This window comes from Pseudomonas sp. TH43, from assembly GCF_016650635.1.
Classification (GTDB): domain Bacteria; phylum Pseudomonadota; class Gammaproteobacteria; order Pseudomonadales; family Pseudomonadaceae; genus Aquipseudomonas.
In genome coordinates this window covers 681,814-795,729 of record NZ_JAEKFI010000004.1, presented here as the reverse complement: position 1 = coordinate 795,729, position 113,916 = coordinate 681,814, and the positions used below count along the sequence as shown (strand labels likewise).

At 59.4% G+C, this 113,916-nt stretch carries 106 protein-coding genes and 1 pseudogene (2 of these 107 cut by a window edge); 57 read left to right on the top strand and 50 right to left on the bottom strand.

The features are described from left to right. On the bottom strand, window positions 1–167 hold the start of the coding sequence (gene leuS / locus JFT81_RS19940; RefSeq protein ID WP_201228629.1) for a leucine--tRNA ligase. 2,440 nt of this gene lie to the left of the window's left edge; the window shows 167 of its 2,607 coding nt (coding positions 1–167); it begins with the start codon at window positions 165–167; the stop codon falls past the left edge of the window. A 254-nt stretch (window positions 168–421) separates the two neighbouring features. Here leuS and JFT81_RS19935 point away from each other — a divergent pair, with 254 nt between their 5' ends. Together JFT81_RS19935 and JFT81_RS19930 are read left to right on the top strand one after the other, a co-directional pair. Continuing rightward, window positions 422–745 (top strand): hypothetical protein, encoded by a 324-nt coding sequence (locus tag JFT81_RS19935; RefSeq protein WP_201228628.1) that lies wholly within the window; start codon window positions 422–424, stop codon window positions 743–745. 104 nt (window positions 746–849) lie between these two features. Beyond that, window positions 850–1,611, top strand: coding sequence for a YdcF family protein (locus JFT81_RS19930; protein WP_201228627.1), 762 nt, complete (start codon window positions 850–852; stop codon window positions 1,609–1,611). Window positions 1,612–1,697: 86 nt separating this feature from the next. Here the strand turns inward: JFT81_RS19930 and lnt are convergent, their stop codons facing one another. From lnt to miaB, 5 genes are all read right to left on the bottom strand, one after another. Beyond that, window positions 1,698–3,221 carry an apolipoprotein N-acyltransferase gene (gene lnt / locus JFT81_RS19925; protein WP_201228626.1) on the bottom strand — a complete coding sequence of 508 codons (1,524 nt, stop codon included), beginning with the start codon at window positions 3,219–3,221 and terminating at the stop codon, window positions 1,698–1,700. Between the two features lie 17 nt (window positions 3,222–3,238). Then, the gene (locus tag JFT81_RS19920; protein ID WP_007909641.1) at window positions 3,239–4,078 is read right to left on the bottom strand and encodes an HlyC/CorC family transporter; all 840 of its coding nucleotides are present in this window, start codon (window positions 4,076–4,078) and stop codon (window positions 3,239–3,241) included. A 5-nt stretch (window positions 4,079–4,083) separates the two neighbouring features. Then, window positions 4,084–4,584 (bottom strand): rRNA maturation RNase YbeY, encoded by a 501-nt coding sequence (ybeY, locus tag JFT81_RS19915; protein ID WP_201228625.1) that lies wholly within the window; start codon window positions 4,582–4,584, stop codon window positions 4,084–4,086. After that, entirely contained in the window at window positions 4,577–5,575 is a 999-nt protein-coding gene (locus tag JFT81_RS19910) for a PhoH family protein (protein WP_201228624.1), read from the bottom strand. Before JFT81_RS19910 ends, ybeY begins: the two co-directional genes overlap by 8 nt. Before the next feature lie 203 nt (window positions 5,576–5,778). Then, window positions 5,779–7,107 (bottom strand): tRNA (N6-isopentenyl adenosine(37)-C2)-methylthiotransferase MiaB, encoded by a 1,329-nt coding sequence (gene miaB / locus JFT81_RS19905; RefSeq protein ID WP_008081077.1) that lies wholly within the window; start codon window positions 7,105–7,107, stop codon window positions 5,779–5,781. Between the two features lie 133 nt (window positions 7,108–7,240). On the opposite strand from miaB, the gene JFT81_RS19900 reads away from it, so the two are divergent. Beyond that, window positions 7,241–7,570, top strand: a complete 330-nt coding sequence (locus JFT81_RS19900; protein ID WP_003185742.1) for a DUF1820 family protein — start codon at window positions 7,241–7,243, stop codon at window positions 7,568–7,570. 190 nt (window positions 7,571–7,760) lie between these two features. On the opposite strand, the gene JFT81_RS19895 is transcribed toward JFT81_RS19900, so the two are convergent. The 4 genes from JFT81_RS19895 to JFT81_RS19880 form a co-directional block, all read right to left on the bottom strand. Further along, the gene (locus JFT81_RS19895; RefSeq protein ID WP_003228518.1) at window positions 7,761–8,315 is read right to left on the bottom strand and encodes a tetratricopeptide repeat protein; all 555 of its coding nucleotides are present in this window, start codon (window positions 8,313–8,315) and stop codon (window positions 7,761–7,763) included. 225 nt (window positions 8,316–8,540) lie between these two features. Next, entirely contained in the window at window positions 8,541–9,824 is a 1,284-nt protein-coding gene (gene hemL, locus JFT81_RS19890; RefSeq protein ID WP_201228623.1) for a glutamate-1-semialdehyde 2,1-aminomutase, read from the bottom strand. Window positions 9,825–9,856: 32 nt separating this feature from the next. Next, entirely contained in the window at window positions 9,857–10,480 is a 624-nt protein-coding gene (gene thiE, locus JFT81_RS19885) for a thiamine phosphate synthase (RefSeq protein ID WP_201228622.1), read from the bottom strand. A gap of 18 nt (window positions 10,481–10,498) precedes the next feature. After that, window positions 10,499–11,296, bottom strand: coding sequence for a hydroxymethylpyrimidine/phosphomethylpyrimidine kinase (locus JFT81_RS19880; RefSeq protein WP_016986138.1), 798 nt, complete (start codon window positions 11,294–11,296; stop codon window positions 10,499–10,501). A gap of 360 nt (window positions 11,297–11,656) precedes the next feature. Here JFT81_RS19880 and JFT81_RS19875 point away from each other — a divergent pair, with 360 nt between their 5' ends. From JFT81_RS19875 to JFT81_RS19860, 5 genes and pseudogenes are all read left to right on the top strand, one after another. After that, the gene (locus JFT81_RS19875) at window positions 11,657–14,014 is read left to right on the top strand and encodes a hybrid sensor histidine kinase/response regulator (RefSeq protein WP_201228621.1); all 2,358 of its coding nucleotides are present in this window, start codon (window positions 11,657–11,659) and stop codon (window positions 14,012–14,014) included. A gap of 93 nt (window positions 14,015–14,107) precedes the next feature. Beyond that, window positions 14,108–15,757, top strand: a complete 1,650-nt coding sequence (locus JFT81_RS19870) for an acyl-CoA dehydrogenase family protein (RefSeq protein ID WP_201228620.1) — start codon at window positions 14,108–14,110, stop codon at window positions 15,755–15,757. A 10-nt stretch (window positions 15,758–15,767) separates the two neighbouring features. Then, window positions 15,768–15,866 (top strand): annotated as a pseudogene (locus JFT81_RS29590) (metal ABC transporter ATP-binding protein); the annotation flags it as partial. Between the two features lie 74 nt (window positions 15,867–15,940). After that, window positions 15,941–17,440 carry an AMP nucleosidase gene (gene amn / locus JFT81_RS19865; RefSeq protein WP_201228619.1) on the top strand — a complete coding sequence of 500 codons (1,500 nt, stop codon included), beginning with the start codon at window positions 15,941–15,943 and terminating at the stop codon, window positions 17,438–17,440. 72 nt (window positions 17,441–17,512) lie between these two features. Continuing rightward, entirely contained in the window at window positions 17,513–18,148 is a 636-nt protein-coding gene (locus JFT81_RS19860; RefSeq protein ID WP_242485635.1) for a pseudouridine synthase, read from the top strand. On the opposite strand, the gene JFT81_RS19855 is transcribed toward JFT81_RS19860, so the two are convergent. Together JFT81_RS19855 and JFT81_RS19850 are read right to left on the bottom strand one after the other, a co-directional pair. Continuing rightward, on the bottom strand, window positions 18,143–18,352 hold the full coding sequence (locus tag JFT81_RS19855; protein WP_007909655.1) for a DUF2788 domain-containing protein: 210 nt from the start codon (window positions 18,350–18,352) through the stop codon (window positions 18,143–18,145). The genes JFT81_RS19860 and JFT81_RS19855 overlap by 6 nt on opposite strands. A 282-nt stretch (window positions 18,353–18,634) precedes the next feature. Continuing rightward, entirely contained in the window at window positions 18,635–19,114 is a 480-nt protein-coding gene (locus JFT81_RS19850) for an Lrp/AsnC family transcriptional regulator (protein WP_042561225.1), read from the bottom strand. Window positions 19,115–19,577: 463 nt separating this feature from the next. Here JFT81_RS19850 and JFT81_RS19845 point away from each other — a divergent pair, with 463 nt between their 5' ends. Continuing rightward, entirely contained in the window at window positions 19,578–20,693 is a 1,116-nt protein-coding gene (locus JFT81_RS19845; RefSeq protein WP_201228618.1) for a DUF6515 family protein, read from the top strand. A gap of 24 nt (window positions 20,694–20,717) precedes the next feature. Here the strand turns inward: JFT81_RS19845 and JFT81_RS19840 are convergent, their stop codons facing one another. Together JFT81_RS19840 and JFT81_RS19835 are read right to left on the bottom strand one after the other, a co-directional pair. Further along, window positions 20,718–21,626, bottom strand: coding sequence for a cation diffusion facilitator family transporter (locus JFT81_RS19840; protein ID WP_201228617.1), 909 nt, complete (start codon window positions 21,624–21,626; stop codon window positions 20,718–20,720). 12 nt (window positions 21,627–21,638) lie between these two features. Next, on the bottom strand, window positions 21,639–22,058 hold the full coding sequence (locus JFT81_RS19835) for a polyribonucleotide nucleotidyltransferase (RefSeq protein WP_201228616.1): 420 nt from the start codon (window positions 22,056–22,058) through the stop codon (window positions 21,639–21,641). 109 nt (window positions 22,059–22,167) lie between these two features. Between JFT81_RS19835 and hrpB the strand changes: the two genes are divergently transcribed. After that, on the top strand, window positions 22,168–24,687 hold the full coding sequence (gene hrpB / locus JFT81_RS19830; protein ID WP_201228615.1) for an ATP-dependent helicase HrpB: 2,520 nt from the start codon (window positions 22,168–22,170) through the stop codon (window positions 24,685–24,687). A 184-nt stretch (window positions 24,688–24,871) separates the two neighbouring features. Here hrpB and JFT81_RS19825 read toward each other — a convergent pair whose 3' ends face one another. Next, window positions 24,872–25,951: an endonuclease/exonuclease/phosphatase family protein gene (locus JFT81_RS19825; RefSeq protein WP_201228614.1), complete on the bottom strand. Its 1,080-nt coding sequence runs from the start codon at window positions 25,949–25,951 to the stop codon at window positions 24,872–24,874. Between the two features lie 75 nt (window positions 25,952–26,026). Beyond that, window positions 26,027–26,701 (bottom strand): YciC family protein, encoded by a 675-nt coding sequence (locus tag JFT81_RS19820; RefSeq protein WP_201228613.1) that lies wholly within the window; start codon window positions 26,699–26,701, stop codon window positions 26,027–26,029. A gap of 178 nt (window positions 26,702–26,879) precedes the next feature. Between JFT81_RS19820 and JFT81_RS19815 the strand changes: the two genes are divergently transcribed. The 3 genes from JFT81_RS19815 to JFT81_RS19805 all read left to right on the top strand — a co-directional run bounded on the left by JFT81_RS19815 (window position 26,880) and on the right by JFT81_RS19805 (window position 28,940). Further along, a complete protein-coding gene (locus JFT81_RS19815) occupies window positions 26,880–27,623 on the top strand; it encodes a DUF2076 domain-containing protein (RefSeq protein ID WP_201230594.1) in 744 nt (247 codons plus the stop codon). A 190-nt stretch (window positions 27,624–27,813) separates the two neighbouring features. Further along, window positions 27,814–28,293 (top strand): NYN domain-containing protein, encoded by a 480-nt coding sequence (locus tag JFT81_RS19810; protein ID WP_016986151.1) that lies wholly within the window; start codon window positions 27,814–27,816, stop codon window positions 28,291–28,293. Between the two features lie 41 nt (window positions 28,294–28,334). Then, window positions 28,335–28,940 (top strand): 3'-5' exonuclease, encoded by a 606-nt coding sequence (locus JFT81_RS19805; RefSeq protein ID WP_201228612.1) that lies wholly within the window; start codon window positions 28,335–28,337, stop codon window positions 28,938–28,940. A gap of 66 nt (window positions 28,941–29,006) precedes the next feature. Here JFT81_RS19805 and JFT81_RS19800 read toward each other — a convergent pair whose 3' ends face one another. After that, on the bottom strand, window positions 29,007–29,462 hold the full coding sequence (locus JFT81_RS19800; RefSeq protein ID WP_201228611.1) for an Lrp/AsnC family transcriptional regulator: 456 nt from the start codon (window positions 29,460–29,462) through the stop codon (window positions 29,007–29,009). Window positions 29,463–29,625: 163 nt separating this feature from the next. Between JFT81_RS19800 and yedA the strand changes: the two genes are divergently transcribed. Next, window positions 29,626–30,561: a drug/metabolite exporter YedA gene (yedA, locus tag JFT81_RS19795; RefSeq protein ID WP_201228610.1), complete on the top strand. Its 936-nt coding sequence runs from the start codon at window positions 29,626–29,628 to the stop codon at window positions 30,559–30,561. A gap of 52 nt (window positions 30,562–30,613) precedes the next feature. After that, window positions 30,614–31,951, top strand: a complete 1,338-nt coding sequence (locus tag JFT81_RS19790; protein WP_201228609.1) for a DEAD/DEAH box helicase — start codon at window positions 30,614–30,616, stop codon at window positions 31,949–31,951. 69 nt (window positions 31,952–32,020) lie between these two features. On the opposite strand, the gene JFT81_RS19785 is transcribed toward JFT81_RS19790, so the two are convergent. Together JFT81_RS19785 and JFT81_RS19780 are read right to left on the bottom strand one after the other, a co-directional pair. Then, complete coding sequence (locus JFT81_RS19785; protein WP_201228608.1) at window positions 32,021–33,268, bottom strand: TIGR03862 family flavoprotein; 1,248 nt, start codon at window positions 33,266–33,268, stop codon at window positions 32,021–32,023. Between the two features lie 283 nt (window positions 33,269–33,551). Then, the gene (locus JFT81_RS19780; RefSeq protein WP_201228607.1) at window positions 33,552–34,472 is read right to left on the bottom strand and encodes a histone deacetylase; all 921 of its coding nucleotides are present in this window, start codon (window positions 34,470–34,472) and stop codon (window positions 33,552–33,554) included. A gap of 83 nt (window positions 34,473–34,555) precedes the next feature. Here JFT81_RS19780 and JFT81_RS19775 point away from each other — a divergent pair, with 83 nt between their 5' ends. The 3 genes from JFT81_RS19775 (at window position 34,556) to JFT81_RS19765 (ending at window position 36,690) form a co-directional block, all read left to right on the top strand. Then, window positions 34,556–35,125, top strand: coding sequence for a GNAT family N-acetyltransferase (locus tag JFT81_RS19775; RefSeq protein ID WP_201228606.1), 570 nt, complete (start codon window positions 34,556–34,558; stop codon window positions 35,123–35,125). Window positions 35,126–35,230: 105 nt separating this feature from the next. Further along, the gene (gene tesB / locus JFT81_RS19770; protein WP_201228605.1) at window positions 35,231–36,100 is read left to right on the top strand and encodes an acyl-CoA thioesterase II; all 870 of its coding nucleotides are present in this window, start codon (window positions 35,231–35,233) and stop codon (window positions 36,098–36,100) included. Continuing rightward, window positions 36,097–36,690: an HAD family hydrolase gene (locus tag JFT81_RS19765; protein WP_201228604.1), complete on the top strand. Its 594-nt coding sequence runs from the start codon at window positions 36,097–36,099 to the stop codon at window positions 36,688–36,690. The genes tesB and JFT81_RS19765 overlap by 4 nt, the downstream gene beginning before the upstream one ends. 96 nt (window positions 36,691–36,786) lie before the next feature. Here the strand turns inward: JFT81_RS19765 and JFT81_RS19760 are convergent, their stop codons facing one another. The 5 genes from JFT81_RS19760 to JFT81_RS19740 form a co-directional block, all read right to left on the bottom strand. Continuing rightward, on the bottom strand, window positions 36,787–37,740 hold the full coding sequence (locus JFT81_RS19760) for an alpha/beta hydrolase family protein (protein WP_201228603.1): 954 nt from the start codon (window positions 37,738–37,740) through the stop codon (window positions 36,787–36,789). Next, complete coding sequence (locus JFT81_RS19755) at window positions 37,741–38,628, bottom strand: neutral zinc metallopeptidase (RefSeq protein WP_201228602.1); 888 nt, start codon at window positions 38,626–38,628, stop codon at window positions 37,741–37,743. Between the two features lie 134 nt (window positions 38,629–38,762). Further along, window positions 38,763–39,611, bottom strand: coding sequence for a neutral zinc metallopeptidase (locus JFT81_RS19750; protein ID WP_201228601.1), 849 nt, complete (start codon window positions 39,609–39,611; stop codon window positions 38,763–38,765). Between the two features lie 148 nt (window positions 39,612–39,759). Further along, window positions 39,760–40,593, bottom strand: a complete 834-nt coding sequence (locus JFT81_RS19745; protein ID WP_201228600.1) for an aldo/keto reductase — start codon at window positions 40,591–40,593, stop codon at window positions 39,760–39,762. Beyond that, the gene (locus JFT81_RS19740) at window positions 40,577–42,316 is read right to left on the bottom strand and encodes an FAD-dependent oxidoreductase (protein ID WP_201228599.1); all 1,740 of its coding nucleotides are present in this window, start codon (window positions 42,314–42,316) and stop codon (window positions 40,577–40,579) included. Before JFT81_RS19740 ends, JFT81_RS19745 begins: the two co-directional genes overlap by 17 nt. A 177-nt stretch (window positions 42,317–42,493) precedes the next feature. Between JFT81_RS19740 and JFT81_RS19735 the strand changes: the two genes are divergently transcribed. The 4 genes from JFT81_RS19735 to JFT81_RS19720 all read left to right on the top strand — a co-directional run bounded on the left by JFT81_RS19735 (window position 42,494) and on the right by JFT81_RS19720 (window position 46,375). After that, window positions 42,494–43,270: an IclR family transcriptional regulator gene (locus JFT81_RS19735; protein ID WP_201228598.1), complete on the top strand. Its 777-nt coding sequence runs from the start codon at window positions 42,494–42,496 to the stop codon at window positions 43,268–43,270. A 216-nt stretch (window positions 43,271–43,486) separates the two neighbouring features. Next, entirely contained in the window at window positions 43,487–44,548 is a 1,062-nt protein-coding gene (locus JFT81_RS19730; protein WP_201228597.1) for a Gfo/Idh/MocA family oxidoreductase, read from the top strand. Window positions 44,549–44,550: 2 nt separating this feature from the next. Continuing rightward, a complete protein-coding gene (locus JFT81_RS19725; protein WP_201228596.1) occupies window positions 44,551–45,366 on the top strand; it encodes a sugar phosphate isomerase/epimerase in 816 nt (271 codons plus the stop codon). A gap of 118 nt (window positions 45,367–45,484) precedes the next feature. Further along, complete coding sequence (locus tag JFT81_RS19720) at window positions 45,485–46,375, top strand: DMT family transporter (RefSeq protein WP_201228595.1); 891 nt, start codon at window positions 45,485–45,487, stop codon at window positions 46,373–46,375. An 86-nt stretch (window positions 46,376–46,461) separates the two neighbouring features. Here the strand turns inward: JFT81_RS19720 and JFT81_RS19715 are convergent, their stop codons facing one another. Continuing rightward, window positions 46,462–47,799, bottom strand: coding sequence for an MFS transporter (locus tag JFT81_RS19715; protein ID WP_201228594.1), 1,338 nt, complete (start codon window positions 47,797–47,799; stop codon window positions 46,462–46,464). A gap of 352 nt (window positions 47,800–48,151) precedes the next feature. On the opposite strand from JFT81_RS19715, the gene quiC reads away from it, so the two are divergent. Beyond that, on the top strand, window positions 48,152–50,053 hold the full coding sequence (gene quiC / locus JFT81_RS19710; protein WP_201228593.1) for a 3-dehydroshikimate dehydratase QuiC: 1,902 nt from the start codon (window positions 48,152–48,154) through the stop codon (window positions 50,051–50,053). A 101-nt stretch (window positions 50,054–50,154) separates the two neighbouring features. Continuing rightward, window positions 50,155–50,832, top strand: coding sequence for a TetR family transcriptional regulator (locus JFT81_RS19705; RefSeq protein WP_201228592.1), 678 nt, complete (start codon window positions 50,155–50,157; stop codon window positions 50,830–50,832). A gap of 57 nt (window positions 50,833–50,889) precedes the next feature. Here the strand turns inward: JFT81_RS19705 and JFT81_RS19700 are convergent, their stop codons facing one another. Both JFT81_RS19700 and aroQ read right to left on the bottom strand, forming a co-directional pair. Next, window positions 50,890–51,744, bottom strand: a complete 855-nt coding sequence (locus tag JFT81_RS19700; protein ID WP_201228591.1) for a shikimate dehydrogenase — start codon at window positions 51,742–51,744, stop codon at window positions 50,890–50,892. Next, window positions 51,741–52,190, bottom strand: a complete 450-nt coding sequence (aroQ, locus tag JFT81_RS19695; RefSeq protein ID WP_201228590.1) for a type II 3-dehydroquinate dehydratase — start codon at window positions 52,188–52,190, stop codon at window positions 51,741–51,743. Before aroQ ends, JFT81_RS19700 begins: the two co-directional genes overlap by 4 nt. 331 nt (window positions 52,191–52,521) lie before the next feature. On the opposite strand from aroQ, the gene JFT81_RS19690 reads away from it, so the two are divergent. Together JFT81_RS19690 and JFT81_RS19685 are read left to right on the top strand one after the other, a co-directional pair. After that, the gene (locus JFT81_RS19690; protein WP_201198105.1) at window positions 52,522–52,950 is read left to right on the top strand and encodes a DUF4160 domain-containing protein; all 429 of its coding nucleotides are present in this window, start codon (window positions 52,522–52,524) and stop codon (window positions 52,948–52,950) included. Next, window positions 52,947–53,393 carry a DUF2442 domain-containing protein gene (locus JFT81_RS19685; protein WP_201198104.1) on the top strand — a complete coding sequence of 149 codons (447 nt, stop codon included), beginning with the start codon at window positions 52,947–52,949 and terminating at the stop codon, window positions 53,391–53,393. Before JFT81_RS19690 ends, JFT81_RS19685 begins: the two co-directional genes overlap by 4 nt. Window positions 53,394–53,453: 60 nt before the next feature. Here JFT81_RS19685 and trmA read toward each other — a convergent pair whose 3' ends face one another. Beyond that, window positions 53,454–54,533, bottom strand: coding sequence for a tRNA (uridine(54)-C5)-methyltransferase TrmA (trmA, locus tag JFT81_RS19680; RefSeq protein ID WP_201228589.1), 1,080 nt, complete (start codon window positions 54,531–54,533; stop codon window positions 53,454–53,456). Next, the gene (locus JFT81_RS19675; protein ID WP_201228588.1) at window positions 54,530–55,825 is read right to left on the bottom strand and encodes an NCS2 family permease; all 1,296 of its coding nucleotides are present in this window, start codon (window positions 55,823–55,825) and stop codon (window positions 54,530–54,532) included. The genes trmA and JFT81_RS19675 overlap by 4 nt, the downstream gene beginning before the upstream one ends. Window positions 55,826–56,049: 224 nt before the next feature. Here JFT81_RS19675 and JFT81_RS19670 point away from each other — a divergent pair, with 224 nt between their 5' ends. Next, window positions 56,050–56,499, top strand: coding sequence for a DUF4879 domain-containing protein (locus JFT81_RS19670; RefSeq protein ID WP_201230592.1), 450 nt, complete (start codon window positions 56,050–56,052; stop codon window positions 56,497–56,499). A 66-nt stretch (window positions 56,500–56,565) separates the two neighbouring features. Then, a complete protein-coding gene (locus tag JFT81_RS19665) occupies window positions 56,566–57,117 on the top strand; it encodes a DJ-1 family glyoxalase III (RefSeq protein ID WP_201228587.1) in 552 nt (183 codons plus the stop codon). 6 nt (window positions 57,118–57,123) lie between these two features. On the opposite strand, the gene JFT81_RS19660 is transcribed toward JFT81_RS19665, so the two are convergent. Beyond that, window positions 57,124–58,362, bottom strand: coding sequence for an MFS transporter (locus JFT81_RS19660; RefSeq protein WP_201228586.1), 1,239 nt, complete (start codon window positions 58,360–58,362; stop codon window positions 57,124–57,126). Between the two features lie 406 nt (window positions 58,363–58,768). Here JFT81_RS19660 and JFT81_RS19655 point away from each other — a divergent pair, with 406 nt between their 5' ends. The 3 genes from JFT81_RS19655 (at window position 58,769) to JFT81_RS19645 (ending at window position 61,460) form a co-directional block, all read left to right on the top strand. After that, window positions 58,769–60,211 (top strand): cytochrome ubiquinol oxidase subunit I, encoded by a 1,443-nt coding sequence (locus tag JFT81_RS19655; RefSeq protein ID WP_201228585.1) that lies wholly within the window; start codon window positions 58,769–58,771, stop codon window positions 60,209–60,211. Window positions 60,212–60,214: 3 nt separating this feature from the next. Then, complete coding sequence (gene cydB, locus JFT81_RS19650) at window positions 60,215–61,222, top strand: cytochrome d ubiquinol oxidase subunit II (protein WP_201228584.1); 1,008 nt, start codon at window positions 60,215–60,217, stop codon at window positions 61,220–61,222. A 70-nt stretch (window positions 61,223–61,292) separates the two neighbouring features. Next, window positions 61,293–61,460, top strand: coding sequence for a DUF2474 domain-containing protein (locus JFT81_RS19645; RefSeq protein WP_008084615.1), 168 nt, complete (start codon window positions 61,293–61,295; stop codon window positions 61,458–61,460). 73 nt (window positions 61,461–61,533) lie between these two features. On the opposite strand, the gene JFT81_RS19640 is transcribed toward JFT81_RS19645, so the two are convergent. Beyond that, a complete protein-coding gene (locus JFT81_RS19640) occupies window positions 61,534–62,658 on the bottom strand; it encodes a class I SAM-dependent methyltransferase (RefSeq protein WP_201228583.1) in 1,125 nt (374 codons plus the stop codon). A gap of 176 nt (window positions 62,659–62,834) precedes the next feature. Then, on the bottom strand, window positions 62,835–63,548 hold the full coding sequence (locus JFT81_RS19635; protein WP_201228582.1) for an autoinducer binding domain-containing protein: 714 nt from the start codon (window positions 63,546–63,548) through the stop codon (window positions 62,835–62,837). A gap of 315 nt (window positions 63,549–63,863) precedes the next feature. On the opposite strand from JFT81_RS19635, the gene JFT81_RS19630 reads away from it, so the two are divergent. Further along, the gene (locus JFT81_RS19630; protein WP_201228581.1) at window positions 63,864–64,640 is read left to right on the top strand and encodes a ferredoxin--NADP reductase; all 777 of its coding nucleotides are present in this window, start codon (window positions 63,864–63,866) and stop codon (window positions 64,638–64,640) included. Window positions 64,641–64,681: 41 nt separating this feature from the next. On the opposite strand, the gene mscL is transcribed toward JFT81_RS19630, so the two are convergent. Then, the gene (mscL, locus tag JFT81_RS19625; protein ID WP_201228580.1) at window positions 64,682–65,098 is read right to left on the bottom strand and encodes a large-conductance mechanosensitive channel protein MscL; all 417 of its coding nucleotides are present in this window, start codon (window positions 65,096–65,098) and stop codon (window positions 64,682–64,684) included. A 285-nt stretch (window positions 65,099–65,383) separates the two neighbouring features. Between mscL and katB the strand changes: the two genes are divergently transcribed. Genes katB through radA form a run of 3 tightly spaced genes read left to right on the top strand, consistent with a single transcriptional unit; the run spans window position 65,384 to window position 68,947 of the window. Then, window positions 65,384–66,925 (top strand): catalase KatB, encoded by a 1,542-nt coding sequence (gene katB / locus JFT81_RS19620; protein ID WP_201228579.1) that lies wholly within the window; start codon window positions 65,384–65,386, stop codon window positions 66,923–66,925. 60 nt (window positions 66,926–66,985) lie between these two features. Continuing rightward, the gene (locus tag JFT81_RS19615; protein ID WP_201228578.1) at window positions 66,986–67,534 is read left to right on the top strand and encodes an ankyrin repeat domain-containing protein; all 549 of its coding nucleotides are present in this window, start codon (window positions 66,986–66,988) and stop codon (window positions 67,532–67,534) included. 45 nt (window positions 67,535–67,579) lie between these two features. Next, entirely contained in the window at window positions 67,580–68,947 is a 1,368-nt protein-coding gene (radA, locus tag JFT81_RS19610) for a DNA repair protein RadA (RefSeq protein WP_007909773.1), read from the top strand. A 153-nt stretch (window positions 68,948–69,100) separates the two neighbouring features. Here radA and JFT81_RS19605 read toward each other — a convergent pair whose 3' ends face one another. Beyond that, a complete protein-coding gene (locus JFT81_RS19605) occupies window positions 69,101–69,469 on the bottom strand; it encodes a PilZ domain-containing protein (RefSeq protein ID WP_201228577.1) in 369 nt (122 codons plus the stop codon). Between the two features lie 159 nt (window positions 69,470–69,628). On the opposite strand from JFT81_RS19605, the gene JFT81_RS19600 reads away from it, so the two are divergent. The 3 genes from JFT81_RS19600 (at window position 69,629) to yjiA (ending at window position 73,040) form a co-directional block, all read left to right on the top strand. Next, complete coding sequence (locus JFT81_RS19600) at window positions 69,629–71,695, top strand: carbon starvation CstA family protein (protein WP_201228576.1); 2,067 nt, start codon at window positions 69,629–69,631, stop codon at window positions 71,693–71,695. A 15-nt stretch (window positions 71,696–71,710) separates the two neighbouring features. Beyond that, complete coding sequence (locus tag JFT81_RS19595; protein ID WP_201228575.1) at window positions 71,711–71,908, top strand: YbdD/YjiX family protein; 198 nt, start codon at window positions 71,711–71,713, stop codon at window positions 71,906–71,908. Window positions 71,909–72,068: 160 nt separating this feature from the next. Then, complete coding sequence (yjiA, locus tag JFT81_RS19590; protein WP_201228574.1) at window positions 72,069–73,040, top strand: GTPase; 972 nt, start codon at window positions 72,069–72,071, stop codon at window positions 73,038–73,040. Window positions 73,041–73,156: 116 nt separating this feature from the next. Here the strand turns inward: yjiA and JFT81_RS19585 are convergent, their stop codons facing one another. The 7 genes from JFT81_RS19585 to morA form a co-directional block, all read right to left on the bottom strand. Next, complete coding sequence (locus tag JFT81_RS19585) at window positions 73,157–73,867, bottom strand: GntR family transcriptional regulator (RefSeq protein WP_201228573.1); 711 nt, start codon at window positions 73,865–73,867, stop codon at window positions 73,157–73,159. 19 nt (window positions 73,868–73,886) lie between these two features. Continuing rightward, entirely contained in the window at window positions 73,887–74,591 is a 705-nt protein-coding gene (locus JFT81_RS19580) for a FadR/GntR family transcriptional regulator (RefSeq protein WP_201228572.1), read from the bottom strand. 86 nt (window positions 74,592–74,677) lie between these two features. Beyond that, on the bottom strand, window positions 74,678–75,991 hold the full coding sequence (locus tag JFT81_RS19575; protein WP_201228571.1) for a C4-dicarboxylate transporter DctA: 1,314 nt from the start codon (window positions 75,989–75,991) through the stop codon (window positions 74,678–74,680). Window positions 75,992–76,245: 254 nt separating this feature from the next. Next, on the bottom strand, window positions 76,246–76,800 hold the full coding sequence (locus JFT81_RS19570; RefSeq protein WP_201228570.1) for a hypothetical protein: 555 nt from the start codon (window positions 76,798–76,800) through the stop codon (window positions 76,246–76,248). A 72-nt stretch (window positions 76,801–76,872) separates the two neighbouring features. Continuing rightward, on the bottom strand, window positions 76,873–77,238 hold the full coding sequence (locus JFT81_RS19565) for a hypothetical protein (protein ID WP_201228569.1): 366 nt from the start codon (window positions 77,236–77,238) through the stop codon (window positions 76,873–76,875). Between the two features lie 490 nt (window positions 77,239–77,728). Next, window positions 77,729–78,982, bottom strand: a complete 1,254-nt coding sequence (glyA, locus tag JFT81_RS19560; RefSeq protein WP_129395595.1) for a serine hydroxymethyltransferase — start codon at window positions 78,980–78,982, stop codon at window positions 77,729–77,731. 239 nt (window positions 78,983–79,221) lie between these two features. Continuing rightward, complete coding sequence (gene morA / locus JFT81_RS19555; protein ID WP_201228568.1) at window positions 79,222–83,070, bottom strand: cyclic di-GMP receptor MorA; 3,849 nt, start codon at window positions 83,068–83,070, stop codon at window positions 79,222–79,224. Window positions 83,071–83,355: 285 nt separating this feature from the next. On the opposite strand from morA, the gene ettA reads away from it, so the two are divergent. Next, the gene (ettA, locus tag JFT81_RS19550) at window positions 83,356–85,020 is read left to right on the top strand and encodes an energy-dependent translational throttle protein EttA (RefSeq protein ID WP_008078577.1); all 1,665 of its coding nucleotides are present in this window, start codon (window positions 83,356–83,358) and stop codon (window positions 85,018–85,020) included. A 373-nt stretch (window positions 85,021–85,393) separates the two neighbouring features. Then, on the top strand, window positions 85,394–86,731 hold the full coding sequence (gdhA, locus tag JFT81_RS19545) for an NADP-specific glutamate dehydrogenase (protein ID WP_201228567.1): 1,338 nt from the start codon (window positions 85,394–85,396) through the stop codon (window positions 86,729–86,731). Here gdhA and JFT81_RS19540 read toward each other — a convergent pair. The 4 genes from JFT81_RS19540 to JFT81_RS19525 all read right to left on the bottom strand — a co-directional run bounded on the left by JFT81_RS19540 (window position 86,728) and on the right by JFT81_RS19525 (window position 90,475). Next, on the bottom strand, window positions 86,728–87,222 hold the full coding sequence (locus tag JFT81_RS19540) for a GreA/GreB family elongation factor (RefSeq protein WP_201228566.1): 495 nt from the start codon (window positions 87,220–87,222) through the stop codon (window positions 86,728–86,730). The genes gdhA and JFT81_RS19540 overlap by 4 nt on opposite strands. 70 nt (window positions 87,223–87,292) lie before the next feature. Further along, a complete protein-coding gene (locus JFT81_RS19535) occupies window positions 87,293–87,649 on the bottom strand; it encodes a hypothetical protein (protein WP_201228565.1) in 357 nt (118 codons plus the stop codon). A 219-nt stretch (window positions 87,650–87,868) separates the two neighbouring features. Continuing rightward, complete coding sequence (locus JFT81_RS19530; RefSeq protein ID WP_201228564.1) at window positions 87,869–89,722, bottom strand: DUF4105 domain-containing protein; 1,854 nt, start codon at window positions 89,720–89,722, stop codon at window positions 87,869–87,871. A 264-nt stretch (window positions 89,723–89,986) separates the two neighbouring features. Further along, complete coding sequence (locus tag JFT81_RS19525) at window positions 89,987–90,475, bottom strand: DUF3015 domain-containing protein (RefSeq protein ID WP_007909797.1); 489 nt, start codon at window positions 90,473–90,475, stop codon at window positions 89,987–89,989. Window positions 90,476–90,775: 300 nt separating this feature from the next. On the opposite strand from JFT81_RS19525, the gene JFT81_RS19520 reads away from it, so the two are divergent. Together JFT81_RS19520 and JFT81_RS19515 are read left to right on the top strand one after the other, a co-directional pair. After that, entirely contained in the window at window positions 90,776–93,214 is a 2,439-nt protein-coding gene (locus tag JFT81_RS19520) for an ATP-binding protein (protein WP_201228563.1), read from the top strand. A gap of 305 nt (window positions 93,215–93,519) precedes the next feature. Then, window positions 93,520–93,837, top strand: a complete 318-nt coding sequence (locus JFT81_RS19515) for a hypothetical protein (protein WP_201228562.1) — start codon at window positions 93,520–93,522, stop codon at window positions 93,835–93,837. A gap of 51 nt (window positions 93,838–93,888) precedes the next feature. Here the strand turns inward: JFT81_RS19515 and JFT81_RS19510 are convergent, their stop codons facing one another. Further along, on the bottom strand, window positions 93,889–95,718 hold the full coding sequence (locus JFT81_RS19510; protein WP_201228561.1) for a hypothetical protein: 1,830 nt from the start codon (window positions 95,716–95,718) through the stop codon (window positions 93,889–93,891). A gap of 166 nt (window positions 95,719–95,884) precedes the next feature. Between JFT81_RS19510 and JFT81_RS19505 the strand changes: the two genes are divergently transcribed. From JFT81_RS19505 to JFT81_RS19495, 3 genes are all read left to right on the top strand, one after another. Then, the gene (locus tag JFT81_RS19505) at window positions 95,885–96,373 is read left to right on the top strand and encodes a TIGR00645 family protein (protein ID WP_201228560.1); all 489 of its coding nucleotides are present in this window, start codon (window positions 95,885–95,887) and stop codon (window positions 96,371–96,373) included. A gap of 135 nt (window positions 96,374–96,508) precedes the next feature. Continuing rightward, complete coding sequence (locus JFT81_RS19500; protein ID WP_201228559.1) at window positions 96,509–96,814, top strand: DUF6482 family protein; 306 nt, start codon at window positions 96,509–96,511, stop codon at window positions 96,812–96,814. 122 nt (window positions 96,815–96,936) lie between these two features. Continuing rightward, window positions 96,937–97,554 carry an FKBP-type peptidyl-prolyl cis-trans isomerase gene (locus tag JFT81_RS19495; RefSeq protein WP_008078561.1) on the top strand — a complete coding sequence of 206 codons (618 nt, stop codon included), beginning with the start codon at window positions 96,937–96,939 and terminating at the stop codon, window positions 97,552–97,554. A 119-nt stretch (window positions 97,555–97,673) separates the two neighbouring features. On the opposite strand, the gene JFT81_RS19490 is transcribed toward JFT81_RS19495, so the two are convergent. The 3 genes from JFT81_RS19490 to JFT81_RS19480 all read right to left on the bottom strand — a co-directional run bounded on the left by JFT81_RS19490 (window position 97,674) and on the right by JFT81_RS19480 (window position 99,629). Beyond that, complete coding sequence (locus tag JFT81_RS19490) at window positions 97,674–97,931, bottom strand: hypothetical protein (protein ID WP_150602192.1); 258 nt, start codon at window positions 97,929–97,931, stop codon at window positions 97,674–97,676. 206 nt (window positions 97,932–98,137) lie between these two features. Further along, window positions 98,138–98,479: a zinc ribbon domain-containing protein YjdM gene (locus JFT81_RS19485; protein ID WP_127800002.1), complete on the bottom strand. Its 342-nt coding sequence runs from the start codon at window positions 98,477–98,479 to the stop codon at window positions 98,138–98,140. A 181-nt stretch (window positions 98,480–98,660) separates the two neighbouring features. Beyond that, window positions 98,661–99,629 carry a polyprenyl synthetase family protein gene (locus tag JFT81_RS19480; protein ID WP_007950962.1) on the bottom strand — a complete coding sequence of 323 codons (969 nt, stop codon included), beginning with the start codon at window positions 99,627–99,629 and terminating at the stop codon, window positions 98,661–98,663. Window positions 99,630–99,869: 240 nt separating this feature from the next. On the opposite strand from JFT81_RS19480, the gene rplU reads away from it, so the two are divergent. The 6 genes from rplU (at window position 99,870) to JFT81_RS19450 (ending at window position 105,797) form a co-directional block, all read left to right on the top strand. Continuing rightward, complete coding sequence (gene rplU, locus JFT81_RS19475; RefSeq protein WP_003176051.1) at window positions 99,870–100,184, top strand: 50S ribosomal protein L21; 315 nt, start codon at window positions 99,870–99,872, stop codon at window positions 100,182–100,184. Window positions 100,185–100,219: 35 nt separating this feature from the next. Beyond that, on the top strand, window positions 100,220–100,477 hold the full coding sequence (gene rpmA, locus JFT81_RS19470; protein WP_003176049.1) for a 50S ribosomal protein L27: 258 nt from the start codon (window positions 100,220–100,222) through the stop codon (window positions 100,475–100,477). 193 nt (window positions 100,478–100,670) lie between these two features. Further along, window positions 100,671–101,894 (top strand): Obg family GTPase CgtA, encoded by a 1,224-nt coding sequence (gene cgtA / locus JFT81_RS19465; RefSeq protein WP_103303602.1) that lies wholly within the window; start codon window positions 100,671–100,673, stop codon window positions 101,892–101,894. Window positions 101,895–102,031: 137 nt separating this feature from the next. Next, window positions 102,032–103,150, top strand: coding sequence for a glutamate 5-kinase (proB, locus tag JFT81_RS19460; protein WP_201228558.1), 1,119 nt, complete (start codon window positions 102,032–102,034; stop codon window positions 103,148–103,150). 10 nt (window positions 103,151–103,160) lie between these two features. Then, window positions 103,161–103,628, top strand: coding sequence for a CreA family protein (locus tag JFT81_RS19455; RefSeq protein WP_201228557.1), 468 nt, complete (start codon window positions 103,161–103,163; stop codon window positions 103,626–103,628). Between the two features lie 129 nt (window positions 103,629–103,757). Next, window positions 103,758–105,797 carry a hypothetical protein gene (locus JFT81_RS19450; protein WP_201228556.1) on the top strand — a complete coding sequence of 680 codons (2,040 nt, stop codon included), beginning with the start codon at window positions 103,758–103,760 and terminating at the stop codon, window positions 105,795–105,797. A 126-nt stretch (window positions 105,798–105,923) separates the two neighbouring features. Here the strand turns inward: JFT81_RS19450 and rpsT are convergent, their stop codons facing one another. Next, window positions 105,924–106,196, bottom strand: a complete 273-nt coding sequence (gene rpsT, locus JFT81_RS19445) for a 30S ribosomal protein S20 (protein ID WP_003228351.1) — start codon at window positions 106,194–106,196, stop codon at window positions 105,924–105,926. Between the two features lie 252 nt (window positions 106,197–106,448). On the opposite strand from rpsT, the gene murJ reads away from it, so the two are divergent. The 6 genes from murJ to ispH all read left to right on the top strand — a co-directional run. Continuing rightward, entirely contained in the window at window positions 106,449–107,987 is a 1,539-nt protein-coding gene (gene murJ / locus JFT81_RS19440; RefSeq protein ID WP_201228555.1) for a murein biosynthesis integral membrane protein MurJ, read from the top strand. Between the two features lie 130 nt (window positions 107,988–108,117). Further along, on the top strand, window positions 108,118–109,056 hold the full coding sequence (ribF, locus tag JFT81_RS19435) for a bifunctional riboflavin kinase/FAD synthetase (RefSeq protein WP_201149005.1): 939 nt from the start codon (window positions 108,118–108,120) through the stop codon (window positions 109,054–109,056). 13 nt (window positions 109,057–109,069) lie between these two features. Then, window positions 109,070–111,901, top strand: coding sequence for an isoleucine--tRNA ligase (gene ileS / locus JFT81_RS19430; RefSeq protein ID WP_201228554.1), 2,832 nt, complete (start codon window positions 109,070–109,072; stop codon window positions 111,899–111,901). Next, on the top strand, window positions 111,894–112,406 hold the full coding sequence (lspA, locus tag JFT81_RS19425) for a signal peptidase II (RefSeq protein WP_201149004.1): 513 nt from the start codon (window positions 111,894–111,896) through the stop codon (window positions 112,404–112,406). The genes ileS and lspA overlap by 8 nt, the downstream gene beginning before the upstream one ends. A gap of 7 nt (window positions 112,407–112,413) precedes the next feature. Beyond that, window positions 112,414–112,851 carry an FKBP-type peptidyl-prolyl cis-trans isomerase gene (gene fkpB, locus JFT81_RS19420; RefSeq protein WP_178087437.1) on the top strand — a complete coding sequence of 146 codons (438 nt, stop codon included), beginning with the start codon at window positions 112,414–112,416 and terminating at the stop codon, window positions 112,849–112,851. Window positions 112,852–113,086: 235 nt separating this feature from the next. After that, on the top strand, window positions 113,087–113,916 hold the 5' portion of the coding sequence (gene ispH, locus JFT81_RS19415; protein ID WP_096820867.1) for a 4-hydroxy-3-methylbut-2-enyl diphosphate reductase. The gene runs 115 nt beyond the window's last position; only the first 830 of its 945 coding nucleotides appear in the window; its start codon is at window positions 113,087–113,089; its stop codon lies off the right edge, out of view.

Genomic DNA, 113,916 nt, shown 5'->3' with positions numbered 1-113,916 from the left:
TAGTTGCGCACGTGCCCCATGTGTAGCTTGCCGCTGGGGTAAGGGAACATCGACAGGCAGTAGAAAGTCTCCTTGCCTGGCTGTTCACTGACTTCAAAGGACTTTTGCTCGTCCCAGAACGACTGGGCGGCGGCTTCAATTTCACGGGGCTGATATTGTTCGTGCATGGCTACTTTTGTACTGGATAGGGGTGGCCTAATCCTCTTCAACGCAGGTCTCGGGGTTGGCCCGGACGAGCTGGAAGTGGAATTACAGGAAGCGCCGTAGCATACATGACCGCGCTTGGCCTAGGGAAACCCTGATTACAGCTACATACCCCGCAATACTTGCGTCGGGGCCGTTGGTCGCGGCGTACAGCCGGTTTGTATAGCGAAGCTAAGCTCTAACTGGGGAGTGAGTCTTATCTTCAATGAGGTGAGGGATGGTGGAGCAACGGCAAAAAAAAGTGACGAAACCCGAGTTGTACGAGAGGTTGATCGATCGTCTGGGGATGGCCCTGGACGCAGTAAAAACCGCTGACCGGCTGCGCGACGAGCGCCCCCTGGAACTGGAATTGCGTGGCTTGAGCCCCGCCGAGTTCAAACTGGTCAAGGCCTATCTGGATCGTAGTGAACGTGAAACGCATGGATGCCTGTCACAAGCAGTGAAGCAGCTCGATGCAGCACATTCGGCCAAGGTCATCTGGCTCAAGGACAAGGCGCCCGGCAGAGACACCGTCAAGGTACGTGCTTTGCAGGCCAAGTAAACGCATGGCAGGTCAAGAACCGGATCTTTTTCCGCAAGATCCCGCCTACTGGTTGTAACGCTTCATTAACACTCTTAGGCTTCGGGCATCTCTGGAGATGCCCGATGCCTTTTCGTTATTTCATCAAACAACTTCTATTGCCGCCCGGCATTCTGTTGCTGCTGTTGCTCGCCGCGTGGTGGCTGCGCCGCTCGCGGCCGCGACTGGCGGGTTTGTTTTTTGCCATGGGTTTTGGCGGCTTTTGGTTGATGAGCCTGCCGGTAGTTGTGCAATGGGGCGCCAAAGCGCTGGAGCGCGAGCCGCCGTTGGCCCGTCAGGAATGGACGACGCTGGCCCAGCGCGCTGATGCCATTGTGGTGTTGGGTTCCGGGCGTGAGCGCGGCGATCTGGCCTGGGGCGAAGATCAGCCGACTGGCGTCGGGCTTGAGCGCCAGCGTTATGCCGCGCGATTGGCCAAGGCGTCCGGGTTGCCGATCCTGACCAGTGGCGGCTTGCATTACGGCACGCCGCCGACCGAAGCAAAGTTGATGGCCGATTCCCTGCTGGACGACTTCGGTGTGAGCGTTCGTTGGCAGGAAGGCGAGAGCCGCACGACGTGGGAAAACGCGAAGTTCAGCGCCGACATGCTGTTGCCACAGGGGATCAAGCGTGTGGTCGTGGTGACGCAGGCGTGGCATATGCCGCGCGCAGTGTGGTGTTTCGAGCAGGCAGGGTTTGAAGTGGTGCCGGCTCCGGTAGGTTTTCTCGGCACTGACAATGCGCGGCCATTTGGTGGCTGGCTGCCGGAGTTCAAATCGATCTGGCAGAGCGGGCAGTTACTGAATGAGGCGGTGGGGCAGGTGGGGTATTCGCTTTTCTATCGCTGAAGATCAGAAGATCGCAGCCTGCGGCAGCTCCTACAGGGAAAATACAAGTCCTGTGTAGGAGCTGCCGCAGGCTGCGATCTTTTGCTTTAAAGGGTTTTCGACATCCGGCTCGCCATCAGCGCCCAGCCAAACAACAGCAGGCACACGATGATCAACGGCCACGAGCGCCATTGCAGATACGGCGTCAGGTTATGCATCGGTACCACTTCGCCGTACAAAATGCCCTGCTCGAACTGCGGGATCTGCTCGGTGATCTGCCCATAAGGGTTGATCAGCCCGGTCACGCCGTTGTTGGTCGCACGGATCATCCAGCGACCCGCCTCCAGCGCGCGCATCTGCGCCATCTGCAAGTGTTGCAGCGGGCCGATCGAGGTGCCGAACCAAGTGTCGTTGCTGATCGTCAGCAGCAAATCGCTGCGTGCCGACAGGCTGGCAGCGAACTCCGGGTACACCACTTCGTAGCAGATGAACGGCGCAATCTGATAACCCTTGGCCTGTAACAACGCTTGATCGGCCGGGCCACGTGCGAAGTCGGACATCGGCAAGTCGAAGAAAGCAATCAGCCCACGCAATACATCCTGCAATGGCACGTATTCGCCAAATGGCACCAGTTTCTGCTTGAGGTAAGTACCGTCGCCTTCGCCAACCACGGTGATACCGTTGAAGAAGCGTTTTTCGTGACGAACCGTCTCGCGGATTGGCACGCCAGTGATCAGCGCCGATTTACGCTCAGCAGCGAAGTTGCCCATCATGGCCAGGTAGCCCTCGGCGGACTCCTTGAGCACCGGCACGGCGGTTTCCGGCCAGATCAGCAGGTCCACCGGTTTCGAGCGAAAGCTCAGATCGCGGTACAGCGCCAGTTGGGCGTTGAGCTGCGCCGGATCCCATTTCATGCTTTGTTCGACGTTACCCTGAATCGCGGCAACGGTCAGTGGTGCGCCAGAAGGGCTGGTCCAGGCGTGGCCCTTGAGGGCGATACCCGCGACCCAAGGCCCGACCAGCAGTAGCAGACCGGCGACGACAAAAGCTTTGCGACCGGTTTGCAGCAGGCGCGGTGTGTTGTAGATCAGCGCCGCCGTCAACGCCAGCACGAACGACACCAGCCACATGCCACCGACGGGGGCGAGGCCGGATAACGGGCCGTCGAGCTGACTGTAACCGGAATACAACCACGGGAACCCGGTGAGGAACCAGCCACGAAACGCTTCCTGGCCGACCCACAACGCAGCAAATGCCAGGGCATCGGCCACCGGCGCTTCGTTACGTCGCAACCAGCGCGCCCATAGCCAGGCTGGCAGCGCGAAGAACCATGCGATCGCGGCCGTGAACAACAGCATCAGGAACCCGGCCAGCAGCACTGAAGCGCCGCCGAAATGGTGAATGCTGTAATAGATCCAGCTGGTGCCGGCGCCAAACAGGCCGAAACCGAAGCACCAGCCACGGCCCAGCGCCTGACGCGGACTCAGCTCACGCAAACCGGCATAGAACAAGCCGACCGCGAGCAAAGCCAGCGGCCAGATGTTGAACGGTGCCAGAGCGAATGTGGTGATTGCACCGGCCGCCACGGCCAGCAGGTTACCGGGCCAGCCGGGGCGGGTTGTCCAGCGCATTTCAGTCCTTAGATTTTTTACCGGGCGATTGGCGTCAGTCGCAGCAAATGAATCCGACGGCTGTCGGCGTTCAGGATGCGGAAACGATAGGCGCCGATTTCAGTGATTTCATTACGTTTTGGCAAGTGCCCGAACGCGCTCATCACCAGGCCGCCGACAGTGTCGAATTCGTCGTCGGAGAACTCGCTGTCGAAGAACTCGTTGAAGTTCTCGATCGGCGTCAGGGCCTTGATCAGAAAGTCGCCACTTGGCAGCGGCTTGATGTAGCTGTCTTCTTCGACGTCGTGTTCGTCTTCGATGTCGCCGACGATCTGTTCCAGCACGTCTTCAATCGTCACCAGACCGGCCACGCCGCCATATTCGTCGATGACGATGGCCATGTGGTTGTGGTTGGCGCGGAATTCACGCAACAACACGTTCAGACGCTTGGACTCCGGCACGAAGGTGGCCGGGCGCAGCAGATCCTTGATGTTGAAGCTGTCACCGTTCTCCTTGAGGATCAACGGGAGCAGATCTTTGGCCAGCAGCACGCCCATCACGTCGTCATGGCTTTCGCCGATAACCGGATAGCGCGAGTGGGCCGAGTCGACCACGGCCGGGAGAAACTCACGCGGTGTCTGGGTCGCCTTGATGCTGATCATCTGCGAGCGCGGGACCATGATGTCGCGTACTTGCAGGTCAGCCACCTGAATGGCGCCTTCGACGATGGCCAGCGCTTCGCTGTCCAGCAGTTTGTTCTGATGTGCATCACGCAGCAGCTCAAGGAGCTCCTGGCGGTTCTTCGGCTCGTGGGCAAAAGCCTGGGTCAGTTTACCCAGCCATGACTTCTGCCCGTTGCTCGATCGATCTTCGCTCATAGCGATTACTCTGAATCCTTTGTTGTAACGATAGGGGATGTTTCGGTTTCGATTTCGTCGTCCGCGTACGGATCGGGATAGCCCAATTCGGCAAGCAACGTTCGTTCCAGTGCTTCCATTTCTTCGGCTTCTTCATCATCTATATGGTCGTAACCAAGCAGATGCAAGCAGCCGTGAATGACCAGATGCGCCCAATGGGCCTTTAGTTCCTTGCCTTGCTCGGCGGCTTCGCGCTCGACCACGGCCACGCAGATCACCAGATCGCCGAGCAATGGGATGTCGAGAAACTCGTCGGGCACTTCGGCCGGGAACGACAGGACGTTGGTCGCGTAATCCTTGTGGCGCCAGGTGTGATTGAGCTCACGACCTTCTTCCTCGTCAACCAGACGAATGGTCATTTCCGAGTCAGCGGTGCGCTGGCGCAGGGCCAGTTCGCACCACAGGCGGAAGTCGGCCTCACTCGGCGCGTTCGCGTCAGTCGCGATTTGCAGGTCTAGCTCAAGCATTTCGCGAGGTGTCCTTGGGGGCTTCGTCACGGTTTTCGAAGCGCTCGTAGGCTTCGACGATCCGCTGGACCAAAGGATGGCGCACGACGTCTTTGGGCATGAAGTGCGTGAAGCTGATGCCTGGCACGTCTTTAAGCACTTCGATCACATGGTGCAGACCCGATTTGGTGCCTTTCGGCAGGTCGACCTGGGTGATGTCACCGGTGATGACCGCTGTAGAGCCGAAGCCGATCCGGGTGAGGAACATCTTCATTTGTTCGACGGTGGTGTTCTGGCTTTCGTCGAGGATGATGAAGCTGTTGTTCAGCGTGCGGCCACGCATGTAGGCCAGCGGCGCGACTTCGATCACTTGGCGTTCGATCAGCTTGGCGACGTATTCGAAGCCGAGCATTTCGTAGAGTGCGTCGTAGAGCGGGCGCAGGTACGGGTCGATCTTCTGCGACAGGTCGCCGGGCAGGAAGCCGAGTTTTTCACCCGCTTCAACCGCCGGACGCACCAGCAGGATGCGCCGGATCTGCTCGCGTTCCAGTGCGTCGACAGCGCAGGCCACGGCCAGATAGGTCTTGCCGGTACCGGCCGGACCAATGCCGAAGTTGATGTCGTTGCCGAGGATTTCCTTCACGTAGCGCAGCTGATTCAAGCCGCGTGGGCGAATCATGCCTTTCTTGGTGCGCAGGGCGACGGAGGCTTCGGCGGGGGCGTGATTGTCCAGCTCGACGACGGCCGATTCCTGGAGGAACAGGTGCACGATGTCTGGCGACAGCTCGGTACCCTTGGTTTCCCGGTACAGGCGGCGCAGCAGGTTTTCCGCAGACGTGGTGTGCTTGGGGTCGCCGATCAGCTCGAACTGATTGCCGCGGTTGCGGATCTCGATGGTCAGGCGCTGTTCGATCAAGCGCAAATGCTCGTCGAATTGCCCGCACAGATTGGCGAAGCGGCGAGCCTCAAAGGGCTCGAGGATAAAACGATGTGTTTCTATGGGTGCGTTCAAGGTCGTATTTAGCCGCCCTGGGGCAATTAAGATGAAATCAAGGATAACGCCAGAGGCTTGGGTGCGAAAGCTCTTAAATATTCCAACACCCAACACCGGCCTGTAGGAGCAAAGCTTGCTCGCGATGAACGATGACGCGGCCTACCAGACAGACTGCAGCGCGGCCATCGCGGGCAAGCCTTGCTCCTACGGGTTTGCGTTGATTACTGGATCAGCGAGCCGCGCAGCGAGTGCGGTTGCGCCGCATCGATGTGCACGTCGGCGAACTGACCGATCAGGGTTGGATTGTCGCAGCGGAAGTTGACGATTCGATTATTCTCGGTGCGCCCTTGCAGTTCACCCGGATCTTTTTTCGAGTAATCGGTCACCAGAATGCGCTGGATCGAGCCAACCATTTGTCGGCTGATCTCAAACCCTTGCTGATTCAGGCGATGTTGCAGGGCGTTCAGGCGTTCTTTTTTCAGCTCTTCCGGCGTGTCGTCGGCCAGATCAGCCGCCGGAGTGCCGGGGCGCTGGCTATAAACGAAGGAATAGGAGAAATCGAAACCGACGTCGGCAATCAGCTTCATGGTCTGCTCGAAATCTTTCTCGGTTTCACCAGGGAAGCCGACGATAAAGTCCGAACTGATGCAGATGCCCGGCACCGCCGCACGCAGTTTGCGCAGCTTGGATTTGTACTCCAGTGCGGTGTGGTTGCGCTTCATCGCCGCCAGAATCCGGTCGGAACCCGATTGCACCGGCAAGTGCAGATGCTTGACCAGTTCCGGCACGTCGGCGTGGGCCTGGATCAGGCTGTCTGAGAACTCCAGCGGGTGCGAAGTGGTGTAGCGAATGCGGTCGATGCCATCGATGGCGGCGACGACGCGAATCAGCTCGGCGAGATCGGCCAGGCGCCCATCATGGGTCGTACCGCGATAACCGTTGACGTTCTGCCCCAGCAGAGTCACTTCACGCACGCCGTTCTCGGCGAGGTGGATGACTTCGGCGATCACGTCGTCGAACGGCCGGCTGACTTCTTCGCCACGGGTGTACGGCACCACGCAGAACGTGCAGTACTTGCTGCAACCTTCCATTACCGACACGTAGGCGCTCGGGCCATCGATACGCGGCTCGGGCAAGTGGTCGAATTTTTCGATTTCCGGGAACGACACATCGACTTGCGGCAGCTTGGTGATGCGCGCGGCGTCGATCATTTCCGGCAGGCGGTGCAGGGTTTGCGGGCCGAAGACCACGTCGACGTACGGTGCGCGATCACGGATGGCCGCGCCTTCCTGACTGGCCACGCAACCGCCGACGGCGATCACCATTTCAGGATTGGCCAGTTTCAGTTCGCGCCAGCGACCCAGTTGCGAGTACACCCGGTCCTGGGCGCGTTCGCGGATCGAACAGGTGTTGAGCAGAATCACGTCTGCGTCTTCCGCCCGGGCGGTGACTTCCAGGGCCTGATGTTCACCCAGCAGATCGACCATGCGCGAGCTGTCGTACTCGTTCATCTGGCAACCGTGGGTTTCGATGTAAAGCTTCTTGGCCATGGATTTTGGTCGTCACGTGATTCAAAGAACCGCGCATTATAGGGAACATGCTGTCAGGTTCCTACCGCTGTGCGTCCGGTGGCTATGCTATAGTTCGCGCCCTCATTTTTATCCCCGATGTTGTCCGCCCGCCATGACCAAACGCGAAGCTCCAATCTACAAGGTGATTTTCCTCAACCAGGGCCAGGTGTTCGAAATGTACGCCAAGCAGATCTATCAAAGTGATCTGTGGGGTTTCCTGGAAGTGGAAGAGTTCGTCTTTGGCGAGCGCACGCAAGTGGTCGTCGACCCGAGCGAAGAAAAGCTCAAGGCGCAGTTCGAAGGCGTGGTGCGCAGCTTTGTGCCAATGCATTCGATTGTGCGCATCGATGAGGTGGAACGTCTGGGCACCCCGAAAATCAGCGAAGCCCGCGGCGCGGTCGGCAATGTCATGCCATTCCCGATGCCGATGCCTGAGAAGTAAAACCGGATCTGGATTTGAAATGATTTGTGGCGAGGGGATTTAGCGAAACGTCGCACCGCCCCGTTGGGCTGCGAAGCGGCCCTAAATCCTGCAACCAGGTTTTATCTGACACACCTCATTGATTGGATTTGCGACTGCTACGCAGCCGGTCGGGGATAAATCCCCTCACCACAGTTAATCTCCACAGCCCTTAAGGCAATGGTGAAAACGGCGTGCGCCCGTCGGCGCTCTGCAATTCCATCAGGTATTTACGGAAAATTTGCCCGAGCACCTGCGTGGCAGTCTCAAGGTCTTCGCGAGACATTTTTTCGGAAACTTCGTCAGCCGTGTCCAGCGCATCTTCAGCGCCGTTGACTGCAGCCATCTTCAGCACGATGTACGCCTGAATGTTATTGGCTTGCACGCCTTCACCGTGGAAGAACATCGTGCCGAGTTTGAATTGCGCCTGAGCGTGGCCTTGCAACGAGGCTTTTTCGAAATAGCTCAGGGCTTGATTGAGGTCGCGTGGCGCGTTTTTGCCGTCGTAGTAGAACTCACCCAACTCGTATTGCGCTTGCGCATCCCCTTCGTCCGCCGCTTTTTGACACGCGGCCAAGGCCTGCGTGACATCTTGCGGCTGAGTATTGAGGGTGCAACGACCCATCGCCGGGATCAACAACGAGTTGCCGCCTGCTTGTGCATGCGCGAGCAGGGGCTGAAGGAGCAACAGGCAGCCCAAGGCAAGGGTGCGGCCGGTGCGGTTCATGGGAATCGACTTACCTCTGAAGGGCACGCGGACCCATCGAGGGATCCAATAAGCGCGCATTATGAAATAAGCAGGGCCAACCTTACAAAGTCTTTACTCGTTTTTCTGCTGCGCGGGGAATATATCGCCCACTTTATGGGAGATTCCTGGCAGGAGCGCTGGAAAAACAGTGCGGATGTAGGTGAAAGCTGACGCTGGCAATAGCCAACGTCAGCGGTACGGCGATTACTTCAGTGCAGCGAAGGCGCGCTCGGCAGCGTCCAGCGTCAGTTTCAGCTCGGCTTCGCCATGGGCGATCGAGGTGAAACCGGCTTCAAATGCGCTCGGTGCCAGGTACACACCGCCTTCCAGCATCAGGTGGAAGAAGCGACCGAACAGTGCCGCGTCGCTGGCCATGACGTCTTCAAAGGTGACGATGTCGTCGGCGCCGCTGAAGTACAGACCGAACATGCCGCCGGCCTGAGTGGTCACGAACGGAATGCCCGCAGCATCGGCGCGCTGTTGCAAACCGTCGAGCAGACGCGTGGTGTAATCGGTCAGTTCGGCGTGGAAACCGGGACGGCTGATCAAGCGCAGAGTGGTCAAGCCCGCCGCCATCGCCAGCGGGTTACCCGACAACGTGCCGGCCTGATACACCGGGCCCAGCGGCGCGATGCGCTGCATGATTTCACGCTTGCCACCGAAGCAACCGACCGGCATGCCGCCACCGATGATCTTGCCGAAGGTGGTCAGGTCAGGATTGACCCCGTAGTACGCCTGGGCGCCGCCGAGGGCAACGCGGAAACCGGTCATCACTTCGTCGAAAATCAACACCACGCCATGCTTGTCGCACAACGAACGCAGGCCTTCGAGGAAGCCTGGCGCCGGCGGTACGCAGTTCATGTTGCCAGCTACCGGTTCAACGATGATGCAGGCCACTTCCTGGCCGACTTCAGCGAGCATTTTTTCAACGGCGTCGATGTCGTTGAACGGCAGGGTCAGGGTGTGTTTGGCGAACGCTGCCGGTACACCGGCCGAGCTCGGTACGCCCTGGGTCAGCGCGCCGGAGCCGGCCTTGACCAGCAGGCTGTCGGAGTGGCCGTGGTAGCAGCCTTCGAACTTGATGATGCTGTCGCGGCCGGTGTAACCACGAGCCAGACGGATTGCGCTCATGGTCGCTTCGGTGCCGGAGCTGACCATGCGCACCATGTCCATCGATGGCACCAGCGAGCAGACCAGATCGGCCATCTCGGTTTCCATCGCGGTTGGCGCGCCGTACGACAAGCCGTGCTGCAGTTGATTGCGCACCGCGTCGAGCACGTCCGGATGGCTGTGGCCAAGGATCATCGGGCCCCACGAACCGACGTAATCGACATAACGCTTGTCGTCTTCGTCGGTGACGTAGGCGCCTTCAGCGTGTTTGAAGAACAGCGGTGTGCCGCCAACGCTCTTGAACGCGCGAACTGGCGAGTTCACGCCACCGGGAATGTGTTTTTGGGCGTCGGCAAACAGGGTTTCGGAACGAGACATGATCGGGCTCTCAATCTTTAGAAATTGGCTATTTATTTACGAAGCAGTTCATTGAACGCGCGGGCGCGGCGGGTCACTTCGGCGGTGCTTCCGGCGCCGAACAAACCGTGAACCACGGCCAGCAGGTCGACCCCGTGGGCCACCAGCGGCGCGGCGTTGTCGAGAGTGATGCCGCCAATCGCGCAGATCGGCAGGTGCAGTTTGCGCCGGGCTTCGTCGAGCAGATCAAGGCTGCAGGTCGGCGCGCCGGGCTTGGTGTTGGAGTTGAAGAAGCGGCCGAAGGCGACATAACTCGCGCCTTCTTTAGTCGCCTGCTCTGCCAGTTCAAGTTGCGCGTGGCAGGTCGAACCGATGATCGCTTTCGAGCCGAGCAGGGCGCGGGTCGGCGACAGCGGGCCGTCGGTCTGACCGAGGTGCACGCCGACGTTGAGGCGCGCGGCCAGTTCGGCGTCATCGTTGATGATCAACTGCGTCTTGTAGCGCTCGCACAGATCGCGCAGCGCTTCGGCCTCCCGCAGACGGCGGGCTTCGTCGTTGCTCTTGTCGCGGTATTGCAGCAGGGTGACGCCGCCTTCCAGCGCCGCCTCCACGTAAGACAGAAACTTGCCGGCCAGCAGCTCGCTGTCGGTGATGGCATACAGGCCACGTAGTTTCATCAGGCAGACCTCACGACGTTACGAGCAAAAATCCAGCGGCAGGCGACGCGGGACGAACTGGCCTTTGCCCAGCTGTTCGGCATCGCGCAGGGTGCGCCAGGTGTAATCCAGGGCACTGCGCACGGCGCTGGCCAAGTGTTCGCCCTGGGCCAGTCGACCGGCGAGGGCGCTGGCCAGAGTGCAGCCGGAGCCGTGATAGCTGCCCGGCAGACGTTGGCAGACAAAGGTTTCACGCAGGCCATCGCGGCTGTACACGCGGTTGTGGATTTCAGTTTCGTCGCCATGGCCGCCGGTGATCAGCAGGTTTTTGACGAACGGCAGAAGTTTTTCAGCGCACTCGTCCGCGGTACCTTCGGGCAGTTCGGCAAGGATGCGGGCTTCAGGGAGGTTAGGCGTGGCAATAATCGACAGTGGCAGCAGACGCTCGCGCATCGCATAGCCGACTTCGTCCTTGCCCAGGCGTCCGCCGCCACCGGCGCGCAGCACCGGGTCGCAGACCACTGGCAAATGCGGGTGCGCCGAAAGCAGTTCGACAACGGTGTCGACCATTTCCAGCGAGCCGAGCATGCCCAGTTTGACTGCAGCGACTTCGGAGTCGTTAAGCACGGCATTGGCCTGAGCCAACACCCACTCACGGTCGAGGACGCGGAAATCAGTAACGTTGACGGTGTCTTGCACGGTCAGGGCGGTGACGGCCGGAGCCGCATGGCAACCCTGCGCGAGCAGGGCTTCGATATCTGCCTGCAAGCCGGCGCCACCACTTGGGTCGTGGCCGGAGAGACAGAGGACAACGGGGCGGGAGCTGTAGATATTCATGGTGCGCGAGCTTACCACCAAAGCTGATTTTCGGGGGTAGGTGACAGAGCAAGATCAAAAGATCGTCCGAACGCGGCCCGAGCCTTCGGCAGCTCCTACAGTGAACGTATTCCAATGTAGGAGCTGCCGAAGGCTGCGATCTTTTGATCTTCCTGACCAATCTAACAGCTCTAGCCCGCTGCTTTGCTCTGAAACGCCCGTTCTAGAGCCTTTACTGCAAAGATTTCGATGGTGCTCAATGGCCATCAACGGCTATGCTAGTCTGGATCCAAACCAATAACAGGTAATACCGGTTTTACGTCTACTCAAAAGGAATGGGGGGCTTCCTGACACAACCGGACGAGCCACGCTGGGGCTTCAATGCGCTATTTGCTGATGTTGCTGTTCTGCTTGCCCCTCCTGGCGAGCGCCGTCGAATTCGACGAAACCACCCAGAGCCTCCCACTGGGCCGGTCTCTGCAAGTGTTCGAAGACCCAAGCGGTCAGGCGAGCATTGCCGATGTCCGTGCGCAGGCCGCTGCCGGCAATTTCAAAGCCCACGATAAAGCCACGCTCAATGCCGGGTATTCGCGTTCGGCGTTCTGGCTGAAGATCGACCTGCATTACCGCCCGAACAATCCCGCGGCCCAGCGCACCTGGCTGCTGGAGTTGGCGTATCCACCGCTCGATCATCTTGATTTGTACTTGGCCGATGCCAGTGGCGACTATCACCTGATCCGTCAGACCGGCGACGCGTTGCCGTTCGCCAGCCGCGAGATTCGCCAGAACAATTACCTGTTCGACCTGGCCTTCGAGCCCGATCAACGACAAACCGTGTACCTGCGACTAGCCAGCGAAGGTTCGATCCAGGCGCCGGTCACCTTGTGGTCGAGCACTGCTTACCTCGAAGATCAACCGGTGCGCCTATATGTACTGGGCATCATCTATGGCGTGTTGTTGGGGATGCTGGTTTACAACCTCTTCATCTACCTCAGCGTACGCGACACCAGCTACCTCTATTACATCTTTTACATCGCCTCATTCGGCTTCTATCAACTGTCGGTAAATGGCGCGGCGGCCGAGTATTTCTGGCCGAACAATCCGTGGTGGACCAACGCCTCCACGCCATTCTTCATCGGTTGCGCCGGTTTGTTCGGCAGCCAGTTCGCGCGCAGTTTCCTCCAGACCAAAACCCACAGCCGCGGGCTCGACCGCTTGCTGATCGGCTTGATTGCCTTTGGCGCGCTGGTCATCGGCCTGTCACTGATGACCAGTTACGCCCTGGCCCTGCGTTTGGCGACGACGTTGGCGCTGACCTTCACCGTGGTGATCTTCGCGGCCGGGATTATCGCCTGGTGGCGTGGCCTGCGTGTGGCGCGCTACTTCATCATCGCCTGGTCGGCGTTTTTGCTTGGCGGCGTCATCAATACGCTGATGGTGCTGGGCCTGCTGCCGAACGTATTCTTGACCATGTACGCCAGCCAGATCGGTTCGGCCATTGAAGTGGCATTGCTCTCGCTGGCGCTGGCTGACCGCATCAACGCCATGCGCGAACAACAGGCGCAGACGCTTTACGACGCCGGGCAAAAACTCGAAGTGCTCAACCAGCAACTGGCGCACAGCAACAAGCTCAAGGACGAATTCCTTGCGACCCTGACCCACGAACTGCGCACGCCGATGAACGGTGTGATCGGTTCGCTGGAATTGATGCAGACCGTCGAGTTGGACTCGGAGCTGGAGCAATATCACCAGACTGCCGCCGGTTCGGCGCGGGACATGATGCGCATGGTCAACGGCATCCTTACCCTCACCGAATTGCAGGCCGGCAAGCTCAAGGCTGCGCCGGGCAGTTTCAGCCTGCGCACGGTGGTCGAGGCGCTACGTGCGCAGTTCGACGGCAATGCGTCGAGCAAGTCGCTGGACTTCAAGGTCGAGGTGCTGCCAACCCTGCCGGATCGTCTGTACGGTGACAGCGCCAAGCTTGCGCAATGCCTGGAATGCCTGCTCGACAACGCGATCAAGTTCACCCGCGTAGGTGGCCTGGCGCTGCGGGTGACCGGCAAACCGTCGACGGGCAATCGCCTGGCGCTGTCGTTTGCGGTGATCGATACCGGCATCGGTTTCACCGATCTGGGCGAGGCGACGATGTATCAACGCTTCTTCCAGCTCGACGGCTCGATGACGCGCGAGTACGGCGGCCTGGGCGTTGGTCTGGCGATCTGCCGACAGTTGGTGGAGTTGCTCGGCGGCAAGCTGACTCACCGTTCCGAGCCGGGTCGCGGCAGCCGCTTCCAGCTGGATGTCGAACTCGAATTGCCGGAGGTCGAACCCGCGCCGATGACCGCGCCTTTGCGTGAATGCGTGCGCGCGCCGCAGGACTGCACGGTGTTGCTGGTGGATGACAACAGCGTCAACCTACTGGTGATGCGCGGCATGTTGCTCAAACTCGGTTTCCGTGTGCGTAGCGCCGACAACGGCGCGGCGGCGCTCGAATGTCTGCAACGCGAAACGGTCGACGCGGTGCTCATCGATTGCCAGTTGCCGAGCCATGAAAGCGCGTCGTTGTGCTGCCAGATCCAGGCGCTGCCCGGTTGCGCCAACCTGCCGGTGTTCATGCTGGCGTTGAACGTTGACCGAGAACTTTGCGCCACGGGTGCCGCGATTGATTACCTGAACAAACCGGTGAAATTCGAAGATTTGCAGTCAGCCCTTGAGCGCCGGGTGCTGTGCTGCGCATAGGGTAAATGCGCCGCGAATTCGGCAGGTATGACACTTTGATCGGTCTGAGGGCAGTGCTTAACTGACTTTCTGGCCGACAGAGGAGCCCGTGTCATGAACCTGCATCAGTTCGCCGAAACCCACGAAGTCACCAACCAGCCACCGTCGCTGGACGGCACCAACCTGTATCGCATCGACCTGCCTTTGCAGGAATGGTCGCGCTGGTTCGGTGCCGGTTGGGCCGAGTCGCGGATCGATGCGTACGGTGCGCTCGCCGGCGGGCCACTGATGGCCGCCGGGTTCCTCGCCAATCAGAACAAACCGGTATTCACCAGCCATGACCGCTATGGCCATCGTATCGATCTGGTGGAATTTCATCCGGCCTATCACGAACTGATGCGCACGGCGATTGAACACGGCCTGACTTCGCTGCCATGGACACATCCCCAGGATGGCGCCCACGTCGCCCGCGCCTCGATGAGCTATCTGCACAGTCAGGCCGAGGCTGGCAGCGGTTGTCCGTTGACCATGACCTTTGCCAGCGTGCCGGCCCTGCGTTTGCAGCCGAACCTGGCCGAGCAGTGGCTGCCGAAAGTCCTCGCCAGCGAATACGACCCGCGTAACGTCGGCATGGCGCACAAGGCCGGTGTGACTATCGGCATGGCCATGACCGAAAAACAGGGCGGTACCGACGTCCGAGCCAACACCACCAAAGCGTATCCGGTGGGCGCCAGTGGCCCGGGCGAGGCTTATGAATTGGTGGGTCACAAGTGGTTCTGCTCGGCGCCAATGTGCGATGCGTTCCTGACGCTGGCGCAGACCGACAAGGGCCTGACCTGCTTCCTGCTGCCGCGTCATCGCCCGGATGACACGCGCAATCAGTTCTACATCCAGCGTCTGAAAAACAAACTCGGCAACCAGTCCAATGCTTCCAGCGAAGTGGAGTTCCGTGGCGCGCTGGCATGGATGGTCGGTGAAGAGGGCCGCGGCGTGCCGACCATCATCGAGATGGTGGCGATGACCCGGTTCGATTGCATGGTCGGCTCCAGCGCACTGATGCGTCAGGCACTGACCCAGGCCAGCCATCACTGCGCGCACCGCAAAGTCGGCGGCAAAGTGCTCAGCGAACAGCCGTTGATGCAAAACGTGCTGGCCGATCTGGCGCTGGAAAGCGAAGCGGCACTGGCCCTGAGCTTGCGCATGGGCAAAGCGCTGGATCATCTGGATGATCGCCACGAAGCGCAGTTTGCGCGGCTGGTGACGGCGGTGGGCAAATACTGGATCTGCAAACGTGCGCCGGGGATGATCAACGAAGCGGCCGAATGCATGGGCGGCGCGGGGTATGTGGAGGACAGCATCCTGCCGCGCCTCTACCGCGAGGCCCCGGTGAACTCGACGTGGGAGGGCTCGGGCAACGTGCAGTGTCTGGATGTGCTGCGCGCGCTGTCGAAAGAACCGGGTGTGCTCGATGTGTTGTTCAGTGAGTTGGGCGATGGTCATGGCGACAAACGTCTGGCTGCGCATATCCAGCAGTTGCAGGCGCAGTTCAAGGATACGAGCGACATTCAGTACCGGGCGCGGCAACTGACCGAAGACATCGCGCTCGGTTTGCAGGCCAAGCTCCTGTTGGAGGCCGGCAACTCAGCCGTCAGCGACGCCTTCATTGCCAGCCGCCTGAGCGGCGGTGGCCGCGTCTACGGCGCGCTACCGCGAGGCCTCGACGTCGAGTCCCTCGTCGCCCGCGCAACCCCACAAGGCTTCTAACCCACCACAAATCCCCCCTGTGGGAGCGAGCCTGCTCGCGAAAGCGGTGTATCAGTCGACATCTTTATTGAATGACCCACTGCATTCGCGAGCAGGCTCGCTCCCACAGGGGATCTTCATTGATTTAAAGATTTAGGTACCGCCACAACGCCACTGTTCCCGTGACGCCACGATGCAGGCAAGATGAAGCTCTGCAAGTCAGAACACAGGAAGCTGATCGTGACCGAAGCGTTTATTGTCGTTGAAACCGCCGAACAAGCCGTGGATCGTCTGGCCGAGCTGCATGAGCGTGCCACCACTGCGCTGAACTCGGCGCTCAAGCGTTACCTCAAGGATCGCGTCGAGCCTGACGCCGAACAGCGTGCGCTGTTCCGTTATCCCGAACTGCGTCTGACCTATCTTTGCCAGGGCGAAGTCCCGCAGACCACCCGCGCTTACGCCAAGGTGCAATTGCCGGGCACTTACAGCGTCACCGTCACCCACCCGGCGGCGTTTCGCAAATACCTGCTCGAACAACTGGTGCCATTGATGCACGACTTCACCGTGACGGTGGAAGTCGGCGTCAGCCAGCAAAACATTCCGTATCCGTACGTGGTCGAGCAGGGCGATGAACTGGCCGGCTCCGGGGTCACCGCTGCGGTGCTGGCGCGCGTGTTCCCGAGTACTGACCTGTCTGCTGCCACCGATGGCATCGCCGATGGCCTCTACGATTGGGAAAACACCGATCCGCTGCCGCTGGCGCTGTTCGACGCCGCGCGCGTGGATTTCTCGCTGCGTCGCCTGGTGCACTACACCGGCAGCGACTGGCGCCATGTGCAGCCGTGGATTCTGCTGACCAACTATCACCGCTACGTCGACCAATTTATCGTCCATGGTCTGGAGCAATTGCGCAGCGATCCGCGTTTCGTGCGCATGGTCTTGCCGGGCAATGTGATCATCGAAAAGAGCATGGATCACGGCGAAGCGTCGGCGATTGCTGCCGGTGTGGTCTGGCACCGTTATCAGATGCCGGCCTATCACCTGATCGCCAGCGACGGCCACGGTGTGACGCTGGTCAACATCGGCGTCGGCCCGTCCAACGCGAAAAACATCACCGACCATTTGGCGGTGCTGCGTCCGCATTGCTGGCTGATGATTGGTCATTGCGGCGGCCTGCGTCAGTCGCAGACCATCGGCGACTACGTGTTGGCGCATGCCTACATGCGTCGCGACGGCATTCTCGACCGCGTGGTGCCGCCGAATATCCCGATCCCGGCGTTGGCCGAAGTGCAGATGGCCCTGCAACAAGCGGCTGCCAACATCACTGGCGAGAAGGGCGACGACCTGAAAAAACGCCTGCGCACCGGCACCGTGCTGACCTACGACGACCGTAACTGGGAACTGCGTTGGGCGCAGGAGCGACCGTTGATCAACCTGTCCCGCGCAGTGGCCGTGGACATGGAAAGCGGCACCATTGCCGCGCAGGGTTATCGCCTGCGGGTACCGTACGGCACGTTGCTGTGCGTTTCCGACAAACCGCTGCACAGCGAAATCAAACTGCCGGGGTCGGCCAACGCGTTCTACGAGCGCGCAGTCAGCCAGCACTTGAAAATCGGCATCGAAGCGGTGGATCTGCTGCGCACCGAACTCAACTCGCTGCACTCGCGCAAACTGCGTAGCTTCGACGAGCCGCCGTTCCGTTAACGGTTAGTCGTGGTCATTTGGCGGTCGGGGCACTAGCATTAGCAGCCCTGACCGTTAGATGTTCTTTTCGCCATGTCCCGTCCCCCGCGTCCACCTTCCCGCCGCCCCGGCGCGAAGCCTCAGCCTTCCTCCCCGCGTCGTGTTGCCAAGGCACCACCGGCCGAGCCGAAGCTGATCCTGTTCAACAAGCCCTTCGATGTGCTGACGCAATTCAGCGACGAAGGAGGGCGGGCGACGCTCAAGGATTACATCGATGTGCCCGGCATCTATCCGGCTGGCCGCCTTGATCGCGACAGCGAAGGTTTGTTGTTGCTGACCAACGACGGTCAGTTGCAGGCGCGTATCGCTGATCCGAAACACAAACTGGCGAAGACCTATTGGGTGCAGGTCGAGGGCGTGCCGACGGACGAGCAGTTGCAGCGGCTGCGTGACGGCGTCGAGCTGAATGACGGCATGACCCTGCCGGCCGAAGCACGACAACTGGATGAACCCGAGTTGTGGCCGCGCAATCCGCCGGTGCGCTTTCGCATGACGGTGCCGACTTCTTGGCTGGAGTTGGTGATTCGTGAAGGGCGCAACCGCCAGGTGCGGCGCATGACGGCGGCGGTCGGCTTGCCGACCTTGCGACTTGTACGGGTGAGGATTGGCGACTGGACGATCGAAGGACTCGATCAGGGCCAGTGGAAAGAAGTGCCGGCGCGCTTATAGAGCGCCGGATTCGATCAGGCCGATCACCACGCTCTTGATGATGAACGCGGCCACGCCCAGGCCCAGCACGAAGAACAGAATGAACGAGCCAAAGCGCCCGGCCTTGGACTTCTTCGCCAGATCCCAGACGATGAAACCCATGAAAATGATCAGGATGCTGACCAGGCCGGTCATCATCCATTCTTCTAATAGTGCTGGATCCATTGGGTTTCTCCGACGCGCGCGGGGCTAAAAGGGCGCGGCGAGTATACGCCAAGGTGTGTGGGGGTGGCATTGATCTGGGTCTGATCCGGAGCTGTTGCCCTCACCCTAGCCCTCTCCCAGAGTGAGAGGGGAGCGAACCGGGGATGCTGATGAACTCCGCCGACCTGTTTTAGCGGTTGTGAATCCATAATCGACTCGATCTTTCAGGTCAACGTATAGCGGCAGACCCTGCAGTCGGCTCCCTCTCATTCCGGGAGAGGGCTGGGGTGAGGGGGCTTTTGATCAGCTGCGAAGATGAGTCAGCGGCAGTTCGGTGCTGTTGAGCACCTGATTGAGCACAAAACTCGAGCGCACGCTGGTCACGCCATCGATGCGCGTAAGGTGGCCAAGCAGCAGCTTCTGATAGTGATCCATGTCCGGCACCACCACTTTCAACTGATAGTCAGCGTCGACGCCAGTCACCAGACTGCACTCCAACACCTGCGGCAATGTGCGAATCGCCGCTTCGAAATTCTCGAAACGCTCCGGCGTGTGCCGATCCATGCCGATCAGCACGTACGCGGTCAGGCTCAGACCGAGCATTTTGCGATCCAGCAAAGCCACTTGGCGCGAGATATAGCCGTCGTCTTCCAATTGCTTGACCCGGCGCGAGCACGGCGATGGCGACAGACCGATGCGCTCGGCCAGTTCCTGGTTGGAGATGCGGGCGTCGCGCTGCAATTCCGCCAAAATGCTCAGGTCGTAACGGTCGAGTTTGCTCATCAATCTGTCCTTGGTTGTAACTATTGCGGCGGATTATCTATCCAGGGTTAAAAATTGCGCAAGTGGTGTTTATTTCAGCAATCTTCGCAATCATCTGTCGCGGCCTCGGGCCTATTCTTATCACCAGAATCACTGCTCGGTAACACAGTCCACGCGGCCCGCCCTATCCGGCCCGCCGCGGCCGCCACCCCCACCGGGGTTGTGCCGGCCCCCGAGCTGCACACTGTCCACAAGACGGCGTGAGGTGAGCCGACGTCAAAAGCGTCGAGCCAGGACGAAGTTCTCTAAGGGGAGGCCGACGGGTCTCCCCTTTTTCTTGTCGGCGATTTTTGTGCCTCGACAGCACGCAGTCCTCAATAAATAAGTTGCGTGACTGATAACCTGTTGCAGAACCGGAAGTGCACATCCCCGGTCTTAGTTACAGGCCCCTTAATGACAGGTCTTAGCCGCAGTGAGGAAGAGCATGAAGTCGCGCATCTGGCGTCTGGCCGGTGTTGGTTTGCTGTGTGTGAGTGTCAGTGCGCAAGCGCTGGCCGATGACCCCGAGAGCCGCAGCCCCAACGGTGGGCAGCATGGCCCGCAGCATCAGGGCAACAATAATCAGGAGCATGGCGGCAGTAATCAGCCGCGCCCGCAAAACAATGTGCCGCAAAATCAGCCGCACCCGCAGAACAATCCACAGCAAAACCAGCCGCGTCCGCAAAATCAGCCGCCGCAGAATCAACCGCGTCCGCAGAACAACGAGATCATTCGTGGCGACAACAGCCGCCAGTTCGAGCACAACGGCCAGCCGCACAATAACAATGGTCAGTGGCAAAACCACGACCAGAACCGGCCTGCCTACAACCCCAATCCGGTGCGCCAACCGCCACCGCCGGCCAACAGCCTGCCGATTCAGCCGCGCCCCGATGCCGTGCGCCAGACCCAGGAACCGCGTCAGGGTTACTACCGCGACGAGCGTCCGCAAAACGGCTACAACAACCAGCATTGGCAGACCAACAATCGCCCCAACGACAATCACTGGCCGGGGCGCCCGGACGGGCATGGCAACGGTTGGGGCCCCGGCCCGCAATACCGACCGGGGCATGTGATTGATCGCTTCCCGGATCGTGAATACCGCGTGCCGTATCGCGGTCAGGATTACTTCTATTCCGGCGGCTACTGGTATCGCCCGCAGGGGCCGCGCTACATCGTCGTGCAGCCACCTCGGGGGATCCGCACTCAGTACCTGCCGGACTACGCCCGTGAGGTGTGGATCGGTGGCTCGCTGCTGTTCCTCGCCGCCGGTTCCTATTACGCCTATCAGGAAGCGACGCAGGATTACGTGGTGGTCGAGCCGCCAGTGCAGCAACAACCGCAACCGCAATCCCCGGGTTATGACGTCGAGGCGTATCCAGCCAACGGTCAGTCGCCGGAGCAAGTGCAGCAGGACGGTTACCAGTGCTATCAGTACGCGGTGCAGCAAAGCGGCTTCGACCCGCGCACCGCGACCTATCAACCGGCGCCCGAAGTGGTTCAGGCGTATCGCCAGGCGCAGGGCAATTGCCTGAGCAGTCGCGGTTATCAAGTCCAGTACTAGCAGCGGCGAGCTGCAAGCTTCGAGCTACAGGATTGAAGCTTGAGGCTCGCGGCTTGTAGCTGCTTTTATCGGGTCGGCGTGCACCAGCACTTCGGCCCGTGGGTAGGCTTTGTGGATGGCATCGGCGGCCTGGTCGCTGATGCCATGCGCCACTGACAGGGTCAATTCTCCCGGCAACTCCAGGTGCAACTGCACGAACCAGTGGTTGCCGGAAATCCGCGTGCGCAAGTCATGCGCGCCCAACACCCCCGGTACACTGCACGCCAGTTCGAGCATGTGCTGACTGACATCGGTCGGCAGTTCTTCATCCATCAACACCGAAAAACTTTCCCGGGCGATCTGCACCGCGCTCCACAGAATGTAGGCAGCAATCCCCAGACCGAACCACGCATCAAGCTGATGAAAGCCGAGCCCGGCCAAAATCAGCGCAATCAGAATGCTGCCGTTGAGCAACATGTCCGAGCGATAGTGCAGCGAATCCGCGCGCACCGCGTTGGAGCCGGTCTGCTTGATCACCCGATGCTGCAACACCAGCAGCGCCGCTGTCAGCAGCAGCGAAAACACGATCACCCCGATGCTCAGCCACGGCGCGCCAAGCGGTTGTGGATCGTGCAGTCGCTCGTAAGCCTGAAACGCGATCAACACCGCACTGCCGCCAATGAACAGCGCCTGCGCCATGCCCGCGAGGGACTCGGCTTTGCCGTGACCGTAACGGTGATCGTCATCGGCCGGGCGCAGCGCGTAATGCACCGCCAGCAGATTGAGCATCGAGGTAATGCCATCGAGCGCCGAGTCGGTAAGGCCGGCGAGCATGCTTACCGAACCGCTCAGCCACCAGGCGATGGCTTTGGCGACGATCAGCGTGCAGGCCACCGCCACCGAGGCGCGGGTCGCCAGCCGTAACAGGCGGGCATGTTCGGGGCTGGTTGTCATCAAGCTTCCTTTTTAGGCGGCGGGTTGCAGGCCGAACATCGCCAGTTGTTGAGTGCTGCCTTTGTGTTGAATCAGGCGCGGATCGTCGAGAGGGAAGTCTCTTCCGAGCTCGCTTTCGAGAATAGCCTGCAACTTGTGATTATCGACCTGACCGTCAGGGCCGATGGCATGCTTGAGCTTGGCCGGGTCGATCTGTGCGGTGTGACCGGGTTCGAAATAGATCGCGCCAGTGGCGAAGTCGACGGCAAACGCGATCAAGCCGGGAATGATGTAGAAGAGCAGGCCCACGGCATCCAGCACGGCAATCGCCGGGTCGACCTTGCCATCAATCTGGCCGCGCCGATCCGGGTAGAAAATCGAACCGCACGCGGTGATTTGGGTGAGCAGAGTAGCGACCAGCACACCGCCGATCAGGCGAAAAGGTAAACGCATGGGAAATCTCCTCAGTCATTTGAAAACGAAGCGTCGTCATTTGGAATTAAGACCCTGACGAACGCCCGGCAGTTCGCCGTTATACTCGGCCCTCTGTTTTGGAGCCAGCATGAATTCTTTGCCGATCGACGACGTTTTACCCGCCCTGCGTGAAGCCTTGGCGACACGCCACGAAGCCGTGCTCGAAGCACCGCCCGGTGCTGGTAAAACCACCCGCGTGCCGCTGGCCCTGCTCAATGAGGCATGGCTGGGCGGGCAAACCATTCTGATGCTCGAACCGCGTCGCCTGGCTGCGCGTGCGGCGGCGGAGCGCTTGGCCAGCGAGTTGGGCGAGAAGGTCGGCGAAACCGTCGGTTATCGCATTCGTCTCGACAGCAAGGTCGGCCCCAAGACGCGCATCGAAGTGGTCACCGAAGGCATTCTCACCCGCCGTTTGCAGGATGACCCGGCGCTCGAAGGCGTGGGTTTGCTGATCTTCGACGAATTCCACGAGCGCAGCCTCGACGCTGATCTGGCGTTGGCCTTAAGTCTGAACGGTCGTGAGCTGTTTCGAGCTGAACAGCCGCTGAAGATCTTGCTGATGTCGGCCACGCTCGAAGGTGAGCGTTTGGCCGGGTTGCTGGATGACGCGCCGATCCTGCGCAGCGAAGGACGCATGTACCCGGTGACGATGCGCTGGGGCCGTCCGTTCCAGCCTGGCGAATACATTGATCAACGTGTTACGCAGACCGTACTTGAAGCCCTTAATGATGAAACCGGCAGTGTGTTGGTCTTTCTGCCGGGGCAGGCGGAAATTCGTCGTGTGCATCAGCAATTAGCCGACGCGATAGGTGAGCGCAGTGACGTGTTGCTCTGCCCGCTGCACGGTGAACTCGACCTCAATGCCCAACGCGCGGCAATCGATCCGGCACCGGCCGGCCAGCGCAAAGTGGTGCTGGCGACTAACATCGCCGAGACCAGTCTGACCATCAACGGCGTGCGCGTGGTGATCGATGCCGGGCTGGCGCGGGTGCCGCGTTTCGATCCGGGCAGCGGCATGACCCGGCTCGACACGCAGCGGATTTCCAAGGCCAGCGCCACCCAGCGTGCGGGCCGCGCCGGGCGTCTGGAACCGGGCGTTTGTTATCGCTTGTGGTCGCAGGATCAGCACGAGCAACTCGCCGCTTATGGCAGTGCGGAAATTCTCTCGGCGGATCTTGCCAGCCTTGCGCTGCAATTGGCGCGCTGGGGCGTGACCCCGGGCGAATTGGTCTGGCTGGATGTGCCGCCAGCAGCGGCTTATGCACAGGCGCAGGATTTGTTGCAGCGACTGGGTGCGCTGGAAAGCGAGGCGCTGACCACTCACGGCCAGGCCATGGCTGAGTTGCCGGCGCATCCACGGATCGGCCATCTACTCCTGCGTGGTCAGGCGTTGGGGCTGGCCGACATGGCGTGCGACGTTGCCGCGTTGCTCGGCGAGCGCGATATCTTGCGCGGCGCCGGGGCCGATCTGCACAGTCGATTGGTCCTGCTTTCTGGCGAAGAACGTGCGGCCCGTGGTGCACAGGGCGGTGTGCAGCGCGCTAAGCAGCTGGCGCGGCAGTATCGCGGTTATCTGCGCGGCAAGGCGAGCGAACCGGTCAGCAATCCCGATCATCCGCGCTGGTTGGGTGCGCTGCTGGCGCTGGCGTATCCCGATCGCGTCGCGCAACAGCGGCGAGCCGGTGGCGCCGAATATCGCCTGGCCAACGGTCGCGCCGCGCTGTTCGCCGAAGCCGACAGCCTGATGAAAGAGCCGTGGATCGTCATCGCCGATCTCGGCAGCCGTCAGGGCCAGCGTGAAGAGCGGATTTACCTCGCAGCGGATTTCGATCCGGCGCTGTTCGATTCCGTGCTCGCCGAGCAAGTGCGCAACGTCGATCAACTCGACTGGGACGAGCGCGAAGGCGTGCTGCGCGCCGAACGTCAGCGCAAGGTCGGCGAGCTGATTATCAGCCGTGAACCGTTGACCGGTCTCGATGAAAACGCGCGCAGTCAGGCATTGGTCAATCTCGTGCGGCGCAAGGGGCTGGAGCTGCTGCCGTGGACGCCGGAACTGCGTCAGTGGCAGGCGCGAGTTGCGTTGTTGCGACAGCTCGATCTGGATTCGCAGGACGCAAGCCAATGGCCGGATGTCAGCGATGCGACGTTGCTGAGCACCCTCGAGCATTGGTTAATGCCTTACCTGGGCAAGGTCTCGCGACTCAGCCATTTCGGCAATCTGGATCTGTCGAGCATCGTGCGTAATCTGCTGCCGTGGCCGTTACCGCAAAAGCTCGATGAACTGGCGCCGCATCATTTGAGCGTGCCGTCGGGGTCGTCGATTCGCCTGGATTACAGCGAGCATCCGCCGATTCTGGCGGTGCGGTTGCAGGAACTGTTCGGGTTGGCGGACACGCCACGGATTGCCGGTGGGCGGCAGGTGGTCAAACTTCATCTGTTGTCGCCAGCGCGGCGGCCGGTGCAGGTGACGCAGGACTTGGCGAACTTCTGGCGCAGCACCTATGCCGAGGTGAAGAAGGATTTGAAAGGGCGGTATCCGAAGCACTACTGGCCGGACGATCCGTTGGTGGCCGAGGCGACCGCGCGGGCTAAACCGCGCGGCACCTGAGGAGCGCAACCAACAAAAGAAGATCGCGCAGTGCCTTATTGAAGATGGACGGATCCTTCATGGCAAGTGCACCAGCGTAGGTCTGTCCCCGGTTACATTCTGCCTGGGTTCCAAGCGTTCTTTGCGCTCAGTCGTTCGCACAATGATTTGTGTTGTACCGGAGATCCGGCCCTCAGAATTTGATCTATGGGGTGGCGGGCAGGAGGAAACGCGCGATCACCGGCAGGTGATCGGAGATGCGCAGCGTGTCGTCCTGGCGCACCATCGCTTCGATACGTTTGATTTTCGGGCTGTAGAACAGATAGTCGACCGTGCGATCCGGGCCGTTCAGGCCGGGGTCGTTGGGGTAGTGGGTCAGCCACTGCGCGCGGTCGATGCCGCTGGCCTCGTTGTTGGTCGGGATCATCGGGTATTTGTCCCACAGCAGGTGCAGTTCGCTGTCGGCCGAGTAGGGCGTGCGCTGTTCGGCGGGCAAACGCCGATATTGGCCGAGCGGCAGCAGGTTGAAGTCGCCACCGATCAGCCAGGGCAGGCCTTGGCTTTCATACTTGTCGAGCACTTTGGCCACGGCACTCACTTGCGTTTGCAAAGTGTTGTCCGGTTGCCGGGCACGCTCCAGATGGGTGTTGAATACGGTCAGTTGCCCACCATCGCTGAGTGGCAGTTTGGTCGCGAGCAGGGCGTCTTTCGGTTGAAACTGACGGCTGATGAAGTTGCTCGAGGCCACCGGCAGTTGCAGGCGTTCGGCGTGTTCGATGCGATAGCGGCTCAGCGTCGCCAATTGCCGCCCAACGCTGCCGAAGATATGCGGATCCGGGACAAAGTCAGCTTTCCAGTCAAATGCATGGGCGCTGCACGGATACAAATCGGCGACGCGTTCCTGCAACAGCTTGAGCTGGTCTTGATAGTCGCTGGCCTTGGCGCCGTCATCCAGTTCCTGCAACAGCACCACATCGGGCTGCTCATCGCGAATCACCCGCGCCACTTCGTCGAGGCTGAAGGCCATGTCTTCCGGCGTGGGCGCTTCGTCATCACCCTGTGCCAGGTCATTCCAGAACACATATCGCTTGCCGGCCAGATACTGCACGTTCCAGGTCATGACTTTCAGCGCTTGCCCGGGCACCAGCGTCGGCGGCTTGCCGGTGCAACTGACCGGCAGGGTTTCGCGGGCGTCGGGGCGCCAGGTCAGGCTGAACATCAGCACGCCGATCAGGACGACGGCGAGCACAAAAAGCAGCAGGGTGTAGCGCAGTAGACGGGTCATGGCTCGGCTTATAGCGTTACAGAAAGTGGCCCCGAGCATACCTGAGGGCGGTCGCGATGCCCAAGCGCCGTGCTGTCAGACCGCTCCGTCACGTTTGTCAGGCAATTCGCTGATCAGCATGAACAGCCGGAACAACACCACGCTGGTTAACAGTTGCAGGAAACTGTGAGCGCTTTCGATCAGCACGGCGATCGCCGGGTTTTGCGGCTCCGGATACACCGTTAGTGTCGCGCCCTTGAGCAACCACAGGGGTGTCATCACGCAGAGAATGCACAGCAGGATTCGCCAGAAATGCCCGCGAGTCAGGCGCAGGCTTTCTTTCATTGCCTGCAACGGCCCCATGCCGCGCAGCACCAGCAGGTATTCGCCGAACGCGAGCATGACCATCAAGATCAGCCCCGGCAGGAAATACAGCGACAGGCCCAACAGGATCAGCAGGGTGTTAAGCGCTGTCAGCAGGGCGAAACGCGGCCACAGGCGCGCAGACATCGCCAGCAGATCGAGTGTGCGCGGCGCTTCGCCACGGGTGCGGGCGTCGAGAAACAGGATCAGTGCGGCGGTGTACAACGGGTAAACCAGCAGGCCGACGACCACGCTGACCGAGGAAAAGCTCTCCGGGTCGCTGTTGTGATCGACCACTTGCTGCAGAAACGCTTCGAAAATCACCAGCGGCAGGCACAGCTGCACGATGCTGCCCAAATGGCGTTTGAAAAAATACAGAGAGTCGCGCAGTACTTCGAGGGCATTCATCAGTCGGTATCGCAGGTCGAAAACAGTGGCTCACTTTAACCGATGATGCGCGAGGCGACACGAACGTAAACATTCGGTAAAGGTCATTGAAACGTTTTGTCACTGTCTCCATTACAGGAGAGCACCTTGTCCAATGTGGACGAGGGCAATGTTATCCCCGGCAATCTACGAGGTCGCCATGAACAGCGAAGAGCAAACCCTGATCGATGGACTGTTTTCCCGGCTGCAACAGGCCGAAACGGAGGCAGCCCCGCGCGATGCCCAAGCTGAAACGCGGATCAAGGAACACCTGACGCGCCAACCGGCCGCAGGTTATTTCATGACCCAAGCGATTCTGGTGCAAGAGGCTGCGCTCAAGAGCCTCGATGAGCAGAACAAGCAACTGACCCAGCAAATTCAGCAATTGCAGGCGGAACTGCAATCGGCCAAAGCACAAAGTGCCGCGCCTGCGCCGAGCGGCGGCGGGTTTTTGTCGAGCATCTTTGGTGGCGGCAGCTCGCGCCCAGCGCCAACCCAAAGCGCTCCAGCCTCGACCGGCGGCTGGCGCGAGCCGGCGCCGCAGCAGAACTTCAACGCGCCTGCGCCCCAGCAGAACTTCGGCGCGCCGCCGCCTAACTACGCGCAGCAAAGCGCTCCGGCGGCGGGCAGCAGCTTCCTCGGTGGCGCGCTGAAAACTGCGGCCGGTGTGGCCGGTGGCGTGATGCTGGCGCAAGGCATCAGCAGCCTGTTCCATCACAACCAGCAACCGCAGGAAATCGTTGAGGTGATCAAGGAAGAGCCGGCACAGGTGGCCGACCAGAGCAGCAGTGGCTGGGGCGATGATCAGCGCATGGCCGGCAACGATCAGGGCGGCTTCACCGACACTGATTACAGCAGCGACGACAACTCATCATTCTTCGATGACGACGACTCCTTCGTCTGACACCTGCATTCATCAGGTTTGACACTAAACCTGTGGTGAGGGGATAAATCCCTTCACCACTCGTCAGCAGCACCTGCGCGCCTGCCGGTGATTATTCGCTGAACCTTCCTCTTGGCTGGCATACTGAGCGCCTTTTTCGGGCCCCGCGCCTGATCCCGCTTCTTGCGCTCGCGCGCTCACAGGAACTCCGGTGAAAAAAATCGCAGTGTTCGCCGATGTGCAGAACCTCTACTACACCGTGCGTCAGGCCTATGGTTGCCACTTCAACTATGCCGCGCTGTGGGCGGATATCAGCAAGGACGGGCAGATTGTCGAGGCCTACGCCTACGCGATCGACCGTGGCGACAGCAAGCAGCAGCAGTTCCAGCAGATCCTGCGCAACCTCGGTTTTACCGTGAAACTCAAGCCCTACATCCAGCGCAGCGACGGCTCGGCCAAGGGCGACTGGGACGTGGGCATCACCCTCGACATCATGGACGCCGCCGACCATGTCGACGAAGTCGTCCTCGCTTCCGGTGACGGCGATTTCGACATGCTGCTCGAACGCATCATCAGCAAACACGGGGTGCAGGCAGTCGCCTATGGCGTGCCCGGCCTGACCGCGAACTCGCTGATTCGTGCCGCCAGCCGCTACGTGCCGATCGAAGGCGCGCTGCTTCTGAAGAATTAAGCTGCACCCGAGAAATTGAATTGGACGGAGTACATCCCGGTTTGGAACGCATTGCAGTCATCGACTTTGAAACCACCGGCCTCTCGCCGAACAGCAGCTGTCGCGCTACGGAAATCGCCGTGGTCATGCTGGAAAACGGCCGTATCGTCGAGCGTTACCAGAGCCTGATGAACGCTGGCGTGCGCGTCCCTGCGTTCATCGAGCAACTGACCGGTATCAGCAACGCCATGCTGCGCACCGCCCCGCCGGCGGAGCAGGTGATGAACGAGGTCAACGAATTCGTCGGCTGCACGCCACTGGTCGCGCACAACGCTTCGTTCGACCAGAAGTTCTGGGATTTCGAGCTGGGGCGGATCAAGCGCACGCGCTTGCAGAACTTTGCCTGTTCGCTGCTGCTGGCGCGTCGATTGATGCCGGCCGCACCGAATCACAAGCTCGGCACGCTCACCATTTTTGCGCGCCTGCCGCACACTGGCCAGGCTCACCGGGCCATGGCCGATGCCGAGATGGCGGCCAACCTGATGGCGCATCTGGCCGCAGAGTTGCGCGACAAGCATGGCGTGTGCGAGCTATCGCATGACCTGCTGTGCAAACTGCAGAAAGTCCCCGCCGCCAAAGTCAGCGAACACCTGCTGCGCTACCGCTGATCCCGCGCCCCACACAAAACCCCTGTGGGAGCAAGCAGGCTTGCTCCCACAGGGGCATGTTCGTCCTCAGGATTTGCCGTTGTTTTCGATGTGGTCGAGCGGCACGCGTTTTTCGATGGCGCTGGACAGCACAATCGACGTCTTGCTGAAGCCGAATTTCGCCACGCGATTGATCAACTCCTCAAGCTCGGGCATCGAGCCCACCGCGCCCTTCATGATCACGCACGGATCGCCTGTTACTCGAAAACACTCGGTCAGCTGCGGAATTTTCACCAACTCGTCATACACCTTCTGACTGCCGTTCTGGTGCAGGCGCAACTCGATCACGCATTGGATCGGCAGACCGATTTTCGACAGGTCGATTTTCGCCTCATACCCGGTAATCACCCCGGATGCCTCAAGCTTGGCCACCCGTTCGGCGACGGCCGGCGCGGACAGGTTCACTTTGCGCGCCAGATCGGCGTAGGACGCGCGGCCGTTTTCGAGCAGGGCGCTGACCAGCATGCGGTCGTATTTATCCAAGGGAAACTTCCTGAAAATGCCAGACTTTCGAAATCGCGGTTTATTCCATCGATCTCCGTGATTTCCAAAGTGTACCGGCGTGATAAACAGGTTTTGTAGCTTATTTTTGCTCCCTGGCCTTTCTAGAATAATCCATTCACTGACGCTGACATTTGAGCTGCCCATGCCTGCCTTGCGCCGTTTTTCCTTACCGTTGATTGCTGCGTTTTTCGCGCTGTATGTGATTTGGGGATCGACCTACCTGGTGATTCGCCTCGGCGTCGAGTACTGGCCGCCGCTGATGCTTGGCGGGGTGCGCTTCGTCATCGCGGGCAGCCTGATGTACGCCTTCCTGCGCTGGCGCGGGGCGCCGGCGCCGACCTGGGCGCAGTGGAAAGCGGCGGGGATCATCGGGATTTTGCTGCTGAGTTTCGGCAATGGCGCTGTAAGTATCGCCGAGCATACCGGCGTGGCTTCGGGTGTGGCGGCGTTGGCGGTGGCGACAGTGCCGTTGTTCACCTTGCTGTTTGGTTATTTCTGGGGCGCGCGTAACACTCGTCTGGAGTGGGCCGGTGTCGGCTTGGGGATTATCGGCATTGCCATGCTCAACATGGGCTCCAACCTGCAGTCGAGCCCGATGGGCGCGGCGTTGCTGATTTTCGCGGCGGCGACCTGGGCGTTCGGTTCTGTCTGGAGCAAGCACTTGCCGTTGCCGCAGGGCGCGATGGCCAGTGCTGTGGAAATGCTGGTTGGCGGCGTGGTGCTGCTGATCGGCAGTGCCGTGAGCGGCGAACACTTGCAAGCGCTGCCGCCCATCGAAGGCTGGCTGGCGCTGGCGTACCTGATCTTTTTCGGCTCGATCATCGCCTTCAACTCTTATATGTACCTGCTCAAGCACGTACGTCCGGCCGCGGCGACCAGTTATGCCTACGTCAACCCGGCGGTGGCGGTGTTGCTCGGGATCGTGTTCGTTGGCGAGACCATCGGGATCGAAGAAGCGCTGGCGATGCTGGTGATCATCAGCGCCGTGGTGCTTATTGGCTTGCCGCAGTGGCGCCGGCCAGCACAGCCGCCAGTCGTGGCGCCGACAGCCGTTCCCACAGAAACGCGTACGAATTAGGGTAAACTGCGCGGCATTGCATGCCTGCGTTATTTTTTCCTACGGTACTTCCATGACTTTCGCCACCCTTGGCCTGATCGAACCCTTGCTGCGCTCCCTTGAGAAGCTCGGCTACCAGACCCCGACGCCGGTTCAGGCGCAAGCCATTCCGGCCGTGCTGGCCGGTCGTGACCTGATGGCAGCGGCCCAGACCGGCACTGGCAAAACCGCCGGTTTCGCCTTGCCGCTGTTGCAGTTACTGGCGATGGAAGGCCCAAAAGTTACCGCGAATTCGGCGCGTGCGCTGATTCTGGTGCCGACTCGCGAGCTGGCCGAGCAGGTTCATGAGTCTGTGCGCCAGTACGCCGAAAACCTGCCGCTGCGCACTTATGCGGTTTACGGTGGTGTCAGCATCAACCCGCAGATGATGAAGCTGCGCGGCGGCGTCGATGTGCTGGTCGCTACGCCCGGTCGCTTGATTGACCTGTTCCGCCAGAACGCGCTGAAACTCGATCAGTTGCAAACTCTGGTGCTGGATGAAGCCGATCGTATGCTCGACCTGGGCTTCTCCGAAGAACTGGCGAACATCTACCGCATGCTGCCGAAAAAGCGCCAGACCCTGCTGTTCTCCGCGACCTTCTCCGATGACATCCGCTTGTTGGCCGGGCAGATGCTCAACGATCCATTGAGCATCGAAGTCAGCCCACGCAACGTCGCCGCCAACACCGTCAAACAGTGGGTGGTAACGGTAGACAAGAAGCGCAAGGCCGAACTGTTCGTGCACCTGATGCGCAAGAACAAGTGGAAGCAGGTGCTGGTGTTCGCCAAGACCCGCAACGGCGTCGATGCGCTGGTGGAAAAACTCCAAGGCCTGGGCGTCAACGCCGACGGTATCCATGGCGACAAACCGCAGGCCACTCGTCAGCGCGCGCTGGATCGTTTCAAGTTGAGTGAAGTGCAGATTCTGGTCGCCACCGACGTGGCTGCGCGTGGTCTGGATATCGAAGATTTGCCACTGGTGGTCAATTTCGATCTGCCGATCGTCGCGGAGGATTACATCCACCGCATCGGCCGTACTGGCCGTGCAGGTGCGACCGGTGAGGCGATCTCGCTGGTGTGTGCCGATGAAGTGAACATGTTGTCGGCGATTGAAATGCTGACGCGCCAGACCTTGAAGCGCCAGAACGAACCGGACTTCGAGCCCGAGCATCGCGTGCCGGACACCGATGCCAGTGGTCAGGTGATCAAGAAGCCGAAGAAACCGAAGAAGCCGAAAACTTCGGGTGGGGGCGGCAAGCGTAACCTGGGCAAGTGGGTCGACAGCGGCGAGACCCAGGCGCCAGAGCCTTCGATCAAGCCAGTGCGCAAGGTGCCGGTGTTCAACACTGGACCGCGTAAGCGTAAGCCGTAAAAGCGGCTTCGAGTAAATAGCTGCAAGCTGCAAGTCAGAAGCGTTGTGCTTTTGCTTGCAGCTTGTGGCTCAAAACCTGGCGCTGCTTTCAAGCCACTGCAAGACACCCAACCCCGCCGCCCGGCCGCTGGCAAAACACCCCGTCAGCAGATAGCCGCCCGTCGGCGCTTCCCAATCCAGCATTTCCCCCGCACAGAACACCCCCGGCAACGCCTTGAGCATCAAGCGCTCATCCATCGCCTCGAATTTCACACCACCGGCACTGCTGATCGCTTCGTCCAATGGACGGGTTTTCACCAACGTCAGCGGTAGCGCCTTGATCGCCCGCGCCAACAGTGCCGGATCGGCGAAGGTCGCCGCATCGGTCAGCTCCCGCAGTAGCGCTGCTTTCACCCCATCAATCCCGACCTGACTGTGCAAATGCTTGGCCATCGAACGCGAACCGCGCGGCTTACTCAGTGCTGCCTGCAATTTATCCACAGGTCGGCCGGGCAGCAGATCGATATGAATCGTTGCTGCACCGTGCACATTGATCGCCTCCCGAATCGGCGCCGACAGCGCATAAATCAGACTGCCCTCAATCCCGGTTGCGGTGATCACGCATTCGCCCAGACGCGGGATGTCGTCGTTCAAGCCAATGGCGATGTTTTTCAGCGGCGCCCCGGCGAATTTGCTGACCATCAGTTCGCTCCAGGCCTGCACTTCGAAGCCGCAATTACTCGGCTGCAACGGCGCAAGTCCTACACCACGTTGCTCCAGCGCGAGCATCCACGCACCGTCGGAACCCAGTCGCGACCAACTGCCGCCGCCGAGGGCGAGCAGGGTGGCGTCCGGTTTGAGGGTTATTTCGCCGTCGGGGCATGCGAAGCGCAGTGCGCCGGTTTCATCCCAACCGAGCCAGCGATGGCGGGTGTGGATAACGACGCCGCTGTCGCGCAGACGCTTGAGCCAGGCGCGCAGTAGCGGTGCGGCTTTCATGTCGGTGGGGAACACGCGGCCGGAGCTGCCGATGAAGGTTTCGATGCCCAGATCATGAATCCATTTGCACAGCGCATCGGCATCAAAGTCGCGCAGCAGCGGGGCAATGTTCGGCGCGCGCTCGGCGTAGCGTGAGAGGAATGCCGGGTAGGCTTCGGAGTGGGTGATGTTCATGCCGCCGACCCCGGCCAACAGAAACTTGCGGCCTACCGAGGGCATGCCGTCGTACAGATCAACGCGAATTCCAGCCTGGCTCAGCACTTCAGCGGCCATCAGGCCGGCGGGGCCACCGCCGATGATGGCGACGTGAGCGGGGGAGGAGGCGGAGTTCTGGGTCATGGCGAGCGCTGCGGTATGGCGGGATAAGCCGCGCATTCTAACAGCGCAGATCCTTTGTAGGAGCCGAGCTTGCTCGCGAAAGCGCTGGGTCAGTCAGTGAGATGTTGAGTGCACCGACGCCTTCGCGAGCAGGCTCGCTCGCACAAGGGGATTTTCGTTTCATTCAGTACCTGGTTAAAAAACAGTCAGTACGCTGTGAGCCTCGGCCGCTATGGGCGGTAGACGCTTTCACTCAGGTTATCCACAGGCAGTTCCACAGCGATTGTGGGTAACGCAGCACAGCTCAATGACAACCGTGTGACTGCCATACACGGTGCGCGCTGTGATGGAGGATGCCGTGGCGACGGGCGAGGGCGTGCCGATCTTTGCTGTAGCCACCGCCGATCACGCCCATCACCGGGATGTCGCGGCCCAGGCAATGGCGCATGACCCGTTCATCGCGCGCGGCGACGCCTTCGTCGGTCAGCTGTAGATAACCGAGGGCGTCGTCCTTGTGCACGTCGACACCGGCGTCATACAGCACCAGATCCGGTTGATACAGCGGCAGCAAATAGTTGAGCGTGTCGTCCACGACCTTTAGATAGTCGGCATCGCCCATGCCTTTGGGCAGCGGAATGTCCCAGTCGCTTTCGGCTTTGCGTGCAGGAAAATTCTTCTCGCAGTGCAGGGAAACGGTAATCGCCTCCGGCGTGTCATGAAGAATTCGCGCCGTGCCGTCGCCCTGATGCACATCGCAATCGAAAATCAGCACCCGGTTGACCCGACCGCTTTGCAGCAGGTAATGGCTGATGATCGCCAGGTCATTGAAGATGCAGAACCCCGCCGGGTAGTCGTAGTGCGCGTGATGGGTGCCCCCGGCCAGGTGACAGGCCAAACCGTGCTCCAGCGCTTTCTCGGCCGCCAGTATCGAACCGCCGACCGCGCGCACCGTGCGCCGCGCCAGCGCCTCGTTCCAGGGCAGGCCAAGACGCCGCTGGTCTTCGCGGGACAACTCGCCGCTCATGTAGCGTTCGATATACGCACGGTCATGGGCGAGGGCGAGGATGTCGTTGGGGCAGATTTCCGGACGCAGCAGATCGGCATCGCGGGTCAAACCGCTGTCGACCAGGTGATCGCGCAGCAGACGAAACTTGTCCATGGGAAAGCGGTGATCCGCCGGAAACTCGGGGCTGTAGTCTTCGTGGTAGATCAGCGGCAGTGGCATGGTGATTTCATGTAGGAAGCGTAGGAAAGAGTGAACGATCCTACCAGCGATGTAGACTTGCGGCATGGAAACGGAGGGGCACGATGGAGCCGATACTGGAACTGCAAAGCGCGCGCTTGCTGATGCGTCAGTGGCAGGACGAGGATTTGCCGGCATTTGCGGCGATGTGCGCCGATCCTCAAGTGATGCGCTACTTTCCGGCAGCGTTGAGCCGACTGGAAAGCGCTTCGGTGATCGGCCGCGTGCGCGGGCATTTTGCCGAGCACGGTTTCGGCTTGTGGGCGCTGGAACGCAAGGACAGCGGTGAATTCATCGGTTTCACCGGGCTCGGCGTGGTGGGTTTCGACGCGCCGTTCACCCCGGCAGTGGAAATCGGCTGGCGTCTGGCCAGGGAACATTGGGGTTTGGGTTATGCCAGTGAAGCGGCGTGGACAGCTTTGCGCGCAGGCTTTGATCGATTGGCCTTGAAAGAAATCGTGTCATTCACCGCGCAAAGCAATCTGCCTTCGGAGAAAGTCATGCAGGCGATCGGCATGCACCACGCTCCGGCCGATGATTTCGATCACCCTAAACTGGCCGTCGATCATCCGTTACGCAGGCATGTGCTGTACCGCATCACCCGGGAACAATGGCTGCAAACCTTGCATGGCTAAGCCGACATGGACGTTTACAATGGCGCGATAGTGGCTCGCGCCAGAACCTGAATCGGCCGCCGCAGCCAAGACTGCGCGGCATTGCGTTGTGTGAGGAGAGTCTGAATGAGCCAAGTGTTGGAAGATCTGGTCGACCTGCTGACCCTGGAACCGATCGAAGAAAACCTCTTCCGTGGCCGCAGCCAGGATCTGGGTTTTCGTCAGTTGTTCGGTGGTCAGGTACTCGGCCAGTCGTTGTCGGCGGCCAGTCAGACGGTTGAAGAAGCGCGCCATGTGCACTCGATGCACGGCTATTTTCTGCGTCCGGGCGACGCCAAGTTGCCGGTGGTGTATTCGGTTGATCGCGTGCGCGACGGCGGCAGTTTCAGCACCCGCCGCGTCACGGCGATCCAGAAGGGCAATCCGATCTTCACCTGCAGCGCTTCGTTCCAGTACGACGAAGAAGGCTTCGAGCACCAGAGCCAGATGCCCGTTGTGGTCGGCCCGGAAAACCTGCCCTCGGAGCTGGAACTGACCCAGCAACGCGCGCACCTGATCCCGGAACACATGCGCGAAAAACTGCTGTGCCCGAAACCGATCGAAGTGCGCCCGGTCACCGAAAAAGACCCGTACAACCCGCAACCGGCCGATCCGGTGAAGTACGTATGGTTCCGCGCCGATGGCGCTTTGGCCGACATTCCGGCACTGCACAAATACCTGCTGGCCTACGCCTCGGACTTCGGTCTGCTGACCACATCGATGTTGCCTCATGGCAAATCGGTCTGGCAGAAAGACATGCAGGTCGCCAGCCTCGATCACGCGCTGTGGTTTCACAACGACCTGCGCGCCGATGACTGGTTGCTGTACGCGATGGACAGTCCGTGGGCCGGAAATTCCCGAGGTTTCTCCCGTGGCAGCGTGTACAACCGCGCCGGGCAACTGGTGGCGTCGGTCACGCAGGAAGGCTTGATTCGTCATCGCAAGGATTGGGCATGAGCCTGGCCGACGTCCGCCATTGGGTCTTCGACATGGACGGCACACTGACCGTCGCCGTGCATGATTTTGCGGCGATTCGCGTGGCGCTTGCCATTCCGCCCGATGACGACATTCTCACTCACCTCGGCGCGTTGCCCGCAGATGAAGCTGCCGCCAAGCACGCATGGTTGCTGGAGCATGAACGCGATCTGGCGCTGGGTTCGACCCCGGCTACCGGGGCTGTGGAGCTGGTGCGTGATCTGCACTCACGCGGTTATCGCCTCGGCATTCTGACCCGCAATGCCCGAGAGCTGGCGCATGTGACGCTGGAGGCGATTGGTCTGGCGGACTGCTTTGCGGTGGAGGATGTCTTGGGGCGCGATGAAGCACCGCCGAAACCGCATCCCGGCGGTTTGCTGAAATTGGCAGACGCGTGGGCGGTGCCGGCCAGCGAGTTGGTGATGGTCGGTGATTACCGCTTTGATCTGGATTGCGGACGTGCGGCGGGGGCACGGACGGTGTTGGTGAATTTGCCGGATAACCCGTGGCCGGAGCTGACGGATTGGCATGCGCAGGATTGTGTCGAGTTGCGGCGAATGCTTTTGGCCTGAGATTGTTGCTGGATGCTTGGGCCTCTTCGCGGGCGAGCCTTGCTCCTACAAATCAGCGCTGATCTGTTGGAGCAAGGCTTGCCCGCGAAGACGTCCTTACTGCTCGAACAGAGCCTTCTGCCCCTCCGGCGAGGTCAACATTCCATCGCCGTTATGCCCAACCCCGGGTACCTCGACCAGTCGTTGATTGACTCCTTCCGGATGGCGGCGCAGCAGGTAGCCGAAAAACAGCTTGCCGCGCTCCAGGCGATAAGCGCCTTGCGCCTCGGCCGAACAGCTCTTGTCCAGCGCCGGATGCTGGGGGTCGATATCCTGCTGCCCGAGTAGATAAATCACTTCGCGTTTGGTGTAACTGCTTTCCAGCTGCAACGGTGTTTGCCCGCCGGCATACACCGGCATGTCTGCCAGACCGTACTTCCAGCGATTGAAACCCACGCACTTGGCATGATCGAACGCCACCGGTCGTTGTTCATTGAAGTACGCATAAGAAGACGGATTGGCTACCACATAACGCAAGCGGATGCCGTTGGCTTTAAGCGCCGGCTGATCCTTGGCGAGCAGGGCGTAACGCTGCACCACCTGGCCGCCGCCAGAGTGGCCGAAGATCACGATTTGCTTCACGTCGGGAAATTGTTTGCGATCACTGATGCGCGCAACGATTTCATCCAGCGCCGCATAGGAACTCAATGGATTCGGCCCTGTGGATAAACCGCCGCCCATCCATTCGTTGCCTTTCCAGCGCAGCAATGTTGCGGGCAAGGAATACAGGGCAACATCGCTTTCGTTGAGAAACTGCGGCGCGATCACCAGCGTGTGCGCGGTTTGTCCCGCCAGTTCGGCAGCGCTTTCGGCGCTTTTGCGATAGGTCTCGGCGTTACGCAACCGACCATGAATGACGATCAGCACGCGCTCGATCTTCTCGGGCGCGGGGCCGATGCCCACCGCCATTTCGCCAGCCTTGAATTGCAAGCGACCGGAGCTGATCGCGTCGACGCCGGCCGCTTGCGCGGTGCTGCCAATGATCAGTAACGCCAAAAGCCATTTATGCATTTACAGGTTTTTCGCCGCGAAGGTATCGCACTGGCCAACCTGGCCCTGCGCGAATCCGGTTTTGAACCAGCGCACCCTTTGCGCCGACGTACCGTGGGTAAACGAGTCTGGCACCACACGGCCCTGACCCTGTTGTTGCAAGCGATCATCGCCGATGGCATTGGCGGCGTTCAAGGCTTCTTCGATGTCGCCCGGTTCCAGCCAGTTCAGACGCTTCTGCGCGTGATAGGCCCAGACGCCAGCCAGGCAGTCGGCCTGCAATTCCTGACGCACCAGTAGACCACCGTCGCCTTCCATCTGCCGGCCCTGCTGGCGGGCTGTCTGAATTTTCGCCGAGACGCCAAGAAGCGTCTGCACATGGTGACCGACTTCGTGCGCGATCACGTAGGCCTGCGCGAAATCGCCCGCCGCTTTGAAGCGTTGGGCCATTTCCTGGAAGAACGCCATGTCCAGATAGACCTTCTGATCTGCCGGGCAGTAGAACGGGCCGGTGGCGGAAGTCGCCAGGCCGCAGGCCGAATTCACCCGATTGCTGAACAGCACCAGCGTCGGATCTTTATATTGCCGGCCCGCCTGCTGGAAAATAGCGCCCCAGGTGTCTTCGGTATCGCCGAGGATCGAACGGACGAATTCCGCCTGTTCATCATTGGCTGGCGGTGCCTGACGGGTTTGCGAGGTCGGTGCCGTTTGCTGGCCCACTTGCCCGGTCAGTTGGCCGAGGATCTGCAATGGATCCTGTCCGGTGATCCAGCCAATCCCGACGATCAGCAGGATGGCCCCCAGGCTCAGGCCTTTGCCGCCGCCGAAGCGCATGCCGCCGCCACCGCCGGCATCACCACCACGCGCATCGACGACGTTGTCACTGCGTCGGCCTTTTTTCCATAGCATGCGGGAATCCTCTATTTGTACGGTAAAGAGTTACGTGGTGATGAGTGTTGCTGGTGCGCGGTCACGGCGCCAGTCCGGTCGTCAGACCATGCTGATCGCTGACGGTTCGACCAGACACAGCCGTATCGGTGAGCTTACAGTTGCGCGGCGTTGAAGGTAGCGCAGGCATCGATCCGGCCGCTATCGAATCCTGCGCTGAACCAGGCGCTGCGTTGCTGCGAGGTACCGTGGCTGAAGGTCTCCGGGCGTACTGTCTGGTTTTGCGCGCGTTGCAGGTAGTCGTCACCGAATGTGGCGGCTGCGTTCAGAGCCCCGTCGATATCCCCCGGCTCCAGCCACGCCAGACGCTGCTGGGCATGATGTGCCCAGACCCCGGCCAGACAATCAGCCTGTAGCTCAGCGCGTACCTCGAGGCCGGCGTCGCCGGTCACTGGCAGGCGAGCCGACAGCGCAGTTTCAAACGCCGCGGAAAGTCCCAGTTCGAGCTGTACGTGATGGCCGACCTCATGCGCGATGACAAAGGACTGGGCGAAGTCGCCGACCACCGAATAACGCTGAGCCATTTGTTCGAAGAACGCCGGATCCATATAGAGCTGTTGATTTTCCGGGCAATAGAACGGGCCGCTTGAAGCCGCAGAAAAGCCGCAACCAGAAGCCACGCCATCGCTGAACAGCGTCAGCGTTGGTGCCGGGTAATGCCGATCACTCTCGGCAAACAGTTGTTTCCAGGTGTCTTCGGTATCGCCCAATATCGATTCGATGAACCTCAGCTGAGGATCGTCATTGGGCGCTATCTGTTGGCTGACTTGATCTTCGACGGAATCCTGCGACGGTAGCGCATTGAATGTCGAATGGAGTGCCGCGCCGCTCAGTACGACAGCGGCCAGTCCTGCACCGAGATTTTTCCCTGTCAGTGTGCGGGCGTCCTTGCCCTTTCGCGTGTCGTTGATGTTTTCACTGCGTCTTGCCTTGTTCCATAGCATGGTTGCGGTCTCTCATAGGTTGATGAGGCGTTTGTCGCCTCGCCTATGAATAACTGCATGGATCAAGTTCTGCAGGGCGGATGTGTAAGAGCGCGTAAGACCGATCTTGTAACGGACGTTTCGAACCGGGCAAACGCTGCTTTCCTACTCAATCATCAAACGCGTCCCACACTGGCGCGAAGTCCGGGCTGACTTGACGTTCGCGCTTCGACAGGCTGGCGATCAGTGCACGGTCGTCATCGTCCAGATTGACCTCCAGCGCCGCCAGATTGGCCAGTTGATTGGTTTTACTGCTGGCCTTGGGAATGGCCGCAACATTGGCTTGGTCGAGCAGCCATTTCAGTGCGACCTGGGTCGGCAGCACGCCATGTTTCGCCGCAATCTGCTGGATCTCGCTAATGTGTGAAACCTTGTTGCGGGCCAGCGGTGTATAGGCCGTCAGCGCCATGTCGTGTTGTCGGGCGTAGTCGAGCAGGGCGTTTTGTCCGAGAAGCACGTGGTACTCGACCTGAATCGCTGACAGAGCAATGCCGTATTCCTCGACGACTTTGCGCAGCAGCGGCAGAGGAAAGTTCGCCACGCCGATGTTGCGCGCCAGTCCCTGCTGCTTGAGCGAGGCCAAGGTGTCGAGGGTGCGCGGCAGATCCCAGTCGGTGCTCGGCCAGTGGATCATGAAGAGGTCGACGTAGTCGCTGCGCAGAGCCTTGAGGCTGCGATCCATGGAGTGGCGCATGGCGTCTGGTTGCAACTGATCCCACCAGACTTTTGTGGTGACGTGAATCTGCTCGCGGGGTGTCGGCGTATTCGCCAGCGCTTGTCCGACAGCGTCTTCGTTGTTGTAGCCCGCTGCCGTATCGATGTGTCGGTAACCCAATTCCAGCGCCTGCTCTACGGCATGGGTGCATTCGTCGCCGAGCATCGGCCAGGTGCCGAGACCGAGTTTCGGCATGTTCAAACCGTGGGCGTTAACGATGTGCTGCATGGTCGTTCTCCTGTTCGAAAGCAGTGATGCTGGCGATGTGGCGCGCGGCGATGTAGCCGAACGTCAGCGCCGGGCCGATGTTGATTCCCCCCGCCGGGTAATGACCCCCCATGATGCTGGCCATGTCGCCGCCCGCCGCGTAAAGCCCGCTGATGGGCTGATCGCTGCCGTCGAGCACCTGGGCGTGTGGGTTGACTTTGAGACCGGCGAAAGTGCCAAAGCACCCCGGTTGTACTTTCACGGCGTAGAACGGGCCGGCTTCTATTGGGGCAACGCAAGGGTTGGGCAGGTTCGTCGAATCGCCTTGCTTGCGGTTGTATGGGGTCGAGCCGCGACCGAATAACGGGTCTTCGCCGTGGCGCGCGTGGCGGTTGTAGTCGTCGAGTGTTGCGCGCAAACCGCTCGGGTCGATGCCACAGGCCAGGGCTAATTCTTCGACGGTATTACCGGTTTTCAGATAGCCGCTGCGGATAAATTCTGACAGCGGAAGCGGAAACGGCCGCGAGATGCCGAGGCCATAGCGGCGCTGGAAGGCGTGTGTGCAGATCAGCCAGGAGGCAACATCTTCGCCGTGTGGCGCGGCGTCGACCATGGCGCTGACATAGTCGAAGTAACCGTTGGCTTCATTGACGAAGCGCTGACCGTTGCGCAGTACGCCGATGATCCCCGGTTTGCCGCGCTCGATGATGTGTGGGAAATGACCGGTGCTGCCGTCGGAATGTGGCACCAGCGACACCGGTGCCCACGCGACGGGCGAAGCGACATTGTTGTTGACCCTGGCACCGACGCTTTCACCCAGGCGCAAGCCGTCGCCGTTGACCGCCAGTGGCGGCAGCGCCCAGTGTTCGTGGCCCGTAGGCGTGCGCGGGAACAACGCTTTGCGCCGCTCGATGTCATTGGCGAAGCCACCTGCCGCGAGCACCACGGCTTTACGCGCATGAATGCGCATCGGGCCTTTGTCGGTGTTGACCACTGCGCCCGAGACGCGGGAGCCGTCGCGCAATAATTCAGTGACCGGCGCCGACTCCCAGAGCAGGACACCGAGGTCGTCGGCCGATTTTGCCAGTCGCGCAATCAGCGCCACGCCGTTGACCAGTTGCAGTGCTCGGCCATGCAGCGCAAGGTCAAACAGGTGCCGAGTGAAACGTCGGGTTACGTGCCATGCGGCCTTGAGCGAGCGGGTCAGATTGAGGAAGGCCGACAGATCCGCCCCGGCCATGATGGGCATGCCCATGAAGGACGTTTCGCGCAGGGTAGTGCGAAGGCGTTTGAGCAAGCGTCCGACTTTGCGCCCCTCGTAGGGCGCGGCAATCACTGAGCGTCCGCCAGTGCCCGCGCCTGGCGTCTCGCCATGAATGTCGGCGATGGCGTTGCCGTCGGCAAATTGCAGCGCGGTGTGTTGTTCGAAAAACGCGACCATGCGCGGGCCTGCTGCTAGGAAGGCGTCGATCATGCCCGGGTCGAAGTGCTCGCCCAATTCATGGCGCAGATAAGTCCGCGGTTGCTCGACGTCTTCGATGATGCCGGCGCGACGGGCCAGTGGGTTGCACGGCACCCATGCCCAGCCGCCCGACCACGCCGTGGCGCCGCCAAATACCGGATCTTTTTCGACCACGATGACTTTCAGGCCATGCCACGCTGCTGTGACGGCGGCTGAAAGCCCGGCGGCGCCAGAACCGACGACCAAAACGTCGCAGTCGATATCAGGGAGTTGGGCAGGCATCAGACAACGCTCCAGCGGGTGTTTATTTTTGGAATTTGATTCCAGAAAATAACCAGTGCAGCAGGCGGACGACAAGCCTTGAAACCACAAAGCGGGCGGTGATCGAACGGGCAGTTCCAGATTTCGCTTTGCCGCCGATGTCTTCTAGAATCGGCGAAATTTCATTTGGATTTCCCTATGGCCGGCAGTCAAATCGAACGGGTTTTCAGTGTCCTCGAAAGCCTCACCAGTGATCCGCGCGGGTTGCCGATGCAGACGTTGTCCGAGCAGTTGGACATCCCCAAAAGTGCCACTCACCGTTTGCTCGCCGAGCTGATCCGTCTGGGTTACGTGCGACAGAATTCGGAGACCTTGCGCTACCACCTGTCGACCAAACTGGTTGCCATGGGTTTTCAATACCTGTCGAGCAGCGGCGCCGATATCGTCCAGCCGGTGCTGGATCGCTTGGCTGAGGAAACCGGCGAGCTGGTGCGGCTGGGCGTGATCGAGGGCGAGCGCCAGACCTGGATTGCCAAGGCGCAAGGCGCCCGAACCGGCTTGCGCTACGACCCGGACATGGGCCGTGATGCGCCGCTGTTCTACACCGCGTCCGGGCACGCGTGGCTGGCGTGCATGAGTGATGCCGAAGCGTTGTCGCTGGTCGAGCGCCAGGCGGCAGAAGTGCCGGCGGGTGTCGGCCCGAACGCGCCACGCTCCAATATCGAGTTGCTGGAACGACTGCGCCTGGCCCGTGAACAGGGTTATGCCTGGGTCGAGGAAAGCTCTGCGGTCGGCACGTCGGCGATTGCGGCGGTGGTGAAGCATCCAACCGATGGACGAGTGATCGGTGTGCTCAGTATCGCGGGCCCCAGTGCGCGGATGCCGGGGGCGCGCCTGCATGAACTGGCGCCGTTGTTGCTGAAATTCACCGAAGAATTATCGGCGGCCAGCCTGGCGTCCGAATTGTTCATCTGATTGCCCAATCCCCTGTAGGAGCTGCCGCAGGCTGCGATCTTTTGCTGTTGTTTTTAAAGTCACGATCAAAAGATCGCAGCCTGCGGCCGCGCCTACCGGGTGAGAAGTTGTGCGGTGTTCGCACGGTTTGAGGATTGCTGGGTTTTTGATTGTGGAACTCGGTTCTAAATTGTTGCTGGAGTGATATTCCAACAACAATCACAAAAGGATCGCGCCTTGAATTCGCCCCTCCGAATCGCCCTGATCGGCGCTGGCAACATGGGTCAGCAACATTATCGGCACCTGCAAACCCTCACTGAAGCAACACTGTGCGCGGTGGTGGATCCCGGGCCGCAAGCCGCAGCCCTCGCGGCTGAGTGGGGTGTAAGGCATTTCGCCGATCACCGTCAGATGCTCGAGCAAATCAGGCCAGACGCGGTGATCGTTGCCAATCCGAACAATCAACATGTCAGCACGGCGCTTGATTGTCTGTCGGCAGGTGTGCCGGTGTTGCTGGAAAAACCGGTCGGCGTGCACCTTGATGAAGCGCGCGAACTGGTGGCTGCGGTTAAAAGCAGCGGCGTGCCGGTACTGGTCGGCCATCACCGACGCCACAACCCGCTGATCGTGCGTGCCCATGAGTTGCTGCAGAGTGGCGCGCTCGGGCGTCTGACCACGGTCACCGCGCTGTTCCAGTTGCGCAAACCGGACAGTTATTTCGAGATCCCGTGGCGTCGTCAACCGGGAGCGGGAATGTTGCTGACCAACCTGATTCACGACCTCGATCTGCTCCGGCACCTGTGCGGTGAAGTGCGCTCGGTGCAGGCGATCACCGACAACGCTGTACGTGGTTTTGCCAATGAAGACAGCGCGGCGGTTTTGCTGCAATTCGAGGGCGGCACATTGGGTACGTTGAGCGGCTCGGATGCCGTCACAGCGCCGTGGAGTTGGGAGCTGGATTCCGGCGAAAACCCGGTGTATCCGCGTCAGGCCGATCAGCCGTGCTACTTGCTGGCCGGCACCGCCGGGGCATTGAGCATTCCCCAGCTCAAACGCTGGCACTACGCCGCTGATCAGGTCGACGCCGGTTGGCATGAACCGTTACTGATGGTGGAAGAGTCCTACACCGGTGACGAAGCTTTACGTTTGCAGTTACAGCATTTCGTACGCGTGGCGCGGCGTGAGGTCGAGCCGCTGGTGAGTGCGGCCGACGCCGCCCGCACTCTTGCGCTGATTGAGGCCATTCGCGACGCCGCTGCTACCGGCCGTGCTTGCGCCCCTGCACTGATCGAGGCTTGAACATGAGCGAACGAATCCTGTCATTGGCCAGCCTGACCGTGCTGGAGTTGTCGCCGCCGCAGATGGTTGAAGTGGCGGCGCGCGCCGGTTACAGCCATGTCGGCTTGCGTCTGGAGCCGGCAACGCCTGAGGAATATCACTTCCCGTTGGTAGCCGATGGCGACTTGCGTCGTCGGACATTGGCGCAGTTACGTGATACCGGTGTGCGTGTGCTCGACGTGGAAATTCTGCGTCTGAAACCGCAAACCGTCGTGGCCGATTTCGAGAAACTGCTGACGGTCGGCGCGGAGTTTGGTGCGACTGAGTTGCTGGTGGCCGGTAACGACCCTGACGAGCAGCGGCTCACCGATAACTTCGCGGCACTCTGCGATCTGGCGGCGCCGTATGGGTTGCATCCGCATCTGGAATTCATGCCCTGGACGGATGCACGCAATCTCGAGCAAGCGCTGCGCATTGTCGAGAACGCGGATCGCGAAAATGCAGCAGTGTTGGTCGATGCGTTCCACTTTGATCGTTCGGCGTCACGGTTGCAGGATCTGGCAGGGGTGCCAGCGTCGCGCCTGCGTTATGCGCAATTATGCGATGTCGCGGGACCGAGACCGTCAGACATGGCCGAGATCTTGCGTCAGGCGCGCAACGAGCGGCGGTTTCCCGGCGAAGGCGATTGCGACCTGCTCGGGTTGCTGAAAGCGCTGCCGGCTAATATCGCACTGAGCCTGGAAATTCCCACGGTTAAACTGCTGGAGCAGGGCGTGAATGGATTGCAGCGGGCGCAGATGGCGATTGATAAAACTCGAGCGTTGTTGGCGCGACTGTAAGCGGCGCTGCGCACCTGTTCGCGGGCAAGCCTTGCTCCTACGGGGTTTACCCAACCCCTGTAGGAGCAAGGCTTGCCCGCGAAGCTTTTGATCTTTTTTGGCACCACAAGGAAACCCAATGACCGTCAGCACTCCGCTCTCCGGTGTCAACCAACCCTTCAAGGGGATCTTGCTGATCGTCGTGGCAACCTTCCTGTTCTCCAGTCATGACGCACTGTCGAAATACCTGTCCGGTTTCTATCCGATCGTGATGGTGGTCTGGGCGCGTTATCTGGTGCACACGTTATTGATGGCGGGAATTTTTCTGCCGCAGTCGGGGTTGCGCGTCCTGCGCACCAAGAAGCCTTTATGGCAGTTGACCCGAGCACTTTGCCTACTGGGCACCAGCCTGTTTTTCACCACGGCGCTGCTGTACATCCCGTTGGCGGAAGCCACGGCGGTCAACTTTCTTGCGCCGGTTTTGGTGACGGCATTGTCAGTGCCGCTGCTCAAGGAACGGGTGACACGCGGCCAATGGATCGCGGTGATTTGTGGCTTTATCGGTGTGCTGATCATCGTCCATCCGGGCGGTGAACTGTTCACTCCAGCGGTGCTTTTGCCGTTCTGCTCGGCGTTGTTTTTCTGCTTCTATCAGTTGCTCACGCGCAAACTGGCGGAGGTGGACAGCCCGACCACCAGCAACTTTTTCGCCGGGCTGTGCAACACGTTGGTGATGAGCGCGCTGGTGCCGTTCTTCTGGCAGGTGCCAACGCTCAATCACGCCGTGCTGATGCTGGCGCTGGGCAGTTGCGGGATGACCGCGCACTTGTTTCTGACTCAGGCGTTCCGCCATGCCGCACCGGCGCTGCTGGCGCCGTTCGGTTATTGCCAGATTGTGTTTGCGGGGTTGTTGGGCTGGTTGCTGTTCAACCACACGCCGAGTCTGTTGACGATCATCGGCATTGCGGTGATTTGTTGCAGCGGGCTGGCGGCAGCGTGGCAGCAGAGCAGAAAACACAAACCCTTGTAGGAGCTGACGAGTGAAACGAGGCGGCGATTTTTTGATCTTCAACATCAAGATCAAAAGATCGCAGCGTGCCGCAGCTCCTACAGGGTTTATTCGGTGACGGTCGGGATTTTGCGCGGGGCCATGAAGTACATCCACGTCAGCGCAATGAAGTACATCGCCGGGATCAGGGTGAACAACACGGTGTAGTTGTTGTTGGTGACGGTGAGGATATGGCCGACGATCTGGGTCATGAACATCCCGCCAATCGCCGCACACATGCCGCCGAAACCGAACACCGTACTCATCATGTGCTTGGGCGTGTAGTCCATCACCAGGCTCCAGATGTTCGCCGTCCACGCTTGGTGCGCACCGATGGCCAGGGAGATGGCAGCTACCGCAACCCACAGATTGGCGGAACCTGCCGCCATGACCACGCCGATGATGCAGCAGGCGAACAGGAACATCGACAGCAACCGCGCCTTGATCGAGTTCATCCCGCGACCGATCAGGAACGAAGACAGAATGCCGCCACCGACACTGCCGAAATCGGCGGTGACGTAGATGATGATCAGCGGAATGCCCATCTGGGTGACGTTGATGCCCAGGTTGTATTGCTGATTGAGGAACGGCGGCAGCCAGTACAGGTAGAACCAGAACACCGGTGCAGTCAGCGAGTAGGCGAGGGCAAAGGCCCAGGTGCCGCGCATGCGGAGGATTTTCGAGAACGGCACGCGGGCCTGTTCCGGTTCCACTTCCTGCTGGATGTAATCGAGTTCCGACTGTTTAACGCTCGGGTGATCTTCCGGGTTGAAGTACTTCAAGCCCCAGAACAACAGCCAGATCCCGCCCAGTGCCGACATGCACAGGAACGCCGCTTGCCAGCCCCATACGTGGAGCACCAATGGCAGCAACATTGGCGTGAACATCGCGCCAACGTTGGTGCCGGCGTTGAAGATGCCGGTGGCCACGGCGCGTTCGCCGGCCGGGAACCACAGGCGCGTGGTTTTCACGCAGGCCGGGTAGTTGGCGGCCTCAGTCAGGCCAAGGATGAATCGGCAGACCATGAAGCCGACCGCCGATGTCGCCAGACCGTGGGCTCCGGTGGCCAGGCTCCAGAGCAGGACGGCGCAGAAAAACACGCGCTTGACGCCGACCCGGTCAATCAACCGCCCTTGCAGGACGAAACCGATCGCATAACCGACCTGAAACCAGAAGTTGATGTTGGCGTAATCCATCGCCGTCCAGCTCATTTCCTTGGCGAGGATTGGCTGCATGACGCCGAGTGCGGCGCGGTCGATGTAGTTCAGGGTGGTGGCGAAAAACACCAGTGCCAGCATGCCCCAACGGGTTTTGCCGACCGCCATGGCGCCGCGGATCTTGTCGCCGATGCCACCCGTGGCAGTGCTCATGGCCGGGGCCATGCGGGAAGTCTGTGAAGGAATCATGTGTTCCACCCGTTTTTGGATTTTTTATTTGGTGTGCTTTTTTCGTGCACGCTGCGACCGGTGGTTCAGATCCGGACTCAATGTGCAGTCGATGGTGGGCAGCGGACGAAAAATCGTCAATTCGCCAAAACGCCATTGTGTTCGATAATCGCACGCAAAACTAACCGGCTAGTACACTTTAAATTGCTGCCGCGTTCGATGCAGCCAATAATTTCCCCACTATAAAAACCCATCCCATGCAGGAGCTGCCGCAGGCTGCGATCTTTTTGATTTTGCTTTCACGAATAAAGATCAAACGATCGCCGCCTGCGGCAGCTCCTACATTAAAGCCGCGCAGTCCGGGAGTTGAAGCATGCAGCGTTCCATTGCCACCGTTTCCTTGAGCGGCACCCTGCCGGAAAAACTCGAAGCCATCGCCGCCGCCGGGTTCGACGGGGTGGAGATTTTCGAAAACGATCTCCTGTACTACGACGGCAGTCCGCGGGAAATCAAACAGATGTGCGCCGATCTCGGCATCGCCATCACTCTGTTTCAGCCGTTCCGCGATTTCGAAGGCTGCCGCCGTGATCGCCTGGCGCGCAACCTGGAGCGTGCCGAGCGCAAGTTCGACCTGATGCAGGAACTGGGCACCGATCTGGTGCTGGTGTGCAGCAATGCTTCGGCGGACAGCGTCGGCGATCAGCAAATCCTCATCGATGACCTGCACCTGCTGGCCGAACACGCCGGCGCGCGTGGCTTGCGCATTGGTTACGAAGCGCTGGCCTGGGGCCGCCACGTGAATACTTATCAACAGGTCTGGGACATCGTCCGTCAGGCCGATCACCCGAGCCTTGGCGTACTGCTCGACAGTTTTCATACCCTGTCGCTGAAGGGCGATCCGCGTGCGATTGCCGACATCCCCGGCGATAAAATCTTCTTTGTGCAAATGGCTGACGCGCCGATTCTGGCGATGGATGTGCTGGAGTGGAGCCGGCATTTCCGCTGCTTCCCGGGGCAGGGTGAATTCGATCTGCCGGGGTTCCTCGCGCCGATCATTCAGAGTGGTTACACCGGGCCGCTGTCGCTGGAAATCTTCAACGACGGCTTCCGTGCGGCGCCGCCACGGGCCAATGCCGCTGACGGTTTGCGTTCGCTGCTGTATCTGGAAGAGAAGACCCGCCAGCGTCTGGAGCAGGACAGCCAACCTGTGGCGAACCGTGAAATACTTTTCGAAACGCCGAAAGCCAGTGAATACAACGGCATCGAATTTCTCGAGTTTGCCGTCGATGAAGCGCTTGGCGCGAAGCTCAGCCATTGGCTGGAACGTTTGGGGTTCGTCAAGGCCGGGCAGCACCGCTCCAAGAGCGTCAGCCTGTTGCGCCAGGGCGATATCAACCTGATCCTCAACTCCGAACCCTATTCGTTTGCCCACAGTTTTTTCGAGGCTCACGGCCCATCGCTGTGTGCGACGGCTGTGCGAGTCAAGGACAGCGCCAGTGCACTGGCCCGTGCCGTCGCTTACAAAGGGCAGCCCTATCGCGGATTGGTCGGCCCGAATGAACTGGAGCTGGCGGCCGTGCGCGCGCCGGACGGCAGCCTGATTTATCTGGTGGATGAACAGGCCGATGTCTACGGCACCGATTTCAACCTGCTGACAAACGCGACGGCCCGTGGCGGCCTGAAGCGCATCGACCACATGGCCATGGCGCTGCCCGCCGACAGCCTCGACAGTTGGGTTCTGTTCTATAAAAGCCTGCTGGATTTCGAGGCCGACGACGAAGTAGTGCTGCCCGACCCGTACGGTCTGGTGAAGAGCCGCGCGCTGCGCAGCCGCGACAGTTCGATCCGGTTGCCGCTGAACATCTCAGAGAACCGCAACACTGCGATCTCCCACGCCTTGTCGAGTTATCGCGGTTCTGGTGTGCATCACATCGCCTTCGATTGCGACGACATCTTCGCTGAAGTCAGTCGCGCCAAAGAGGCCGGAGTGCCGCTGCTGGATATCCCGCTCAACTATTACGACGACCTCGCCGCACGTTTCGATTTCGACGACGAGTTCCTCAGCGAGCTGGCGTATTACAACGTGCTCTACGACCGTGACGCGCAGGGCGGTGAGTTGTTCCACGTCTACACCGAGCCGTTCGAAGGACGCTTTTTCTTCGAGATCATCCAGCGTAAAAACGGTTATGCCGGTTATGGTGCGGCGAACGTCGCCGTACGTCTGGCAGCGATGGCCAAATCACGCAGTGGCGCCGTTCGCCAGGCTAAGTTGTAGGGAATTCGTAAACGCGGGATTAAACACGGGCTGCGCGGCTTCCTTCACTGTGCCGCGCGGCTCATAATCGCCGCCTGTGCAGTGATGGCCGTGAGCCCGCAATGACAATGATCCCAGAACTCCCCGCAGCTTCCGTCTTACCAGCGGTAGAGCCGCGCAAGAGTCGCAAGAACAACCCGGAAAAGACCCGCGAGAACATCCTGCAAGAGGCGATCGTCGAATTCGTCCAGCAGGGTTTGTCCGGTGCCCGCGTCGACGCGATCGCCGAGCGCATCCATACCTCAAAACGCATGATCTATTACTACTTCGGCAGTAAGGAACAGTTGTACGTCGAGGTGTTGGAGAAGCTCTACGGTGATATCCGCAGCACCGAGAACCGACTGCACCTCGACGAACTGTCGCCGGTGGTGGCGATTCGGCGGTTGGTGGAGTTCACCTTCGATCACCACGACCGCAACGTCGATTTCGTGCGCATCGTCAGCATCGAGAATATTCACAACGCTGAATACGTGAAGCGTTCCGACGCGATCAAGGCGATGAACAACACCATCCTCGATTCACTTGGCGAGATTCTGCGTCGCGGTGTTGAGGAGGGAGTATTCCGCAGCGGGCTGGATGCTCTGGACGTGCATTTGCTGATCAGCTCGTTCTGCTTCTATCGCGTGTCGAACCGGCATACGTTTGGCGAGATTTTTCAGATCGATCTGCCGGATGAAAGCATCAAGCAGCGGCATCGCGAGATGATCTGCGAGTCGGTGTTGCGCTACCTGCAAGCCTGACAATCAAAAGATCGCAGCCGATCCCTGGAGCTGCCGCAGGCTGCGATCTTTTGATCCTCACCCGTTCATGCTTTGAAAATGCGCGAGCATCCGCTGTGCATCCGGCACCACGCCGCTGAACAGTTCGAACGCCTTCACTGCCTGGAACACCGCCATGTTGCCGCCGTCCAGCGTGCGGCAACCCAAGGCACGGGCGTTGCGCAGCAGTTCGGTTTCCAGCGGGAAATACACAATCTCCGCGACCCACAACTCCTTGCGCAGCAACTCGACCGGCACCGGCATGCCCGGCAGTTTGGCCATGCCCATCGGCGTAGTGTTCACCAGACCATCTGCCTGGTTCAGCGTACTCGGCAGATCTCGGCCGGCCACCGCGCGACCGAAGCCGAAATGCTGATTGAGATTGTTCGCCAGACTCTCGGCGCGGTCGCTGTCGACGTCGAAAATGCTCAATTGCTGTACGCCTTCGCTCAAGAGGGCGTGGGCCACTGCCGCGCCCGCACCACCGGCGCCCATCTGCACCACACGCTCACGGGCGGCGTCCTGCAAGCCTCGGCGAAAACCCTCGGCGAAACCGAGGCAATCGGTGTTGTGACCGACACGTTTGCCGTCCTTCAATACCACGGTGTTTACCGCGCCGATGCCCTTGGCTTCCGGGGACAATTCATCCAGCAACGGCATGATTGCCTGCTTGCACGGAAACGTAATGTTCAGTCCGGTGTAGTTCATTCGCTCTGCCGCCAGCAGCAGATCGGGCAGGGCGGTGGTGTCCATTTTCAGCTGATCCAGATCGATCAATCGATACAGGTAGCGCATGCCCTGTGCATCACCCTCGTGCTCGTGCAGCGCTGGCGTGCGCGAGGCCTGAATGCCAGCACCGATCAGCCCGGCCAGTATCACGTTGTGGCGACTCATGCTGTTTGCCCCTTCAGCCGCTGGCTGAAATGTTCCAGGGCCAGACGATAGCCATGGCTGCCGAACCCGCACATCACTGCTGTGGCGATGGCCGAGACGAACGAGTGATGCCGGAACGGCTCGCGTGCATGGACGTTCGACAGGTGCACTTCGATCACCGGCAATTCACTGGCGACCAAGGCATCGCGAATGGCTACCGAGGTGTGCGTCCACGCGGCCGGGTTGATCACGATCCCGGCGCAACGACCGCGAGCAGCGTGAATCCAGTCGAGCAGTTCGCCTTCGTGATTGGTCTGGCGAAATTCCACGGCCAGGCCGAACTCTTCGGCCGCGCGACCGCACAGTGCAGAGATGTCCGCCAGGATTTCGTGTCCGTAAGTCGCCGGCTCTCGAGTGCCGAGCAGGTTCAGGTTCGGGCCGTTGAGCACCAGAACGATAGGGGGCATGAGGGGGTGACTCCACTTATTGTTTTTGGCTTTGGCCGAAGGTTTCAGCCTGTGGAGATAAAATGTACCAGATGGTTACCATGGTCAATTGAACAAAAATGGCCGTGGCGTTTTATGTTCGGTGATCGCACACAAGTAATATTTGCGTTGCGCTTGGATCGAGATGTGACGACAGCTTTGCTTACGGTTTTTCCCGAAAACTGTGCCACTCACCGACCGCTTCGACGCTAGCCTTGACTGCGGTGGGAGGCCTGGTCGAGCTGTTCACCAGTCGTCGGATTTGAACGGGATATCAAATCCTGAAACTTATTAACCTAACGGATGGGTTAGCATGCGGGTGTGCAGTTACAAAGGATTGTCGATTGTCGTCATGCTGCGAGATGAGCATTGCCCGCCACATGTTCACGTGAACGCAGGCGCCTGGAATGCCCGGTTGCAGTTTAGTTTCTGGCATAACGATATTGAGGTCTGGGATGTCGCTCCGCTCTCTTGTCGACCGCCGCTGGCCGTGCTGGAAGGCTTGTGCCAATCCCTTGAACAGCCCGCTCATCTGCGACGGGCCCGTAGGATTTGGTGGTCGAGATTACAAACCGTCTGTCTCGACAATAAATTGTGGGACAACCACTCAAACCAGGTGCTGGGGATGAAAGTCGTCACTCACACAACTTACAGAGTCGGTTCGGCACGTTATGAGCCAGAAGGGGACAAGACCTTTCTGACCTTGATAGGCGCATTGGAGGGAGTCGAAATCAATTTATGAACATCATCAAGGCAAAGCCTTCCGCACGTAGGCCATTGACGGAAGAAACGATCGATGCAGCAATCAAACGCGGGGAAGCAAACCGCGCCAGCAGCTTGCAGGCTGTCTCTGTAACCTATGAAAAACCATCTTTGGTCATTCGTTTTGAAGACGGCAGCGGCGTGTTGCTGCCGGTGAATCGCTATCCTGAGTTCAACGGATTCGATGCACAGGATTATGCGAACCTGACGATAGGATTCGCGGGCACTGCACTTTGCCACGAGGGCAAAGACCTCGATGTTTCCATCGCCGGACTGATCTCGGCGAGTCCGTCACTGATGGCGATGGCGGCTTCGGTAGTCGCTTCGCGCAACGGTCGTCAAAGCAGTGCTGCAAAGTCTGAAGCAGCACGGGCCAATGGCAAGAAGGGCGGACGTCCGCGCAAAATCGACCCCGCTGTGTGATCGTCCACAAAAAAAGCCGTCAATCACGACGGCTTTCTTGTGTCCAGCATCTGCGGCAAATCAACGGCGGGTCAGTAACACACCCGATTCCATGTGATGCGTCCACGGGAACTGGTCGAACAGCGCGCAGCGCGTGATGCGGTGCGTGTCGTGCAACTGGGCGATGTTGGCCGCCAGGGTTTCCGGGTTGCAGGAGATGTAGAGGATGTTGTCGAAACGCCGGGTCAGCTCGCAGGTGTCCGGGTCCATGCCGGCACGTGGCGGGTCGACGAAGACACTACCGAACTCGTAGCTCTTCAGGTCGATGCCTTGCAGGCGACGGAACGGACGCACTTCGTTGAGCGCTTCGGTCAGCTCTTCGGCGGACAGGCGCACCAGCGTGACGTTATCCACAGCGTTTTCGCTGAGATTGCTCAATGCCGCGTTGACCGAGGTCTTGCTGATTTCGGTGGCCAGCACTTTGCGCACGCGGGTGGCGAGCGGCAGGGTGAAGTTGCCGTTGCCGCAGTACAACTCCAGCAGATCGTCAGTGCGATCGCCAAGTGCTTCGTACGCCCAGTTCAGCATCTTCTGGTTCACCGTGCCGTTGGGCTGGGTGAACGCGCCTTCCGGTTGGCGATAGCTGAAGGTGCGGCCGCCGACTTCGAGTTTCTCGACGACGTAATCGAGGCCGAGCACTTCGCGTTTGCCCTTCGAGCGACCAATGATGCTGACGCCGAGATCCGCCGCCAGTTTCGATGCCGCCGCCTGCCAGTGTTCGTCCAGCGGGCGGTGATAGCACAGGGTGATCATCGCATCGCCGGACAGCGTGGTCAGGAACTCCACCTGAAACAACTTGTGGCTCAGCGCCGAACTCGCCTGCCATGCGGCTTTCAACTGCGGCATCAACTGATTGATACGCAGGCTGGCGATCGGGAATTCTTCGATGAGGATTGGCGTGCGCTTGTCGTCCTGAGCGAACATCGCGTAATGCCGATCGCCACCCTCGCGCCACAGGCGGAACTCGGCGCGCAGACGGAAGTTCTGCAGCGGCGAGTCGAACACCGTCGGCTCGGGTGCATCGAACGGCGCCAGCAGATCACGCAAACGCGTGACCTTGGCTTCAAGTTGCTCGGCGTAAGCCTGGGAATCAAATGTCATGCGTTGAACCAACCCAACTTGATCACGAACAGAATCGACAGAATCACCAGCGCCGGGTTCAGCTCACGAGCGCGACCGGACAGCAGCTTGATCACGGTCCAGGAAATGAAGCCGAACGCGATGCCGTTGGCGATCGAATAAGTGAACGGCATGGCCAACGCGGTGACGACGACCGGTGCGGCAACGGTGATGTCGTCCCAGTCTATTTCCGCCAGGCCCGAAGTCATCAACACGGCGACGAACAGCAGCGCCGGTGCCGTGGCGAAGGCCGGAACGCTGGCCGCCAGTGGCGAGAAGAACAGCGCCAGCAGGAACAGAATCGCGACAACGACGGCGGTCAGACCGGTGCGGCCGCCCGCGCTCACGCCAGCAGCGGATTCGATGTAACTGGTGGTGGTCGACGTGCCCAGTAACGAACCGGCCATGGCCGCGGTGCTGTCGGCGATCAGCGCACGGCCCATTTTCGGCATGTGGCCGTCCTTGCCCATCAGGCCAGCACGCTTGGCGACGCCGATCAGGGTGCCGGAGTTGTCGAACAGGTCAACGAACAGGAAGGCGAAAATCACGCTGACCAGACCGATGTCCAAAGCGCCTTTGATGTCCAGTTGCAGGAAGGTCGGGGCCAGCGAAGGTGGCATCGAGGTCACGCCGCCGAACGGGGTGAAGCCCATGGCGATCGACACGATGGTCACCACCAGAATGCCGATCAGCACTGCGCCGCGCACTTTCAGTGCTTCGAGGGCAACGATCAGGGCGAAACCGAGGGTTGCGAGGATCGGCGCAGGTTGTTTCAGGTCACCGAGGCCGACCATGGTCGCCGGGTTGCTGACCACGATACCGGCGTTGTGCAGGGCGATCAGCGCCAGGAACAGGCCGATACCGGCCGCAATCGCCGAGCGCAGCGGCAGCGGAATACTGTTGATGATCCATTCACGGATGCGGAAGATCGACAGCAGGAAGAACAGCACCGCCGAAATGAATACCGCCCCCAGCGCTACTTGCCAGGTGTGGCCCATGTGCAGCACGACGGTGTAAGTGAAGAAGGCGTTCAGGCCCATGCCCGGTGCGAGGGCGATCGGGTAGTTGGCGATCAGGCCCATCACCGTCGAACCGATGGCGGCGGCGAGACAGGTGGCGACGAATACCGCGCCCTTGTCCATACCGGTCTCGCCGAGAATGCTCGGGTTGACGAACAGAATGTAGGCCATGGCCAGGAAAGTCGTGATGCCCGCAAGAATCTCGGTGCGCACGTTGGTGTTGTGTGCCTTGAGTTGAAACAGCCTTTCCAGCATGTCTGCTCCCCGTGGCGCGCATGGCGCCGTGAATGTATCGACCTCAACAGCAAAGCACAGACCGTCGCAAGCGCCTGGAAAATTGTAGTGGGCCGGAAAAAGCCGCGCATCATACCAGCAGCGTGAGGAATATGGCGGTTGTTGGTGTCGATCGTCGGCGAAGTTTTGCGCCGGGGCCAACTGCGCCATACTGCGCGCTGTTTTTTTCTAAGGATGTGGATCGCATGAGCAAGCGCTGGATGACGGCTTTCGGATTAATCGCCGGGCTGATGACTGGAGCCTCTGCTGCGTTCGCGGCATCGGCGCCGCCATTGACCCAAGTAAAAGTGATCAAGGTGCAATCGTCGGCCTGCGGCCTGGAAGACATTGCCGATAACCAGCCGCAAACCCAGTGCAATCACAGCGGACCGAACATCAAGGTCTACGTGCTGGAGGTTGGCTATGGCCAGAGCCAGCCACAAGCGACATTGGACGGCTTCGAAGTGAATGGCACGCGATCCCCGGTATGCGCCTTTGATAACGGCAACCTGACCGAATGCAACCCCGGCAGTAAAACCGTTGGTTCTCTCTATACCTTCGATCTGGCAGGCAAGCAGGAGGGCACTTTCAGCTTCAGCAACACCTCGATCAACGCCCCGCGCAACACGATGTCGACCCAGCTTTACATCAAGTAACGGCTACCCCGAACGGTTGAGGGCAAAGCTGACTACGCTTTAAAGATCATTCAGTGGATAGCGCCCATGACCTTTAGAGCCCTGATTACCCTCGCCGAGGGCATCGATGATCTGCAAAGCGTGACCCTGATCGACGTGTTGCGCCGCGCCGGCATCGAAGTGGTCGCGGCCAGCGTCGAGGGTCGGCGCATGCTCACCTGCGCGCGCGGCACACGGCTGACGGCGGACGGCATGCTGGTCGATGTGCTGGCACAAACCTTCGACCTGATCGTTCTGCCCGGCGGCGCCGTCGGCTCACAGCACCTGGCGGCGCATCAACCACTGCAACAAGTGCTCAAGGATCAGGCCAGCGCCGGGCGCCTGTTTGCCGCCATCGCCGAAGCCCCTGCCGTCGTCCTGCAAGCCTTCGGCTTACTGCGCCAGCGGCGCATGACCTGTTTGCCGAGTGCCAGCCATCAACTCTCCGGCTGTACGTTTATTGATCAACCGGTGGTAGTCGATGGCAACTGCATCACCGCCCAAGGTTCCGGCGCGGCGCTGGAGTTTGCGTTGACGCTGGTTGAGCAACTCGGTGGTAGAGCTTTACGGGCGAAGGTGGCGGTGGAGTTGGTTATCTGAAGAGGGTCAGACCTTCGCCTCTTCCACCAACTCCGTCATCCGGTCTCGTTTGGCCAGCGTCGGGAACAGTTTGATCCACGTCCCCGTCACCACCAACGTGCCGATCCCGCCCATGACCACTGCTGGCACCGTGCCGAACCAGTGCGCTGTGACGCCGGATTCGAATTCGCCCAACTGGTTCGAGGCGCCGATGAACAGGCCGTTCACCGCGCTGACCCGGCCGCGCATTTCGTCCGGGGTTTCCAGTTGGACGAAAGAGGCGCGGATCACCATGCTGATCATGTCTGCCGCGCCCAGCACCACCAGTACCGCCAGCGAGAACCAGAACGAGGTCGACAGGCCGAAGGCGATGGTGGCGACGCCGAAAATGCCGACAGCGGTGAACATCACTCGACCGACATTCCTCTCCACGGCAAATCGTGCGAGGAACAGCGACATCCCCAGTGCGCCGACTGCCGGCGCCGAGCGCAACAGGCCCAAGCCCCACGGCCCGGTCAGCAGGATGTCCTTGGCGAACACCGGCAGCAGCGCCGTCGCGCCGCCGAGCAACACCGCAAACAGATCCAGCGAAATCGCCCCGAGAATGTCCGGGCGGCTGCGAATAAAGCGGACCCCCGCCAGCAACGAATCCAGCGTGGCCTTGCCTTTGTTCAACGGCGTTTGTCGGGCGGGCAGGTTGAGCATCAATGTGCAGGCGATGACGTAGAGCAGCACCGTCGGGCCATAGACCCAGACGCTGCCGAACGCATAGAGCAAACCGCCAAGGGCCGGGGCGACGATGGTCGCCGACTGTTGCGCTGATTGCGCCGCCGCAACTGCGCGAGGGAAAAGCGCAGTTGGCACGATGCTCGGCAGCAAGGCTTGAGTGGTCGGCATCTCGAACGAGCGCGCCGCGCCGAGCAGGAAGGCGAGGATGAAGATCATCTCGCGGGTGACGTGATCAGTGGCGCTGCCGATGGCCAGTGCCAGGGCGATCAACGCCTGTAACGACTGACAGATCGCCGCGACTTTGCGTCGGTCGTAGCGATCGGCGACATGCCCGGTGTGCAGCATGAACAGCACGCGTGGAGCGAATTCGACCAGCCCGACCAGGCCCAGGTCGAGGACGTTGCCGGTCAATTGATAGAGGTTCCAGCCAATCGCCACGGTGAGCATCTGAAAACCGCTGGCGGTGAAAATCCGCGCGAACCAGAACGCGAGGAAGGGACGATGGTGACGTAACAACAAGGGCTCTTGGCTGGGCATCTGAGGGCAGGTCTGGTGCGGAGGGAATTCCGAGGTTATCACCAGTCTGTAACAGGAAGTTGCTATGACGAAAAATTTAGTTAGCCAGACATCTATTTTTCATCAATAACAACACCCACCTGTGGCGAGGGGATGCAGGGCAGAGCTTGGCCCCGTTATGAGGCAACTTGTCACGCGGCAAACGACCACGCAGTTCTTCGTCGCAAATGGGACTACTCTTTCAACGTTGCTTGATCCAGATCAAGACCCCAGACGGAATTGATCCGGTGGCCAGTCGGCCAGACTCCCTGCGTTGCGATGGTTTTAAAAAGAACGAATCAGAATTCGCCGCACTCCATATCCGTGGGGGCAGTAGGTGCAGGGGCCACAAGCCCCGCAGCCGGTTTTACCTGACAGAGGAAGCCATATGTTCGGTTTAGAGGCACTCGATCTCGCCCGAATTCAATTCGCGTTCACCATCTCGTTCCACATCCTGTTCCCGGCCATTACCATCGGTCTGGCGAGTTACCTTGCGGTACTCGAAGGCCTGTGGCTGAAAACCCACAATGACACCTACCGTGACCTCTATCATTTCTGGTCGAAGATCTTTGCCGTCAACTTCGGCATGGGCGTGGTCTCGGGGTTGGTCATGGCCTACCAGTTCGGCACCAACTGGAGCCGCTTCTCGGACTTCGCCGGCTCGGTGACCGGGCCGTTGCTGACCTATGAGGTGCTCACGGCGTTCTTCCTCGAAGCGGGTTTTCTTGGCGTGATGCTGTTTGGCTGGAACAAGGTCGGGCGCAAGCTGCACTTCTTCGCCACGGTCATGGTGGCCATCGGCACATTGATTTCGACCTTCTGGATTCTCGCGTCCAACAGCTGGATGCAGACGCCGCAGGGCTTCGAGATCGTCAACGGTCAGGTGATTCCAACCGATTGGTTTGCCATCGTCTTCAACCCTTCGTTCCCCTACCGTCTGATGCACATGGCGACGGCGGCGTTCGTCGCCACGGCGTTTTTCGTCGGCTCTTCGGCGGCCTGGCACTTGCTGCGTGGCAAGGACAACCCGGCGATTCGTACCATGCTGTCGATGGCCATGTGGATGGCGTTGATCGTCGCGCCGATCCAGGCCGTGATTGGCGACTTCCATGGCCTCAACACCCTTGAGCATCAGCCGGCAAAAATCGCTGCGATTGAAGGTCATTGGGAAAACAAGGGTGACGAAGCGACGCCGCTGATCCTGTTCGGCTGGCCGGACATGAAAGAAGAAAAAACCAAATTCGCCGTGGAGATCCCCTACCTCGGCAGCCTGATTCTGACTCACTCCCTGGATAAGCAGGTGCCGGCGCTCAAGGAATTTGCGCCTGAAGACCGGCCGAATTCGACCATCGTGTTCTGGTCGTTCCGGGTCATGGTCGGCCTCGGTTTCCTGATGATTTTCACCGGTCTGTGGAGTCTGTGGCTGCGCAAGCGCGACTCGCTCTACACCTCGCGCCCGTTTCTGTATCTGGCGTTGTGGATGGGGCCGTCCGGGCTGATCGCGATTCTCGCCGGTTGGTTCACCACTGAAATCGGTCGCCAGCCATGGGTGGTCTACGGGTTGATGCGCACGGCGGATGCTTCTTCCAACCACAGCTTCATGCAGATGAGCATCACCCTGATCATGTTCGTGGTGGTGTACTTCGCGCTGTTCGGTGCGGGGCTTGGCTACATGATGCGCCTGGTGCGCAAAGGGCCGAAAACCGACGAAGGCAAGGAAACCAACGACGGTGGTCCTGGCCAGAAACGCACGCCGGCGCGGCCATTGTCTGCAGCTGACGACGATGGCGCCGAGGCTGACCACAGCCCCAGCCTGACCAAGGAGATTTGAATCATGGGTATCGATCTTCCGCTGATCTGGGCCGTGATCATCATCTTCGGCATCATGATGTACGTGGTCATGGACGGTTTCGATCTGGGCATTGGGATTCTCTTCCCGTTCATTCCCGGCAAAGTCGACCGTGACGTGATGATGAACACCGTCGCCCCGGTCTGGGACGGCAATGAAACCTGGCTGGTGCTGGGCGGCGCAGCGTTGTTTGGCGCGTTCCCGCTGGCTTATTCGGTGGTGTTGTCGGCGCTGTACCTGCCGCTGATCTTCATGCTGATCGGTTTGATCTTTCGTGGCGTGGCGTTCGAGTTCCGCTTCAAGGCCAAGGATGACAAGCGTCACCTGTGGGACAAAGCGTTTATCGGCGGTTCGGTGGCGGCGACGTTCTTTCAGGGCGTGGCGCTCGGCGCGTTCATCGACGGATTGCCGGTGGTCAATCGACAGTTCGCCGGAGGCTCACTGGATTGGCTGACACCGTTCACCCTGTTCTGCGGCGCCGCGCTGGTGGTGGCTTATGCCTTGCTCGGCTGCACATGGCTGATCATGAAAACCGAAGGCAAGCTGCAAGAGCAGATGCACAATCTGGCGCGGCCACTGGCCTTCGTGCTGTTGGCGGTGATCGGTGTCGTCAGTCTGTGGACACCGTTGGCCCATCCGGAAATCGCCACGCGCTGGTTCAGCATGCCAAACCTGTTCTGGTTCATGCCGGTGCCGATTCTGGTGCTGGTGACAATGTATGGCCTGATTCGCGCCGTGGCGCGTAACGCCAATTACATGCCGTTCCTGCTGACCCTGGTGTTGATCTTCCTTGGTTACAGCGGTCTGGGCATCAGCTTGTGGCCAAACATCGTGCCTCCGTCGATTTCGATCTGGGACGCCGCCGCACCGCCACAAAGTCAGGGCTTCATGCTGGTGGGCACGCTGTTCATCATCCCGTTCATCCTGGGTTACACCTTCTGGAGCTATTACGTGTTCCGCGGCAAGGTCACCCATGAAGACGGTTATCACTAAACCTGTGGGAGCGGGCTTGCCCGCGATGGCGTCGGTAGCGGCGCCATCGATCTGACTGAGGATCGAGACAATGACCGGCAAACATTCCCTGCATGACATTGAACAAGCCGAAAAAAAACCGCTGTGGCAGCGGCTCGGCTGGTTGGCCCTGATCTGGGTTGGCAGCGTTGGCGCGCTGTTTATCGTCGCCAGCCTGATGCGCATGTTCATGAACGCGGCAGGTCTGACGACGCACTGAATCATCCCGCCCCGGCGCCTTCGGGTGCGGATTTGTAACCCTCATCACGGAGGGTTTTTTTTTGCCTTGGCGATTACTTGCGAGCCTTGAGGATGACGAATTTCGGCGTCGCCGCCACTTGTTCGACGCCGCGGAACAGTCGCGCCAGTTTGCTGTGATAACCCAGATGACGGTTGCCGACGATGTACAAGGCCCCCCCAACCACCAAGGCTTCACGCGCCTGCTGGAACATGCGCCACGCAAGGAAATCGCCGACCACCTGCTGCTGATGGAAGGGCGGATTGCACAGCACCACGTCCAGCGATTGCGACTCTTGCCCGGCCAGGCCGTCACCGGCGCGCACGATCACCTCACGTTCACCCAACGCTGCGCGCCAGTTTTCAGCCGCCGATTGCACCGCCATGAATGACTCGTCGACCAGCGTGTAATGCGCGTCGGGGTTTTGCAGTGCGCTGGCAATCGCGAGCACGCCGTTACCGCAACCGAGGTCGGCGACCCGTGCGCCACCCAGGTTCTTCGGTAGATGCGGAAGAAAGGCGCGCGTGCCGATGTCCAGGCCTTCACGGCAGAACACGTTGGCGTGGTTGAGCAGTTCGATCGCCGGTTCGTCGAGGCGATAGCGCGATGGGTAGGGCGAAACGGCAAGGGCTTTTACTTCCGGCGTGGCGATCAGCAAACGGGCCTTTTTCACCGCCAGAGACGCTTGTACCGGGCCTATATAGCGCTCCAGCAGATCCCCCGCAGCACGCGGTAGATGTTTGACCATCGCGGCGGCGACCACTTCAGCGCCGGGGGCGAGTTGCCCTTGCAAGCGGATCAGTTGTTCCTCCAGCAGGGCCAGGGTTTTCGGCACGCGGATCAGCACGCGGTCAAACGGCCCGGTCAAAGGTTCGCTGGCGGCGATCGGGCGTATCGCATCGAAAGCCTGGCCATTGCGCAGCAGATTTTTCTCCAGCCCTTGAAAACCCAGGAACGAATCGCCGCTGCTGCTCACGTCGACCTTGCCGAGAAGGCTGGCCGCCAGCGCGCCGAAGCTGTCATTGAGAACCAGCACCCGCGTGTTCGCCGCCGGCAGTTGCGCGGCAAGATGATTGAGCAGGTATTCGTCGGCAGCGTCGAAGGCTTGCAGCGGTTCGTTCTGCTGTTCGGGCTGGCGGATCAGATCGAGTTGGGCGAAAGGGGTATCGAGCAAAGGCATGGGGCGGGGACTCAGGGTAATCGACGGGTGTCCCGCTGCCCTGGCGTCGTGCGGCGGAACCGACCGAGTGGAAAGCAGCGCCGAACGTCGACGTTATCACTCAGGAAGGCCACAAATGGTACGTTTTTTTCGCTGTAAATACTTTCAGTTTTTCAGTTGGGTACGATGCCGGGCGTTTAGATGATTCCGGCCCGGGCAGCGGCAATCACCGCGGAAATCTTGTTACAGACGTTGAGTTTCAACATGATGTTTTGCACGTGGTAGTTCACCGTACGCTCGCTGAGGCTGAGAATCCGTGAGATCTCATAAGCGGTTTTTCCAGAGGCAGAAAACTGCAGCACCTCCAACTCGCGCCGAGACAAATGGGCGAGTTTTGATTTCGGCGCCGTGGCTGGCAGGGTGCTGATGAACAGCTCGGTCAAACGGCTGGTAACAAAATGCATGTAACCCACATGCTCATAAAGCTCCAGCGGGCTGACCTCGCAATTTTTTCTTGCCAGGCTCAGGGTGCTGCGTACCGCTTTTTCCTCATTATGAAAAGACTGCGACCAACCGTATCGAAGCCCTTCTTGCTGCAGGGCCCGCCAAAGGTTGGGCGCATGGGCGTAGGCGGTTTTGCTCCATACGAAAGGCAGCATCGAATTTTTACAGTGGGCGATGACCGGATCGGCTTCGTGGTCATTGTCCTGCTCGTGTGCACGCTTCCATATATTGGAGTAGTTGTTGATTTCCAACGTTTTAAAATGCGGTTGGTGATGCGTCGAGGCAACCGTGACAGCGCAAAAGTTGAAACCAATGTTCTTCGAGAAATTCTCCAAAATCGGATAGGCAGTGTCTATTCCTATTGCAAACGTCAGCTGCCTTAACTGCGATTCCTTCCACAATTCCATTTTCGAGTACTCCGTGAGTGTATTGCGTTGAGGCGCTGGATCCAATCCGCACGAAGCGAGTGTAGGACTATTCCTACAAATGGTCTGATTTTTTTTGCTCTTTATAAGTGGGTTTATTTAGATAAACGTTATTAGCGGATTTATCGCTTATATGAGAGGTAACATTTCAATTGACTAATGTTCTTGTTGGTTAGTTGTGAATTTAATACGTCTTGTCATAGTCAGGTGGGTCGTTACGTAATACCAATACAAAATGGCGGTTTTAACCTGCACTTCTTTGCGAGAGACTAGGGCACCGCCAAATGGAGCGCCAACATGACTGCCAGCGCAGACAAGTTCACTCGCCAGACCCTGCTCGATGTTCAGCCCCTCACGCCGAATCTGTTCACCTTGCGTACCACTCGCGATGCGGGCTTCAGATTTCGTGCCGGTCAATTTGCCAGGCTCGGCGTCACCAAGGCCGACGGCAGCACGGTGTGGCGTGCCTATTCGATGGTGTCGTCGCCGTTTGACGAGTTTCTCGAGTTTTTTTCCATCGTTGTGCCGGACGGTGAGTTCACCAGTGAGCTGAGCCGTCTCGAAGTGGGGGATACCTTGCTGGTCGAGCGTCAGGCCTTCGGTTATCTGACCCTTGATCGTTTTGTCGACGGGCGTGATCTCTGGCTGTTATCCACAGGTACCGGCGTCGCACCGTTCCTGTCGATCCTGCAGGATTTCGAGGTGTGGGAAAAGTTTGAGCGGATCATCCTGGTGTACAGCGTGCGCGAGGCGCGAGAGCTGGCCTATCAACAGCTGATCAGCGAGCTGACGCAGCGAGATTATCTGGCCGACTACGCCCACAAGTTGCAGTTCATCCCGATCGTGACCCGTGAAGCGCATCCGGGGGCGCTGAATGGCCGGATCACGACGCTGATCGAAAACGGCGAGTTGGAGCGGGCAGCCGGTGTGGAGCTGTCGGCGGAGCATTCTCGGGTCATGCTGTGCGGCAATCCGCAGATGATCGATGACACCCGCGCCTTGCTCAAACAGCGGCACATGAGCCTGAGCCTGACCCGCAGGCCGGGCCAGGTGGCGGTGGAAAACTACTGGTAAACAAACGGCGCCTTGAAGGCGCCGTTTTCAATCCTGCCGGTTTATTGCGGCCGGTTGTTCTGTGCTTTGAGCAGGTCGCGGATTTCACCCAGCAACTCTTCTTCTTTGGTCGGAACCGGCGGCAGCGTAGGGGCCACGGCTTCTTCTCGCTTCAGGCGGTTGATGGCTTTGACGCCCATGAAGATTGCGAACGCGACGATGATGAAGTCGAGAATGGTCTGGATGAATTTGCCGTAAGCCATTACGACTGCAGGCGTAGTCCCTTGCGCTGCCTTGAGGGTTACCGCCAGATCACTGAAGTCCACCCCACCGATCAGCAGGCCGATCGGCGGCATGATCACGTCGCCGACAAACGACGAAACAATCTTGCCGAAGGCGGCACCGATGATGATACCGACGGCCATGTCGACCACATTGCCTTTGACCGCGAAGGCCTTGAACTCACTTAGCACGCCCATAGGTTATTCCTTGTTACAGATGAGGTTGGTGTACGCAGTGTAAATCAGCAAAACGCGTCCTGCGCGAAACACGTTCTTACAATGCCCGTTTTTATCGACACATGAATCGACGATTAGTTTGCAAAGTGCCACTAAACGCGCGCGAAATACGCCGTAACCAGCTGATCTGGAAGCTAATTTTTTCAATCGTCGAGTTACGATCTTTCTATTTATGTTCGGCGACGCAGGCCTCTAGCCTTGGGTTGGCGCACCTGGATGCGCCCAAAAAAAACAGAGGATCCTGATATGAATTCCACTCTTGGACTGGGGGCTTTTCCCCATCGCCGTACCCTCGGTGTACTCACCGCCAGCCTGCTGACCTTCTCCGTGCATGCAGCGCCCCTGACCCGGGACAACGGCGCCGCGGTGGGTGATAACCAGAATTCGCAGACTGCCGGTGCCAACGGCCCGGTGTTGTTGCAGGACGTGCAGTTGATCCAGAAACTGCAACGCTTCGACCGTGAGCGCATTCCCGAGCGCGTGGTGCATGCGCGCGGCACCGGGGCCCACGGTACGTTTACGGTGACCAACGACCTCAGCGACCTGAGCAAGGCCAAGGTTTTTGCCAGCGGCCAGACCACGCCGGTGTTCGTGCGTTTCTCGGCGGTGGTGCACGGCAATCACTCCCCGGAAACCCTGCGTGACCCGCGCGGTTTTGCCACCAAGTTCTATACCGCTGACGGTAACTGGGACCTGGTCGGCAATAACTTTCCGACATTCTTTATTCGCGATGCGATCAAGTTTCCGGACATGGTCCACGCCTTCAAACCCGATCCGCGAACTAATCTCGATGATGATTCGCGCCGCTTCGACTTCTTCTCGCATGTCCCCGAGGCCACTCGGACACTGACCGAGTTATATTCAAACTCGGGAACGCCGGCCAGTTATCGTGAAATGGATGGTAATGGCGTACATGCTTACAAGTTGGTGAACAGCAAAGGTGAGGTGCACTACGTAAAGTTCCACTGGAAGAGTCTGCAAGGGATAAAAAACCTGACGCCTGAAGAGGTCAATAAAGTTCAGGGTCAAGATTACAGTCACATGACCAAAGATTTGGTGGCGAATATAAATAAGGGCAATTTCCCGAAATGGGACTTGTACATTCAAGTGCTGAATCCACAAGATTTGTCCAGGTTTGATTTCGATCCATTAGACGCAACCAAGATCTGGCCAGGTGTGCCGGAGCGAAAAGTTGGACAAATGGTCCTCAATCGCAACCCGGCCAATGTGTTCCAGGAGACCGAACAAGTGGCCATGGCGCCGGCCAATGTCGTGCCTGGTATCGAGCCGTCGGAAGACCGTTTACTGCAAGGTCGAGTGTTCTCCTACGCGGACACGCAGATGTATCGCCTCGGTGCCAACGCCCTGCAATTGCCGATCAACGCGCCGAAGGTCGCGGTGAACAATGGTAATCAGGACGGCGCGATGAACTTCGGTGCGAGCAACTCCGGGGTGAACTATCAGCCGAGCCGACTGCAACCGCGTGAAGAAACGCAAAGTGCGCGTTACAGCCAGGCTGCGCTGTCTGGCAATACTCAGCAGGCGAAAATCACTCGGGAGCAGAACTTCAAGCAGGCCGGTGATCTGTATCGCTCGTTCAGCAAGACAGAGCGTCGCGATCTGATCGAAAACTTCGGCGGCTCGCTGGCAACCACCGATGACGAGAGCAAACACATCATCCTGTCTTTCCTTTATAAGGCCGATCCGGAATACGGCGCTGGCGTGACTGACGTGGCCAAGGGTGACCTGAGCCGGGTCAAGGCGTTGGCGGCGAAACTGGTCGACTGATATCGATGTTGGATTGGCGGGGCCTGACTCAGGCCCCGTTTCTGCGAGAGGAGACAGCCCATGCGTGTTTATCTTTATTTATTGCTCGGTCTGGTGTCGCTCGGTGCCTTCGCCGCACCACTTGAGCAGCAGGATCCTGCCGCGATCAAGGCACAACTGCAGGACTACTATTTCGATGCGGCACGGCGCGGGGACGTACCGATGCTCGATACCTTCATCGAGTCCGGTTACTCCCTCGACACTCGCGACGCCAAGGGTTACACCGCGCTGATCCTCGCGACCTATCACGGTCAGGCGCCGGCCGTGGAGCGCTTGCTCGCTGCCGGGGCCGATGCCTGTGCCCAGGATCAACGCGGCAACACGGCGCTGATGGGCGCGATATTCAAAGGCGAGTTGCAGATTGCCCGGCGGCTGATGGCCACCGAGTGCAGCGCCGACCAGCGTAACGGTGCCGGGCAGACGGCGGCGATGTACGCCGGGTTGTTCAAACGCCTGGAATTACTCGATGCTCTGAAAGCCAAGGGCGCCGACCTGAATGCCGAAGATCCGCTGGGCAATAGCGCCGCGCGTCTGGCCAGCGGGGAAATCCGTACGGCAGCGCCGCGCTGATCGGCGACGCGTGCGTTATCATCGCGGTTTTTGTCGGGGGTTCTGATGGCCAAGGCCAAGCGCATGTACGGCTGCACCGAGTGCGGCGCAACCTTTCCCAAGTGGGCGGGCCAGTGCGGTGAATGCGGTGCCTGGAACACCCTGACCGAAACCATGATCGAAAGCGGCGGTGCCACGGCGCCGACCGGTCGCACCGGTTGGGCCGGGCAACAGGCGCAGATCAAGACGCTGGCCGAAGTCAGCATCGAGGAGATTCCACGGTTCTCCACGGCTTCCGGTGAACTGGATCGCGTGCTCGGGGGCGGTCTGGTCGATGGTTCGGTAGTGTTGATCGGCGGTGATCCGGGTATCGGTAAATCGACGATCCTGTTGCAGACCCTGTGCAACCTCGCCAAAAGCATGCCGGCGCTGTACGTCACTGGCGAAGAATCCCAGCAACAAGTGGCCATGCGCGCGCGCCGTCTCGGCTTGCCGCAGGATCAACTGCGGGTGATGACCGAAACCTGCATCGAAACCATCATTGCCACTGCCCGGCAGGAAAAGCCCAAGGTGATGGTGATCGACTCGATCCAGACCATCTTCACCGAACAACTGCAGTCGGCGCCCGGTGGCGTATCTCAGGTGCGTGAAAGTGCGGCGCTGTTGGTGCGTTACGCCAAGCAGAGCGGCACGGCGATTTTCCTCGTCGGTCACGTAACCAAGGAAGGCGCGCTGGCCGGTCCTCGCGTGCTGGAGCACATGGTCGACACCGTGCTGTATTTCGAAGGCGAGTCTGACGGTCGCTTGCGTCTACTGCGCGCGGTGAAAAACCGTTTCGGCGCGGTCAACGAGTTGGGCGTGTTCGGCATGACCGACAAGGGTTTGAAAGAAGTATCCAATCCTTCGGCGATTTTTCTCACCCGTGCCCAGGAAGAAGTCCCGGGCAGTGTGGTGATGGCAACGTGGGAAGGCACCCGGCCGATGCTGGTGGAAGTGCAGGCGCTGGTCGATGACAGCCACTTGGCCAACCCGCGCCGGGTGACGTTGGGTCTGGATCAGAATCGCCTGGCAATGCTGCTCGCGGTTTTGCATCGCCATGGCGGCATTCCGACTCACGATCAGGACGTGTTTCTCAACGTCGTCGGTGGGGTGAAGGTGCTGGAGACGGCCTCTGACCTGGCGCTGATGGCCGCCGTCATGTCGAGCTTGCGCAATCGGCCATTGCCGCACGACCTGCTGGTGTTTGGCGAGGTGGGTTTGTCTGGAGAAGTTCGCCCCGTGCCAAGCGGTCAGGAGCGCCTGAAGGAAGCCGCCAAGCATGGCTTCAAACGCGCGATCGTACCCAAAGGCAATGCGCCAAAGGAATCCCCTCCAGGCTTGCAGATCATCGCCGTCACCCGCCTCGAACAGGCCCTCGACGCTCTCTTCGAATAACCACTAAAGCCCAGTTGTAGTGAGCTTTTGTGGCGAGGGGATTTATCCCCGTTGGGCGCGCAGCGGCCCTAAAAAAGCGGGGCCGCTGCGCAGCCCAACGGGGATAAATCCCCTCGCCACAGGGTTCGTTTGCACATTAATTTGTCGGAAATTCTAGATCTCGATCAACGCACCCAACTCGCGCTCCAGCTCCTGCGGATCGGCCAGGTTCAGCTCGATCAAGCGCCGCAACCGCTGGATCGACTCCAGACTGATATGCCGGCAAACAAACCCCAACTGGCCGTTCTCTTCGTGCGCCAACTGCACGTCCATCTCGATATCAATCTCATCGCTCAGATGAATGTCGACGAAGAAATCCTTCTCGGCATCCCCCAGCCAAGGCTCTGGCCGCTCGATCAGCAGGCCTTTGAGTGACAGGTCGATCAGCTTTACCGGCCAGATATATTCACCTTGGCGTAATTCGGTTCTGGCATCGAACGCAATTCGTTTGAAGCGGCGACGATTGGCAGGGTGCTCGCTCATGGCGCAATCCTCCGGATGTTCGCTGACTATAGACCCGCATTCTTCAACCGTGCCAGTGCAGACAAGCGTCTAGACCAACGTCGGGGTATGGTCTTTGGCGCCAGTAGCGCTAAACTCGGGGTGGCTGTCTTTCTTGTCCACCCTGGCTGGAATAATAAAATGAAAAATAATAATAGCCTGCTACGCCACTTACCCTGGCTAGTGCTGGCAATCGTAGGAGCGTGCGCCCTTGGCGTAGTGGCATTGCGCCGCGGCGAGGCGATCAACGCCTTGTGGATTGTGGTCGCTGCCGTGGCCATTTATCTGGTTGCGTACCGTTACTACAGCCTGTTCATCGCCAACAATGTGATGCAACTCGATCCGCGTCGGGCCACCCCCGCCGTACTCAACAACGACGGTCTGGACTATGTTCCGACCAACAAACACATTCTTTTCGGTCATCACTTCGCAGCGATTGCTGGCGCAGGCCCTCTGGTCGGCCCGGTGCTGGCGGCGCAGATGGGCTATTTGCCCGGCACGCTGTGGCTGATTGCCGGTGTGGTGCTGGCGGGCGCGGTGCAGGACTTCATGGTTCTGTTCATGTCGACCCGTCGCAACGGCCGCTCCCTGGGCGACATGGTGCGTGAAGAAATGGGCCGCATTCCGGGCACCATCGCACTGTTCGGCTGCTTCCTGATCATGATCATCATCCTCGCGGTGCTGGCGCTGATCGTGGTCAAGGCACTGGCGGAGAGCCCGTGGGGCATCTTCACCGTGATGGCGACCATCCCGATCGCGATGTTCATGGGCATCTACATGCGCTACATCCGTCCGGGCCGCATCGGTGAAATCTCCGTGGTCGGCGTGTTGCTGCTGCTCGGTTCGATCTGGCTCGGTGGGCAGATTGCCGCTGATCCGGTGTGGGCCAAGGCGTTCACCTTCACGGGTGTGCAGATTACCTGGATGCTGATCGGATACGGTTTCGTCGCGGCCTCGTTGCCGGTCTGGCTGATTCTGGCGCCACGTGACTACCTGTCGACGTTCCTCAAGATCGGCACCATCATCGCGCTGGCGATCGGCATTCTGGTGACCATGCCCGAGCTGAAAATGCCGGCGCTGACCCAGTTCGTCGACGGTACTGGCCCGGTCTGGAAAGGCGGCCTGTTCCCGTTCCTGTTTATCACCATTGCTTGCGGTGCGGTCTCCGGTTTCCATGCGCTGATTTCTTCGGGCACCACGCCGAAGCTGCTGGATAACGAAACCAACGCCCGTTACATCGGTTACGGCGGCATGCTGATGGAATCGTTTGTCGCGATCATGGCGATGGTTGCCGCCTCGGTGATCGAGCCTGGCGTGTACTTCGCCATGAACAGCCCGGCTGCCGTAGTCGGCAGTGATGTCGCTTCGGTTGCGCAAGTGGTCTCCAGCTGGGGCTTCGCGATCACGCCGGAAGCGCTGCAAGCGGTGGCCCATGACATCGGTGAAACCACCATCCTGGCCCGTGCCGGTGGTGCGCCGACCCTGGCGGTCGGTATTGCGCAGATCCTGCACAGTGTCCTGCCGGGTGAAAACACCATGGCGTTCTGGTACCACTTCGCGATCCTGTTCGAAGCGCTGTTCATCCTCACCGCAGTGGACGCCGGTACCCGTGCCGGGCGGTTCATGCTGCAGGATCTGCTCGGCTCCTTCGTGCCGGCGCTCAAGCGTACCGAGTCGTGGACCGCCAACCTGATCGCCACCGCCGGTTGTGTGGCGATGTGGGGCTGGTTGCTGTATCAGGGCGTGATCGATCCACTGGGCGGTATCAACACCCTGTGGCCACTGTTCGGTATCTCCAACCAGATGCTGGCCGGTATCGCGCTGATGCTCGGCACCGTGGTTCTGATCAAAATGAAGCGTCAACGCTACATCTGGGTCACCCTGCTGCCGGCTACCTGGCTGCTGATTTGCACCACCACTGCAGGCTTCATCAAGCTGTTCGACGCCAACCCGGCGATCGGCTTCCTGTCGCTGGCCAAGAAGTACAGCGACGCACTGGCCAACGGTCAGATCCTCGCCCCGGCCAAGAGCATCGATCAGATGCAGCACGTGATCTTCAACGCCTACACCAACGCAACGCTCACCGCGCTGTTCCTGTTCGTGGTCTTCAGTATCCTGTTCTATGCGCTCAAAGTCGGCATCGCCGCCTGGGGCAAAAAAGAGCGTACGGATAAAGAATCCCCATTCCAGGCTCTGCCGGACGCGTAACCAGAGGATTGCACCATGTTCAATGACCTGAGTCGCCTCGGTAAATACCTCGGTCAGGCTGCGCGCCTGATGGTCGGCATGCCCGACTACGACACCTACGTCGAGCATATGCAAACCAAACACCCGGACAAACCGATGATGAGCTACGAGATGTTCTTTCGCGAACGTCAGGAAGCCCGTTACGGTGGCAAGGGTGGGCCGAAGTGCTGTTGAGCTGACAGCCTGAGGCCTGAGTTGTCCCCTGTGGGAGCGAGCCTGCTCGCGAATACGGAGTGTCAGTTGATGCATGGGTGACTGACACACCGCTTTCGCGAGCAGGCTCGCTCCCACAGTTGTTTTTGTGTTGTTCATTCCTTTTGTGAAGGGGGTCGATTTGACTTCTCCAATCCCGGTCACGGTACTCAGCGGTTTCCTCGGCGCCGGCAAGACCACCTTGCTGCGCCATATCTTGAAAGCCGAGCACGGCCTGAAAATCGCCGTGATCGAAAACGAATTCAGTGACGCCGGCATCGACACTCAGTTGCTCGGTGACGAACCGGTGCAAGTCATGACCCTGGCCAACGGCTGCGTCTGCTGCACCATCCACACGGATCTGACCAAAGCCCTGTACTTGCTGCTCGAGCGCCTGGACAGTGGCGAAATCGCCTTCGATCGTCTGGTGATCGAGTGCACCGGTCTGGCCGATCCGGCGCCCGTGGCGCAGACCTTTTTCATTGATGAAGAACTGCGTGAGCGTTATCTGCTCGACGGCATCATCACCTTGGTCGATGCCGCTCACGCCGATGTCCATCTGACCCAGACCATCGCTCAGGCGCAGATCGGGTTTGCCGACCGGTTATTGGTGAGCAAGACCGATCTGGTCGATGAAGCGGCTTTCACTGCGCTGAGTGAGCGCCTGACGCGGATCAACCGTCGCGCGCCGATCCGCATAGTCGAGCACGGCAGCATCGATCTGGCTGAACTGCTGGATGTGCGCGGCTTCAACCTGAATGCCGACCTTGGCGGCGGCTTGAGCCTGCGTCCGTTGAGCAAGGCGCCGTCGATTGATCGCATCTCCAGTCTGGTCTTACGCACCGACCAGCCGCTGGATATCGATCAGCTCAGCGAATTCATGAATGAACTGCTGGAGGAGCACGGCAAACAATTGCTGCGTTACAAGGGCGTGCTGAACATTGACGGCGAAGATCGGCGGTTGGTGTTTCAGGGCGTGCTGAAACTCTATGGTTTCGACTGGGACACCGAATGGGCCGAGGGTGAAACACGGGAAAGCGTGATCGTGTTTATTGCCGATGATTTGCCGGAAGAGAAGATTCGCGCGGGGTTTGCCGGAGTAGTAGCAGGCTGATGATTCTCGGCAGTCAGTAATGGCCTCTTCGCGAGCAGGCTCGCTCCCACAGTGGACTGCTTTCTTTCAGTTGGAATGCATTTCCCTGTGGGAGCGAGCCTGCTCGCGAAGGCAATCTAACCGGTAACACAGGCTTCATGGGCTGAACCCAGCAACGTCTGCTCAAGATGATCCAGATGCCGATTCATCAGCATGCCAGCCCCGCAAGCATCGCCACGCTCCACCGCCTCAACCAGTGCCAAATGCTCCTGCCACGCGCAACAGTTGTGCGTCTGACATTTACTTCGCGCAATTGCCAGGGACGTCAGTGGCACCAGGCTGCCGAGAAAATGCGCCAACGGTGCATTCCCCGCCATCTGCGCCAATTGCAGATGAAACTCCCCTGACAACCGAATCGCCGCTGCCCGCCGATCTTGCTCGACTGCCTGGCGCTCGCGCTCGACCAGTGCTCGCAGACGTTTCAATCCTTCTGTGTGTGGACGCTGACACGCCAGCCGCACCAGCGTGCTTTCGGCCAGGCGCCGGGCATGCAGGGTCTGTCGCGTTTGCTCGGCATCCGGCGCGGCAACGCGCGGTCGATGGTTGGCGCGCAGCACCACGATTTGCTCATGGGACAACTTTGTCAGCGCCCGCCGAACATCCGCGCGACTGACGCCGAACATCAGCTTCAGGCTGTCTTCGGTAAAACGGCTGGCCGGGTCGATACGTTGTTCGAGAATCGCATCGAACAGTCGCGGATACAGATCATCCACCGGCGCCCGCAGTCGGGAGAAGGGCAGGGGCGCGGCGCTCGGCTGGGCGTGCGAGGGTGAAGCGAAACTGTTCATGGCCTGTCTCCATAAGGGCTCAGCGATTCAAGTTGTCTTCCGGAATATTCAGCTCGATGCCCATGCGCTGACCTTCGCGCAGAATGTGCCGGCGCATTTCGGCGCTGGCCTGGGCGCTGTTCTTGCTACGGATCGCGCGCACCACGGCTTCGTTTTCTTCGAGGCGTTCGGCGAGGTGTTCCGGGGAGTTGCGCAACACTTCGGCGCTTTGCTTGAGGGCATTGCTGGTCTGCTGCACGACACTCTGGAAAATCGGGTTCGAGGTCAGGGTGAACAGCTCTTCGTGGAAGGCGATGTAGGCACTGACCCCGGCTTCGCTGTCGCCGGCCTCAAGGGCTTCGCGCATGTCCATCAGGGTCAGGCGTAACTGGCCGACTTCCTTGCTGCTGATCGACTGCGCGACCAGGCCGACGATAAACGGCTCGAGGGTGTATCGCAGTTGCAGCACGTCTTCGAGGCTGGCGCCGGCCACTGCACTGTCGTGGCTTTGGCTGTCGTTGAGCTGCGCGTCGAGTACCACCACGCCTTTGCCCGGCATCGAGCGCACGAGGCCGAGGGTTTCCAGAACGATCACCGCTTCACGCAGGCTCGGGCGACTGATGCCCAGTTGTTCGGCCAGTTCGCGCTGGCCCGGCAACATGTCGCCGGTGCGCCATTGACCCCGGGCGAGGGCGGCGCGGAGTTTTTCCACGACTGAGTTGACGACGGTTGATGTGCTGATCACTTGTCTTGCTCCATGTGCCTGTAGGAGGGAACCGCAAACTCAAGATCAACGGATCGCAGCCTGCGGTAACTCCTACAGGGGTTAAATCAGAACTCTTGCTGGTGCGCAGGAGTTACTGGTTTACGCGGTTGAAAGGTGTAGCCCTGCTGACCGCTGAGTACTTTGTTGGCGCGTTGTACGTCGATGTCTTTTTCCCAACGAGCGATGGCGACGGTGGCGACGCAGTTGCCGATGAGGTTGGTCAATGCCCGGCCGATGCCCATGAACCAGTCCACGGCCAGCACCAGTACCAGGCCGACCACCGGGATCGCTGGAATCGCGGTCAGCGTCGCCGCGAGGATCACCAGCGCCGAACCTGGAATGCCGTGGGCGCCTTTCGAGGTGATCAGCGATACCAGCAGAATCGTCAGCAAATCGGTCATCGCCAGCGGTGTGCCGGTGGCGTTGGCGATGAAGACGATGGCGAGGGTCAGATAGATCGAGAAACCATCGAGGTTGAACGAGTACCCGGTCGGAATCACCAGACCAACCGTCGAGCTGCCGATGCCCAGATGCTCGAGTTTGCGCATGATCTGTGGCAACACGGCGTCGGACGAAGCGGTGCCCATGACGATCAGCAGCTCTTCACGCAGGTACTTAAGCAGCGGCCACATGCGCAGACCGGACGCGCGCATCACCAGACCGAGAATTACGCTGACGAAGGCCATGCACGTCAGGTAGAACAAACCGACCAGACTGCCCAAGTGCTGCAGCGAATCGAGGCCATATTTGCTGGTGGTGAAGGCGATGGCGCCGAATACGCCAATCGGCGCCAGACGGACGATCATGCCCATGATGCGGAAGATCACATGGCTCAGTTCGTTGATCAGCCGGGAGATCCCGGAAGCGGCTTCGCCGACCAGATTCAACGCGCTGCCGAACAGCACAGAGAACAGCAGCACTTGCAGGATGTTGTTGTCGGCAAAGGCGCCAATCACCGAGGTCGGGATCAGGTCCATCAGGAACTGCGTGGTGGTGTGCATGTGCTGGCCGCGCTGGGCGATGTCGCCCATGTCGGCGGCAGACAATTGCTCCAGATGAATATTCGCGCCGCTACCGATGCCGGTACTGAACGCAAACACCAGACCGATCACCAGGGCGATGGTGGTGAGGATCTCAAAGTAGATAACTGATTTGAGGCCGATGCGCCCGACCTTCTTCAGGTCGCCCGCGCCGCTGATGCCGCTGACCACCACGCAGAACACGATCAGGCCGATGAGCATCTTGATCAATTTGATGAAGCCGTCGCCGAGCGGTTTGAGCTGGGCGGAATATTCGGGAAGGGTCAGCCCGCAGACGATGCCGAGCACCAGTCCGAGAACCACTTGGAGGAAGATTGAACGCGAGCACCATCTGAGCATGGGAGGAATCCTGGTCGGTGTCCTGGCTGCCGTGCGCTTGGCGCATCAGATTCAGAACTTAATTATTGTGGTCTTACCGGTATGTCCAGTGCAGGCGCAGTCTACGCTCGGTTTTTTCTGGAATACAAGGGCAAAACACAAAATTGGCATGACCGGTCAGACCAGTGGCGCTCGGGCGAGGATTGGCGGGGAACGTTGACGCTGAAAGATGCCCGGCCATGATCGACCGGGCGGCGCCGTACTGACTTGGTTGGTCAGTAAGGCACGTTGCGCTTAAGGATATTCAGTTTGAATTCGAGGGCAATTTCGCTGCGGTACGGATCGGTGCGCACGAATGTGCCCACCGCAGGATCGTATTTATTGCGGCTTTTCCCTGCACACAGCAGAGCACCGCCGCGCGTCTGGATATAGACGGAAGGCGTGTCGGTGTCGATCTGGTCGAGGGTGATAATTTTGCCGTGGGCGTTTAGCAAGTTGAACGTGGTCTGGTCACCGGACTTGGCTACATAAGCATTCATGAAGTCTTTTGATTCCCGACTAAGGGTTCGGTAGCAATACTCCCCCGGAGTAAAGATATAGATCGTGTAGTAGTCGCGGTCGCAGCGGAAATAAAATGTCAGGGCGTCGGGTGCGACATCGGGTTTGACAAAGAGGTAATCTGAAACATCGATGTGCGGAGAGACGGCAAAGGTTTCATAGTCGGGTCGTAGCGTTTTGATCGCCCGGCCATAGGTCAACAGTGGGAAGTGCGGATAACCGAATTGCGTGCTCAATGTTGCGGTGAAGGATTTTTCCTGATCGGTACTCATAAGTAGTTCTCAAATGTTTAGTATTGATAATTGAAAGTCAGTGTATGTAGGGCAAAACATTACGCGGTGTTGTCAGACTTCGTCGGGATCACTGAGGAATGATGCGTTGCGCTCAATGATTCGCAGCGTGAACGGGACACCCTCGTCAGCGGTTCCGGCGAGGTAGCTGTAAGGCGCACCTCGACGGCGCACGACGCTGATGTGTTCGGCGTTGCGGGCCTTGAGCCGCACCCGCTGGGTGCCCTGGCCCATGTCTTTCAGGGTGATGGTTCGATTGTCCAGGCCCAGCAGGTTGAACGACGTGGTGTCGGCGCCTGCCGGCAGGAGGGCACCCAGCACGCCGGCGGCGTCCATGCTGATGCAATGGCCGGTGTGGGTGGCGTGGGAACGGATATAGAGGTGGTAATAGTCATCGGTGCAGCGGAAGTAAATGTTCATGGGAGAAACGTTTTTTACTTCCCCGTGCGGACGACGTCCCAATAGATGGCCATCATTAAACTTGCGTGGCGCTCCGGTGTAAAAGCCTCCCGCGAAAGAGCCGTCAACGCGCAAGACCGGGGTTTCATATAACGCCCCTAGAATCTCCAGGTGATGATGGTCAAGTTCCAGCGTTGCTATAAAGGATTTCTGTCTGTTGGTGGTCATGAGCTCTTCCTTGAGTTCTGAGTTCTGAGTTCTGTGAAGCTGTTAATCGGTTTCGGGCTTTTCCAAAAGCTGATTTAGTTGTTGTCGGGTTGTGTGTATGTCTCGGGTTAACCCTAACAGCTAAGTTTTATGAAGGTTGGTGTTTTTGCTTCGGTTGTTGTTTCAAGTTTTAAGCAAGCAAGATGAATGCCCCGCAATACTGGCTTCAATAACTTTCTTGCGGGCGAAAAAAAACCGGCCAATCACTTGGCCGGTTTTTCATACTGCAGATTTAACGTCGCAATTAAGCGCCGTACACCGGCAGTTTCTTGCAGATGGCTTTGACTTTCTCACGAACGGCGTCGATTACCGCTTCGTTGTTCAGGTCAGCCAGAATGTCGCAGATCCAGCCTGCCAGTTCTTTGCACTCTGCTTGCTTGAAGCCACGCGTGGTCACAGCTGGAGTGCCGAAGCGCAGGCCGGAAGTGACGAACGGCGAGCGTGGGTCGTTAGGTACGGAGTTCTTGTTCACGGTGATGAACGCTTTGCCCAGAGCGGCGTCGGCGTCTTTACCGGAGATGTCCTGCTTGATCAGCGACAGCAGGAACAGGTGGTTCTTGGTACCGCCCGAAACTACGTCGAAACCGCGCTCGATGAACACTTCGGCCATGGCCTGGGCGTTCAGCACCACTTGTTCCTGGTAAGCCTTGAACTCTGGCTGCAGTGCTTCCTTGAAGCAGATCGCCTTGGCAGCGATCACGTGCTCCAGCGGGCCACCCTGGGCGCCCGGGAATACTGCGGAGTTCAGCTTCTTCTCGATGTCGGCGTTGGCGCGTGCCAGGATCAGGCCGCCACGTGGACCGCGCAGGGTCTTGTGCGTGGTGGTGGTCACGACGTCAGCGAAAGGCACCGGGTTCGGGTAGACGCCAGCGGCGACCAGACCGGCTACGTGAGCCATGTCGACGAACAGGTAAGCGCCTACCTTGTCAGCGATTTCGCGGAAGCGCGGGAAGTCGAGGATCTGCGAGTAGGCAGAGAAACCGGCCACGATCATTTTCGGTTTGTGTTCAACCGCCAGGCGCTCGACTTCGTCGTAGTCGATCAGGCCGTTGGCGTCGATGCCGTACTGCACGGCGTTGTACAGCTTGCCGGAGGAGGAAACGCTGGCGCCGTGGGTCAGGTGACCGCCGTGGGCCAGGCTCATGCCCAGAATGGTGTCGCCACCTTGCAGCAGGGCCAGGTAAACAGCGGCGTTGGCTTGCGAACCGGCGTGCGGCTGAACGTTGGCGTAATCGGCGCCGAACAGTTCTTTGGCACGGTCGATAGCCAGTTGTTCAACGATGTCGACGTACTCGCAACCACCGTAGTAGCGCTTGCCTGGATAACCTTCGGCGTACTTGTTGGTCAGGACCGAGCCTTGAGCTTCCATCACCGCTGGGCTGGTGTAGTTTTCCGAAGCGATCAGCTCAATGTGTTCTTCCTGGCGCTGAGCTTCTTGCTCCATGGCGGCAAAAAGGTCGGCGTCGTACTTGGCAATAGTCAAATCACGGCTGAACATGGCGGTCCTCAAGGATCGGGGGCAGAAAAGGGGGGCATTCTAACCCAATGGGTTTTGGATGGCATATGAAACGACATCATGTCGCAGACAAGTGGCGTTCATGAAAGATGTGCGGTGCTTTTGAAGGCCTCTTCGCGAGCAGGCTCGCTCCCACAGTAACCGAGGCAGGCCTGCGATTTTGTGATCGACATCAATTCCTGTGGGAGCGAGCCTGCTCGCGAAAGCCGCGCCGCAGATTCTCAGTCGAACATGAAGAGGGCGTCATTGCTGAACTGCGCCTCAAACCGGCTCGCCGGCATCGGTCGCCCGAACAGATACCCCTGAACCTCATCGCAACCATGCTCGCGCAGGAAGTCCAGTTGCTCGTGGGTTTCCACGCCTTCAGCGATCACCGCCAGATTCAGGCTGTGGGCCATGGCGATGATCGCCCGGGCGATCTGCGCGTCTTGCTCGCCAGACGGCAAACCGTCAACAAACGTGCGGTCGATCTTCAGCACGTCGATCGGGAATTGCTTGAGGTAGTTCAGCGATGAGTAACCAGTGCCGAAATCATCAACCGCGATGCTCAGGCCAAGGTTTTTCAGCCCGGCGAGAATCTGCATGGCCTCGCTGACTTCACGCATCAGGATACTTTCGGTCAGTTCCAGCTCCAGACACGCTGGCGGCAGACCGGTTTCGCGCAGGATCGTGGCGATCCGCGTGCCGAGTTGGCCGTCGGAGAACTGTCGTGCGGAAATGTTTACCGACACCTTCGGTACGCGCACGCGGTTCTGGTGCCAGGTCTTCAGTTGACGGCAGGCCTCGCTGATCACCCAATCGCCAACGTCGACAACCAGCCCGAGTTCTTCCAGCACCGGAATGAAATCTCCCGGCGGCACCAGTCCGCGACGCGGATGACGCCAGCGCAACAGGGCTTCGGCACCGGTCAGACGCTTGCCGTCACCGCTGAATTGCGGCTGGTAATAGAGCACGAATTCGTCCTGCTCCAGGGCATGGCGCAGGTCGCTTTCCAGCTCCAGACGCTCCAGCGCACTGGCGTTCATGTCGGCCTGATAGAACTGGAAGTTGTTCTTGCCGCGTTCTTTGGCGTGATACATCGCAGTGTCGGCGTTCTTCATCAACTGGCTGAGTTCGTTGCCGTCCTGCGGGCTCAGCGCGATGCCGATACTGGCGGTGACGAAAAACTCGCGACCCTCGAGCACGAACGGTCGCACCAGGCTGCCGAGAATCTGTTCGGCGACATGGATAGCTCGGTTCAGCGCCATTTCGCGGCTGGACCGATGCTGCAGCAGCAGGGTGAATTCGTCGCCGCCCATGCGCGCCACGGTGTCGTCATCGTCGACGCAGGCCAGCAGGCGCGTGGCCATGTCCTTGAGCATGCGGTCGCCCGCAGCGTGACCAAGGGAGTCGTTGATCGGTTTGAAACGGTCGAGGTCGAGGAACATCAGCACCACCCACGACTTTTGCCGCTCGGCCGATTGCAGCGCGGTGTGCAGGCGATCCTGGAACAGCGTGCGGTTCGGCAAATGGGTCAAAGCGTCGTAGTAGGCGAGGCGGTGGATGCGCTGTTCGCTAGCCTTGCGCTCGCTGATGTCGCTGAAGAAGCACACGTAACTGGCCAGATCACCTTCATCGTCGAGCACCGCGGTGATGCCGACCCACGCCGGGTAATGCTCGCCGTTGCGGCGCTTGAGCCAGACTTCGCCTTCCCAGGTGCTGTGCTGATGCAGTTGCTTGAGCACGTAACGCAGATGAGCATCCTGTTGTTCGTCGACGGTGAGCATGTTCGGCAACTGGTCGAGCACTTCGCTCACCGCATAACCACTGACGCGGCTGAACGCTTCGTTGGCCTGAACGATGTAACCGGCCGGGTCGGTGATCAGGATCGCCGACGTCGAGTGCTCGAATACCGTGGCCGCCATGCGCAGGTCTTTCTCGGCGCGGCGTTGCTGGCTGATGTCGCGACCGACACCCAGCACGCCTTCGAATGCGCCGTGCTCGTCCCACACCAGCACCAGACGCAGCTCGATCGGGATCTTGCGGCCGTCGGCGCGCAGGCAGTCGAACAGGAACATTTGCGTCTGCACCTGGCTGCGCAACAGCGCCAGTTGCTCCGGTTTGTCCAGTGCTTTGCTGACCCGGTCCATCAGGGTGTAGATGCCGCTCAGTTGCTGCGGATTGGCGATGGTCGATTGCCAGCCGTTCTGGAAAATCCACTCGGCGTCGTAGCCCAGCACCGCTTGCACCGAGGGGCTGACGTAGTTCAGCGAGAGCTTGCTGTCGGTGGAGAAGATCACGTCACTGATGCTTTCGGCGAGCATGCGATAACGCTGCTCGCTGTCGCGCAGCGATTCACTGGCCTCGATCTGCTCGGTGATGTCCTTGGCCACACCGATGATCCGCGTGACCTGATCGTGCTTGTCGCGCGCCAACGCCTGTTCGCGAATGTCGAAACGCCGCCACTTGCCGTCGCGGTGACGGAAGCGCAGTTGGCATTGCAGTAATTGGCTGTACCCGGCATGCCGCTGCATCTGCCGCGAACGATGGTAATAATCGGCGTCTTCCGGGTGCAGGAGGATTTCCCAGAAGTACTCGCCCATCTGGTGCAGTTCGGTGCGGTTGTAACCGAGGGTCTGGCCGAGGTGGTGGTTGCTGAAAATCATCCGCTGGCTGATCACGTCCTGCACATACAGATGGTCCGGCACTGTGCGCACCACGTCCGACCAGAATCCTTCGCGCTCCAGCAGCGACAGTTCGATCAGCTTGCGGCTGGTGATGTCGTTGATGCTGAGGATCACCGCTTTATAGTCGTGCTGCTCCTGCGGCAGGCGCAATACCATCCACAGGTGCTGATCGCGGCCGTTGATGTCCGGCAGTCTGATTTCCAGTTCCAGCTGCTTTTGCTGTTGAAGCACGGCGTCGAGCACTTGATTGCCGATCGCGCACTGCGGGTGCGGATGGCCGTCTATCAACAGTTGCCAGGCGTGCTCGCAGGAATTGACGTTGAGCAGTTGCAGCGCGACCTGATTGACCTCGGTCACGCGCAGTTCCTGGAGCAATTGCTGGCGCTGCTGCGGCTGGTCGAGCCACGCTTTGAGCTGGTCGCTGGTCTGAATCTGCGCTCTTTCAAAAACCTGTTTCAATCCGGACAGATCCAGCACACACAGGGCCACGCCGGTGCCTTCGAAAATGTCCTGATAGCGTCGGCGCCCCTCATGCAACTGGCGCTGACGCCGACGCATGTTCAGCAGTGCGATCACCGGCAGCATTGAAAACGCCAGGCCGAGCAGGCATTTGCCGATGAACGCCGGCAGCAATTCTTCGAGCACACGCTGGCGGTCGAACAGACCACGCAATTGCCAGTCGCTGCTGCTCAGCGGCACGGTCAGTACGGTGTTGGCCAGATCGTCTGCGGTGAGTACCCCGGGTTTGGCCGCCGGCATGGCTTCGTCGCGACTGATGATCTGATGGTTGAGGCGGTTTTCCACCAGCCACAATGGGCGTACGCCTGTGTCACCCTGTTTGGTCAGCGAATCGAAAAAGGTCGGGGTCAGGCGCAAGGCCCAATAACCACGGGTGCTACCGCTGGCCTGGTGAAGCAATAGATGCACCACTGAGCCATCGTCGGCATTGCTGAAGTAATGCGCCTGGGCACGGCTGCGGCGAACCAGTTCGGTGAGATAGTCGGCATCGCTGCTGTCGACGGCACTGTCGCTGATGATTCTGCCGGATGGGCTGAGCAAGGCAACGCTGCGCAGGTCGGGCAGCGATTGCTGGAGCTTGCGCAGCAGCGCCTGCTGTTCGTCGGCTGACTGCGGTTGTTCGACGATCGGTAGCAGGTTGAGGGCGATTTGCGCGTTCAGCGCCATGTTCAGGCTAACCTGCGAGGCGAGGTCGGCGGTGTAGTCGATGGTGTACTGACGCTGGTTTTTCTGGGTTTCGCGCAGTTGATCGAGCAGTTGCCAGAACAACAGCGCCAACAGCAAAAGCACCAGCGTCGCCAGCGCGCCTTTTAATGTTCCGCGCAGGGGCGAGCCGGGCGCCGGATGGGTGCTGCTCACAGAGGCTGGCGGAGTGACATTGGACAAGCTGTAATCCTGCGGTTTGGCTGGACTGGCGCGACGTGCACTATAAGCCGGACGCCCGAAGGGCGGCTAGCATGCCTTGAGTTGTGGCGAAGTGCCAGCCCCTCGCGGCTGGACTGCCTTCCGTCATTCAGGTAGCTTTGCCGGTTACGCGGGAGCGTTCCAGCTCCTAGACTCAGACTTTTTCAGCGCGCACGCATTGATAACCATCAAGTGAACGACGCGCATGGTCTGGCCGGGCATCGCCTGCGCTGCAATCATTCATCTGTCACTGACCCAAGGTTCTCCATGGCTCAATACGTCTTCACCATGCATCGGCTGGGCAAAGTTGTTCCGCCGAAGCGGGAAATTCTCAAAAACATTTCGCTGTCCTTCTTCCCCGGCGCCAAGATTGGCGTGCTCGGCCTCAACGGTTCGGGTAAGTCCACGCTGCTGAAAATCATGGCTGGCGTCGACACCGAGTTCGAGGGCGAAGCCCGTCCGATGCCGGAGCTGAACATCGGTTATCTGCCGCAAGAGCCACAACTTGACCCAACCAAGACTGTGCGTGAAGTGGTCGAGGAAGCGGTCAGCGTGATCAAGAACGCTCAGGCTCGCCTGGACGAGGTCTACGCGGCTTACGCTGAAGAAGACGCCGACTTCGACAAACTGGCTGCCGAACAGGCCAAGCTCGAAGCGATCCTGCAAGCCAGCGACGGTCACAACCTTGACCGCCAACTGGAGGTTGCCGCCGACGCATTGCGTCTGCCGGCGTGGGACGCCAAGGTCGAATTCCTCTCTGGTGGTGAAAAGCGTCGTGTGGCCCTGTGCCGTCTGCTGCTGTCGGCCCCCGACATGCTGCTGCTCGACGAACCGACCAACCACTTGGACGCCGACTCCGTTGCGTGGCTGGAGCACTTCCTCCACGACTTCCCGGGCACCGTGGTTGCGATTACGCACGACCGTTACTTCCTCGACAACGTCGCTGGCTGGATTCTGGAACTCGACCGCGGCGCGGGCATTCCTTACGAGGGCAACTATTCGGGTTGGCTCGAAGCCAAGTCCGACCGTCTGGCTGCCGAATCCAAGCAGCAGTCGGCCCACGAAAAAGCCATGAAGGAAGAACTGGAGTGGGTGCGCAAAGGCGCGAAAGCCCGCCAGTCGAAATCCAAGGCGCGTTTGCAACGCTTCGAAGAAATGCAATCGCAGGAATTCCAGAAGCGTTCGGAAACCAACGAGATCTACATCCCGGCCGGTCCACGCCTGGGCGACAAGGTCATCGAATTCAAGAACGTCACCAAGGGCTACGGCGATCGCGTACTGATCGACAACCTGTCGTTCTCGATGCCGAAAGGCGCCATTGTTGGTGTGATCGGCGGTAACGGTGCCGGTAAATCGACCCTGTTCCGCATGCTGATGGGCAAGGAACAACCGGATTCGGGCAGCATCGAAGTCGGTGAAACCGTGCAACTGGCGTGCGTCGATCAGAGCCGCGATGACCTCGATGGCAGCAAGACTGTATTCCAGCAGATCTCCGACGGTTCCGACCAGATCCGCATCGGCAACTACGAGATCCCGTCGCGTACCTACGTCGGACGCTTCAACTTCAAGGGCGGCGATCAGCAGAAGTTCGTCAAGGACCTCTCCGGTGGTGAGCGCGGTCGTCTGCACCTGGCGCTGACCCTGAAGGAGGGCGGTAACGTCCTGCTGCTCGACGAACCGTCCAACGACCTCGACGTTGAAACCCTGCGTTCCCTGGAAGAAGCCCTGCTGGACTTCCCGGGCGCCGCCATTGTGATCTCTCACGATCGGTGGTTCCTTGACCGCGTCGCGACGCACATCCTGGCGTACGAAGACGACTCGCAAGCGATCTTCTTCGAAGGTAACTACACCGAGTACGAAGCCGACCGCAAAAAGCGTCTCGGCGAAGCAGCTGCCCAGCCGCACCGTGTACGTCACAAGAAACTGGCCTGATCTCGGGTTGGTTGCATGAAAAAGCGGAGCCTTCGGGCTCCGTTTTTTTTGCCCGGTTTTTTCAGGAAAACCGAGGTGGATTCATCGCTGGCAAGCCAGCTCCCACAGGGATTGTGTTATGTCCGGATTGTGTGAGCGCCGCTAAAACTGTGGGAGCTGGCTTGCCAGCGATGGCGGTGTAACTGTTGGTGCATCAATCAAATTTGTTCTCCCCATTCGGGTGCAAATCAGCGCCAAAAACCGGCCGGATTTATATCCTGTGCACCATTTAATTTCATAACTGCGACATTTTGCGCTGTTCCTGTGCGCGAATCGTTTGCTACAGTCCGGCTCAATCTCTTCCAACGACAATAAATTTGCCGAGACTTTTCCCATGATCGAATCCGTCGAATCCTTCCTCGCACGCCTGAAAAAACGCGATCCGGATCAACCCGAATTCCACCAGGCTGTCGAAGAAGTCTTGCGCAGCCTGTGGCCGTTTCTCGAAGCCAATCCGCATTACCTGACTTCAGGGATTCTGGAGCGTATCTGCGAGCCGGAGCGGGCGGTGGTGTTCCGCGTTTCGTGGGTCGATGATCAAGGCAAAGTCCAGGTCAATCGCGGTTTCCGCATCCAGATGAACAGCGCCATCGGCCCCTACAAGGGCGGCTTGCGTTTCCATCCTTCAGTGAACATGGGCGTGCTGAAATTCCTCGCCTTCGAACAGACCTTCAAGAACTCCCTGACTTCGTTGCCGATGGGCGGCGGCAAGGGCGGTTCTGACTTCGACCCGAAGGGCAAGAGCGACGCCGAAGTCATGCGTTTCTGTCAGGCCTTCATGAGCGAGTTGTATCGCCACATCGGTGCCGACGTTGATGTGCCGGCCGGTGACATTGGCGTCGGTGCGCGCGAGATCGGTTTCCTGTTCGGCCAGTACAAGCGCCTGAGCAACCAGTTCACCAGCGTCCTGACCGGCAAGGGCATGGCTTACGGCGGCAGCCTGATTCGCCCGGAAGCTACCGGTTTCGGCTGCGTGTACTTCGCCGAAGAAATGCTCAAGCGCCGTGAACAGACCGTTGAAGGCAAACGCGTGGCGATCTCCGGCTCCGGTAACGTTGCGCAATACGCGGCGCGCAAAGTGATGGACCTGGGCGGCAAGGTGATTTCCCTGTCCGACTCCGAAGGCACGCTGTACTGCGAATCGGGTTTGAGCGAAGAGCAATGGCTGGCGCTACTGGAACTGAAAAACGTCAAACGTGGACGCATCAGCGAACTGGCGACAGCGTTCGGTCTGGAATTCCGCGCCGGTCAGTTGCCGTGGTCGCTGCCATGCGACATCGCGCTGCCGTGCGCCACTCAAAACGAGCTAGACGCCGAAGCCGCGCAAACCCTGCTGCGTAATGGCTGCGTATGCGTGGCCGAAGGCGCGAACATGCCGACAACGCTGGAGGCTGTGGATATCTTCGTCGAGGCGGGGATTCTGTTTGCACCGGGCAAGGCGTCGAATGCTGGCGGCGTAGCAGTGAGCGGTCTGGAGATGTCGCAGAACGCCATGCGTCTGCTGTGGACTGCCGGTGAGGTCGACAGCAAGTTGCACGCGATCATGCAGTCGATCCACCACGCTTGCGTGCATTACGGCGAAGAAAATGGCCGGATCAACTACGTCAAAGGCGCGAACATCGCAGGCTTCGTCAAAGTCGCCGATGCGATGCTTGCGCAAGGTGTGGTTTAAGCCGGTTCGATGCGGATCACTTCAATCACTTGATCACCGACGGGGCGCTGCCACAGCACTTCGTCGTTGAGTCGAGCGCCCAACAACGCTCGGCCCAAAGGTGAACCCCAGTTGATCAGGCCTTTAGCGGCGTCGGCCTGATCTTCACCGACCAATTGCACGCGGCGTTCGGTGTTGTGTTCGTCGGCGTAAGTGACCCAACTGCCGATATGTACCTTGTCGGTGGACGTGGCGGCAACCGCCACTTGCGCGCTGCCGAGGCGTTGATTGAAGTAACGCAGGTCGCGTTCCAGATCGGCCTGGCGTTGTTTGTCGGCCTGGTCACCCTTGGCCGATTGCTCGGCGTGCAGGGCTTGCAGTTCGGCCACTTTGGCCTGCAACTGCGCCAAGCCCTGTGGCGTGACGTAATTGGGTTGTTCGCTGACCTGCCGTTCAACGGGCTGATCGGCTTGTGCAGCGGCGTTGTCTTCGTTGACGAATGCGCGACTCATGGTGTCCTCCTCGTATGAGGTTTGGGCCATGTTCGCAGGCATTTGGTTTCACTGGATGTCTGGATGCGACCTACTGCGAGCGATAGGCCCGCCCGGCGTCCTGATCTTTCTGTTGTTGCCAGGCACGTTCGCGTTCATCCCAGTGTTCGTTGCGGTAGTCATCGCGATCCTTGTTTTCCAGCATTGCCTGACACTGGCGGAAACCGTCGGTCCAGCCGTCGGCGTATTGTTTGTCCTTGAGATAGCGCGGCACGTTCTTGCGAAACTCGCCGCTGATCGAGCCGGCGGCCTGACGACCACTGACACAACCGTCATCAAAACCGTCGGCGAAGGCCGGTGGATAACCTTTGGCAATCAAATCATCGTGGGTGGTCTGGCAACCGCTCACTAACAGCAAAACCCCCAACAAAGCCGCACACCGCCACATCGCACTCTCCCGCGCCGCTTCTTCGGCTTGTAAGGAGAGTCTAGAAGGGGATTCGTCGGGCGTTGGTGAAAGGCATGTGAGTAATTCGTTGAACACCACAGATCCCTTGTAGGAGTGAGCCTGCTCGCGATAGCGGTGGGTCAGTCACAGCGACAGTGCCTGATGAATTGCTATCGCGAGCAGGCTCACTCCTACAGGGGGAATTTGTCGGGCTGCAGATCAGTAGTGATACCACTTCACTTCGAGCATGACCTCGGTTTCCGGTGTCGCTACATGACTGAACTCACGCTGTGCACTCAGGCGCAAACCAAGATTGCGTGACAACTCCCACTGCTGATTCAAGCTCAGGCTGCGACGCACTTCGCCGTTGGTGAAGTAATCGCCTTTGGCTTCCAGGCTCATGTTGCCCAGCGGGTTTTTCCACAGCACGCCGCTGTTGAAACCGGCCGCCGGGGCTATGAATCCGGCGAAGTCGTTGTTGTGTTCGATTCGCACGGTGCCGAGGGCAAAGCCCAACACATCCTCACCCAACTGCCACGTGCCACCGCCACCACCATTGACGTGGCTGACCAGCGTTTCGTCATCATGCTTGCCCGGCACGCGCTCAAGGCCACCAGTGACTTGCCACGACAGCGGTTGCAGCAGCTCATTGCGCGGGGTCAGTGAGCGGATGGTTGCCAGGTCCAGTTGCTGGAACTGCCAGTGATTGCCTTCGTACTGGCGCAGCTTCATTTGCAGGATCTCGATCTGCGCGCCGAGCGGGAAGCTTTCGGCGTTGTCGTTGAGATCGTGGTAAGCCATGCGCAAGCCATATTCGCCGAACGCACGATCGCCACGGGTGCCGAGACCGGCCTGCCAAGTGCGCGATTCGTGGCCATCTTCCGGCAAGCCCGGTTGCGGAATGTCCAGATCGGGTGCCGGGTTCTTGTTGATCGCCCGCAGCAGTTCGAAACTGCGTTGCGCCCGCTGCGGATCACGCTCCTGCCCGTTGGCGCGATAACGCTCCAGACGATACGCCGCATCGATGATCAACGCCTGGCGGTCGCGGGGCAGGGCTTTGAAAGTCGGGTCTTGCAGCACTTGTTGATCGGCGCTGACTTTCAGCACCCATTGCTGTTCATCACTGTTGAGCGGCTCGGCGCGGCTGAGCAATTCGCGCTCGCGGGACGGACGATATTGAATGCTTTCCACCAGCCCGGCTTCTTTCACCGCTTTGACCGTGTCGGTGGGAATCGCGGTCAGCGGGAATTGCTCGGTCAGACGCAGGCTCGGCCGTGCCACTTGCAGCAGTTCGAGCAAACGGTAGGAGCAGTTTTCATCGAAGAAGAAATAGTCGAACTGGATCTGCTTCAACTCCCACACATGTTCGACCATGCGTGCGGTTTCTTCCTGGGTCAGATTAAGCCGGTATTCCCACAGGTCGCGGTTTTCCAGGCTGCGGTATTCGGAGAGTTTTTCCTGATACGGCACCAGCGCGAACAGCCCCGGATAGCCGCCCATCAAGCCTTTCCAGGCGTAAAGAATGCTGTTGTCCGAACCTTCGATGTAGGCGCCGAAGTTGATCGCGTAACTGAGCAACGAGGTCTTGTCGGCCTGCACATCAGCCTGGTCGATGCGCAGCAGGGTGTGGCCGAACATCGATGACGGGCTGTTCAAATAAGCCGCCGGGAAGATCATCACCGCACTGTGTGGCGAGACGTCCTTGATCCACTTTTTGTACTCGGCGCACTCGGGCGTCGGTAGGTCGGTCAGGTTCAATTGCGCCTTTAGCCAGCGGGTACGGGCCGGATAAACGCATTGCGCATGTTGCTCGCCGAGGCTGGCCGGGGCGTACAGCGCTTGCACGGTGGCGGCGAGTTCATGATCGGGATGTTCATTGCCATCGGGCGCGAGAAAGAATTTCTTGTCGCTGACATAGCTGCGCCAACCGCCAAGTTTGGCGGTTTCGTAGTGACCGAGGGAAATCCAGAAGCGGTCGTTGGCCAGTTGCTGCAAACGTTGAGGGTCGATGTGTGGCGCGGCGGACAGCGGGGCGCAGACACAGAGCGCCAGCCAGGCAAGGCGTTTGAGCATAAGTGGCAACTTAAGTCGAAAGAAAATAAAACCCGAATCGGGGGTTAACACTCCACCCTTGTGGCGAGGGGATTTATCCCCGTTGGGCAGCGAAGCGGCCCCAAAACCTGTATCCCCAATGCATCAGCTATAACGCATGCACAGGTTCACGACTGCTGCGCAGCCGATCGGGGATAAATCCCCTCACCACAGGTTCAGCGTCACGGTGGAATCACTGCATAAAAAACAAAACCCGCTCCCCGAAGGAAGCGGGCGGGGTCGAGCTTAAGCCTGAGTTGCGTACTTGGCCAGACGAGGGTCCGATTTCAGTACAGCCAGGGTGTTGGTATGCACGTCTTCAGCGGTCACGTCAGCCTTGCTGAAGATCTGCTGGAAGTGCTCGTGAGTCACTGCAGCGAAATGCGCACGGTCTTCCGGCGCCACGCCCAGTACCACGGCATAGGTCGTCAGCGCTTCGCCGTTGCCCTTGGCCATGTCTTCGGACAGTTCGTTCATCATGCCATTCATGGCAAACCAGGATTTGCCGCCGTAGGTCAGCGACGCATTGGTCGAGCAACCGTTGGTACCGGAAGTCATACCAAACGTAGCGTTACCGGAAGTGCCGTTGGTGGTGGAAGCAAGGAAGTGCGCTGGGGTGCCACGCTGACCTTCGAACAGCATGTTGCCCCAACCGCAATCCGGGCCGCCCGGAGCTTGCGCCATTGCGTTGATGGATACAGCGGTGAAGAGAGTACCGAGAAGAATCCGTTTCATAGCTTTGTTCTCTTTGTGTGCATACCAATGGACAGGGTTCTGGCCCCCAAGCTCTGTACGAAACAGACCCAAACGAAGCCAGTGGGCCGGTATTAGTTCCAGCCGCGCAGTTTGGAGTTTAGGCACGTTCCCGCAGTTCCGTGATTTTTTACAAAAGATTCGGTCATAAGCCCGGTTTCCGGGGGGCTGCTGCGCAGAGCGCGAGTTGTCTATGCTTTGTCACATGGCGCGCCTTGCCAGTGGGGCACGGGCAGCGCCAGAATGCCGCTATCTGCCCCGCCTGATTGTTAAGGAAGCCCGATGCCTGATCCTGTTGCTGCCAGCTTGCGTCTAGCGCCCGAAGCGCTGACCCGTCCGTTTTCCGCTGAACAGTTCAGCTTCACTACCACCAATGATCTGGAGCCCTTTCGCGGTGTGCTCGGCCAGGAACGCGCGGTCGAAGCCTTGCAGTTCGGTGTGGCCATGCCACGCCCCGGTTACAACGTCTTTGTCATGGGCGAGCCCGGCACCGGCCGGTTCTCGTTCGTCAAACGCTACCTGAAAGCCGAAGGCAAACGCCTGCAGACCCCGGCGGACTGGGTCTACGTCAATAATTTCGATGAGCCGCGCGAGCCTCGCGTGCTGGAGTTGCCATCGGGCACTGCAGGCGCATTCATCGGCGACATCAACGGCCTGATCGACAACCTGCTGGCGACTTTTCCGGCGGTGTTCGAGCACCCGTCCTACCAGCAAAAGAAAAGCGCCATCGACCGCGCCTTCAACCAGCGCTACGACAAGGCCCTCGACATCATCGAGCGTCTGGCCCTGGAGAAAGACGTCGCCCTGTACCGCGACAGCAGCAACATCGCCTTCACGCCGATGCTCGACGGCAAGGCGCTGGATGAAGCTGAGTTCTCGCAACTGCCGGAAGCTGATCGCGAGCGTTTCCACGAGGATATCTCCGGCCTCGAAGAGCGCCTGAACGAAGAGCTCGCCAGCCTGCCGCAGTGGAAGCGCGAGTCGAATAACCAGCTGCGCTCGCTCAACGAAGAAACCATTACGTTGGCGCTGCAACCGTTGCTGTCGCCACTGTCGGAGAAGTACGCCGAGAACGCGGCGGTCTGCGGTTACCTGCAAGCGATGCAGGTCTACCTGCTGAAAACCGTGGTCGAGCAACTGGTCGACGACAGCAAGACCGACGCCGTCGCGCGCAAGTTGCTGGAAGAACAATACGCGCCAAGCCTGGTGGTTGGGCATCCGGCCAGCGGCGGTGCGCCGGTGGTGTTCGAACCGCACCCGACTTACGAAAACCTCTTCGGCCGTATCGAATACACCACCGATCAGGGCGCGCTCTACACCACGTATCGCCAGTTGCGTCCGGGTGCCTTGCACCGCGCCAACGGTGGCTTCCTGATCCTTGAAGCGGAAAAAATGCTCAGCGAGCCGTTCGTGTGGGATGCGCTGAAACGCGCGCTGCAATCGCGCAAGCTGAAAATGGAATCGCCGCTGGGCGAGATGGGCCGTTTCGCCACCGTGACCCTCAACCCGCAGCACATTCCGTTGCAGGTCAAAGTCATCATCATCGGTGCGCGGTCGTTGTATTACACGCTGCAAGACCTCGATCCGGACTTCCAGGAGATGTTCCGCGTTCTGGTCGATTTTGACGAAGACATTCCGATGGTTGACGAGAGCCTGGAGCAATTCGCCCAGCTGCTGAAAACCCGCACGTCAGAAGAAGGCATGGCACCGCTGACCGCCGATGCGGTGGCCCGTCTGGCGACTTACAGCGCACGGCTGGCCGAGCATCAGGGGCGTTTGTCGGCGCGTATTGGCGATCTGTTCCAGCTGGTCAGCGAAGCGGATTTCATCCGTCACCTGGCCGGCGATGAAATGACCGATGCCGGGCATATCGAACGTGCATTGAAAGCCAAAGCCACGCGTACCGGACGTGTGTCGGCGCGGATCCTCGACGACATGCTCGCCGGGATCATCCTGATCGACACCGATGGTGCGGCGGTCGGCAAATGCAACGGTCTGACCGTGCTCGAAGTCGGCGACTCGGCGTTCGGTGTGCCGGCGCGGATTTCCGCCACGGTATATCCGGGTGGCAGTGGCATCGTCGACATCGAGCGTGAGGTCAACCTCGGCCAGCCGATTCACTCCAAAGGCGTGATGATTCTCACCGGTTACCTGGGCAGCCGTTACGCTCAGGAATTCCCGTTGGCGATTTCCGCGAGCATCGCGCTTGAACAGTCCTACGGTTACGTCGATGGCGACAGTGCGTCGTTGGGCGAGGCGTGCACGCTGATTTCGGCGCTGTCGAAAACGCCGCTCAAGCAGTGTTTTGCGATCACCGGTTCGATCAACCAGTTCGGCGAGGTGCAGGCGGTCGGCGGCGTCAACGAGAAGATCGAGGGCTTCTTCCGCCTCTGCGAAGCACGCGGTTTGACCGGTGAACAAGGTGCGATCATTCCGCAGGCCAACGTTGCCACGCTGATGCTCGATGAGAAGGTATTGGCGGCGGTGCGCGCTGGGCAGTTCCACGTTTACGCGGTGCGTCAGGCTGATGAGGCGCTGAGCCTGCTGGTCGGCGAGCCGGCCGGTGAGCCGAATGCCGAGGGTGAGTTCCCTGAGGGCAGCATCAACGCACGCGTGGTCGAGCGCTTGCGCGACATTGCCGAAATGATCAGCGAAGAAGACCTCAAGGAAGCCGAGAAGGAATTGGCGCAAGAGGCATTAGCCGAAGCCAAACCCGCGTAACCCAACGCAAACCCTGTAGGAGCAGAGCTTGCTCGCGAAGCTTTCCGTCCATTCAACACCGATGTTGAATGGACGACCGCTTTCGCGAGCAAGCTCTGCTCCTACAAAGGCTGCGTGAATATCGGGAGAAGTGCCGTCAGTCTGGCGTCAATATTCACACAATGACCATTCGGCGCCTTCTGGTTCTATCTGGCTTGCTCAGCGGACTTTTCTTCTATTCTCTGCTCAAGGATATCGACAGTATCACTGGATCGAGCCAGTCCTCCCGTGAGGGCTGAACACCGGCTTCACCGAGGGTCGCCGCCATGTCGCGCAACCTCTGCCTCACCCGTCAATGCCTGGGTCTTGTGACCCGTATCGAATGCGCCATCAAACCCTTGGCCGGCGATAACGGCATGTGGACGCTGCTCTTCGCTGCCGGCATGGCCGGCGAACAACCTTCCGCAATCAAAGCCCAGGGCCCGTTTCACGGACCCGTAGCCGCAGAGTCGATTCTCGACACTATCGTCGAAAGCCTGACCTTGCACGGCTACGAATTGGCCGACGATCCGCAGATCTGGAGCCTGCACCTGCAAGCCCAACTGCGCCAGATCAACGGCGGCCGCAGCCGTAGCCTCAATTAACTCCTCCCCATGCAGGAGCTGCCGCAGGCTGCGATCTTTTGACTGTGCTCTTCAAGGCGCAGTCTCAGGCAACGACGCCTTGTCGAGTTTGACCTCAAAGCCGTATTGCACGGTGGCGAGGTCTGTTCGCTGATAGGTCTCCACGCGCGTTGGACGGCCATAAAAGTAATGCACGCCAAACAACGCCGGGCCTTCTGCGCTGGCGTCATGGCTGACCGAGAGAATCTGTTTCAGGTAATTACCGCTGTCGTCCTTGACGAAAAACCGCCATTCGTTGGCCGGGAACAGTTTCAGATCCACCACCAGCATGTTGTTCCTGATCTCCAGGCCTTTGGGCAATGCCTTGGCGTCGTAGGCTTGCTGCGCCACTGTCGCCAGAAACAGCGGCATCGAACCGACGGCAATCGCCGGGGTTTCCGGAAACAGATTCAGATCATAGGTAATCGTCGCGCGCAGCGGATCGACCTGATAAGCCTCGGGCGGCAGTTCGATTGGCTCGTCGAGTTTGCCATTGTGTTTTTCGGTGAAGAACGTCACCGGGCTCTCGCCTGGATTGAAGTCGTCACCGAGCAATTCATCGTTGAAAGTTCGGCGGTGAGAGAACTCGATGCGCGCGGCGCTCGGTTCTTCCACGGATTGATGGATACGGATGCCGGCTTTCAGTTGCTCCTCCGTCAGCGTCGCGCCCTTGAGCCAGTTAGCGGCCTGATCGTCGTACACCACCACTGATGGGTCCAGCGCCTGAATAGCTTTTTCAGTGGTGTGCTGATTGAAGGCGCGAATCGGCAGATCCAGCTTTTTACGGCTCACGGTGACGGCGGAGAAGTCCAGCACGCTGACTTCCAGTGTCTCGATGGGGCCATTGAAATAGACCTTGTTGTAGCGTTTCGGGTGCTGTTGCTCAAACGTCTGCTGTTCGTCGTTCAACTGCTTTTCCAGGGTATCGCTCCAGCTCTTCTGCTGTTGCAACTGCGCCAGTTGCTTCTCGTAGAAAGACACCTGCTCCGGGCTCTCGTTGATCGACCCGGCGCGCACCAGATATTGCCCGGTGGTGTCGCGAGCCTGAACGATCAGCGGGTTGAGTTGGGCGCCGGCCACTTCCGGGGCCAGCGGCAGGCTGTTGCTGAATTCGACTTCGGCGTAGTTCTTTTCAAGCTTCAGCAGTTTGACGCTGAGGTTGTCGTTGGTGCGCGTCTGGCCGACATCCTTTTTCGTCAGGTCGAAGCTGTATAAACGACGCGGGGCGATCACTTCAACCTGGCCTTGCAGGCTGACCGGTTGCGGCTGGGTTTTCTTGTCGACGTCCAGCCCTTCGATGAATGGGTAGGTCACGGTCAGGTCATCGGGGTTGGTCACATTGGAGCTGGACGGGCTGAGCTGAATGCCCGGGTCGGTTTCCGACCATTCCGGCTGATAAGCAATGACGCGTTTGTTGCTCAACGTCACCGATTGCCATTCCACGCCATGCGGGAACAGGAAGCCGCCGGGAATGTTCAGGTTGAACGGAAACACCGGTTGCAGATCGGTGAGGTAATCGGAGCTGGCATCCTTGTGCAGCACGAACAGGCCGTTGATGAAAGTATCGACCAGCGCCTGCGGGGCAGGGTAGTGCTTGAGCACCGCGAGGGCGTCTTCGCCATATTCGGTACGTGGCGGATTGTCAGTGAGTTTGAGTTGCGCGCGTTCGAGCAGCAGCAACGAGCCGCCAAGCTCGGTGATGGCGTCCTTGAGCTTCGGATCGGTGATGGCGTCCAGCGATTGTTCGAACTTTGCGGTCTTTTCTTCCAGGCTGAGCGTGTGTTTCTCATCGCCAGGCGAGCAACCGCCCAGCAATAGGGCCAAGCAGATTCCGGCAGTCGTTATCGGCAATCGCACATCCATTTCCACTCGTCCTGTCCACTGTCGCTGGGCTGTCAATGCTTTGGACACTAGCAGAAATAAATCCACATACACACGCAGGTAGCGGATTTGCAGGCAGTTTCTGGCGGTCACAGGTGGCTGGTATACTCGCCGCCGATAACCACCCCCCCCCCTTGTGTGAGATTCAATGGAACGCTTTATCGAAAACGCAATGTACGCCTCGCGCTGGCTGCTGGCACCGATCTACTTCGGGTTGTCCCTGGGCTTGCTGGCGCTGGCGCTGAAATTCTTCCAGGAAGTTTTTCACGTCATCCCCAATGTGTTCTCGATGGCCGAATCCGATCTGATTCTGGTGCTGCTGTCGCTGATCGACATGGCCCTGGTGGGCGGCTTGTTGGTGATGGTGATGATTTCCGGCTACGAAAACTTTGTCTCGCAACTGGACATCGATGAAGACAAGGAAAAGCTCAGCTGGCTGGGCACCATGGACTCTTCATCGCTGAAGATGAAAGTGGCGGCCTCGATCGTGGCGATTTCCTCGATCCACTTGTTGCGCATCTTCATGGATGCCAAGAACGTCGATCCCGAGCATCTGAAGTGGTACGTGATTATCCACATGACCTTCGTGCTCTCGGCCTGCGCGATGGGGTATCTGGACAAGGTGACCAAGCACTGATCATTTTTTGATCGCTGTAATAGCGCCGCCCGTCTGTTGTGAAACAGACGGGCGGTGTCGTTTGTGGCTTGTGCTTTGGTGCGCACCGGCCTATCCCTGTAGACGTCCTGACTCGCCATAGCGTGAGGTACGTTCATGAACCTGCAAGAGTTGAATGCGTTTGCCATCGCCAGAAAAGTCGATGAACTGAACCTGATCTCCATGGAAGGCGGGATTTACCTGCTCGAGGCACGAATGCACGGTGCGGCGTATCCGTTGAGAGATCTCAAAGGCGACATGTTGACGCTGCGTTCGGTGGAGCATGCTCGGGATTTGCTGCATAACTTTCCGGTGCTGCCCTTCAACCTCGTTCACACCTCGGTACATGATGAAATGTGTGGGCTCGGGGCCAGTGGCGAGGAAAGCCTGAAGGTGCCGATCGCCTGGCGCTCGGCCCTGTAGGCGCTGCGTCCCATCACCTGAGCATCTGTGCTAGTCTGCTCGCCCTTTTGGTTCCGGGCGCGCCGGGACGGGCTGTGCACGCACGGCAAGTCTTGTGGCCGTCCGCACAGCGGAGCAGTGTCATGTCCGAAGTAAATCTGTCCACCGACGAAACCCGCGTCAGCTACGGCATCGGCCGTCAGTTGGGTGACCAGCTGCGCGACAACCCGCCACCGGGCGTTAGCCTGGACGCCATTCTGGCTGGCCTGACCGACGCATTCGCCGGTAAGGAAAGCCGTGTGGGTCAGGAAGAAATGTCCGCCAGCTTCAAGGTTATCCGCGAAATCATGCAAGCCGAAGCGGCTGCCAAAGCTGAAGCGGCTGCTGGCGAAGGTCTGGCATTCCTGGCTGAAAACGCCAAGCGTGACGGCATCACCACTCTGGCTTCCGGCCTGCAGTTCGAAGTGCTGACTCAGGGCGAAGGCGCCAAGCCGACCCGTGAAGATCAAGTGCGTACTCACTACCACGGCACGCTGATCGACGGCACTGTGTTCGACAGCTCCTACGAGCGTGGCCAGCCTGCAGAATTCCCGGTTGGCGGCGTGATCGCTGGCTGGACCGAAGCCCTGCAACTGATGAATGCCGGCAGCAAATGGCGTCTGTACGTGCCGAGCGAACTGGCTTACGGCGCTCAAGGCGTTGGCAGCATCCCGCCGCACAGCGTTCTGGTATTCGACGTCGAGCTGCTCGACGTTCTGTAATCCCGTGACCTCGTAGGAGCAAGGCTTGCCCGCGAAGGCGTCCGGTCAATCGACATCAATGTTGAATGAAAGACCGCTTTCGCGAGCAAGCTCTGCGCCTGCAGGGTTTGTGGCGTTACTCATAGTTCTATCTTGTGATGCAGTTCATTGGTCGGGCGCAAGGCCCGGGCATAGCAGAACAGAAACAGATTGCGCACCAGCTCCTTGAGCACCAGCGGCTCGCTGGAATTCAGGCTGCTGACGTCCAGATCCCCCTGATCCTGCAGTTCATGCAAGGCTTCTTCTTCAAGCACCGCACAGACCTCGCCGGTTTCCCGATGGAGGATTCTGAGGTAAGGGTGTGGGCGATCCAGCCAGGCGTCGATCAAATAAGTCATGGTTCTCATCTCCATTGAAGGTGTTTGATGAGAATAATTCTTATTATCGAAATAGCAAGTGTCTATTGGCAGATTGTGGATTTTTAAGGGTAAAGATTGCGTAAGGTCAAAACGGCTGGCGTTTGGCTATTGCGAGGGTTTATTGGGATTGGGCGGGGAGGGTGAAGCTCCATCCCACGGCTGGCGCGGGATGGATCACAGCAGAATCAGACTTTTCTGACGAACTCGGATTTGAGCTTCATCGGGCCGATACCGTCGATCTTGCAGTCGATGTCGTGGTCGCCATCGCACAGGCGGATGTTCTTGACCTTGGTCCCGACCTTGACGACCAGCGAGGTGCCCTTGACCTTGAGGTCCTTGATCACGGTGATGGTGTCGCCGTCCTGCAGGACGTTGCCAACCGAATCTTTTTTCACGGCGTCATCGGAAGCCACTTCGGCTTCACCGCCGGCAGACCACTCGTGGGCGCACTCCGGGCACACCAGTTGGGCACCGTCTTCGTAGGTATATTCGGAATTGCATTTCGGGCAGGGTGGCAACGTGCTCACTAAGGCTCCTTGAGTGTGGATCGCTAAAAGTCGCACATTATATAGGGTTTTACGCGAGGGAGGGCATAGCGCAGAAACAACTGTGGGAGCGAGCCTGCTCGCGAAGGCGCCAGGCCAGTCAACATTGATGCCGACTGGCCTGACGCCTTCGCGAGCAGGCTCGCTCCCACAAAGGGCAGAATCAGTGAGTACGGGCGACCGCAAACTCACTCAGTTCAACCAGGGCATCGCGATATTCGCTGGCCGGCAGTGCATCGAGGCACTTGATTGCACGGGCCACGTAATCACGGGCCAGTTGCGCGGTGTACTCCAGCGAGCCGGAGGCTTCCACAGCAATGCGGATGCTTTCCAGGTCTTCGATCCCGCCTTTCTGGATCGCCTGGCGCACCAGTGCAGCCTGCTCAGGCGTGCCTTCGCGCATGGTGTAGATCAGCGGCAGAGTCGGCTTGCCTTCGGCCAGATCGTCACCGACGTTCTTGCCCAGGGTTTCAGCGTCGCCCTTATAGTCGAGCAGATCGTCGACCAGTTGGAACGCCACGCCCAGGTGATCACCGAAAGTACGCAGGGCTTCGCTCTGCTCGGCAGTGGCGCCGGCCAGTGCGGCGGCGCTGTGGGTCGAAGCCTCGAAGAGCATCGCGGTTTTGCCGCGGATGACTTCCATGTAGGTTTCTTCGGTGGTGCTGGCATCGCGAACCTTGGACAGTTGCAACACTTCGCCTTCAGCGATGATGCGCGTGGCCTGGGACAGGATCTTCATCACCGGCATCGAGCCTAGTTCGACCATCATTTCGAAGGAGCGCGAATACAGGAAATCGCCGACCAGCACGCTCGGCGCGTTGCCCCACATGGCGTTGGCGGTCGAGCGGCCACGGCGCATGCCGGACATGTCGACGACGTCGTCATGCAGCAAAGTCGCGGTGTGCAGGAATTCGATGGTGGCGGCCAAAAGGCGCATGTCGTCGCCTTCGCGACCCAGGGCTTTGCCACACAGCAACACTAATAAAGGACGCAGACGCTTGCCGCCGGCCGAGGTGATGTAATCGCCGATTTTCGATACCAGCGGTACTCGGGAAGTCAGCTGCTTCTTGATGATGCCGTCGACGGCGCTAAAATCGTCCGCCACCGCGCGGTAGAAAGCTTGGGGTTGCATCAGCGAGAGTCGCTCCAGAAGGGTTGCGCGGCATGCTAGGACCCCCATCCAGACCTGTCAAGGCGCGATGGACGGCTACTTGCAAGCCTGCTGCGCCTTGCGTACAATCGCGCACCCTGAACTTCCTGGGCAGCACCTGCCTTACGCAATTGCAAGCGGGCCTTCCAGCCCCATGCAGCCATGCCAGCCAATACCTCTTCTTATAAAGAGCTGGGTGAGCAGGATTATCGGAGAAATACCATGTCTTATGCAGTAATCGTTACTGGCGGCAAGCAGTACAAAGTCGCCCCAGGTGAATACCTGAAGATCGAAAAACTGGAAATCGCTACCGGCGAATCCGTTACCTTTGATCGCGTTCTGTTGGTTGCCAATGGCGACGACGTAAACATCGGCGCTCCAGTTGTTGCTGGCGCTACTGTTGTGGCTGAAGTGATCTCCCAAGGTCGTCACGATAAAGTCCGCATCATCAAGTTCCGTCGTCGTAAGCACCACATGAAGCGTATGGGCCACCGCCAGTGGTACACCGAGATCAAAATCACCGGTATTCAGGCTTAATTTCAGCCTAATTCCTCACTAGGAGAATTGAACTCATGGCACACAAAAAAGCTGGTGGTAGTACCCGTAACGGTCGCGACTCAGAAGCCAAACGCCTTGGCGTCAAGATGTATGGCGGCCAGAAAATCATTCCGGGCAACATCATCGTGCGTCAGCGCGGCACCCAATTCCACGCCGGTTACGGTGTTGGCATGGGTAAAGATCACACCCTCTTCGCTAAAATCGAAGGCGTGATCAAGTTTGAAGTAAAAGGCGCGTTCAACCGCCGTTACGTGAGCGTTGTCGCAGCTTAATTGCGCAATCGCTGGAAGAGCCCTGTCTTGCGACGGGGCTTTTTCGTTTGTGGGGTGAGTCTCTTGCAAAACTGTTTGTATGGGCTGTCGGCGTGCGATGCAGGTCGTGTTTTGGGGTCGCTGCGCTCATTTTTGCAAGAGTCTTATGTCTTGATTGTTTTTCGGCTCGTCCGTATGGCGAGAGGCGTTGGTTATGAAGTTTGTTGATGAAGTATCGATTCGCGTAAAAGCTGGTGATGGCGGCAACGGTGCCATGAGTTTCCGTCGGGAAAAATTCATCGAGAACGGTGGCCCGAACGGCGGTGATGGCGGTGACGGCGGTTCCATCTACATGATGGCTGACGAAAACCTCAACACCCTGGTGGACTACCGTTACACCCGGCACTTCGATGCCGAGCGTGGCTCCAACGGCGGCAGCACCGACTGCACCGGCAAGAAAGGTGAAGACCTGATCCTGCGCGTTCCGGTCGGCACGACCGTGATCGACTCGGCGACTCAGGAAGTCATCGGCGACCTGACCAAAGCCGGTCAGAAGTTGATGGTCGTGCAGGGCGGTTGGCACGGTCTGGGTAACACCCGTTTCAAATCCAGTACCAACCGTGCGCCACGCCAGACCACACCGGGTAAGCCGGGTGAGCAGCGTGACCTGAAACTGGAAATGAAAGTACTGGCTGACGTGGGTCTGCTGGGCTTGCCGAACGCCGGTAAAAGTACCTTCATCCGTTCGGTCTCGGCCGCCAAGCCGAAAGTTGCCGACTACCCGTTCACCACGCTGGTGCCAAACCTCGGTGTGGTCAGTGTCGATCGCTGGAAGAGCTTCGTTGTTGCCGACATTCCGGGTCTGATCGAAGGTGCTTCCGACGGTGCCGGCCTGGGTATCCGCTTCCTCAAGCACTTGGCGCGTACGCGTCTGTTGCTGCACCTCGTCGACATGGCGCCGCTGGATGACACCAGTGCACCGGATGCCGCGGAAGTGATCGTCAACGAACTGATCAAGTTCAGCCCGTCCCTGGCTGAGCGTGATCGCTGGCTGGTGCTGAACAAGTGCGACCAGATCCTTGAAGAAGAGCACGAAGAGCGCGTCAAGGAAATCGTTGATCGCCTGGAGTGGACCGGTCCGGTCTACGTGATCTCGGCCATCGCCAAGATCGGTACCGAGCGTCTGTGCCACGACATCATGCGCTACATGGAAGATCGTGCTGATCGTCTGGCCAATGACCCGGCTTACAAAGAAGAGCTGGCCGATCTCGATCAGCGCATCGAAGACGAAGCCCGCGCGCAATTGCAGGCGCTGGATGACAAGCGTGCCCTGCGTCGTAGCGGCGTGAAGTCGGTCCATGACATCGGCGACGATGATTGGGACGAAGAAGATGTGGATGACGAAGACGGTCCGGAAATCATTTACGTGCGTGACTGATCCGTTGCGATAAACTTGAACGCCGCTCAATCGAGCGGCGTTTTAGTATCTGGAAATCGATCGTAGGTCAGCAATAGCCACGATTAACGTCACGGGCAGTGCCAGGTCGCGCTGTCCTCAAGCTAAGGTTGAAGATGATGCGGAGCAAGGTGACAGGTGCGCAGCGTTGGGTCGTGAAGATCGGCAGCGCTTTGCTGACAGCTGATGGCAAAGGGCTGGATCGCGCGGCAATGAGTGTCTGGGTCGAACAGATGGTGGCCTTGCATGAGGCTGGCGTCGAGTTGGTGCTGGTGTCCTCCGGGGCGGTGGCGGCGGGCATGAGCCGCTTGGGCTGGACCGCACGACCCAGTGCGATGCACGAGCTTCAGGCGGCTGCAGCGATTGGCCAGATGGGGTTGGTGCAGGCGTGGGAATCAAGCTTCGCCGAGCATGGCCGCCACACGGCGCAGATTCTCCTGACTCACGACGACCTGTCCGATCGCAAGCGCTACCTCAATGCCCGCAGCACCTTGCGCGCGTTGGTCGAGCTTAAAGTCATCCCGGTGATCAACGAAAACGACACCGTGGTCACTGACGAAATCCGTTTCGGTGACAACGACACGCTAGCCGCGTTGGTGGCCAACCTGGTTGAGGCTGATCTGTTGGTGATCCTTACCGATCGCGACGGCATGTTCGACGCTGATCCGCGCAACAATCCGGATGCGCAACTGATTTACGAAGCGCGTGCCGATGATCCGAGTCTGGATGCGGTGGCGGGCGGCACAGGCGGTGCGCTGGGGCGTGGCGGCATGCAGACCAAGCTGCGCGCGGCGCGTCTGGCGGCGCGCTCCGGTGCGCACACCATCATCGTCGGCGGGCGTCTTGAGCGTGTGCTCGATCGCCTGAAGGCGGGTGAGCGTATCGGCACGCTGCTGTCGCCTGAGCGCGGCATGCTCGCGGCGCGCAAGCAATGGCTGGCCGGGCATCTGCAAACGCGCGGCACGCTGGTGCTGGACGATGGTGCGGTGTCGGCGCTGTCTCAAGGTAACAAGAGCTTGCTGCCGGTGGGTGTGAAGCTGGTGCAGGGCAGTTTCCGTCGTGGCGAGATGGTGGTTTGCGTGGCGCCGGATGGTCGTGAGATCGCCCGGGGCCTGGCCAACTACAGCGCGCTGGAAGCACAAAAAATCATCGGTCAGTCGTCGGAAGCGATTGTCGGTTTGCTGGGTTACATGGCTGAGCCTGAGCTGGTTCACCGTGACAATCTGATTCTGGTTTAAGGAAAACTCGATGCGCGTAGCAAAAGGATTGTTGGGTTTGTTGATGGCGCTGCCATTGCTGGCCTCGGCCGAGGAAATCGGTCAAGTGTCGACAGTGTTCAAGCTTGTCGGGCCAAATGACCGGATCGTGGTCGAGGCGTTTGATGACCCGAAGGTCGAGGGCGTGACCTGCTATCTGTCGCGCGCCAAGACGGGTGGAGTGAAAGGTGGTTTGGGTCTGGCCGAAGATCGTGCTGAAGCCTCCATCGCCTGTCGGCAGGTTGGCCCGATCAAGTTCAAGGGCGAACTGAAGGATGGCGACGAGGTGTTCAAGGAGCGCACATCGCTGGTGTTCAAGACCATGCAGGTCGTACGTTTCCTCGACAAGAAGCGCAACACCCTAGTGTATCTGGTCTATAGCGATCGCGTGATTGAAGGCAGCCCGCAGAATGCGGTGACGGCGATCCCGATTCTGCCTTGGGTTCCGGTCCAGCAATAACAGCGCAAAACCAATTCGCTGGCGAGCCTGCTGGCGATAGCGGTTTTGAACGTTGATGGGCGAGCCGTTCGGCTCGCCTTTTTGTTTCTCTGTGTTGAATTAATGTGCTTCAGGCGCGAAGGGATTCGTATGCGTTCGTTTTTATTGTCGTTGATGGTGTGTTGTTCGCTTTCCATGCCTGTGCACGCTGAACCGTTCTATGCCGGCAAGTCGCTGGCGCACCCGGTGATTCAGTCTCAGGAAAGTGGTGCGACGCTAGCGTTTGTCCGCGAGTCGTCGGGTGTTGTGGGTTATGCGTGCATGTGTGAGGCGCCGGATGCTGTGCCGCAGGTGCTCGACAACTTTGCCGATGCGAGCATCGAGTCGGTGTTCTACGCCAGTCTTGATAGCGATATTCAGACGTTGATCGTCTTGTCCAGGGCGGGTGGGCGCTATGCGCTCCACGGTTATCGATACAGTGAGCGATCAGGCCGATATCGCAAGTTGGGCTCGCTGCAGCCTGTGCTGGATCGTATCGCGAGCAATCAGAAGAAGCTCAATGCTGCGCTGGTCGTGCGCGAGCTGAACAAGCTGCTGCCCTACGATTATGGTTATGAAATAGCGAAAACTGACATTCCCGAGTTCGATGCTCTGGATCCCGCAGCGGGTACGCTCGTGGGGCAGTTCAGTGCTGACGGCGTTGCGGCATCGGAAGGGGGCGAGCCGTCAGAAGATGGCGTGTATGCCGCTTACAAGAAAACCTTTCAGCAGCGCGAAGGCCGCTGGTTGACGCTGACCTATGAGCGCACGCCGATGGAGGAGGGAGAGTTGGCGCCCGGTTTTCGCGTAACGCGAATTACCTGGGAGTTCGACCCTAAGCGCTTTAAGGGCTCGGAGGATGGACTGTTCGTGCAGTTGTGGGGTGATCGTGTGCTTGAGCGAGGCTTGATGGTTCAAGGCAAGAAAACCGGCAACTGGGTCGAGTACGATGAGTCGGTTTCCCAGTCGTCGGGGGCTTACGCGAATGGTTTGAGGCAAGGCGCCTGGGTCATCAATGATCGTCACAGCGCTTCCGAAGGGATGTTCGTCGATGGGTTGTCGGAAGGTCGCTGGACGGTCAGCTCCTTTGATGAAGATGAAGAGCTGTCGGGTTTCGATACGTACAAACGCGGGGTGCTTGATGGTCCGACTGAGCGGCTGCGGGGAAGTAAGATTGTCTGGCGCGGTGAATACCTGAGCGGTCGGAAGCACGGGCATTGGGTCAGTGATGAAGGCGAGGGTAATTATGTATCAGGGGCCAAGGAGGGTGCCTGGACTCTGCAGATGGGTGGCGGTCACATTCAAACCTTGTCATTCGTCGCGGATAAAAAGGATGGAGAGCTGCGCGAAGTCGACAGCGCGGGTGTGTTGCGACTGCTTGAGCACTACAAGGCGAACGCGCTTGAGGGTTTGAGGGAAACCTATGCTGCGAACGGCAAGCTGACCTATTCTGCGACCTACGCGGTGGGGCAAATCAAGGGGCGTGCGCTGACCTATTCCGATGATGGCGCGGTGCTGCGGTCTGATATTTCCTGGCTCTATGGCAATAAAGAGGGGCCGTTCCTCACTTTTCACGCCAATGGCCGGCCGGACAGGGTGGCGATCTACGAGAAAGACGAGCCCATGGGTCATCTTCAGGGCTTCAACGAATCAGGTGTGTTGGTCGAAGACAAAAATTACTGCCATGTGGTGGATGGAAAATACACGCGCATCCAGCCGTGCGGCCTGCAGCGTAACTTTCGCAGCGATGGCGTCGCCTACTACGAGGCGGATTATCTGTTCGGGGTCAGGCAGAGTTTGCGGCACGAGTCTTACGAAGGGCGAAAGATCGAGGAAGTGTTATTGCAGGCGGATGATCGCGTGATGCACAACGACTACTACCCCAATGGACAATTGAAGTGTTCCGAGCCGATGCAGGGCTATCGTCTGATCACCGTTGAGGGGCGTGAGTACAAGGACTATTCCTACGCCAAGCGTGACGGTGAAATGGTCTGCCATTACTCGACCGGGATGGTTGAGCGTCGGTTCAACTTCAAGGATGGCAAATTGATCGGCTGCTACACCGGCTACGATGAGTCGGGTGTGCAGAACTTCCCGCCGCCGGAAGGCTGCCCTCCGCCGAAACCGGTCGTGTTCAATTTTGGTGAGTAAGCCTGCTGTGTTCGGTGCGTATCCCTGTTGGGGTGCGTACCCGTGCTGCGGATCTTTTATCGATCTCATCAAATCGCAGGCAATAAAAAACCGACCCTGAGGTCGGTTTTTTAATGACTACGTCGATTAAGCAGCTTCTTTCAGTGCTTTGACGTGGCCATTCAGACGGCTCTTATGACGAGCAGCCTTGTTCTTGTGGATGATGCCTTTATCGGCCATACGGTCGATAACTGGCACAGCCAGAACGTATGCAGCTTGAGCTTTTTCAGCGTCTTTTGCGTCGATGGCTTTAACTACATTCTTGATGTAGGTGCGAACCATGGAACGCAGGCTGGCGTTGTGGCTGCGACGCTTCTCAGCCTGTTTTGCACGTTTTTTGGCGGAAGGTGAGTTGGCCACCGTCGAGCTCCTCGAAAGACTTTTTAGGAAATAGCAAACAAAATAGGCCGCGAATCATGCCGATGAAGAGAAGTCTTGTCAAGGGCACTTGAAACGTTCCGCTAAGTGGTAGGTATAAAGAGGCGGGATATTTATTTCCGGCGCTTGACCTGTAAACTCGCGAGCTTTGGCTCTGTGCTGCTGCGGCGCGGAGTATCGCATAAGTAGGCGCTTAATTCGCCTGCTGTTTATCGACAGGCACAAATTCCCTCAATGAATCTGCTCAAATCGTTGGCCGCCGTCAGCTCTATCACGATGCTTTCCCGGGTTCTGGGTTTTGTTCGTGACACGCTTATCGCCCGCACATTCGGCGCCGGAATGGCGACAGACGCCTTCTTTATCGCCTTCAAACTGCCCAATCTACTGCGGCGAATCTTTGCTGAAGGGGCTTTCTCGCAAGCTTTTGTGCCGATTCTTGCCGAATACAAAAGTCAGCAGGGCGAAGAGGCAACGCGCACTTTCATTGCTTATGTATCGGGCTTGCTGACGCTGGTGCTGGCCGTGGTGACCGCGCTGGGCATGATCGCCGCACCCTGGGTGATCTGGGCCACGGCCCCGGGGTTTACCGACACGCCGGAAAAATTCCAGCTCACCTCTGATCTGCTGCGGGTGACCTTCCCCTATATATTGCTGATCTCCCTGTCATCGCTGGCTGGAGCAATCCTCAATACCTGGAACCGTTTCTCGGTGCCGGCCTTCGTGCCGACCCTGCTCAACGTCAGCATGATCGTGTTTTCGCTGTTCCTCACGCCGTACTTCGATCCGCCGGTCATGGCGCTGGGCTGGGCGGTACTGGTTGGTGGTCTGGCGCAACTGCTCTATCAACTGCCGCACCTGAAAAAGATCGGCATGCTGGTGCTGCCGCGCCTGAACCTGCGTGACACCGGCGTCTGGCGAGTAATGAAGCAGATGCTGCCGGCAATTCTCGGCGTCTCGGTCAGTCAGATTTCGCTGATCATCAACACCATCTTCGCTTCGTTTCTGGTCGCAGGCTCGGTGTCGTGGATGTATTACGCCGACCGTTTGATGGAGTTGCCGTCCGGCGTATTGGGTGTGGCGCTGGGCACCATTCTGCTGCCGACACTGGCGAAAACCTACGCCAGCAAGGATCGTCACGAATATTCGCGAATTCTCGATTGGGGCCTGCGCCTGTGCTTTGTGTTGGTGCTGCCATGCTCGCTGGCGCTGGGGATTCTCGCCGAGCCGCTGACCGTTTCGCTGTTCCAGTACGGCCAGTTCAGTGGCTTCGATGCTGAAATGACTCAGCGTGCGCTGATTGCCTATTCTGTCGGTTTGCTCGGGATAATCGTGATCAAAGTGCTCGCGCCGGGCTTCTATGCGCAACAGAACATCCGTACCCCGGTGAAAATCGCAATCTTCACCCTGGTCGTCACTCAACTGTTCAACCTGGTGCTGATTGGCCCGTTGGCTCACGCTGGGCTCGCCTTGGCGATCAGTGCCGGTGCCTGTATTAACGCGGGATTGCTGTTCTATCAACTGCGCAAGCAGCAGATGTATCAGCCTCAGCCGGGTTGGGCCAAATTCGGATTCAAACTGGTCGTGGCGGTGGCGGTGATGTCGGTGGTCTTGCTGGTCGGCATGCATTTCATGCCGGCGTGGGATCAGGGTCATATGCTTGAGCGCTTCCTGCGTCTGGGTGCATTGGTCGCGGCGGGCGTGGTCGCTTATTTCGGTATGTTGCTACTGCTGGGTTTCCGCCTGCGCGACTTCAATCGCAAGGCCTTGAGCTGAGGGTTTTACCCTTTATAAACAGGCGCGGGCCGGCAGTTTTGTCGGCTCGATCACTTTGCGTTACGGTGTTGCCTGTCGTCGACCGTCGGGTGTGGTTATAATCGACCACTTTATGAGCAAGAAGCGCGTTATGCAGCTGGTTCGAGGCCTCCACAACTTGCGCCCCCAGCATCGGGGCTGCGTCGCCACTATTGGCAACTTTGACGGTGTTCACCGTGGTCACCAGGCTATCCTGGCCCGACTGCGTGAGCGTGCGCTTGAGTTGGGCGTACCCAGCTGCGTGGTGATTTTCGAGCCGCAGCCACGGGAATTCTTTGCTCCCGAGACCGCGCCGGCGCGTCTGGCCCGGTTGCGCGACAAGCTGCAACTGCTGGCCGCCGAAGGCGTTGACCGGGTCTTGTGCCTGGCGTTCAACCAGCGCCTGAGCAAGCTCAGCGCCAGTGAATTCGTTGACACCATCCTCGTGGATGGCCTCGGCGTGCAGCATCTGGAGGTCGGTGACGATTTCCGCTTCGGCTGCGACCGCCTCGGTGATTTCGATTTTCTGATGCAGGCCGGGCAGATTCACGGGTTTACCGTCGAAGCCGCGCAAACCGTCGAGCTGGATGGCATTCGTGTCAGCAGCACGCAGGTGCGCAACGCGTTGGCCGCCGCCGATTTTGCGCTGGCCGAACGTTTGCTCGGTCGCCCGTACCGGATCGCCGGTCGCGTGCTGCACGGCCAGAAACTGGCCCGGCAACTGGGTACGCCCACTGCCAATATTCAACTCAAGCGTCGTCGCGTGCCGTTCACCGGGGTGTATCTGGTGGAGGTCGACATCGACGGCAAGACTTGGCCCGGCGTCGCCAATATCGGCGTGCGGCCCACGGTACAAGGTGATGGCAAGGCCCACCTTGAGGTCCATCTTTTAGATTTTGCCGGCGATCTGTATGACCGGCGTTTGACGGTGGTTTTCCACCAAAAGCTGCGTGAAGAGCAGCGCTTCGCCTCCCTGGAGGCATTGAAAACGGCGATCAATGCGGATGTCGCCACCGCCCGTGCACTAGCCGCACCTAGCGCCCATCGCTAATGAAGAGCCTTAAATGACCGACTATAAAGCCACGCTTAACCTTCCGGACACCGCCTTCCCAATGAAGGCCGGCCTGCCACAGCGCGAACCGCAGATTCTGCAGCGCTGGGACAGTATTGGCCTGTACGGAAAGTTGCGCGAGATTGGCAAGGATCGTCCGAAGTTCGTTCTGCATGACGGCCCTCCGTATGCCAACGGCACGATCCACATCGGTCACGCACTGAACAAGATTCTCAAGGACATGATCATCCGCTCGAAGACCCTGTCGGGCTTCGACGCGCCATATGTTCCGGGTTGGGATTGCCACGGTCTGCCGATCGAACACAAGGTTGAAGTGACCCACGGCAAGAACCTCGGCGCGGACAAGACCCGTGAGCTGTGCCGTGCCTACGCCACCGAGCAGATCGAAGGGCAGAAGTCCGAATTCATCCGTCTCGGCGTGCTGGGCGACTGGGCCAACCCGTACAAGACCATGGATTTCAAGAACGAGGCCGGTGAAATCCGCGCCCTCGCGGAAATCGTCAAGGGCGGTTTCGTGTTCAAGGGCCTCAAGCCAGTGAACTGGTGCTTCGATTGCGGTTCGGCCCTGGCCGAAGCGGAAGTCGAGTACGAGAACAAGAAGTCCTCGACCATCGACGTAGCGTTCCCAATCGCTGACGAAGCCAAACTGGCTGCCGCGTTCGGCCTGCCGTCGCTGGGCAAACCTGCTTCGATCGTGATCTGGACCACCACCCCGTGGACCATCCCGGCCAACCAGGCGCTGAACGTTCACCCGGAATTCAACTACGCCCTGGTCGACATCGGCGACAAACTGCTGGTGCTGGCTGAAGAGCTGGTCGAAGCGTGCCTGGCGCGCTATGGCGTAGAAGGCTCGGTCATCGCGACCACCACCGGTAAAGAGCTGGAGCTGATCAACTTCCGCCACCCGTTCTATGACCGTCTGTCGCCGGTGTACCTGGCTGACTACGTCGAGCTGGGTGCTGGCACAGGCGTGGTTCACTCCGCTCCGGCCTACGGCGTAGACGACTTCGTGACCTGCAAGAAATACGGCATGGTCAACGACGACATCCTCAATCCGGTGCAGAGCAACGGTGTTTACGTGCCGTCGCTGGAATTCTTTGGCGGTCAGTTCATCTGGAAGGCCAACCCGGCCATCGTCGACAAGCTGACCGAAGTCGGTGCGCTGATGCACACCACCGTCATCGAACACAGCTACATGCACTGCTGGCGCCACAAGACCCCGTTGATCTACCGCGCCACGGCGCAGTGGTTCATCGGCATGGACAAAGAGCCGGTCAGCGGCGACACCCTGCGTGTGCGTTCGCTCAAAGCCATCGAAGACACCAAGTTCGTTCCGGCCTGGGGCCAGGCGCGTCTGCACTCGATGATCGCCAACCGTCCGGACTGGTGCATCTCGCGTCAGCGCAACTGGGGCGTGCCGATCCCGTTCTTCCTCAACAAGGAAAGCGGTGAACTGCACCCACGCACCGTCGAGCTGATGGAAGAAGTCGCCAAGCGCGTTGAAGTCGAAGGCATCGAAGCCTGGTTCAAGATGGACGCTGCCGAGTTGCTCGGCGACGAAGCGCCGCTGTACGACAAGATCAGCGACACCCTCGACGTCTGGTTCGATTCGGGCACCACGCACTGGCACGTCCTGCGCGGTTCGCACCCGATGGGTCACGAGACCGGCCCGCGTGCCGACCTGTACCTGGAAGGTTCCGACCAACACCGTGGCTGGTTCCACTCGTCGTTGCTGACCGGTTGCGCCATCGACAACCACGCGCCGTACCGCGAACTGCTGACGCACGGTTTCACCGTCGACGAAGCCGGCCGCAAGATGTCCAAGTCGCTGGGCAACGTGATCGCGCCGCAGAAAGTCAACGACACCCTGGGCGCCGACATCATGCGTCTGTGGGTCGCGTCGACCGACTACTCCGGCGAGATGGCGGTTTCCGACCAGATCCTGCAACGCAGTGCGGACGCTTATCGTCGTATCCGTAACACCGCGCGCTTCCTGCTCTCGAACCTGAGCGGTTTCAACCCGGCCACCGACATCCTGCCGGCGGAAGAAATGCTCGCGCTGGATCGTTGGGCGGTCGACCGTACCCTGCTGCTGCAACGCGAGCTGCAAGAGCACTACGGCGAATACCGTTTCTGGAACGTCTACTCGAAGATCCACAACTTCTGCGTGCAGGAGTTGGGCGGTTTCTACCTCGACATCATCAAGGACCGTCAGTACACCACTGGCGCCAACAGCAAGGCCCGCCGTTCGGCGCAAACCGCGCTGTTCCACATCTCTGAAGCGCTGGTGCGCTGGATCGCGCCGATCCTCGCCTTCACCGCCGACGAACTGTGGGAATACCTGCCGGGCGAGCGTAACGAATCGGTCATGCTCAATACCTGGTACGAAGGCCTGACCGAATTGCCGGCCGACGTTGAACTGGGCCGCGAGTACTGGGAGCGCGTCATGGCGGTCAAAGTCGCGGTCAACAAAGAGATGGAAATCCAGCGCGCGGCCAAAGCCGTCGGTGGCAACCTGCAAGCCGAAGTGACGCTGTACGCCGAAGACGCCCTGAGCGCCGATCTGGCCAAGCTGAGCAACGAACTTCGCTTTGTCTTGATCACGTCGACCGCCAGCGTAGCGCCATTCGTACAGGCTCCGGCCGACGCGGTATCCACTGAAGTCAGCGGCCTGAAGCTGAAGATCGTCAAATCGGCCTTCCCGAAGTGCGCCCGTTGCTGGCACTGCCGTGAAGACGTCGGCGTGAACCCGGAGCATCCGGAAATCTGCGGTCGTTGCGTCGACAACATCAGCGGCGCTGGCGAGGTTCGTCACTATGCCTAATGCCATTGGCCGTTTCGGACGGTTGAGCTGGCTTTGGTTGAGCGTGCTGGTTCTGGTCATCGACCAGGCCAGCAAGTTCTACTTCGAAGGCAAGCTCGAAATGTTCCAGCAGATCGTGATCATTCCGGATTACTTCAGCTGGACTCTGGCCTACAACACCGGCGCTGCTTTCAGCTTCCTGGCTGACAGCTCCGGCTGGCAGCGCTGGTTGTTCGCCCTGATCGCCATTGTGGTCAGCGCGGTGCTGGTGGTCTGGCTCAAGCGTCTGGGCCGCAACGAAACCTGGCTGGCCATCGCTTTGGCGCTGGTGCTGGGCGGGGCGCTGGGCAATCTGTATGACCGCATAGCCCTGGGCCATGTGATCGATTTCATTCTGGTGCACTGGCAGAACCGCTGGTACTTCCCGGCATTCAACTTCGCCGACAGCGCCATTAGCGTGGGTGCGGTGATGCTGGCGCTGGATATGTTCAAAACCAAGAAAACCGAAGAGGCCGTTCATGACTGAACAGGTATTGGCAGAGCAACGCATCGGCCAGAACACGGAAGTCACTTTGCACTTTGCATTGCGCCTGGAGAACGGCGACACCGTCGACAGTACGTTCGACAAAGCCCCGGCGACCTTCAAGGTCGGCGATGGCAACCTGCTGCCGGGTTTCGAAGCGGCGCTGTTCGGTTTCAAGGCCGGCGACAAGCGCACGCTGACCGTCGAGCCGGAAAACGCCTTCGGCCAGCCTAACCCGCAGAACGTGCAGATCATCCCGCGCTCGCAATTCGTCGACATGGAGCTGTCACCAGGTTTGCTGGTGATCTTCAACGATGCGGCCAATACTGAGCTGCCGGGCGTGGTGAAAGAGTTCGATGACACGCAAGTGACCATCGACTTCAACCACCCGCTGGCAGGCAAGACGCTGACCTTTGACGTCGAAATTATCTCCGTCAAAGCGCTATAAGTAACACCGCAACCCATGTGGGAGCGGACTTTGTGGGAGCGAACTTTGTGGCGAGGGGATTTATCCCCGTTGGGGTGCGAAGCGCCCCCGAACCAATCACTGCAATTCTCAATGAATGCACTGAAAGGTAGACGACTGCTATGCAGCCGAACGGGGATAAATCCCCTCAACACAGAGCTTTGCTCCTACAAGGGTGATTGATCTAATTTCTTGCGCGCAAGACACGAGGCACAGCATGCAAATCAAACTCGCCAACCCCCGTGGCTTCTGCGCCGGCGTGGACCGGGCGATCGAAATCGTCAACCGCGCTCTGGAAGTCTTCGGGCCGCCGATCTACGTGCGCCATGAAGTGGTGCACAACAAGTTTGTCGTCGAAGACCTCCGCAGTCGTGGCGCGATCTTCGTCGAAGAACTGGATCAGGTGCCGGACGATGTCATCGTCATCTTCAGTGCCCACGGCGTTTCTCAAGCCGTGCGTACCGAAGCCGCCGGCCGTGGCCTGAAAGTGTTCGACGCCACCTGCCCACTGGTGACCAAGGTGCACATCGAAGTGGCGAAATACAGCCGCGACGGTCGCGAGTGCATCCTGATCGGCCACGCCGGGCACCCGGAAGTCGAAGGCACCATGGGCCAGTACGACGCCAGCAATGGCGGCGCGATCTACCTCGTCGAAGACGAGAAAGACGTCGCCGAATTGCAGGTACATGACCCGGAAAAACTCGCCTTTGTGACTCAGACCACGCTGTCGATGGACGACACCAGTCGCGTCATTGATGCCCTGCGTTCGCGTTTCCCGGCCATCGGTGGCCCACGCAAGGACGACATCTGCTACGCCACGCAAAACCGTCAGGACGCGGTCAAGCAATTGGCCGACGAGTGCGACGTTGTGTTGGTGGTCGGCAGCCCGAACAGCTCCAACTCCAATCGTCTGCGTGAACTGGCTGAGCGCATGGCCACGCCCGCCTACCTGATCGACGGTGCCGAAGACCTGCAGAAGAGCTGGTTCGATGGCGTCGAGCGTATCGGTATCACCGCCGGTGCTTCGGCGCCGGAAGTGTTGGTACG

Bases quoted from the DNA above. Each gene is read 5' to 3' on its own strand.
- JFT81_RS19935 (WP_201228628.1), top strand. From the start codon at position 422: ATGGTGGAGCAACGGCAAAAAAAAGTGACGAAACCCGAGTTGTACGAG.
- JFT81_RS19930 (WP_201228627.1), top strand. From the start codon at position 850: ATGCCTTTTCGTTATTTCATCAAACAACTTCTATTGCCGCCCGGCATT.
- lnt (WP_201228626.1), bottom strand. From the start codon at position 3,221: ATGCGCTGGACAACCCGCCCCGGCTGGCCCGGTAACCTGCTGGCCGTG.
- JFT81_RS19920 (WP_007909641.1), bottom strand. From the start codon at position 4,078: ATGAGCGAAGATCGATCGAGCAACGGGCAGAAGTCATGGCTGGGTAAA.
- ybeY (WP_201228625.1), bottom strand. From the start codon at position 4,584: ATGCTTGAGCTAGACCTGCAAATCGCGACTGACGCGAACGCGCCGAGT.
- miaB (WP_008081077.1), bottom strand. From the start codon at position 7,107: ATGGCCAAGAAGCTTTACATCGAAACCCACGGTTGCCAGATGAACGAG.
- JFT81_RS19900 (WP_003185742.1), top strand. From the start codon at position 7,241: ATGACCAAACGCGAAGCTCCAATCTACAAGGTGATTTTCCTCAACCAG.
- JFT81_RS19895 (WP_003228518.1), bottom strand. From the start codon at position 8,315: ATGAACCGCACCGGCCGCACCCTTGCCTTGGGCTGCCTGTTGCTCCTT.
- hemL (WP_201228623.1), bottom strand. From the start codon at position 9,824: ATGTCTCGTTCCGAAACCCTGTTTGCCGACGCCCAAAAACACATTCCC.
- thiE (WP_201228622.1), bottom strand. From the start codon at position 10,480: ATGAAACTACGTGGCCTGTATGCCATCACCGACAGCGAGCTGCTGGCC.
- JFT81_RS19880 (WP_016986138.1), bottom strand. From the start codon at position 11,296: ATGAATATCTACAGCTCCCGCCCCGTTGTCCTCTGTCTCTCCGGCCAC.
- JFT81_RS19875 (WP_201228621.1), top strand. From the start codon at position 11,657: ATGCGCTATTTGCTGATGTTGCTGTTCTGCTTGCCCCTCCTGGCGAGC.
- JFT81_RS19870 (WP_201228620.1), top strand. From the start codon at position 14,108: ATGAACCTGCATCAGTTCGCCGAAACCCACGAAGTCACCAACCAGCCA.
- amn (WP_201228619.1), top strand. From the start codon at position 15,941: ATGAAGCTCTGCAAGTCAGAACACAGGAAGCTGATCGTGACCGAAGCG.
- JFT81_RS19860 (WP_242485635.1), top strand. From the start codon at position 17,513: ATGTCCCGTCCCCCGCGTCCACCTTCCCGCCGCCCCGGCGCGAAGCCT.
- JFT81_RS19855 (WP_007909655.1), bottom strand. From the start codon at position 18,352: ATGGATCCAGCACTATTAGAAGAATGGATGATGACCGGCCTGGTCAGC.
- JFT81_RS19850 (WP_042561225.1), bottom strand. From the start codon at position 19,114: ATGAGCAAACTCGACCGTTACGACCTGAGCATTTTGGCGGAATTGCAG.
- JFT81_RS19845 (WP_201228618.1), top strand. From the start codon at position 19,578: ATGAAGTCGCGCATCTGGCGTCTGGCCGGTGTTGGTTTGCTGTGTGTG.
- JFT81_RS19840 (WP_201228617.1), bottom strand. From the start codon at position 21,626: ATGACAACCAGCCCCGAACATGCCCGCCTGTTACGGCTGGCGACCCGC.
- JFT81_RS19835 (WP_201228616.1), bottom strand. From the start codon at position 22,058: ATGCGTTTACCTTTTCGCCTGATCGGCGGTGTGCTGGTCGCTACTCTG.
- hrpB (WP_201228615.1), top strand. From the start codon at position 22,168: ATGAATTCTTTGCCGATCGACGACGTTTTACCCGCCCTGCGTGAAGCC.
- JFT81_RS19825 (WP_201228614.1), bottom strand. From the start codon at position 25,951: ATGACCCGTCTACTGCGCTACACCCTGCTGCTTTTTGTGCTCGCCGTC.
- JFT81_RS19820 (WP_201228613.1), bottom strand. From the start codon at position 26,701: ATGAATGCCCTCGAAGTACTGCGCGACTCTCTGTATTTTTTCAAACGC.
- JFT81_RS19815 (WP_201230594.1), top strand. From the start codon at position 26,880: ATGAACAGCGAAGAGCAAACCCTGATCGATGGACTGTTTTCCCGGCTG.
- yedA (WP_201228610.1), top strand. From the start codon at position 29,626: ATGCCTGCCTTGCGCCGTTTTTCCTTACCGTTGATTGCTGCGTTTTTC.
- JFT81_RS19790 (WP_201228609.1), top strand. From the start codon at position 30,614: ATGACTTTCGCCACCCTTGGCCTGATCGAACCCTTGCTGCGCTCCCTT.
- JFT81_RS19785 (WP_201228608.1), bottom strand. From the start codon at position 33,268: ATGACCCAGAACTCCGCCTCCTCCCCCGCTCACGTCGCCATCATCGGC.
- JFT81_RS19780 (WP_201228607.1), bottom strand. From the start codon at position 34,472: ATGCCACTGCCGCTGATCTACCACGAAGACTACAGCCCCGAGTTTCCG.
- JFT81_RS19775 (WP_201228606.1), top strand. From the start codon at position 34,556: ATGGAGCCGATACTGGAACTGCAAAGCGCGCGCTTGCTGATGCGTCAG.
- tesB (WP_201228605.1), top strand. From the start codon at position 35,231: ATGAGCCAAGTGTTGGAAGATCTGGTCGACCTGCTGACCCTGGAACCG.
- JFT81_RS19765 (WP_201228604.1), top strand. From the start codon at position 36,097: ATGAGCCTGGCCGACGTCCGCCATTGGGTCTTCGACATGGACGGCACA.
- JFT81_RS19760 (WP_201228603.1), bottom strand. From the start codon at position 37,740: ATGCATAAATGGCTTTTGGCGTTACTGATCATTGGCAGCACCGCGCAA.
- JFT81_RS19755 (WP_201228602.1), bottom strand. From the start codon at position 38,628: ATGCTATGGAAAAAAGGCCGACGCAGTGACAACGTCGTCGATGCGCGT.
- JFT81_RS19750 (WP_201228601.1), bottom strand. From the start codon at position 39,611: ATGCTATGGAACAAGGCAAGACGCAGTGAAAACATCAACGACACGCGA.
- JFT81_RS19745 (WP_201228600.1), bottom strand. From the start codon at position 40,593: ATGCAGCACATCGTTAACGCCCACGGTTTGAACATGCCGAAACTCGGT.
- JFT81_RS19740 (WP_201228599.1), bottom strand. From the start codon at position 42,316: ATGCCTGCCCAACTCCCTGATATCGACTGCGACGTTTTGGTCGTCGGT.
- JFT81_RS19735 (WP_201228598.1), top strand. From the start codon at position 42,494: ATGGCCGGCAGTCAAATCGAACGGGTTTTCAGTGTCCTCGAAAGCCTC.
- JFT81_RS19725 (WP_201228596.1), top strand. From the start codon at position 44,551: ATGAGCGAACGAATCCTGTCATTGGCCAGCCTGACCGTGCTGGAGTTG.
- JFT81_RS19720 (WP_201228595.1), top strand. From the start codon at position 45,485: ATGACCGTCAGCACTCCGCTCTCCGGTGTCAACCAACCCTTCAAGGGG.
- JFT81_RS19715 (WP_201228594.1), bottom strand. From the start codon at position 47,799: ATGATTCCTTCACAGACTTCCCGCATGGCCCCGGCCATGAGCACTGCC.
- quiC (WP_201228593.1), top strand. From the start codon at position 48,152: ATGCAGCGTTCCATTGCCACCGTTTCCTTGAGCGGCACCCTGCCGGAA.
- JFT81_RS19705 (WP_201228592.1), top strand. From the start codon at position 50,155: ATGACAATGATCCCAGAACTCCCCGCAGCTTCCGTCTTACCAGCGGTA.
- JFT81_RS19700 (WP_201228591.1), bottom strand. From the start codon at position 51,744: ATGAGTCGCCACAACGTGATACTGGCCGGGCTGATCGGTGCTGGCATT.
- aroQ (WP_201228590.1), bottom strand. From the start codon at position 52,190: ATGCCCCCTATCGTTCTGGTGCTCAACGGCCCGAACCTGAACCTGCTC.
- JFT81_RS19690 (WP_201198105.1), top strand. From the start codon at position 52,522: ATGCGGGTGTGCAGTTACAAAGGATTGTCGATTGTCGTCATGCTGCGA.
- JFT81_RS19685 (WP_201198104.1), top strand. From the start codon at position 52,947: ATGAACATCATCAAGGCAAAGCCTTCCGCACGTAGGCCATTGACGGAA.
- trmA (WP_201228589.1), bottom strand. From the start codon at position 54,533: ATGACATTTGATTCCCAGGCTTACGCCGAGCAACTTGAAGCCAAGGTC.
- JFT81_RS19675 (WP_201228588.1), bottom strand. From the start codon at position 55,825: ATGCTGGAAAGGCTGTTTCAACTCAAGGCACACAACACCAACGTGCGC.
- JFT81_RS19670 (WP_201230592.1), top strand. From the start codon at position 56,050: ATGAGCAAGCGCTGGATGACGGCTTTCGGATTAATCGCCGGGCTGATG.
- JFT81_RS19665 (WP_201228587.1), top strand. From the start codon at position 56,566: ATGACCTTTAGAGCCCTGATTACCCTCGCCGAGGGCATCGATGATCTG.
- JFT81_RS19660 (WP_201228586.1), bottom strand. From the start codon at position 58,362: ATGCCCAGCCAAGAGCCCTTGTTGTTACGTCACCATCGTCCCTTCCTC.
- JFT81_RS19655 (WP_201228585.1), top strand. From the start codon at position 58,769: ATGTTCGGTTTAGAGGCACTCGATCTCGCCCGAATTCAATTCGCGTTC.
- cydB (WP_201228584.1), top strand. From the start codon at position 60,215: ATGGGTATCGATCTTCCGCTGATCTGGGCCGTGATCATCATCTTCGGC.
- JFT81_RS19645 (WP_008084615.1), top strand. From the start codon at position 61,293: ATGACCGGCAAACATTCCCTGCATGACATTGAACAAGCCGAAAAAAAA.
- JFT81_RS19640 (WP_201228583.1), bottom strand. From the start codon at position 62,658: ATGCCTTTGCTCGATACCCCTTTCGCCCAACTCGATCTGATCCGCCAG.
- JFT81_RS19635 (WP_201228582.1), bottom strand. From the start codon at position 63,548: ATGGAATTGTGGAAGGAATCGCAGTTAAGGCAGCTGACGTTTGCAATA.
- JFT81_RS19630 (WP_201228581.1), top strand. From the start codon at position 63,864: ATGACTGCCAGCGCAGACAAGTTCACTCGCCAGACCCTGCTCGATGTT.
- mscL (WP_201228580.1), bottom strand. From the start codon at position 65,098: ATGGGCGTGCTAAGTGAGTTCAAGGCCTTCGCGGTCAAAGGCAATGTG.
- katB (WP_201228579.1), top strand. From the start codon at position 65,384: ATGAATTCCACTCTTGGACTGGGGGCTTTTCCCCATCGCCGTACCCTC.
- JFT81_RS19615 (WP_201228578.1), top strand. From the start codon at position 66,986: ATGCGTGTTTATCTTTATTTATTGCTCGGTCTGGTGTCGCTCGGTGCC.
- radA (WP_007909773.1), top strand. From the start codon at position 67,580: ATGGCCAAGGCCAAGCGCATGTACGGCTGCACCGAGTGCGGCGCAACC.
- JFT81_RS19605 (WP_201228577.1), bottom strand. From the start codon at position 69,469: ATGAGCGAGCACCCTGCCAATCGTCGCCGCTTCAAACGAATTGCGTTC.
- JFT81_RS19600 (WP_201228576.1), top strand. From the start codon at position 69,629: ATGAAAAATAATAATAGCCTGCTACGCCACTTACCCTGGCTAGTGCTG.
- JFT81_RS19595 (WP_201228575.1), top strand. From the start codon at position 71,711: ATGTTCAATGACCTGAGTCGCCTCGGTAAATACCTCGGTCAGGCTGCG.
- JFT81_RS19585 (WP_201228573.1), bottom strand. From the start codon at position 73,867: ATGAACAGTTTCGCTTCACCCTCGCACGCCCAGCCGAGCGCCGCGCCC.
- JFT81_RS19575 (WP_201228571.1), bottom strand. From the start codon at position 75,991: ATGCTCAGATGGTGCTCGCGTTCAATCTTCCTCCAAGTGGTTCTCGGA.
- JFT81_RS19570 (WP_201228570.1), bottom strand. From the start codon at position 76,800: ATGAGTACCGATCAGGAAAAATCCTTCACCGCAACATTGAGCACGCAA.
- JFT81_RS19565 (WP_201228569.1), bottom strand. From the start codon at position 77,238: ATGAACATTTACTTCCGCTGCACCGATGACTATTACCACCTCTATATC.
- glyA (WP_129395595.1), bottom strand. From the start codon at position 78,982: ATGTTCAGCCGTGATTTGACTATTGCCAAGTACGACGCCGACCTTTTT.
- ettA (WP_008078577.1), top strand. From the start codon at position 83,356: ATGGCTCAATACGTCTTCACCATGCATCGGCTGGGCAAAGTTGTTCCG.
- gdhA (WP_201228567.1), top strand. From the start codon at position 85,394: ATGATCGAATCCGTCGAATCCTTCCTCGCACGCCTGAAAAAACGCGAT.
- JFT81_RS19540 (WP_201228566.1), bottom strand. From the start codon at position 87,222: ATGAGTCGCGCATTCGTCAACGAAGACAACGCCGCTGCACAAGCCGAT.
- JFT81_RS19535 (WP_201228565.1), bottom strand. From the start codon at position 87,649: ATGTGGCGGTGTGCGGCTTTGTTGGGGGTTTTGCTGTTAGTGAGCGGT.
- JFT81_RS19530 (WP_201228564.1), bottom strand. From the start codon at position 89,722: ATGCTCAAACGCCTTGCCTGGCTGGCGCTCTGTGTCTGCGCCCCGCTG.
- JFT81_RS19525 (WP_007909797.1), bottom strand. From the start codon at position 90,475: ATGAAACGGATTCTTCTCGGTACTCTCTTCACCGCTGTATCCATCAAC.
- JFT81_RS19520 (WP_201228563.1), top strand. From the start codon at position 90,776: ATGCCTGATCCTGTTGCTGCCAGCTTGCGTCTAGCGCCCGAAGCGCTG.
- JFT81_RS19515 (WP_201228562.1), top strand. From the start codon at position 93,520: ATGTCGCGCAACCTCTGCCTCACCCGTCAATGCCTGGGTCTTGTGACC.
- JFT81_RS19510 (WP_201228561.1), bottom strand. From the start codon at position 95,718: ATGGATGTGCGATTGCCGATAACGACTGCCGGAATCTGCTTGGCCCTA.
- JFT81_RS19505 (WP_201228560.1), top strand. From the start codon at position 95,885: ATGGAACGCTTTATCGAAAACGCAATGTACGCCTCGCGCTGGCTGCTG.
- JFT81_RS19500 (WP_201228559.1), top strand. From the start codon at position 96,509: ATGAACCTGCAAGAGTTGAATGCGTTTGCCATCGCCAGAAAAGTCGAT.
- JFT81_RS19495 (WP_008078561.1), top strand. From the start codon at position 96,937: ATGTCCGAAGTAAATCTGTCCACCGACGAAACCCGCGTCAGCTACGGC.
- JFT81_RS19490 (WP_150602192.1), bottom strand. From the start codon at position 97,931: ATGACTTATTTGATCGACGCCTGGCTGGATCGCCCACACCCTTACCTC.
- JFT81_RS19480 (WP_007950962.1), bottom strand. From the start codon at position 99,629: ATGCAACCCCAAGCTTTCTACCGCGCGGTGGCGGACGATTTTAGCGCC.
- rplU (WP_003176051.1), top strand. From the start codon at position 99,870: ATGTCTTATGCAGTAATCGTTACTGGCGGCAAGCAGTACAAAGTCGCC.
- rpmA (WP_003176049.1), top strand. From the start codon at position 100,220: ATGGCACACAAAAAAGCTGGTGGTAGTACCCGTAACGGTCGCGACTCA.
- cgtA (WP_103303602.1), top strand. From the start codon at position 100,671: ATGAAGTTTGTTGATGAAGTATCGATTCGCGTAAAAGCTGGTGATGGC.
- proB (WP_201228558.1), top strand. From the start codon at position 102,032: ATGCGGAGCAAGGTGACAGGTGCGCAGCGTTGGGTCGTGAAGATCGGC.
- JFT81_RS19455 (WP_201228557.1), top strand. From the start codon at position 103,161: ATGCGCGTAGCAAAAGGATTGTTGGGTTTGTTGATGGCGCTGCCATTG.
- JFT81_RS19450 (WP_201228556.1), top strand. From the start codon at position 103,758: ATGCGTTCGTTTTTATTGTCGTTGATGGTGTGTTGTTCGCTTTCCATG.
- murJ (WP_201228555.1), top strand. From the start codon at position 106,449: ATGAATCTGCTCAAATCGTTGGCCGCCGTCAGCTCTATCACGATGCTT.
- ribF (WP_201149005.1), top strand. From the start codon at position 108,118: ATGCAGCTGGTTCGAGGCCTCCACAACTTGCGCCCCCAGCATCGGGGC.
- ileS (WP_201228554.1), top strand. From the start codon at position 109,070: ATGACCGACTATAAAGCCACGCTTAACCTTCCGGACACCGCCTTCCCA.
- lspA (WP_201149004.1), top strand. From the start codon at position 111,894: ATGCCTAATGCCATTGGCCGTTTCGGACGGTTGAGCTGGCTTTGGTTG.